The organism is Kribbella sp. NPDC003505, assembly GCF_040610875.1.
GTDB lineage: Bacteria > Actinomycetota > Actinomycetes > Propionibacteriales > Kribbellaceae > Kribbella.
The window spans coordinates 56,096-166,604 of record NZ_JBEXNA010000012.1; the positions used below are offsets into that span (position 1 = coordinate 56,096).

Below are 110,509 nucleotides of genomic sequence, written 5' to 3' on the forward strand. Positions count from 1 at the left end.
GGACCTTGGTCCGCTCCGTCCGGGCGGCCTCGAGCTGCTCGACGGTGACGCAGTAGTTCTGCGACTCGTCGGCGAGCACCTCGACCGGCACCCCGCCGGCCAGCCGGATCGCCTCCGGGTACGTCGTCCAGTACGGCGCGGGGAGCAGCACCTCGTCACCTGGGTCGAGCAGCGTCGCGAACGCGTTGTACACCGCGTGCTTGCCGCCGTTCGTGACCAGGACCTGGGAGGGCTCGATCTCGTAGCCGGAGTCCCGCTTGGTCTTGTCGGCGATCGCCTGCTTGAGCTCCGGCAGACCGCCGGCCGGGCTGTACCGGTGGTTCTTCGGATCCCGCGCCGCCGCGACCGCGGCCTCGACGATGTAGTCCGGCGTCGGGAAGTCCGGCTCGCCCGCGCCGAACCCGATCACCGGACGCCCGGCCGCCTTGAGCGCCTTCGCCTTGCTGTCGACCGCCAGCGTCGCCGATTCACTGATGGCGCCGATCCGCGCCGAGATCCTGGAACCCATACCGCCCATCCTGGCACCACGCCGGACGGCGTCGCGCCCGGGTTTCAGGGGATGGGCCGGGGAACGCGCCGGGGGTGCTGTGCGTTGGGACCATCTGGAGGCTGTATGGTTCTGACCGCGGTGCGGCGCCCGGTGGGTGGTCGTACGGGAAAAGGACCAGGTCGAGGCTGAGTTCGACCAGGTGGCTCCGACCCCGTACACTTCTCTAGGTCCGGGCGTTGGTGGCCCTGATCCGGCATGCCCGAGATCAGGTCCGACGCGGCGTCCGGATGGATTGCAGAGGGCACTAGCTCAACTGGCAGAGCATCGGTCTCCAAAACCGAAGGTTGGGGGTTCAAGTCCCTCGTGCCCTGCAAATCCTGACCGGCGCAGGGCCGGTCAGGCCGCCGCTAGCGAAAGAGGTAGGTCGTGACGGAGACGCGCACCCCGGCACCGTCCGGCGCCGGCAAGCCTGCGGAAGGCAAGCAGGGCAGGGGCCTGCTGCGCTTCTACCGCCAGGTGGTTGCCGAGCTCCGCAAGGTCGTCTGGCCGACCCGCAAGCAGCTCTCCACCTACTTCGTGGTCGTCCTGACCTTCGTGGTGTTCGTCATCGCGATCGTCTCGGTCCTCGACCTCGCCTTCGGCTGGGCGATGTTCAAGATCTTCGGCTGAGGCCGCCCATCACGATCCGCACCGTAGGTCCCGGGCTCCTGACCCGACCCGAAGCAGACAAGACCCCGATCCACAGATGACGGAGTACGACGTGTCCGAGCGCGACGACGAGGTCCTCGACTACGAGGACGAGTTCGACGTATCCGACTCCGACGACGACCTCGATTTCGACGAGAACGCCACCGACGACGACCTCTTCGGTGACGACGACGATGACGACGACCCGTTCGCGGACCTCGACGCGGACGAGGACGCGGACGACGAGGACGACGACGACGAGTACTCCGCCGACGACGAGTACGAGACGCCGCGGGCGGACGCCGACGAGTCCGACGACGAGCCGGTCGTGGTGGTCCCGGCCGCCGACGAGGCCGAGGACGCCGAGGTCGTGACCGCCGACGACGTAGAGGAAGCCGCCGAGGAGCTGGCCGACGAGACCGCGGAGACCGCGCCGCTGAGCACCGCCGAGGTGCCGGCCGCCGACGACGAGGTCGTCTTCTCCAGCGGCGACGAGGACTCCGACGCGGACTCCGGCGACGACGAGTCCGACGACGACGCGGACGTCGAGGCGCTGGCGGTAGCCGCCGCCGCGACCGAGGACGACGAGGACGACGACGCGGAGGTCGCGGAGGCGGAGCCCGAGGAGCCGGGCGACCCGCTCGAGGAGCTGCGCACCCGGCTGCGGTCGCAGATCGGCGACTGGTACGTCGTGCACACGTACTCAGGGATGGAGAACCGGGTCAAGGGCAACCTGGAGAACCGGATCAACTCCCTGAACATGGAGGACTACATCTTCGAGATCATCGTGCCGACCGAGGAGGTCGCCGAGATCAAGAACGGGCAGCGCCGGATGGTGAAGCGCACGGTGCTCCCCGGCTACGTGCTGGTCCGGATGGACCTGACCGACGAGTCCTGGTCGACCGTGCGGCACACGCCGTCGGTGACCGGCTTCGTCGGGAACAGCCAGAAGCCGGTCCCGCTCAGCCTCGAAGAGGTGGAGAAGATGCTCGCTCCGGCCGTCGTGGCGGCGGCCGAGGCGGCGGCAGCCGAAGCCGGCGCCGCACCCGCCAAGACCGCGGCCAAGAAGAAGGTCGAGGTCGCCGACTTCGGTGTCGGAGACTCGGTCATGGTGGTCGACGGGCCGTTCGCGACCCTGCACGCCACAGTCACGGAGATCAACGCCGAGGCCCAGCGGATCAAGGCCCTGGTGGAGATCTTCGGCCGGGAGACCCCGGTGGAACTCAGCTTCAACCAGATCCAGAAAGTCTAAGGACCCGACAGAATGCCTCCCAAGAAGAAGATCGCTGCCCTGGTCAAGGTGCAGCTCCAGGCCGGTGCCGCGACGCCGGCACCGCCGGTCGGTACCGCGCTCGGTCCGCACGGCGTCAACATCATGGAGTTCTGCAAGGCGTACAACGCCCAGACGGAGTCCATGCGCGGCAACGTCGTACCGGTCGAGATCACGATCTACGAAGACCGTTCCTTCACCTTCGTCACCAAGACGCCGCCGGCGCCGGAGATGATCAAGAAGGCCGCCGGTCTGCAGAAGGGCTCGCCGGTCCCGCACAAGGACAAGGTCGGCAAGATCACCAAGGACCAGGTCCGCGAGATCGCCACCACCAAGATGCCGGACCTGAACGCCCGCGACATCGACGCCGCGATGAAGATCATCGAGGGCACGGCGCGCTCCATGGGCGTCACCGTCGACGGCTGATCGCACCCCAACTTTTCGTGAAGTAGTGGCAGGGCGAAGCGCCGCCCGGAGACCACACCCCAGAGAGGAACAGCAGTAATGGCACAGCGCAGCAAGGCTTACCGCGCCGCCGCGGAGAAGATCGACTTCGATCACCTGTACACGCCGCTGGAGGCGATCCGGCTGGCCAAGGACGCCGCCGGCAGCAAGAAGTTCAACTCCACCGTGGACGTCGCGATGCGTCTCGGGGTCGACCCCCGCAAGGCCGACCAGATGGTGCGCGGCACCGTCAACCTTCCGCACGGCACTGGCAAGACGGCACGGGTCCTCGTCTTCGCCACCGGTGAGAAGGCCGAGCAGGCGAAGGCCGCCGGCGCCGACTTCGTGGGCGACGACGACATGATCAAGAAGGTGACCGACGGCTGGCTCGACTTCGACGCGGTCGTCGCCACCCCTGACCTGATGGGCAAGGTCGGCCGCCTCGGTCGCGTCCTCGGCCCGCGTGGTCTGATGCCGAACCCGAAGACGGGGACGGTCACCCCGGACGTGACCAAGGCCGTGTCCGACATCAAGGGCGGCAAGATCGAGTTCCGGGTCGACCGGCACGCGAACCTGCACTTCATCATCGGCAAGGCGTCGTTCGACGAGGCCCAGCTGGTGGAGAACTACAGCGCCGCGCTCGAGGAGATCCTCCGGCTGAAGCCGGCCAGCTCGAAGGGCCGCTACATCAAGAAGACGGTCTTCTCCACCACGATGGGGCCGGGCGTCCAGGTTGACCCCAACCTGAGCCGCAACCTCACCGAGGAGTCGGCCGAGGCCTGAGCCTCGCATCTTCATCAGAATGCCCCCGGGATCACCCGGGGGCATTTCTGTTGCCCCCGCGGATTCGCCTCGGCTCCTGCGGAGCTGCCCGCCGGTGCCGTCCCGCTGATCCGGCGCCGCCCGGTCGCGGCTGCGCCGAGTCGTGGCGAATGGTCGAGGCTCGAAACTGCGAGTCGTGGATTGTGGCTCTTCTGAGCCGCCAATTATCACGACTCGACGGGCCCGCCGTCGGTGGCGGCTGGGTGGTCAGGCGCGGGTCAGGCGGAGGGGAGTGTCGGCGGTTTGGATCGTCCAGCCGTCGGGGTGGTACTCGAGGACGGTGCCTGGCTCGGCGGAGCTGCTGACGTCCGCGGGATCTGTGCGGGTGATGAGATGGGTGGCGCCGTCGAGCTCGAGCTCGGCGGTGGGGGCGGTGACGTTGAGGGCGGCGGCCTTGCGGCGGATCACCCTGGACGGCTCGGTCGGGTCGAGGAGGCGTTCGGCGTCGGTGAAGAACGGCGCTTCGGACGCCGCGGACGGGTCTTGCGGTTCGCCGGGATCGCCGGCGACGAGCCGCGGAACAGCCTCGTCGAGGCATTCGCTGAGCAGCGTGCGCCAGGACTGCATGAGCCCGGTGCCGTTCAGGTCGTCGGGCAGCGGCGCGATGCGCTGGGCGAGGATCGCGCCGGTGTCGAACTCGGCGGCGGTCCGGTGCACCGTGGCCCCGACCCGCTCGTCACCTTCGTAGATCAGCCGCTGCGGTGTCGGCCCGCGGCCGGCGGGCAGCGGTGACGGGTGGCAGTTGACCGCGCCGTACGTCGGGATGTCGAGGATCTCGCCCGGAATCAGGCGGGGAAACGCGGCCGAGATGATCACATCGGGCTGCAGCGCGGCGATCACCGGCGCAGCCACCGTGCGGAGTTTGCGGGTGATCAGCACGTTCGTGCTCTCCGGCAGCCCTGCGACCATCGGGTGGGAGGCGCCGTACCTGCTGGTTTCCGGGAGCGTCACCACCAGCACCACCTCGTGACCGTTGCGCTCGGCGAACTCGTGCACGAGCCGGAAACCCGGCAGGAACGCGTTCAGGCCGACGATGCGCAAGCTCATCTCGGCCCCGCCGACGTGACGAGGTCCGGTGTCAGCGACGACGGCGACGAGACGCCGACCAGCCGCAAGGTGTGGTCGAGCTCCTCGGCAAGGTCGGACAGCAGCCGGGTGACGCCGCCGGACGAGCCGACTGTGAGGGCCCACAGCGCGGGACGGCCGACGAAGACCGCGCGGGCGCCGAGCGCGAGGGCGGCGAGGATGTGCTCGCCCCGGCGGATACCGCCGTCGACGTACACCTCGAGGTTGCTTCCGGCGACGGCCTCGGCCACTTCGGGCAGGGCCTGTGCGGTGGCGACGGAGCCGTCGAGCTGACGGCCGCCGTGGTTCGAGACGATGATGCCGGCGGCTCCCGCGTCCGCGCAGCGCTTCGCGTCGTCGCCGCGCAGCACCCCCTTGACGACCACGGGCAGGCCGGTGCGCCCGGCGAGCCAGCCGATCACGTCGGGGTTCAGATCGTCGGCTTTTGCGAGGTCGTCGTCCGTCCAGTCGCCGTCGGGGAGGTTGGCCAGCAGGTGGCCCGGCTGCGCCAGATCCCAGACCGTCTCGCCTTCGTCCTCCTTGCGCCCGACGACCGGAGTGTCGACGGTGAGCACGATCGCCCGCGCCCCGGCGGCGACCGCGGCGTCGAGCATCCTGAGCGTGATCTCCCGATTGCGTACGACGTAGATCTGCAGCCACCACGGGACACCTGTCGCGCCGAGCTCGGCGAACGTCGTGCCGGCGTTGCTGGAGACACCGAGGACCGATCCCGCCGCGTTGACGCCGCGCGCCATCGCGAGCTCGCCGTCGGGGTCGGCCATCCGCTGCATCGTCGACGGCGCGATCAGGATGGGCGCGTCGACGGGGGTGCCGAGCACCGTCGTACCCAAAGAGATGGTGGACACGTCGTTCAGCACGTGTGGACGGAACCGGAACGACGACCAGGCGACGGTGGCCTCGCCGACACTGACTCCGCCGGCCGAGCCCTGCCGGAAGTAGCGGTGCACGGCCTCCGGCAACTTCCCGGCGGCCGCGCCTTCCAGGGTGTCGATCCATCGCATGCGGCCCATCGTCGCACCCGCCGGTTCCGCGGCCGGTGCGTAATTCCGCGGCGCGGCTGGGAGCCGCCCGGTACGATGGGACACATGACGCAGCACGGGCGGCGATTTCTGCGCCCCGGCCGGCACGACGGTGCCGACGGGGTGAGCTGCTGCTGCGCTCTCTCCTGAGGTGACCGCGGCCGACCGGGGTGGACCCCCGTCGAGACCGTCATCCTGGAGAGAAACCCATGTCTGTCCTCACCGTTGAAGAACTGCATTCTGCCCTCGCGCTGCGCGATCTCACCGATCCGGCCCAGGGGCCACACGCGGTCCAGCTCGTCGTCGACTCGATCCGCACCGCACTCGGCGCGGCCTGGCCGTACACCGAGATCTGGACCCGCCGCGATCATCCCGCCGTCTCGCTGGCCGACAACTACGACAACCTGGGCTACGCCACCGACGCGGTGACCCGGGAGGCTCGCTACACGCGGTACGTGTCGGCGAACGAGGTGCTGCGCAGTCACACGTCGGCGATGATCCCGCCCGCGCTGCGGGAGCTCGCCGCGTCGGAGTCGTCCGACGTGCTGATGATCTGTGCCGGCATCTGTTACCGCCGGGACTCGGTCGACTGGCAGCACACCGGTACGCCGCATCAGCTCGACCTGTGGCGGCTCAGCCGGAATGTGACGCTGGGAGAGCCGGAGCTGGAGGACATGATTGCCCGGCTGGTCGACACCGTCCTGCCCGGGCAGACCTACCGCACCGTGCCGGCGGTCCACCCGTACACGATCCACGGGCGTCAGATCGACGTCCTGCTGGACGATCAGTGGATCGAGATCGGTGAGTGCGGGGTCGCGGCGCCGCACGTCCTGCGGATGGCCGGGCTCGACGACAGCTGGACCGGACTCGCGATGGGGCCGGGGCTGGACCGGCTGCTGATGCTCCGCAAGGGGATCCGGGACATCCGGTTGCTCCGCTCGACGGATCCGCGGGTGGCGGGGCAGATGCTGGACCTGCTGCCCTACAAGGCGGTCTCGTCGATGCCGCCGGTCCGGCGCGACCTGTCCGTCGTGGTGAACGAGGGCACGGACGTGTCGGCGGAGGTGCTCGGCGACAAGGTGCGCGCCGCGCTCGGGGCGGATGCCGATGCCGCGGAGTCGCTGGAGGTGCTGGGCGAAACGTCGTACGACGACTTGCCGGCGAGTGCCCGTGAGCGTCTCCGGATGAGCCAGGGGCAACGCAATCTCCTGGTCCGGCTGGTCCTTCGCCCGGTGGATCGCACGCTCACCGACGCGGAGGCCAATGTCCTGCGGGACAAGGTCTACCGAGCCTTGCACGAGGGCCCCGTCCTGGAGCTCATCGTCTGAGTTCACGGGCGGCGACCACGAAGGCGCAGACGGCGAGTGGCAGCTCCAGGAGGAGAGCCTCCGTCAGCGAGAGGGTGCGGTCGAAGCCGGCGGCCGCCGTGCTCACGTCGAACCAGGCGTCGGCCGTGAGCAGTGTCCCGGCGGCCATCGCGGTCAGAGCGGCGTACTTGCTGCGTTTGTGCAGCAGGTACGCCGTGAGGCCGGCGGCGATCGCGGTGGCGCAGTCGAGCCCGATCCAGGTGAGCTTCCAGTGGCTCGCTTGGTACGTGCTCGGCAGTGTGGCGGCGAGAATCAGGCACCAGGGCAGCAGCACCGCCGCCGTCCCGGCCGCGACCAGAGCGGCCAGGCCGCCGGGTGAGCGGCGGGGGCGGATCCGGCCGTCCAGCCGCCCCTCGGCGATGTAGTCGTCGAGCGCCTCGGCCACGCGGTCGTCGATCGCGTCCCCGAGCCGTCCGTCCATGGCCCGGCCGAGGTCGCCGGGGCTGCTGATCGCTGTCGTCGTCATGCCTTCGAGAATCCGCGTTTCGGCTGTTCCGCACAGTGCGGTCAGCCCACGAATGCGGGTGGGGATAACCCCCGGTCGGATCCGTGGGTTGTCCTCATGCCGCTCGGCCGGGCCGACCACGTAAGTTGTGACGGCAAGCAGGCGCTGACACGGGGAGGTGGTCCGGATGACGGTTGCTGCGAGTCCGGTCCCCCGGACGCCCTGGCGGCTCTGGCGCTCGCCGTACTTGTGGCTGGCAACCATTCACCTGCTCGGCGACGCGGTCGTTGTGCTCACGTCCGGATTCCTCGTGCTGATCGCGGTCGCGGTCGCGATCCTCGCCTGGCCACTTGCGTACGTCGGCCTTCCGCTGACCGTCGGCGCGAATCGGCTCGTCTACGCGGTCGGCGGGTGGGAGCGGGCGCGTGCGCGGATCACTCGCGGCCAGGAGATCCTGCCGCTGGTGCCACCGCCTCCGACCGGATCCCGGATCGGCGACGCCCGGGCGGCAGTGGCAGACATCGGTCTGTGGCGGCAGCTGCTGTACTACGCGTTGCTGTTGCTGCTGGCAATGGTATGGATCCCGGCGATCGTGTTCGCATGGTCGGTTCCGCCGGTGCTGGTCACGCTGCCGGTGTACTACTCGGCGTTCGCCGCGTCGCAGGCGCAGCTCGGGCCGTTCGTGATCGACACGATGACGAAGGCGTCGGTCGTGGCGGCGATCGGTGTGTTGCTCCTGCTGGTCGTGTCGCCGGTGCTGATGCGGGCTGCGTCGGCTCTGGACGGGGAGCTCGCGCGGTCGTTGCTCGGGCGCTCGGAGACCGGCGCCCTCGCGGAGCGCGTCAACCAGCTCGTGACGAGCCGCCAACAGGTTGTCGACTCGGTGGAGGCCGAGAGGCGCCGGATGGAGCGGGATCTGCACGACGGTGCGCAGCTGCGGCTGGTCTCGCTGGCCATGACGCTCGGCCGGGCGAAGAACCGGCTCGGGGACAGGGAGCCGACGGTGCGGGCGATGATCGAGACGGCGCACTCGGAGGCGATGCAGGCGATCACCGAGATCCGTGACCTGACCCGGGGGCTGCATCCCCCGGTGCTGACCGATCGCGGGCTGGACGCGGCGCTGTCGGGAGTGGCGGTGCGGTCGCCGGTGCCGATCCGGCTGCGCGTCGACGTCCAGCCCAGGCCGTCGCTGACGATCGAGGCGCTCGCGTACTTCGTCGTGACCGAGGCGCTGGCCAACGTGGCCAAGCACGCTGCCGCCGCCTTTGCGGAGGTGGTGGTGCGGCGGGAAGGAGACATCTTGCTGGTCGATATTCGGGACGACGGTCAGGGTGGGGCCGACCCGGCCAAAGGGAGCGGGTTGCGCGGGCTGTCCGACCGGGTGGCCGGTGTGGACGGACGACTGATCGTGCACAGTCCGCCCGGTCGCGGGACCGTCCTGATCGCGGAGCTGCCCTGTGGCTGAGGACATGGCTGAGGAGACCGACCGGATACGCGTGGTGATCGCCGAGGATTCGGTGCTGCTGCGGGAAGGCATCGTGCGACTGCTCGAGGAGGAGGACTGCGTCGTCGTGGCGGCGGTCGGCGACGGCGACGCGCTCCTGAAGGCGGTCGAGGCGCATCGGCCGCAGGTGTGCGTGGTCGACGTACGGATGCCGCCGACGTTCACCGACGAGGGACTGCGGGCCGCGCTGGTGATCCGCGGGCAGTATCCGGAGGTCGGCGTGCTCGTGCTGTCGCAGTACGTCGAGGAGCGGTACGCGAGCGAGCTGATCGGCGGGAACCCCGGCGGCGTCGGGTATCTGCTGAAGGACCGGGTCGCCGACGTCGACCAGTTCATCGAGGGGCTGCGCCGGGTCGCGGGCGGCGGCGCGGCGCTGGATCCGGAGGTGATCTCCCAGTTGCTGGTGCGATCGCGCAAGGAGGATCCGCTCGCGGTGCTGAGCCCGCGGGAACAGGACGTTCTCCGCGCCATGGCGGAAGGCAGGTCGAACGCCGGCATCGCGAGGGCGCTGGTCGTCGGCGAGGGAGCGATCGAGAAGCACATCAGCAGCATCTTCCAGAAGCTGCGGCTGGCGCCGACCGACGGCGAGCACCGCCGGGTGCTCGCCGTGCTGAAGTACCTGGAGACCTGATGCAGCTGACGAAGGCCCAGCGGACGATGCTGCTCCTCGGACTGGTGCCGCTCCTGGCGCTGCTGGTGGGCGGCGTGGCTGTGACGGTCGGGACGATCCGGGGAAAGCTGGGCTACAACTTCGCGACCGAGTTCGCGGCGCCGGCGCAGGGCGTGCGGATCGCGTCCGATGTGCCGACGCAGGTGCAGGCGAGCGTGGACGGGAAGGTCCACGTCACCGTCAGCGGGTCGTACGCGGCGGCCAAGCCGGACATCAGGATCTCGCCGATGGCCGGCGTGACGACCATCGGGGCTCGGTGCCCCGATGTTCACTGCCATGTGGACCTGACGGTCGAGGTGCCGGCCGAGGCCGCCGTGGAGGCCAAGGTCGAGCGGGTGGCGCTGGAGGTGGCCGGAGTCGCGTCGCCGCTGACGCTGGACGCGACCGGGGGCTCGGTGAATCTGGCGCGGGTGCGCAGTCCGGACGTCTCGGTCAACGTCCGGGGCGGGTCGATCACGCTGTTCTTCGACAATCCACCGGATCGGGTCCGGGCGACCGCGAGCGACGGGTCCATCACGGTGCAGGTCCCGCGGACGGTGTCGTACGGGATCGACGCGGTCGCTGCGCAGGGCTCGACGGATCTCAGCGTCCCCAACGACCAGTCAGCCACCCACCAGTTGTACCTACGCACCCGCTACGGCAGCATCACCGTGCAGTAAGACCATGCAGTAAGACCGTGCAGTAAGACCGTGCAACAGGTCAGAGGGCTGCACAGAAAGTCTTGGCCTTGCCGGTGATGGATTCCCAGTTGGCAGCGGCCACGTCGGCGGGGGAGACGACGTCGGTGCCCGCGCTGACGGCGAGGGCGCCGGCCGCCAGGAAGTCGTGGGCGTTGGTCGCGTTGACGCCGCCGGACGGGATCAGCGGGACGCCGGGGAACGGGCCGTTGAGGTCCTTGAAGTACTTCGGGCCCAGGGCGTGCGCCGGGAAGATCTTCACCGCCGCCGAGCCCAGCGCCAGCGCGGTCATCACCTCGGACGGAGTGAAGGCGCCGAGGACAACGGGGATGCCTGCGGCGTGCGCGGCATCGGCGATCGCTGCGGCCTCGGGACCTTGGCCGGGCGTCACGAGGAACTGCGCGCCGGCGTTGATCGCCTGCGTGGCCTGGTCGGCGGTCTGCACCGTACCGGCGCCGACGACCGCGCCGGTGTCGGCGGCCGTGGAGGCAGCGCGTTCCAGGTGCCGGGGGAGGTCAGGCGTGGTGTAGGTGAGCTCGACGACGTGGATGCCGCCCGCGACCAGCGCGGCGCACAGGTCACGGGCGTCGGAGATCTCCGGCGCCCGGACGACGGTCAGGACCCGATCGGCGCGGAGCAGCTCCAGGGTGTTCACAACAGGTTCCTCTCAGACGGCGCAGGGATGGGAGTACGGCGGATCGCGCGGCCGGGGACGGCGGCGGTTCGGTGCGAGTCGTCGATGACGGGGACGCCGTTGACGAACACGTACGGGATGCCTTCGGCCTGCCGGCGCGGCTCGGGGAACGTGGCGGCGTCCCGCACGGTGGCCGGGTCGAACAGGACCAGGTCGGCGGCGTACCCCTCCCGCACCAGGCCGCGATCCGGAAGCCGGAGCCGGCGGGCGGCGCGGCCGGTGAGGTGGTGGACGCAGTCGGCGAGGTCGAGGACGCCGAGCTCGCGGACGTAGTGGGCGAGGTACCGCGGGAACGTGCCCCACGACCGCGGATGCGGCTTCCCGCCGACCAGGATCCCGTCCGAGCCGCCCGTGTGCGACGGGTGCCGCATGATCGCGCGCACGTTCTCCTCGTGGCCCACGTGCTGCAGGATCGAGGTGGCGAGGTCGTCGGCCAGCAGGATCTCGAAGAAGACGTCCGCGGCCGGCTTCCCGGTGCGCTGCGCGAGAGCCGCGACGGTCCGGCCGACCGCGCCGGACAGCGCGGGGTTGCGGACGCCGCCGATCTCGATCGTGTCCCATTCGACGACGCAGCCGTGGCAGCCGTCGGACCCGACCTGCTCCAGCTCGTACGTGATGCGTTCACGCGCGGACGGATCGCGGAGCCGCGCGAGCAGCGCGTCCGGCCCGCCCTCGGCCGTCCAGCTCGGCAGGATCGCGGCCAGGGTGGTCGCCCCAGGCAGGTACGGATAGGTGTCGGTGGTGACGTCGACCCCGGAGGCCAGCGCCTTGTCGATCATCGCGACCAGCTCGTCGCCGCGGCCGGCGTTCGGGGCGAAGTTCATCACCGCGTGGGTCAGGTGCAGCGCACACCCGGAGCGGCGCGCCACCTCGACCATCTCGCCGTACGCCTCCAGCGCGCCCTTCCCGTAGGAGCGCTGATGTGGCGCGTAGTAGCCGCCGTACGACGCGAGGACCTCGCACAGCGCAACCAGCTCGTCCGTGCTCGCGAACATGCCCGGTGTGTACGTCAGACCGCTGCTCATCCCGACCGCGCCCTCGCGCAGGCCGTCGGCGAGCAGCTGCTGCATCCGCGCGAGCTCGGCACCGGTCGCCGGACGGTTGGAGGTCCCAACGACCATCATGCGCAGCGTGCCCTGCGGGACCAGGTACGCCGCGTTGCACGCGATGCCCTGGTCGAGCCGGTCGAGGTACCCGGCGACCGTCGACCAGGAGAAGTCGAAGTCGTCCGGCTCCCCGTTCCAGCCGGCGATCTGGCGGCGGACGACGGCGCGCGTCGGGTCGTCGATCGGCGCGAAGGACAGGCCGTCCTGACCCAGCACCTCCAGCGTCACGCCCTGACTGACCTTGGCGGTGTGGTCGGGGTTGACGAGGATCTGCAGGTCCGAGTGCGAGTGCATGTCGATGAACCCGGGCGACAGCACCAGCCCGTCCGCGTCGATCGTCCGGTGCGCGGCCGGCAGGTCGTGGCCGATGGCGACGATCCGTCCGGCGTCGACCGCGACGTCGGCGTGGTACCCGGGGGAGCCCGAGCCGTCGACGACCAGCGCCCCCGTGATCAGCACACTCATGTCAGAAGAATGTCCGCACCAGGTCCACGACGACCGGATCCGCGGCGTCCGGGTCGTCGACGACCGGGATCAGGCCCCACTTGTCGAAGGCCGTGCAGGGATGGGACAACCCGACCCGCAGTTCGTCGCCGATCACCACCGGGACGGATTCGTCGAAGGTCAGGTAGCCGTGCTGGTCGTTCAGGTTCGTCACTTTCATGCCGCTGGCCGGCAGCACCGGCGCGCCGTCCGACCGCGGCCGGATCAGCTGCGGCTCGGGATAGTCCTGGTCGAACGGGAAGTCGCGGCGCCCGCCGTCGAAGATCGCCAGCCCCGGCTCGGGCTGCGACGTGATCCGCATCCATCCGTGCATCGCCGGCACCAACTGCTCGCCGTCCGTCCGCGGATGCTCGCCGAGCGGGGACACGCGCCGGTACAGCCCGTCGTCGTGGGTGATGTACGCGCCGGACCGCAGGACCACGCGGGCGCCTTCGCCGGCTTCCGCGGCGAGGACCTTCGCGACCTGCTCGAAGTACTGGCTGCCGCCCGCGCTGACCACCGGCACGATGTCGTCGTCGTACAGCGGCCGCAGCCGGTGGTGGACGCCGGCGAGCTCGCGCAGGTACGCACGGACCTCCTCGAGGTTCTCCTCGTCGACGCCGTGACCGATCGCGCCCTCGTACCCGGCCACGCCGACGAGGCGCAACGTCGACGCGTCGGCGATCGCCTTGCCGACGGCCACTGCGGTCTCGGGATCCCGGGCGCCGGTCCGGCCGCCGATCCCGCCGACTTCGACCATCACGTCGAGCTTCCGCGCGTCCGGGCCGACGTACGCCGAGCGCGCCGCCTCCATCAGCTCGACCGTGTGGACCGAGTCGGCCCACACCATCACCTCGAACGACGGATCGGCCGCGAGCTCGTCGGCGATCCAGCGCAGCTGCAGCGGCGAGATCACCGCGTTCGCGATCAGAACCCGCTGCACGCCGTACGCGCGGGCGACGCCGAGCTGGAAGCCGTTGGCCAGCGTGATCGCCCAGGCGCCGGCGTCCAGCTGCATTGCCCAGAGCGCCGGCGCCATCGTGGTCTTGCCGTGCGGCGCGAGCTCCACGCCGTGGCGGACGCACCAGGCGGCGAGCGTGTCGACGTTGTGCCGCAGGCCGGGCGCGGACAGCGTCATCAGCGGAGTGGGGAGCTGCGAGAGCCGAGGCCTGCCGGCCAGCACCTCCGCGACGGTCCGGCCCCAGAAGGCGGGCGGCAGGGCCTTGTCCTGCCAGCTCACCTGCTGATCGGCGAGAGCGGCGACGGTGTCGGCATCGTAAGCAGGCATCAGACCCCCTGGGGTTCGGGATTGCAGAATACGCAACGCTCATTGCGTATTCTGACTCGTCGGTTGTAGCATCGCGGCCGAAGCCGCGTCAACGCCACACCTATCCCATCACCCCTCCGCCAAGGAGTGCCGATGCCCGAACCGCTCCCTGAGACGACCGCAATCTGCGTGGGCGAGGCGATGATCATGCTGGCCGGCGGACCCGGGCCGCTCGCCGACGTGGAGGTGTTCCGGCGGTCGGTCGGCGGGGCGGAGTGCAATGTGGCCGGTGGGCTCGCCGGGCTCGGTGTACCGACCGGCTGGATCTCACGGGTCGGCGACGACGGGTTCGGCCAGCATGTACTGCGGGATCTGCAGGCGCGAGGAGTCGACGTCGGCGGAGTGGAGCTGGATCCGGTCCGGCCGACGGCGCTCTACGTCAAGGAGTCCGAGAACGGCCGCTCCCGGATGCACTACTACCGGACCGGCTCCGCGGCTGCGGCCATGCAGCCCAGCTTCCTGGATCGGCCCGAGGTCAGCGGGCGACTGCAGCAGGCCAAGCTTGTGCACACCACCGGGATCACCGCCGCGATCTCCACCTCCAGTGCGGACATGCTGGAGCGGCTGGCGACCGAGCCGCGTGAGTACCTGCTCAGCGTCGACTTGAACTGGCGGCCGGCGCTGTGGCGTGATCGGGACCCCGCACCGTTGTGGCGGTTGCTGAAGGCGGCCGACATCGTGCTGATCGGGGCTGATGAGGCTGAGGTCTTCGCCGGTACGGGGGATCCGGATGTGTTGTACGAGCAGCTGCAGACGCCTGTCCTCGTGGTGAAGAACGATGCGCATTCCGCGATCGCGTTCGAGGGTGGGGCCCGTACTGAGGTCCCAGCCCTGTCCGTAGAAGTGGTCGAGACGGTCGGGGCAGGTGACGCGTTTGCTGCCGGGTTCTTAGCGGGGACGTTGCAGGGTTTGTCGATGGTGGAACGGCTCCGGCTGGGGCATTTGAATGCTGCTGCCGTGCTGACAGCGCCGGAGGACCACGCGCCGCCGCCGGCCGCGGCCGAGCGGGAGCGGTTGCTCAAGGCGTCGGACGAGCAGTGGGCGGCGACCAAGGTATGAGTCAGAGCCTCGGCAGGGCGCTGCAGATCCTCACCAGTCTCGGCGAGGGTGAGAGGTCGCTGGACCAGCTCGCGGTCGAGCTAGGCGTTCACAAGACGACGGTGCTCCGGCTGCTCCGCACCATGGAGGCCGAGCGGTTCGTACGTCGGGATGCCCAGCACAGGTACAGCCTGGGCTCGCGGCTGTTCGCGCTCGCCGACGTCGCGCGCGAGCAACACGTCGTACGGCAGGTTGCCGCACCGCATCTGCGGGAGCTGAACCAGAAGACCGGGCAGACGGTTCACCTGGCCGCCTGGGAGAACGGTGAGGTCATCTACATCGACAAGCTCGACAGTGTGCGCTCGGTACGCATGTACTCGCAGGTCGGCGTACCAGCGGCTCTGCACTGCACCGCGGTCGGAAAGGTCCTGCTGGCGGCGCAACCCAAGCGGCAGCGAGAGGCGGTCCTCCAGTCGCTGGACTACAAGGCGTTCACGCCGAACACCATCACGGACGCGGACCGGTTGCGGGACGAGCTGCAGGTGACCACGGAGCGCGGCTGGGCGCAGGACAAGGCGGAGCACGAGTCGTTCATCAACTGCATCGGTGCACCGCTCACCGACAGCACGGGCCGCGTTGTCGGGGCCGTGTCGTTGTCGGTGCCCGACGTACTGCTGAACTATGAGCAGCTACTCGAGCTGCTGCCAGACCTGCTCGCGACCGCCAGAGCGATCAGTGCCGACTACAACTAACTGAGAGGTGTCAGACCTGATGTCCGACAAGACCGCAGTCTCCACCACCGACGCGCCGCCGCCGATGCCGGTGTTCTCGCAGGGCGTCCGCAAGGGCAACATCCTGCAGGTGTCCGGCCAGGGCTCGGTCGACCCGGCCAGCGGCGACTTCGTGTTCGCCGGTGACGTGAAGGGTCAGACCACCCGGGTGCTGCAGAACATCGAGGCGATCCTGAAGGCCGGCGGCGGGAGCATCGACGACGTGGTGATGCTGCGCGTCTACCTCACCGAGCGCGACAACTTCGCCGCGATGAACGAGGCGTACGACGAGTTCGTGTCGGCCCGCACGCCGAGCGGCGTGCTGCCGTCGCGCACCACCGTGTTCACCGGCCTGCCGCTGCCCGACATGCTTGTCGAGATCGACGCGCTGGCCGTCCTGAGCTAGTTCTGCACCGGTGCCCGGACCAGCGGTTCGCCGTTGACGGCCTGCTGGTCCGGGCCCCGATCCCACCACAGCTCCTGGTGGACGGTGAGGTACGGGTACCAGCCGTTGACACCGGTGCCGTGGTGCAAGGAGTGCACCACTTCCGCGAGGTACGACGCGAGGCTCGGCCAGGATGCCGTGAAGTCGCCGGCTCCGTCGTGAAGCGCCATGCCCAGGCGTCCCCGTGCCGGGCCCGGGCGCAGGTCGATGACCTGCAGGTCCCCGTCGCTGTCGGCCCACGGGATCCAGGCCGGATGCCAGTACGGCTCCGAGGCCGGCGGGTGGACGGTGAACCCGTCGTACTCCGCGGCCAGGTCCATCCGCAGCTGCCAGTTCACGGCGATCTCGGAGGCGCTCGACGGGAGCGCCTCCGGCAACAGGTTGGCCCATGACGTCACGCCGTTGTGGCAGCTCAGCGATTCGACCAGCTCAGGCGGCAGTTCGACCGCGTCGCCTTTGAGTTCTGCGCCGGTGGCCGGGGGTGCGAGGACGTCGTACGTCGCGGGAGCGTGCCGGGCGAGCCAGTGGTCGATCCGGCCCCAAGAGGCGGTGATGCTCACCCGCTGGACACTACATCGACAAGCTTCCCGTATCGCGGGATATGGTTTCACAATGCAGGAAACGCGCGGTTCGGTGCAGTCGATCGACCGCGCTGTCGCGATCCTCCGGTGCTTCGACGCGCGGACACCGGACCTCGGGATCAGCGACCTGGCCCGGGCCACCGGCCTGTCCACGAGCACCGTGCACCGGCTGCTGCTGGCCATGCAGGAGAACGGGCTCGTCCGGCAGACCGCGCACCGCCGCTACGCGATCGGTCCGCTGGTCGTGCAACTGGCGCACAGCGGCGGGATCCCGGCCGGCCTGCGCGACGCTGCTCTGCCGGTGTTGCGTGCACTCCGCGATGCCACAGGGGAGACCGCGGCCGTGCACGAACTGCTCCCGTCAGGGCAGCGCGTCGTGCTCGATCAGGTCGAGAGCCACCACCAGTTGCGCCGTACTTACACGGAGTTCGGTCTCCCGGTGGCACTGCCGCTCGGTGCGCCGGGCAAGGCGCTGCTGGCATTCCTGCCGCTCGAGCAGCAGCAGGAGGTGCTGCAGGGCCCGCTGGAGCAGGTGCAACCGGCAACCATCACCGACCCGGAGGTGCTCGCGGAGCAGTTCACGGAGATCCGCCGGCGCGGTTATGCGATGTCGCGGACCGAGCGGACGCCGGGGATCTGCAGTGTGGCGGCACCGGTGTTCGGCTACTCCGGCTCGGTCGCCGGGTGTCTGAGTGTGTCCGGCCCCGAGATGCGGATGCCGGTCGAGCGGATGGAGGAGTTCGGGATGCGGGTCGCCGAGGCAGCCTGGTCGGTGTCGGAGCTGCTGGGAGCGACCCCGGCCGCCCGGGACCGCAGTACGGCGCTGGCCGGCGGCCGGTGATGCGCAGCCTCTGGAAGATCGCCCCCGCTGTCTATCTGCCCGCTCTGCTCTACGGAATCGGGCAGGGCGCCATCGCACCCGTGGTAGCGCTGTCTGCCACCCACTTGGGCGCGTCGGTCGCTGTGGCCGGCCTGGTCGTCGCTGCCGCCGGACTCGGCCAGGTGATCGGTGACATCCCGGCCGGCGCGCTCACCAACCGCATCGGCGAGCGCAGCGCGATGCTGGCTGCCACCGTCCTCGTTGCGCTGGCCCTGCTGGCCTGTCTGGTGGTCCCGACGGTCTGGGGACTCGCAGTGGCGATCGGCTGTACCGGTCTGGCCGGCGCGGTCTGGGGTCTTGCACGACAGGCCTATCTGAGTGAGGCAGTGCCGCTCGAGCTCAGGGCGCGGGCACTGTCCACGCTGGGCGGGGTACAGCGCATCGGCTCGTTCATCGGGCCGTTCCTCGGAGCGGGCGCGATGAAGTTCCTCGGTACCGACGGTGCGTACTGGGTGCACCTGGTGGCCGCCGTACTGGCCTGTGCGGTTCTGGTGGGCCTGCCAGACGTCGCCAACAGGCGCGGAAGAGGCCCGCTGGCCGCACAGTCCACGTGGGGCGTCATCCGCGATCACATCCCCGTACTGCGGACACTCGGCGTCGGAGCGTTGCTCGTCGGGGCCGTCCGGGCGTCGCGCCAGGTCGTGATCCCGCTGTGGGCGCAGCACATCGGACTGGATCCACAGACGACCAGTGTGATCTTCGGGCTGTCCGGAGCCGTCGACATGTTGCTGTTCTATCCGGCGGGATCCGTGATGGACCGGCTCGGCCGGAAGTGGGTCGCCGTACCGTCGATGATCGTGCTGGGGTTGGCGCATCTGCTGCTCCCGCTGACGCACACCACAGCCGCGCTGACCGCGGTCGCGCTGCTGATGGGGATCGGGAACGGCCTCGGCGCCGGCGTGATCATGACGCTCGGCGCGGACGCCTCACCGCCGGTGGGACGGGCCCAGTTCCTCGGCGCGTTCCGGCTGTTCGCCGACACCGGCAACGGCGCCGGACCACTGCTGCTGGCGGGGGCGACCGCGCTGCTCGGGCTCGGGCCGGCGATCGTGATCATGGCCGGTACAGGCTGGGCCGCGGCCACGGCGATGCACCGCTGGATCCCGCCGCATCCGAGGACGGAACGGCCCACGTGAACAACCGATTTGGCTAAACAGCTGTACACCAGGCACACTGTCTACTGCCGAAGACCGCTGGTTGCTGCCCTAGGTAGCTGAAGGTCCCACTCAGGTGGGCGGCCCGCGCAGGTGACTTGGAAGTGACACTGTATGTTTCACGCCCTTGCGCCTGCGCAGGGGCGATTTTCTTTGTTCAGGGGTCCGAGGCGTGGAAGCCGATAGAAGGAGACCCCCATGGCGAGGCCGGACAAGGCAGCCGCTGTCGCGGAGCTGACGGACGAGTTCCGTAGCTCCAACGGCGCCGTGCTGACCGAGTACCGCGGTCTCACCGTCGCGCAGCTGAAGCAACTTCGGACTGCGCTCGGTGACGACGTGAACTACGCCGTGGTGAAGAACACGCTGACCAAGATCGCGGCCAAGGACGCGGGTGTCGACTCGTTCGACTCGCTCCTCGAGGGCCCCTCGGCGATCGCCTTTATCAAGGGCGACCCGGTGGTTGCGGCCAAGGGACTGCGTGACTTCGCCAAGGCGAACCCCCTGCTCGTCATCAAGGGTGGAGTGCTGGACGGTAAGGCACTCGGCTCTGACGAGATCAGCAAGCTCGCTGACCTGGAGTCGCGTGAGGTTCTCCTCGCGAAGCTCGCAGGTGCGATGAAGGCGGCCCCGCAGCAAGCGGTGTCGCTGTTCGCTGCTCCGCTGTCGCAGGCCGCGCGCCTGTTCGCGGCGCTGCAGGAGAAGTTGCCGGCCGACGCCGCTCCGGCGGACGTCCAGGACACGGTGCAGGACACCGTCCAGGACACGGTCGAGGCACCTGCCGAGGCGAGCACCGAGGAGACCGCCGCAGCGGACAGCTGAGGCATCTCACCGCAACACCCCATCAGTGATCACCAAGCACCATCGTTAGGAAGGACCGCCATCATGGCGAAGCTCAGCACCGAAGAGCTCCTCGGCCAGTTCAAGGAACTGACCCTGCTGGAGCTGTCGGAGTTCGTTAAGGCGTTCGAGGAGGAGTTCGGCGTCACCGCCGCCGCCCCGGTCGCCGTTGCCGCCGCTCCGGCCGCCGGCGGGGGCGCCCCCGCCGAGGAGGCCGCCGAGCAGGACGAGTTCGACGTCGTCCTGGAGTCGGCCGGCGACAAGAAGATCCAGGTCATCAAGGAGGTGCGCGGTCTCACGAGCCTCGGCCTGAAGGAGGCCAAGGACCTCGTCGAGTCGGCCCCGAAGGCCGTCCTGGAGAAGGTCGACAAGGCTGCCGCGGAGAAGGCCAAGGAGGCCCTCGAGGGCGCCGGCGCCACCGTCACCCTCAAGTGACCTCGGTTACGCTCCGTCAAGGAGCGTAACGAATGTGTAGAGAAGGGCGGTCCCCACAAGGGGGCCGCCCTTCTGCTGTTACGTGATGGCTAGTATCGCAATCGTTTGACTTCCAGGGGTTACGCAAAACCGTACTCGTGCGTAACCTAGGCCACTGCTCCCTCGTTGGAACCACGTACTCGTCGGTTCGGGGCGGCCAGAACATTCCCGTGAGGAGGACCGGTGGGCGTCGAAGTCCGCGTCGAAGGTCTCACCAAGTCCTTCGGTAGCCAGCTGATCTGGGGCGACGTGTCCCTGACTCTGCCGGCCGGTGAGATCTGCGTGATGCTCGGCCCGTCCGGCACCGGCAAGTCGGTGTTCCTGAAGACGCTGATCGGTCTGATCAAGCCCGACCGGGGCCACGTCTGGATCGAGGGCACCGACATCGCCACCTGCAGCGAGCGTGAGCTGTACGACGTCCGCCGGTTGTTCGGCGTGCTGTTCCAGGACGGCGCGATGTTCGGCTCGATGAACCTCTACGACAACGTCGCGTTCCCGCTCCGCGAGCACACCAAGAAATCCGAGTCCGACATCCGCTCCATCGTGATGGAGAAGATGGAGATGGTCGGCCTGGTCGGCGCCGAGCGGAAGCTGCCCGGCGAGATCTCCGGCGGTATGCGCAAAAGAGCCGGCCTGGCCCGGGCGCTCGTCCTGGACCCCGAGATCCTGCTCGTCGACGAGCCCGACTCCGGCCTCGACCCGGTCCGTACGTCGTTCCTCAACCAGGTCATGATCGACCTGAACGAGGCGTTCGGCGCGACCTTCCTGATCGTCACCCACGACATCAACACCGCACGCACGGTGCCGGACAACATCGGCATGCTGTACCACCGGCACCTGGCGATGTTCGGCCCGCGGGAGATGCTGCTGTCCAGCGAGGAGCCGGTGATCCGGCAGTTCCTGAACGCGCAGATGATCGGCCCGATCGGCATGTCCGAGGAGAAGGACGCCGACGAGCTGGCCCGGGAGATCGGCCAGGAGCTGCCTCCGCTGCCGCCGATCCCGATCCAGCAGCTGCCCAGCAGCGGCATGCTCCGCCCGACCCAGCGCCCGCCGGGCGAATGGTGCCGTGAGAACGGCATCGTCCCCCCGCCCGGGTCGTTCGAGCAGAAGGCCGTGGGGGCGCGGTGACTGTTTCTGCGACCGCCCCGCTGAAGCACGCCGGTTCGCTCTTCGCTTTCGCTCTCGACACCGGCCGGGCGACGTTCCGGCGGCCGTTCCAGCTGAAGGAGTTCCTGCAGCAGGCCTGGTTCGTCGCGAGCGTCACGATCATTCCGACCGCGCTGGTCGCGATCCCGTTCGGTGCGGTGATCGCGCTGCAGGTCGGCGGCCTGATCAAGCAGTTCGGCGCGCAGGCGTTCACCGGTTCGGCCGCCGTGCTGGCCGTCGTGCGGGAGGCGTCGCCGATCGCGACCGCGCTGCTGATCGCGGGCGCCGGCGGTTCCGCGATCTGCGCGGACCTCGGCTCGCGGAAGATCCGCGAGGAGCTGGACGCGATGATGGTGCTCGGCATCGACCCGATCCAGCGGCTGGTGGTGCCGCGGGTACTGGCGACGATGCTGGTCGCGTTCTTCCTGAACGGCTTCGTCAGCGTTGTCGGCGTGATGGGCGGCTACGTCTTCAACGTCGTCCTCCAGGACGGGACACCCGGTAGCTACATCGCGAGCTTCACCGCGCTCGCGCACCTGCCCGACCTGTGGCAGGGGCAGGCGAAGGCGCTGGTCTTCGGGTTCATCGCCGCGGTCGTCGCGTCGTACAAGGGCTGCAACGCGGGCGGCGGCCCGAAGGGCGTCGGCGATGCCGTGAACCAGTCCGTCGTGATCACGTTCATGCTGCTGTTCGTCGCGAACTTCTCGATGACCGCGATCTACTTCCAGCTCGTCCCGCCGAAGGGGGCCTGACGTGTCGGCCCTCATGGACGTGCTGGTCAAGAAGCCGCTGAGCTCGCTCGACCACCTCGGTGAGCAGCTCGCCTTCTACATCAAGGCGCTGGCCTGGTCCGGCAAGTCCGTCACGCGGTACCGCAAGGAGATCTTCCGGCTGCTCGCCGAGGTCACGCTCGGCAGCGGCGCGCTCGCGGTGATCGGCGGCACGGTCGGCGTCATCACGTTCCTGGCGTTCTTCACCGGCACCGAGGTCGGCCTGCAGGGCTACTCGGCGCTGAACCAGATCGGCACCTCGGCCTTCGCCGGTTTCGTGTCGGCGTACATCAACACCCGCGAGATCGGGCCGCTGATCGCCGGGATCGCGCTCGCCGCGACCGTCGGCTGCGGCTTCACCGCGCAGCTCGGCGCGATGCGGATCAGCGAGGAGATCGACGCCCTCGAGGTGATGGCGATCCCGTCGCTGCCGTTCCTGGTCACCACCCGGATCATCGCCGGACTGATCGCGGTGATCCCGTTGTACGTCGTCGGCCTGCTCGCGTCGTACTTCGCGACCAGGCTCACCGTCACGACGTTCTACGGGCAGAGCACCGGCACGTACGACCATTACTTCCATCTGTTCCTGCCACCCGGAGACGTGCTCTGGTCGTTCGGCAAGGTGCTGGTGTTCGCGGTGCTGGTGATCCTGGTGCACTGCTACCACGGCTACCACGCGACCGGCGGTCCGGCGGGTGTGGGCGTGGCCGTCGGCCGCGCGGTCCGGACGTCGATCGTCGTGATCAACGTCGTCGACCTGCTGCTGTCGATGGCGATCTGGGGTACGACGACCACTGTGAGGTTGGCCGGATGACTCTACTGATTGCACGCCTCCGGCGCGCTGGGTCACGGGGCTGTGACTCCCGTCCTTCCCTCGTCGCTCCGGTCGCTGCGCTCCCTCCGCTCCTCAGTCCAGGACGGGAGGCCCCGTGACCAGACTGATCTCGCACAAGGTGCTGGGTGTCGCGTTCATCGGCGTGCTGGTGTTCCTGCTGTGGCTGACGTACGCGTTCTACGCCAAGGTCTTCACCAAGACCGTGAACGTCGAGCTGAAGACCAGCCACATCGGCCTGCAGCTGAACGAGCACGCGGACGTCAAGCTGCGCGGCATCATCGTCGGCGAGGTGCGCGGCGTTTCGACGGACGGCGACGAGGCGACCGTCGACCTGGCGCTCAAGCCCGATCAGGTGAACGAGATCTCCGCCGCGGTCAGCGCCCGGATCCTGCCGAAGACGCTGTTCGGCGAGAAGTACGTCGCGCTGGTGCCGCCGACCGGCACAGAAGCCGGCGGAGGCCGCCACATCAAGGCCGGCGACGTGATCAGCCGGGACAAGACCGCCGTCGGCATCGAGATCGAGAAGGTGCTGAACGACGCGCTGCCGCTGCTCCAGGCGGTCGACCCGGCCGACCTGAACGCCACGCTGAACACCCTTGCGACCGCGCTCGAGGGCCGCGGCGCCGAGATCGCCGGCACCCTCACCCAGCTCGACGGGTACCTGAAGAAGCTGAACCCGCACGTCCCGAAGCTGATGGACGCCCTCGCCAAGCTGACCCAGGTCGCGGACCTGTACGGCGACGCGACGCCGGACCTGGTCCGCGCGCTGCGGAACCTGACCATCACCGGCAACACGGTGGTCGAGAAGCAGAAGCAGCTGCAGCAGTTCTTCGTCGACGTGCAGAACCTGTCCAGCACCGGGAACACGTTCCTGAAGGACAACGAGGACCGGGTGATCCGGCTCGGCCAGGTCAGCCGCCCGGTGCTTGACCTGCTGGAGCGGTACTCACCCGAGGTGCCGTGTTTCCTGCAGGTGATGACCGACACCGCTCCGATCCTGAACGACACGTTCCGCGACGGCCGGCTGAACATCAACCTCGAGCTGATCACGAACCAGCCGACGCCGTACGAGCCGAACGAGAAGCCCGTGTACGCCGACCACCGCGGCCCGACCTGCGTCGGCAAGAACTACAGCCACCCGGGTTCGAAGCCGGGGCCGTACACCCAGGAGAACCCGGCGCCGTACATCACTGGTGACGACGGCGTGATCGGTGACCACAACAAGAACCAGCGCTTCCCGCTCAACCTGACGCTGAACCGGGCGATGCCGGGCTTCGCGATGGACACCCAGGGCGTCGGCACGCCGGCCGAGCAGGATGTCGTCAACTCGGTCGTCGGCCCGGAGATGGGCGTCCCCGCGAACGAGGTGCCCGACCTGACCACGCTGCTGGTCGGCCCGCTGCTCCGCGGAGGGCAGGTGAACCTGAAATGAGCCTGTTCGACAAGAAGACCACGTTCGACACCGTGCGGCTCGGGATCTTCGTGGTGGTGACCACGATCGCGACCGCGCTGCTCGCGGTGACGATCGGGAACATCAGCTTCAACCCGACCACGAAGTACCGGGCGGTCTTCACCGACGCGGTCGGGCTGAACCAGGGCGACGACATCCGGATCGCGGGTGTGAAGGTCGGCCAGGTCGACAAGATCCAGCTGTACCAGGACACGCTCGCGATGGTGACGTTCAGCGTCGACTCCGACCAGGTGATCGACACCTCCACGCACGCGACCCTGCGGTACCGGAACCTGGTCGGCAACCGCTACATCGCGCTCACCGACGGGATCGGCGGCGGCGACCGGCTGAAGAAGAACGGCGTCATCCCGAAGGAGCGGACGACGCCGGCGCTCGACCTGTCGGTGCTCTTCAACGGGTTCAAGCCGCTGTTCACCGCGCTCACGCCGGCGGACGTGAACCAGTTCGCGTTCGAGGTGATCAAGGTGCTGCAGGGCGAGGGCGGCACGATCGAGTCGCTGCTGGCCAAGACCGCGTCGCTGACCACCACGCTGGCCGACGCCGACCAGGTGATCGGCGACCTGATCACGAACCTGACCGGAACGCTGCAGATCGTCTCGCAGCGGCAGGCGAACTTCTCCCAGCTGCTCGTCAACCTGCAGCAGTTCATCACCGGCCTCAGCCAGGACATCACCCCGATCCTCGGCTCGCTGACCTCGATCAACTCGCTGAACACCAAGACCGCCGGCCTGCTGCAGCAGACCCGGGTGCCGATCAAGGCCGACCTGGACAAGCTCCGCGCGGTCGCCACCACGCTCGACGACACCCAGGCGATCTGGGTGAAGACCCTGCAGTTCATGCCGGAGAAGCTCAACACGATGACCCGCACCGCGTCGTACGGCTCCTGGTTCAACTTCTACCTGTGCAACTTCGACGGCAACGTCACGCTGCCCACCGGCACCCGCATCCCGGTCTCGTACCAGCTCAACTCAGCGAGGTGCCAAAAGTGACCCCCCTCGAATATTCGGCACGCATCTCCGGCGCCCAGGCGGGCACCTCGCTGCGTTGTCGTCGGGGCACGATGAAACCCGCATCGAGCCCCTCCTCCGCCTTGCGATGCACCCACCTGGACACCGGAGCTACGCACCAACATCCGAGGGGGGTCACTTCGTGAAACCCTTCCGCGAGCAGAACCAGGTGACGATCGGCGTGATCGGGCTGACCGTGATCGGCCTGATCATGCTGGCCGCGTTCAAGGCGCAGGACCTGCCGCTGATCGGCGGCGGCACGAAGTACTCCGCGCAGTTCTCCGAGGCGGGCGGCCTGAAGCCGAACGACGAGATCCGGGTCGCCGGCGTCCGGGTCGGCAAGGTCCGCAAGGTCGAGCTCGCCGGCACCCACGTCCGGGTCGAGTTCGTGGTCGACAAGGGCGTGAAGCTCGGCGACCAGACCGGCGCGGAGATGAAGATCAAGACGCTGCTCGGCCAGAAGTACCTGAAGCTGGACCCGGCCGGTTCCGGCGAGCTGAAGCCGGGCTCCGAGATACCGCTGGCCCGGACCATCTCGGCGTACGACGTCGTGGACGCCTTCACCGACCTGGCCAACACCACCGAGCGGATCAACACCGCGCAGCTGGCGAAGGCCCTGGACACGCTGTCGGCGACGTTCAAGAACACGCCGGAAGAGGTGCAGGCGTCGTTGACCGGCCTGTCCCGCCTGTCCCGGAACGTGGCCAAGCGCGACGAGCAGCTCAAACTGCTGCTCCAGCACTCGAACGTGGTCACCAAGGTCCTCGCCGACCGCAACCAGCAGCTGATCAAGCTGATGAAGGACGGCAACACCGTCTTCCAGGCCGTGCAGGCCCGGCGGGCGCTGATCCACCAGCTGCTGGTGTCGACGCAGAAGCTGTCCGCGCAGATCACCGCGCTGGTCCGGGAGAACCGCAAGGACCTCGGGCCGACGCTGCAGAAGGTCAACGCGGTGCTCGCCGTCCTCCTGCAGAACCAGAACTCGCTGGACGCGAGCATCAAGGGCCTGGCGCCGTTCGTCCGCGTCTTCACCAACACCCTCGGCACCGGGCCGTGGTTCGACACCTACCTGCAGAACCTGGTGCCGGTCCCGGAGATCCCGCTGCCGAAGGTGCCGATTCCCGGACTGCCGACGATCCTGGGAGGTGGCGGCTGATGAAGGTCAACGCACTGTCCCGGCTGATCGCCGTCGGCGTGGTCGTGGTGATCCTCGCGGTCAGCGTCGTGACGCTATGGCCGAAGCCCGAGCGGGTGACGGCGACGGCGTACTTCCCGCGTGCGGTCTCGGTCTACCCGGGGTCGGACGTGCGGATCCTCGGCATCAAGGTCGGCGAGGTGGAGAGCGTCACCCCGGCCGGCCGGACGGTCCGGGTGAAGTTCTGGTGGGAGGCCAAGCACAAAGTGCCCGCCACCGCGAAGGCGGTGATCGCGTCGCCGTCGATCGTCGCGGACCGGTACGTGCAGCTCACCCCGGCGTACTCCAAGGGCGCTGTGATGGCCGACGGCGCGCAGATCCCGATCGAGCGGACCGCCGTACCGCTGGAGCTCGACCAGATCTACCAGAGCCTCAACGACCTGTCGGTGGCGCTCGGGCCGAAGGGCGCGAACGACCAAGGCGCGCTGGCCCGGCTGCTGGACGTCTCGGCGAAGAACCTGAACGGCCAGGGCGCCAAGCTGAATCAGACCATCACCGACGTCTCCAAGCTGACCAGCACGCTGTCCGGGAACTCGTCGGCGTTGTTCAACACCATCCGGCAGCTGCAGACGTTCGTGTCCGCTCTGGCTGCGAACGACCAGCTGGTCCGCCAGTTCAACACGAACTTCGCCGCGGTCTCGACGACGCTCGCCGGCGAACGCAAGGACCTGGGCACGTCGCTGTCGCTGCTGGCGACCGCGCTCGGCGAGGTCGCGACGTTCGTCAAGGAGAACCGGACGCTGGTGAAGAACACGGTCTCCGGTGCCACCAAGCTGTCGCAGATCCTGGTCAACGAGAAGGCCGCGCTGGCGGAGGTGCTCGACACCGCGCCGCTCGGCCTCGGCAACCTGGCCCGGATCTACAACCCGCAGTTCGGCACGCTCGACCAGCGGATCAACCCCGGGCAGCTCGACGACCCGGCGACGTTCGTGTGCTCGCTGCTGCTGCAGGCGAACCAGCCGCTGTCGACGTGCTCGACGCTGAAGCCGGTCCTCGACGCGCTCGCCAAGCTGCCGCTGCTCGAGCAGCTGACCGGCACCGGGCCGACCAGCGGCGGCCCCGCCGGTACGCCGTGGGCGCCGAAGCCGCAGGCCCCGCTGAACAGTCCTGACCCGGTCGACCCGACGCTTGGGGGGCTGGTCCGATGAAGCGCCGTACGTCGATCGTGGCCGGAGTCGCGGCGCTCGCGATGCTGCTGAGCGGCTGTGACTTCAGCGTGTACTCGCTGCCGCTGCCCGGCGGCGCGAAGATCAAGGGGCCGTCGTACACGGTCACCGTCGAGTTCACCGACGTCCTCGACCTGGTGCCGAAGTCGACGGTGAAGGTCGACGACGTCACCGTCGGCACGGTCGAGAAGGTCTGGCTGGAGGGGTACGTCGCGAAGGTGCGGATCCGGCTGCCGAAGAGCCTCGACCTGCCGGACAACACACACGCCACGATCCGCCAGACCAGCCTGCTGGGCGAGAAGTTCGTGTCGCTGTCCCGGCCGACGGGGACCGAGAAGCCGCGCGGCAAGCTCGACAACGGCGAGCTGATCCCGCTGTCCAGGACGACCAGCAACGTCGAGGTCGAGGAAGTGCTGTCCGCGCTCTCGCTGCTGCTGAACGGCGGCGGCGTGGCCCAGCTGCAGATCATCACCCAGGAGCTGAACAAGGCGCTCACCGGCAACGAGCCGGCGATCCGCAGCGTGCTGACGCAGCTGAACACGTTCGTCGGCACCCTGGACCAGAACAAGGCGCGGATCGTCACCGCGATCAAGTCGGTGGACTTGCTGGCCAAGAAGCTGAATGCGCAGAAGGCGACGCTCGCGACCGCGATCGACTCGCTCCCGGCGTCGATCGCGACGCTGGACAAGCAGCGCGCCGCGCTGGTCAAGACGCTGCAGGCGCTGGCCACGTTGGGCAACACGGCGACCCGGGTGATCACCTCGGCCCAGAAGGACCTGGTGGCCAACCTGAAGTCGCTCTACCCGATCCTCACCAAGCTGGCCGAGGCGGGGGAGAACTTGCCGAAGTCGCTGGAGTTGCTGTTCACCTATCCGTTCCCCGACAACGCCGCCAAGGCCGCGAAGGGTGACTACACCAACCTCGGGATCACGCTCGACGTGAACACCAAGAAGGCACTCGACAACCTGCTCGGCATCCAGTTGCCGACGGCCGGCCCGACCGCGATCCCGACCGGCCGGATCAGCCTGCCGGTGCACCTGCCGACGAGTCAGGCGCCGGGCAGCGTCCTCCCGTCGCTGCCCGTCCCGACCGGGACCACGACGACCTGCATCACCGTGCTCGGGCTGCCGGTGTGCTCGCCGACGCTGAACCGGTCCGGGCTCGATCCCGACCTGGCGAGGGCCCTGATGCCGGGGGTGGTCGGATGATCACCAGAGCGGTCCGGATCCAGTTGATGGTGTTCCTGCTGATCACCGTCGTCGGCGTCGCGTTCGTCGGCGCCCGGTACGCCCAGATCGACAAGCTGATCGTCGACGACGACTACACGGTGAGCGCCAGCTTCGCCGAGTCCGGCGGCATCTTCACCGGCGCCGAGGTGACCTACCGCGGCCAGCCGGTCGGCCGGGTCGGTCAGCTGAAGCTGCTCAGCGACGGCGTCCAGGTGAACCTGGACATCGACAAGAAGGTCAAGATCCCGAACGACCTGCTCGCCGTGGTCGCGAACCGGTCCGCGATCGGCGAGCAGTACGTCGACCTGCAGCCGCGCCGCGACGGGGCGCCGTACCTGCAGGACAACTCGCGGATCGACCGCAGGGACACCGCGATCCCGATCGACACCACCGAACTGCTGCTGAACCTCGACCAGCTGGTGAACTCGGTCGACAAGAACAGCCTGCGGACCACGGTCCGCGAGCTCGGGACCGCGCTCAAGGGCAAGGGCACCGACCTGCAGAAGATCATCGACAGCTCCGGCAAGCTGATCGACGACGCGGACGCCAACGTGCTGCAGACGATCAAGCTGATCAACGACGGCGACACCGTGCTCGCCACCCAGGTGGCCAGCGGCGACGCGATCAAGACCTGGGCGAAGAACCTCGCGCTGCTGTCCGACACCCTGGTCAGCTCGGACGCCAACCTGCGCAAGGTCATCGACCAGGGCTCACTGGCATCCACGCAGGTCACGGGGCTGATCCAGGAGAACAGTGCGTCGATCGCGGTGCTCCTCGGTAACCTCCTGACGGTGAACGAACTGACCGCGGTCCGGCTGGACGCCGTCGAGCAGCTGCTGGTGGTGTACCCGGCGGTGTCGATGGGCGGCTACGTCGTACCGGCCAAGGACCCGGGCACCGGCCACTACGACGCGCACTTCGGCCTGGTCGTGGGGCTCCAGCCGCCGGCCTGCCGGCCCGGGTACGGCGGCACCGACAAGCGGGTCCCGCAGGACCTCAAGAACACCCCCGCGAACACGAAGGCCGGCTGTACGGCGAACCCGGGCAGCGGGATCAACGTCCGGGGCTCACAGAACAAGCCGACCCCGTCGTCGCGGGAGGACCTGAACCGCGGCGGGTACGGGATCGGCTACGACCCGGCGACCGGCGCCGCGGGCGGAACCGATGGGATGCCGCAGCTGACCCTGGGCTCCACCGGTGGACAGCAGGAGTTGCTCGGCAGCGACTCCTGGAAGGCACTCATCCTCGGACCGGTGACCGGCAAGTGAATAGGCCCTATCCGGTGATCCAGCGCCTACTGCGGGGCACTCGGCGCGGCACCTCGCCGCACGGGAGCGAAGGCCACGATGCGCCGCATCGAGACCTTCGCTCCCGCACGCCGAGCCACCACACCGAGCACCTCCTCGCTACGGCGCCGGATCACCGGATAGGGCCTACACGCAACGGCCGGCTCGTGCTGGCCTGGGCGCTCAGCGTCCTGCTCATCGTGGCGCTCGCGGGCCTCACGCTGTCGGTGGTCGCCCTGAGCAAGCAGCGGGCCGACGACTCGCAGCGCGACGGCGCGATGAAGGCCGCGCGGCAGCTCGCGCTGGACTTCACGACGTACGACTACAAGACGTCGGAGGCGGACTTCAAGCGCGTGACCGACGAGTCGACCGGGCAGTTCAAACAGGAGTTCGAGGCCGGGATCGCCGCGGTGAAGACCGAGGTCGTGACGAACAAGGCGACCTCCAAGGGCGACGTCAAGGAAGCGGCCGTGGTCTCGAACGACAAGGACTCCGCCCAGGTGCTGGTGATCGTGAACGCGGTGGTGACGAACACGGCCTCGGCCGAAGGCGTCCAGCGCCGCTACCGGATCAAGCTGGACATGGTCCGCGAGAAGGACCGCTGGCTGACCGCCGACCTCCAGGTGGTGGGCTGATGCCTGCGTCCCGCAACCGTCCCCGCATCGCCGGCCAGCGCCGGACGGCGAAACCGGACCAGCCGGAGGCGCCGGCCCCGGAGGTCGTCGAGCCCGAGGTGCTCGACGACGATGTGACCCCGACCACAGAGGAGCCCTCGGAGGGCTTTTCCGAGGAGTCGCCGGCAGCCGAAATCTCTACGGAGAGTGACCAGAAGCGGGGTCTCGGGGCCACGCTGACGGCCGCGCTCGCCGTGGTCGTCGTCCTCACGCTGACGGTCGCCGCCGTGCTCGGGGTCAAGGCCTGGCACGGCAAGCAGGCCGAGGACGCCCGCAGCCAGGCGGCTGCGGCCGGGCGGAAGGCGGCCGAGACGGCGCTCAGCTACGACTACCGCGACCTGGACAAGAGCTTCGCCGCGGCGCGGGCGACGATGACCCCGGACTTCGCCGCCAAGTTCGACGAGACCGCGAAGGTCGCCGGCGAACTGGCCACCAAGACCAAGGCGACGGTCAAGGCCGAGGTCCGCGAGGTCGGGGTCCGCGACGGCGACGCCGACCGGGTCACGCTGATCATCTTCGTCAACCAGACGACCACCAGCACGATCACGAAGGGTAGTCCCCGGGTGGACCTGAACCGGACCCGGTTCACCATGGTCCGAAACGGCGACCGATGGCTGGTCCAGGAGATCGCCGGACTGTAATCTCTTCCTAACTCCGCAACCTTTGGGGCGCCGGGTGTCTCGTGGGTGATCTACCCGCTGGAGACTCCGGGTCGGTCCTTGACGGAGAGGGTGGTCCGAGGCAAACTATTGGACCCCATTGGACAGGCTTGCCTGGATCATGTAGCCTATTGCTTTGCGCTGCCTTTCTCTCGCCTCTGCTCGGGTCTCCGACTTGACTGGGGCGGCTTGGCGTGCGCTCCCAGCACCGATGTGATTTTGCGAGCCCGTGGAAGGACGCCCCTTGGTCGCCTCGCGCAACCCCCAGTCCGACAGCATTTCCAACGTCACCGGCCCCCGCCGCATCTCCTTCGCAAAGATCTCCGAGCCGCTCCAGGTTCCGGATCTGCTTGCGCTGCAGGTGGACAGTTTCGACTGGCTGGTCGGTAACGAAACGTGGCAGGCCCGGGTGGCCGCCGCCGAGGCCGAGGGGCGGTCGGACCTGTCCGGCCCCAGCGGCCTGGAAGAGATCTTCGAGGAGATCTCCCCGATCGAGGACTTCAGCGGCACCATGTCGCTGTCGTTCCGCGACCACCGCTTCGAGCCGCCGAAGAACACGGTCGACGAGTGCAAGGAGCGCGACGTCACGTACTCCGCGCCGCTGTTCGTCACGGCCGAGTTCATGAACAACGAGACCGGCGAGATCAAGAGCCAGACCGTGTTCATGGGCGACTTCCCGCTGATGACCCGCAAGGGCACGTTCGTGATCAACGGCACCGAGCGCGTCGTCGTGTCGCAGCTCGTCCGTTCGCCCGGTGTGTACTTCGAGCGCACGCCGGACAAGACGTCCGACAAGGACATCTTCACCGCCAAGATCATCCCGTCGCGCGGCGCGTGGCTGGAGTTCGAGGTGGACAAGCGCGACATGGTCGGCGTCCGCCTCGACCGCAAGCGCAAGCAGAACGTCACCGTCCTGCTGAAGGCGCTCGGCTGGACCGACGCGCAGATCCTCGAGGAGTTCGGGGACTACGAGTCGATCCGCCTGACCCTGGAGAAGGACCACACCTCCGGCCAGGACGACGCGCTGCTGGACATCTACCGCAAGCTGCGTCCGGGTGAGCCGCCGACCCGCGAGGCCGCGCAGGCGCTGCTGGAGAACTACTACTTCAACGGCAAGCGCTACGACCTGGCCAAGGTCGGTCGCTACAAGATCAACAAGAAGCTCGGCCGGGACGAGGCGCACGACCAGGCGGTGCTGACCGTCGACGACATCGTCGCCACGATCAAGTACCTGGTCGCGCTGCACGAGGGCAAGACCGAGCTGCCGGCCCCGCGCGGCGAGATCGTGGTCGAAGAGGACGACATCGACCACTTCGGCAACCGTCGCCTGCGCACCGTCGGCGAGCTGATCCAGAACCAGCTGCGCACCGGCCTGGCCCGGATGGAGCGCGTGGTCCGGGAGCGGATGACGACCCAGGACGTCGAGGCGATCACGCCGCAGACCCTGATCAACATCCGTCCGGTGGTGGCGGCGCTGAAGGAGTTCTTCGGCACCTCCCAGCTGTCGCAGTTCATGGACCAGACCAACCCGGTCGCGGGCCTGACCCACAAGCGCCGGCTGAACGCGCTCGGCCCGGGTGGTCTGAGCCGTGAGCGGGCCGGCTTCGAGGTCCGTGACGTGCACCCGTCGCACTACGGCCGGATGTGCCCGATCGAGACCCCGGAAGGCCCGAACATCGGTCTGATCGGCTCGCTCGCGTCGTACGGCCGGGTGAACGCGTTCGGCTTCGTCGAGACGCCGTACCGCAAGGTCGTCGACGGCCAGGTCACCGACCAGGTGGACTACCTGACCGCCGACGAGGAGGACCGCTTCGTCATCGCGCAGGCGAACGCCGCGCTGAACGACGAGAACCGGTTCGCCGAGGAGCGCGTGCTGGTCCGTCGCCGGCACGGCGAGGTCGAGCTCGTGCCGGTCGAGGACGTGGACTACATGGACGTCTCGCCGCGCCAGATGGTGTCGGTGGCGACCGCGCTGATCCCGTTCCTCGAGCACGACGACGCCAACCGCGCGCTGATGGGTTCGAACATGCAGCGCCAGGCGGTGCCGCTGATCACCTCGGACGCCCCGCTGGTCGGTACCGGCATGGAGTTCCGCGGTGCGGTCGACGCCGGCGACGTGGTCGTGGCCGACAAGGCCGGTGTGGTCAAGGAGGTCTCGGCCGACCTGATCGAGGTCGCCGCCGACGACGGCACGTACCAGACCTACCGGATGGCGAAGTTCCGCCGCTCGAACCAGGGCACCTGCATCAACCAGCGCCCGCTGGTCGACGCCGGCGCGCGGGTCGAGATCGGTACGCCGCTGGCCGACGGTCCCTGCACCGACGAGGGCGAGATGGCCCTCGGCCGGAACATGCTGGTCGCGTTCATGACGTGGGAGGGCTACAACTACGAGGACGCGATCATCCTCAGCCAGCGCGTCGTGCAGCAGGACCTGCTGACCTCGATCCACATCGAGGAGCACGAGGTCGACGCCCGCGACACCAAGCTGGGCCCGGAGGAGATCACCCGGGACATCCCGAACGTCTCCGACGAGATGCTGTCCGACCTGGACGAGCGCGGCATCATCCGGATCGGCGCCGAGGTCACCACCGGTGACATCCTGGTCGGCAAGGTCACCCCGAAGGGCGAGACCGAGCTGACCCCGGAGGAGCGGCTGCTGCGCGCGATCTTCGGTGAGAAGGCGCGCGAGGTCCGCGACACGTCGCTGAAGGTCCCGCACGGCGAGGAGGGCACCGTCATCGGCGTCCGGGTCTTCGACCGGGACAACGGCGACGAGCTGCCGCCGGGCGTCAACCAGCTGGTCCGGGTGTACGTCGCCCAGAAGCGGAAGATCTCGGTCGGCGACAAGCTGGCCGGCCGGCACGGCAACAAGGGCGTCATCTCGAAGATCCTGCCGGTCGAGGACATGCCGTTCCTCGAGGACGGCACCCACGTCGACGTGATCCTGAACCCGCTGGGCGTGCCCGGCCGGATGAACGTCGGCCAGGTGCTGGAGACCCACCTCGGCTGGATCGCCTCCCGCGGCTGGGAGGTCGACCCGGAGAACCAGGAGGAGTGGGCGCAGCGGCTGATCAAGATCGGCGCCGGTGCGGCCGAGCCGATGACGAACGTCGCCACCCCGGTCTTCGACGGCGCCACCGAGGAAGAGGTCACCGGCCTGCTGTCCTCGACGCTGCCGAACCGCGACGGCGTCCGGATGGTCAACGGGCAGGGCAAGGCGAAGCTGTTCGACGGCCGTTCGGGTGAGCCGTTCCCGGACCCGATCGGTGTCGGCTACATGTACATGCTGAAGCTGCACCACCTGGTCGACGACAAGATCCACGCGCGCTCGACCGGTCCGTACTCGATGATCACGCAGCAGCCGCTGGGCGGTAAGGCCCAGTTCGGCGGCCAGCGGTTCGGCGAGATGGAGGTGTGGGCCCTGGAGGCCTACGGTGCCGCCTTCGCGCTGCAGGAGCTGCTGACCATCAAGTCCGACGACGTCGTCGGGCGGGTCAAGGTGTACGAGGCGATCGTCAAGGGCGAGAACATCCCGGAGCCGGGTATCCCGGAGTCCTTCAAGGTTCTGGTCAAGGAAATGCAGTCCCTCTGCCTCAATGTCGAGGTGCTCTCGTCCGACGGAAGCCGGGTCGAGATGCGCGACAGCGAGGAGGACGTCTTCCGGGCGGCGGAGGAACTGGGCATCGACCTGTCCCGGCGGGAGCCGAACAGCGTCGAGGAGGTCTGAGCGGGTTGCCGTTCGACATCAACAACCGACTCACTCAGACCCCTTGTATTTAGGAGATAACACATCGTGCTCGACGTGAACTTCTTCGACGAGCTTCGGATCGGCCTGGCCACGGCGGACGAGATCCGCCAGTGGTCGCACGGCGAGGTCAAGAAGCCGGAGACGATCAACTACCGGACCCTCAAGCCCGAGCGTGACGGTCTGTTCTGCGAGAAGATCTTCGGTCCCACCCGGGACTGGGAGTGCTACTGCGGCAAGTACAAGCGCGTTCGCTTCAAGGGCATCATCTGCGAGCGGTGTGGCGTCGAGGTCACCCGCTCCAAGGTGCGCCGGGAGCGGATGGGCCACATCGAGCTGGCTGCGCCGGTCACCCACATCTGGTACTTCAAGGGTGTCCCGTCGCGGCTCGGCTACCTGCTCGACCTCGCCCCGAAGGACCTGGAGAAGGTCATCTACTTCGCGGCGTACATGATCACCGACGTCGACGACGAGGCCCGGCACCGCGACCTGTCCTCGCTCGAGGGCCGGGTGGACGTGGAGCGCAAGCAGCTCGAGAACCGTCGTGACAACGACATCGAGCAGCGGATGAAGAAGCTCGAGGAGGACCTGGCGCAGCTCGAGAACGAGGGCGCCAAGGCCGACGTACGCCGCAAGGTCAAGGAAGGCGCCGAGCGTGAGGTCAAGCAGCTGCGCGACCGTGCGCAGCGCGAGATCGACCGCCTCGACGAGGTCTGGACCCGGTTCAAGAACCTGAAGGTCCAGGACCTGGAGGGCGACGAGATCCTCTACCGCGCCATGAAGGAGCGGTTCGGCAAGTACTTCGAGGGCGCCATGGGCGCCGCCGCGATCCAGCGCCGGCTGGAGACCTTCGACCTGAAGGCCGAGGCGGACAACCTGCGCGAGACGATCAAGACCGGCAAGGGGCAGCGCAAGACCCGCGCCCTGAAGCGGCTCAAGGTCGTCACCGCGTTCCTGGCGACCAACAACAGCCCGATGGGCATGGTGCTGGACTGCGTCCCGGTGATCCCGCCGGACCTGCGCCCGATGGTGCAGCTCGACGGTGGCCGGTTCGCGACCTCGGACCTGAACGACCTGTACCGCCGCGTGATCAACCGGAACAACCGGCTCAAGCGACTGCTCGACCTGGGTGCGCCGGAGATCATCGTCAACAACGAGAAGCGGATGCTGCAGGAGGCCGTCGACGCGCTGTTCGACAACGGCCGCCGCGGCCGTCCGGTCACCGGCCCGGGCAACCGGCCGCTGAAGTCGCTGTCCGACATGCTCAAGGGCAAGCAGGGCCGTTTCCGTCAGAACCTGCTCGGCAAGCGCGTCGACTACTCCGGCCGTTCGGTCATCGTGGTCGGCCCGCAGCTGAAGCTGCACCAGTGCGGTCTGCCGAAGGCGATGGCGCTGGAGCTGTTCAAGCCGTTCGTGATGAAGCGGCTGGTCGACCTCAACCACGCGCAGAACATCAAGTCCGCCAAGCGGATGGTGGAGCGTCAGCGCGCCCAGGTCTGGGACGTGCTGGAAGAGGTCATCACCGAGCACCCGGTGCTGCTGAACCGTGCGCCTACGCTGCACCGGCTCGGCATCCAGGCGTTCGAGCCGCAGCTGATCGAGGGCAAGGCGATCCAGATCCACCCGCTCGTCTGCTCCGCGTTCAACGCGGACTTCGACGGTGACCAGATGGCGGTGCACCTGCCGCTGTCGGCCGAGGCGCAGGCCGAGGCCCGGATCCTGATGCTGTCGACGAACAACATCCTGAAGCCGGCCGACGGTCGCCCCGTCACCATGCCGACCCAGGACATGATCATCGGCATCTACTTCCTGACCATGCTGAAGGAAGGCGCCAAGGGCGAGGGCCGGGCGTTCAGCTCGGTGGCCGAGGCCGTGATGGCCTTCGACCGCAACGAGCTGTCGCTGCAGGCCAAGATCACCATCCGGCTGGACGGGTCGGCCGCTCCGGCCGACGCGACCGCGCTGCCGGACGGCGGGTTCTCGCTGGAGACCACGCTGGGCCGGGCGCTGTTCAACGAGGCGCTGCCGGCGGACTACCCGTTCGTCGACACCGAGGTGGGCAAGAAGCAGCTCGGCGGGATCGTCAACGACCTGGCCGAGCGGTACACCAAGGTCGAGGTGGCGCACGCGCTGGACGCGCTGAAGGACCTCGGTTACTACTGGTCCACCCGTTCGGGTGTCACGGTGTCGATCGACGACTTCAGCACGCCGCCGAGCAAGCCCGAGATCATGGCCCGGTACGAGTCCCAGGCCGAGAAGGTCCAGAAGCAGTTCGAGCGGGGTCTGATCACCTCGTCCGAGCGGCGTCAGGAGCTGATCGAGATCTGGACCGGCGCCAACGCCGAGGTCGGTAAGGCGATGGAGGAGAACTTCGCCAAGGACAACCCGATCTGGATGATGGTGCACTCCGGTGCCCGAGGCAACATGATGCAGATCCGGCAGATCTCCGGTATGCGTGGTCTGGTGGCCAACCCGAAGGGCGAGATCATCGCCCGGCCGATCAAGTCCAACTTCCGTGAGGGCCTGTCGGTGGTCGAGTACTTCATCGCCACCCACGGCGCCCGGAAGGGTCTGGCCGACACCGCGCTGCGGACCGCCGACTCGGGGTACCTGACCCGGCGTCTGGTGGACGTCTCGCAGGACGTGATCATCCGCGAGGAGGACTGCGGGACCGAGCGGGGCCTGCCGAAGCAGATCGGCGAGAAGGGCCCGGACGGCAAGGTCGTGCACGCCGAGAACGTGGAGACCAGCGCGTACGCGCGGACCCTGGCCACCGACGCCCTGGACGCCGACGGCAACGTCGTGCTCGCCGGCGGCTCGGACCTGGGCGACGTGTCGATCGCGAAGCTGGTCGCGGCCGGCCTCGAAGAGGTCAAGGTCCGGTCGGTGCTCACCTGTGACGCCAAGACCGGTACCTGCGCGAAGTGCTACGGCCGTTCGCTGGCGACCGGCAAGCCGGTCGACATCGGCGAGGCGGTCGGCATCATCGCGGCCCAGTCCATCGGTGAGCCGGGTACGCAGCTGACGATGCGGACCTTCCACACCGGCGGTGTCGCGGGTGATGACATCACCCACGGTCTGCCGCGTGTCGTCGAGCTCTTCGAGGCGCGTCAGCCCAAGGGCAAGGCGCCGATCTCGGAGGCCGCGGGCCGGATCTCGATCGAGGACACCGACAAGACCCGGAAGCTGGTGCTGACGCCGGACGACGGGTCCGAGGAGGTCGCCTACCCGGTCTCCAAGCGCGGTCGCCTGCTGATCGAGGAGGGCCAGCACGTCGAGGTCGGCCAGCAGCTGACGCAGGGTACGCCGGACCCGCAGGAGGTTCTGCGGATCCTGGGTGTCCGCAAGGCGCAGGAGCACCTGGTGGACGAGGTCCAGGAGGTGTACCGGTCGCAGGGTGTGGCCATCCACGACAAGCACATCGAGATCATCGTCCGGCAGATGCTGCGCCGGGTCACGGTGATCGAGTCGGGCGACGCTCAGCTGCTGCCGGGCGAGCTCGCGGACCGCGTCACCTTCGAGGCGGAGAACCGCCGCGTGGTGGCCGAGGGCGGTACGCCGGCCTCGGGCCGTCCGGTGCTGATGGGTATCACCAAGGCCTCGCTGGCGACCGAGTCGTGGCTGTCGGCCGCCTCCTTCCAGGAGACGACCCGCGTCCTCACCGAGGCCGCGATCCACGGCAAGTCCGACTCGCTGGTCGGTCTGAAGGAGAACGTCATCATCGGAAAGCTGATCCCGGCGGGTACCGGCATGGACCGGTACCGCAACATCCGGGTGGAGCCCACCGAGGAGGCGAAGGCCGCGATGTACTCGATGGTCGGCTACGAGTCGTACGACTACGACTTCGGCCCGTCCAGCGGTCAGTCGGTCCCGCTCGACGACTTCGACCTCGGTTCCTACCAGAACTGAGCGCAGTCACACCGCCGAGGGCGGCACTTCCCTGCCGGGAGGTGCCGCCCTCGCGGCGTTTCCGAACACCGCACCGCCGGGACTCCCGGCTGCCCCAGCACCCTGCGACGCCGTTTCATTCGAGGGGATATCCCCTCGAGTGCTGGGTTCTCCACTCGTACACCAGAGGAGAACCCCCAACTCCAGTGGATATCCACTGCAGTTGTCGACGGGGTCGGCGACGAACGGGGCCCAGACGACGTCCCCACGCCGCTCTTCGGACCCAGTTTCAGGGCGCACTGCCCGTCGAACCCCAAACCCGCCGGACGCGCCGCGGGACTTGCTGCCGGACCTGCCGCCCCGGACGACGCTCTGGTCGGGCCATCTGGTCGGGCGCACGTCATGAGTACGCCTTCACGGGGAGGGGTTGCCTACTCAGATGGAGGGTTGCCTCGTGGGATTCTGAGTGGGCAAGCCTCCAACTCGGTGGGCAACCCCTGGACACCAGAGCACCGCTCGCTGCACGGGTCGACCTCCGAAGGGGCGTGGCGGACAGGGCGGGGTCGCGGGAACGGAGGGCCGGTACGACGGGTGCCAGAAAAGACACTCGGGGTGGCGGCTGAAAGTGTGGGCGGGATGCGCCAAGATTGGTCCATGACGGATCTGCCGGCCTACCTGCGGCCTTTCGTCCTGGGGGTTCTGGAAGGTTCTGACGTACGCGTCGATCGCCTGGGGGAGATCGACCTGTACCGCCCGCCCGGTACCGCCCGAGGCGGCGCAATTCTCTTCGTGCACGGGGGACCCGGACCGGCGAACCTCGAGGTGATGCCTCGGGACTGGCCGGTCTACAAGGGTTATGCAACCGCTGCCGCCAGGCGTGGCCTGGTGTCGGCGGTGGTCGACCACAGCCTGATTCACGGCCTGGACCGACTGGTCGCGGCCGCGGACGAGGTGGAGGCTGCGGTCGGCGTACTGCGTTCCGATCCACGCGTCGATCCCGATCGGGTCGGCCTGTGGTTCTTCTCGGGCGCCGGCCTGCTCGCCGGGGAGTGGCTGGACAGCCGCCCCGACTGGCTGCGTTTCGTCGCCCTGACGTACCCCCTGCTCGCCACCCCGCCCGGTGTCGACGACCTGGTAACCGCTGCCGAGGTGATCGGCAAACACAAGGACCTGCCGGTTTTGCTGACCAGAGCTGGACTCGAGCGTGAGGAGCTCGCCGGTCCGGTAGCGGAGTTCGTCTCCGCGGGCGGCGCCGCGCTGGACATCATCGACGTACCGAAAGGGCACCACGGGTTCGACATGCTCGACCACACCGAAGAATCACGCGCCGCCGTCACCAAGGCCCTGGACTGGGCGATCGCCCACCTCGGCGAGGAACCCGGCGACGCCACCAAGCTCCTCGTCCCGCCTCCGACCAAGAAGAAGACCACGTCGACCCGCCGTACGACGTCCACCGCCAAGGCAACCGTCGCGGTGAAGACGCCGCCGGCCCCGGCTGACGCCGCTACTCAGCCGGACCCCGTCGTCACCACGCCTGTCCCGCCCGCACCCGTCACACCTGCACCTGTCACGCCCGCGCCGGTGGCCGCTCAGGCCCCGTTGGCCGATCTGGGCTTCGCGACGGTCGCGGCCGTCACCGCCGACACCCCGGCCGCGCGGGTGATCGCCCGTGAACACACCGCGTACGCCGCCCACGATCTCGAGGCCTTCCTGGCCATGTACTCGCCGACCGCCCGGATCCTGCGCGCTGACGGCTCCGAACTGAAGGGCCGCCGGTTCCTGCGCGAGTTCTACCGGCCGCGCTTCGACGCCGGCGAGTGCAAGACCGAGGTCGTCCAGCGGCTGTCGCTGGGGGAGTGGGTGGTCGAGCACGTCGTCAGCTACGTGGACGGCGGATCGACCCCGCAGTTGGCCCTGTACCGGGTCGTCGACGGGTTGATCACCGACGTCGAGTTCCGTGTCTGACCAACCGATCGACCATCTGACCGAGTTCGAGCGGGTGGCCGCGGAGTTCGCGGCCGCCCTCGAACGGGTCGACCCGGAGGCGGCGGTCCCGGCCTGCCCCGGCTGGACGGTCGCCGACCTGGCCCTGCATCTGGGGTCGGGACAGCGCTGGGCGGCGTCGATCCTGCTGTCCGGCACCGCCCAGAGGGTGCCGGAGGTGCTCCGTACGACGATCTCCTGGGCGGACTGGTACGCCGGGACGAGCGCGGCCCTGGCGGCAGCGCTCCGGGCGGTCGATCCGGACGAGCCCTGCTGGAACTTCGCCCCGGTCGACCAGCGAGCCGGCTTCTGGGCTCGGCGGCGCCTGCATGAGACGGCCGTCCACCTCGTGGACCTGCTCCAGGCCGAGGTGACGACGGGCGATCGGCCCGGGGCGCGGCCGGACGTCGTCCGGCCGGCCGTCGCGGCCGACGGAGTGGACGAGGTGTTCGAGGTCTTCCTGCCCCGGATGCTGGCCCGCGGATTCGCGCCGGCGGTCACCCGGCAGATCGGCGTCCGGGCTGTCGACACGGGTGACGAATGGACGCTGACGCCTGTGTCACAAGGGATTGCGCCGCGGGTGGAGCATGCGAAGGCGGTGGGCGAGGCGGTCCTCTCGGGCACCGCCGCGGACCTCGGCCTGTGCCTGTGGAAGCGCTTGCCACCGACCGTTCTGACGGTCACCGGAGACCGGGCGGCGGCCACTGATTTCCTGGCCGGCAGAGCCACTCCGTAAGCCTTGTACACTGGAAGGGCGGAAGGCTCGCTACCGTGGTCGACTACTCATTTTGACCGTGCTAGGGGCACCCGCTAGTCTTAACGATCGTGCCCGGGGTCTTTCCTGGGCCGTCATGCGTGCCCCTCGTCCAACGGGTCGGGCCGCGTGGCACGGGACTCCTGCCGACAGTCTGGAAGATTACGGCTTCGGTCTGCTCGTGCGCACGCGACACACCCGACCGCGGGGGTCAGGTAAAAGCAACAAACCCAGCCGGACGACAGAAAGAGCTACGCGGTGCCCACCATTCAGCAGCTGGTCCGCAAGGGCCGCCAGGACAAGGTGTCCAAGAACAAGACGCCGGCCCTGAAGGGTTCCCCTCAGCGTCGTGGTGTGTGCACGCGCGTCTACACGACCACGCCGAAGAAGCCGAACTCGGCGCTTCGCAAGGTTGCGCGTGTCCGCCTGACCAGCGGCATCGAGGTCACCGCCTACATCCCCGGCGTCGGCCACAACCTGCAGGAGCACTCGATCGTGCTCGTCCGTGGCGGTCGTGTGAAGGACCTCCCGGGTGTCCGGTACAAGATCATCCGCGGTTCGCTCGACACCCAGGGTGTGAAGAACCGGAAGCAGGCTCGCAGCCTGTACGGCGCGAAGAAGGAGAAGAGCTAATGCCGCGCAAGGGCCCCGCCCCGAAGCGCCCGGTCATCATCGACCCGGTCTACAGTTCGCCGCTCGTCACCCAGTTGATCTCCAAGATCCTGGTCGACGGCAAGAAGCAGATCGCGCAGAGCATCGTGTACAGCGCGCTCGAGGGCACTCGCACCAAGACCGGCACCGACCCGGTGATCACGCTCAAGCGTGCGCTGGACAACGTGAAGCCGAGCATCGAGGTGAAGAGCCGCCGCGTCGGTGGTGCCACCTACCAGGTGCCGATCGAGGTGAAGCCCGGCCGGTCCACCACGCTGGCGCTGCGCTGGCTGACGACGTACTCCCGCGCACGTCGCGAGAAGACCATGTCCGAGCGGCTGATGAACGAGATCCTGGACGCGTCCAACGGTCTCGGTGCGTCGGTGAAGCGCCGCGAGGACACGCACAAGATGGCCGAAGCCAACAAGGCTTTCGCCCACTACCGCTGGTGATCCGGGGTCCGATCCGGACCCCAGCGTTCACCCCTTTGACGCAGTACAGAATCGAGAGGTAGACCACCGAGGTGGCCGTACAAATCACCACCGACCTGGCCAAGGTCCGCAACATCGGGATCATGGCCCACATCGACGCCGGCAAGACGACGACGACCGAGCGGATCCTCTTCTACACCGGTATCACCTACAAGATCGGTGAGGTCCACGAGGGCGCCGCCACGATGGACTGGATGGAGCAGGAGCAGGAGCGCGGCATCACGATCACGTCCGCCGCGACGACCTGCACCTGGAAAGACCACACCATCAACATCATCGACACCCCGGGCCACGTCGACTTCACCGTCGAGGTGGAGCGTTCGCTGCGCGTGCTCGACGGCGCGGTCGCGGTGTTCGACGGTGTGGCCGGTGTGGAGCCGCAGTCCGAGACCGTCTGGCGTCAGGCGGACCGGTACGGCGTACCCCGCATCTGCTTCGTGAACAAGCTGGACCGCACCGGCGCCGAGTTCATGCGCTGCGTCGACATGATCAAGGACCGCCTGGCCGCGGTGCCGCTGGTCATGCAGCTGCCGATCGGGGCCGAGGCCGACTTCATCGGCGTCGTCGACCTGGTGGGTATGCGCGCGCTGACCTGGCGTGGCGAGACCAAGATCGGTGAGGACTACACGGTCGAGGAGATCCCGGCCAGCCACACCGAGCTGGCCGCCGAGTGGCGCGACAAGCTGATCGAGACGCTGGCCGAGGCCGACGACGAGGTCATGGAGCAGTACCTCGAGGGCGAGGAGCCGACCCAGGAGCAGCTCGTGGCGGCCATCCGTCGCGCGACCCTGGCGAGCAAGCTCACCCCGGTGCTGACCGGTACCGCGTTCAAGAACAAGGGCGTCCAGCCGCTGCTCGACGCGGTCAACGCCTACCTGCCGAGCCCGATCGACGTCCCGGCCATCGAGGGCCACGACGTCAAGGACTCCGACCAGGTCGTGCTGCGCAAGCCGGACGACAGCGAGCCGTTCTCGGCGCTGGCGTTCAAGATCGCCGCGGACCCGCACCTGGGCAAGCTGACCTTCATCCGGGTGTACTCGGGCAAGCTCGAGACCGGCACCCAGGTGCTGAACCCGACCAAGGGTCGCAAGGAGCGGATCGGCAAGATCTACCGGATGCACGCGAACAAGCGTGAGGAGATCGCGTCGATCGGCGCCGGCCACATCGTCGCCGTGATGGGTCTGAAGGACACCACCACGGGTGAGACGCTGGCCGACCCGTCGAACCCGGTCGTGCTGGAGTCGATGCAGTTCCCGGCCCCGGTCATCTCGGTCGCCATCGAGCCGAAGTCGAAGGCCGACCAGGAGAAGCTGGGCGTCGCGATCCAGCGGCTCGCCGAGGAGGACCCGACCTTCCAGGTCCGGACCGACGAGGACACCGGCCAGACGATCATCGCCGGTATGGGCGAGCTGCACCTCGAGGTGCTGGTCGACCGGATGAAGCGCGAGTTCCGCGTCGAGGCCAACGTCGGCAAGCCGCAGGTCGCCTACCGCGAGACCATCAAGAAGAAGGTCGAGAAGGTCGACTACACGCACAAGAAGCAGACCGGTGGTTCGGGTCAGTTCGCGCGCGTGATCATCGACATCGAGCCGACGTCGGTCGAGGCCGGCGGCGAGGGTGGCTACGAGTTCGTCAACGCCGTCACCGGTGGCCGCATCCCCCGGGAGTACATCCCGTCGGTGGACGAGGGCGCCCAGGAGGCGATGGAGTTCGGCGTACTGGCCGGCTACCCGATGGTGGACGTCAAGGTGACGCTGCAGGACGGCGCGTACCACGACGTCGACTCCTCCGAGCTCGCGTTCAAGATCGCTGGTTCGATGGCCTTCAAGGATGCCGCCCGCCGGGCGAATCCGGTCATCCTGGAGCCGATGTTCGCGGTCGAGGTCACCACGCCCGAGGACTACATGGGTGAAGTGATCGGCGACCTCAACTCCCGCCGTGGCCAGATCCAGTCGATGGACGAGGGCCCCGGTGGCAGCCGGGTCGTGAAGGCCCTGGTGCCGCTGTCGGAGATGTTCGGGTATGTCGGTGACCTGCGGTCGAAGACCCAGGGCCGCGCGTCCTACTCGATGCAGTTCGATTCCTACGCCGAGGTTCCGAAGAACGTGGCGGAAGAGATCATCAAGAAGGCCCGGGGCGAGTAGTCTCTCGCTCCTGACCACCACACCCCAAGCGCGTCGGCGTACGGCGTAGTCAATTTATCTAGGAGGGCCCCAGTGGCGAAGGCGAAGTTCGAGCGGACTAAGCCGCACGTCAACATCGGCACCATCGGTCACATCGACCACGGTAAGACCACTCTTACCGCGGCGATCACCAAGGTGCTGCACGACAAGTACCCGGACCTGAACGAGGCGTCGGCGTTCGATCAGATCGACAAGGCGCCGGAAGAGCGCCAGCGCGGTATCACCATCTCGATCGCGCACGTCGAGTACCAGACCGAGGCCCGGCACTACGCCCACGTCGACTGCCCGGGGCACGCGGACTACATCAAGAACATGATCACCGGTGCGGCTCAGATGGACGGCGCGATCCTGGTCGTCGCCGCCACCGACGGCCCGATGCCGCAGACGCGTGAGCACGTGCTGCTCGCCCGTCAGGTCGGCGTGCCGGCGATGGTCGTCGCCCTGAACAAGTGCGACATGGTCGACGACGAGGAGATCCTGGAGCTCGTCGAGCTCGAGGTCCGCGAGCTGCTCTCGGAGCAGGAGTTCGACGGCGACAACGCGCCGATCGTGCGGGTTGCCGCGCACCCGGCGCTGCAGGGCGACGCCAAGTGGGGCGAGTCGATCATCGAGCTGATGAACGCGGTCGACGAGTACATCCCGCAGCCGGAGCGCGAGATCGACAAGCCGTTCCTGATGCCGGTGGAGGACGTCTTCACCATCACGGGTCGCGGCACGGTCATCACCGGCCGGATCGAGCGCGGTGTCATCAAGGTCAACGAGACCGTCGACATCGTCGGCATCCGTCCGGAGAAGCAGACCACCACGGTCACCGGTATCGAGATGTTCCGCAAGCTGCTCGACGAGGGCCAGGCCGGTGAGAACGTCGGTCTGCTGCTTCGTGGCACCAAGCGCGAGGACGTCGAGCGCGGCATGGTCGTCATCAAGCCGGGCACCACGACCCCGCACACGAACTTCGAGGCGTCGGTCTACATCCTGTCGAAGGAGGAGGGCGGCCGTCACACGCCGTTCTTCCAGAACTACCGCCCGCAGTTCTACTTCCGCACCACCGACGTCACCGGTGTCGTCACGCTGCCCGAGGGCACCGAGATGGTCATGCCGGGCGACAACACCGACATGACGGTCGAGCTGATCCAGCCGATCGCCATGGAGGACGGTCTGAAGTTCGCGATCCGTGAAGGTGGCCGCACCGTCGGCGCCGGCCGGGTCACCAAGATCGTCAAGTGATCTCATGAGGTCCGCGAGGGCTCGAATCTGAGCCCCCGCGGACCTCTGCTTTGCGCCTGATCCGGCGCTCAGGTGGTACCGGATCAGGCGTGAAGCCACCCGATTGGCGTTCCGGCGCCGATCTCTGGCACAATATTCAGGTTGCTCAGGCGAGGCCGCCGGGGCGCGCCCCAGATCTTCTTGATCGGGCTGGTGCGCCGGACCGGAGACCATGCCGAGGTTCCGGTCCGAGACCGGGCCCCGATCTCCTCCCAGGGTCGAAGAAGCGGTGAGTCACGCGCGTGCTGCGAGCGCGACACACCCGACCGCGGGGGTCGGAGCGACGAAGGCGAAGACGATAGAGAAGGACGAAGCGAAGCGATGGCGGGACAGAAGATCCGCATCCGGCTGAAGGCCTACGACCACGAGGTCATCGACAGCTCGGCACGCAAGATTGTCGACACGGTGACGCGTACTGGTGCGAAGGTTGCTGGCCCGGTGCCGTTGCCGACGGAAAAGAACGTGTTCTGCGTCATCCGCTCGCCGCACAAGTACAAGGACAGCCGCGAGCACTTCGAGATGCGCACCCACAAGCGGCTCATCGACATCATCGACCCCACGCCGAAGACCGTCGACTCGCTGATGCGTCTCGACCTGCCGGCCGGTGTCGACATCGAGATCAAGCTCTGAGGGACACGAACAACCAATGAGCAAGCTAAAGAACACGCGCGGTCTGCTGGGCACCAAGCTCGGCATGACCCAGACCTGGGACGAGAACAACCGCGTCGTCCCCGTCACCGTGGTCCAGGCCGGCCCGTGCGTCGTGACCGAGGTGCGTACCTCGGCCAGCCACGGGTACGACGGCGTCCAGATCGCCTTCGGCGACATCGACCCGCGCAAGGTCACCAAGCCGATGCGCGGTCACTTCGACAAGGCCGGCGTGACGCCGCGGCGCCACCTGCTGGAGCTGCGCACCGCCGACGCCAGCGAGTACACGCTGGGCCAGGAGATCAAGGCCGAGGCCTTCGAGGCCGGCGAGCGGGTCGACGTTTCCGCGACCAGCAAGGGCAAGGGCTTCGCCGGTGTGATGAAGCGGCACGGCTTCCACGGTCTGCGCGCCACCCACGGTGTGCACAAGAAGCACCGCTCGCCGGGTTCCATCGGCGGTTGCGCCACCCCGGGCCGGGTCTTCAAGGGCCTGCGGATGGCGGGCCGGATGGGCGCCGAGCAGGTCACCACGCAGAACGTGTCGGTCCACGCGGTCGACGTCGAGCGCGGCCTGATCCTGCTCAAGGGCGCCGTTCCCGGCCCCAAGGGCGGCCTCGTGCTGATCCGCAACGCCGCGAAGGGAGCTGCGAAGTGAGCACCGTCGACGTCGTCGTCGTGAAGGGCGACAAGGTCAGCAAGAAGGGCTCCGCCGAGCTTCCGGCCGAGCTGTTCGACGTCCAGGTCAACGTGCCGCTGATCCACCAGGTCGTGGTGGCCCAGCTGGCCGCGGCCCGTCAGGGCACGCACAAGGCGAAGACCCGGGGCGAGGTGTCCGGCGGTGGCGCCAAGCCGTACCGCCAGAAGGGCACCGGTCGCGCCCGGCAGGGTTCGACCCGTGCGCCGCAGTTCACCGGCGGTGGCGTCGTCCACGGCCCGGTGCCGCGTGACTACAGCCAGCGGACCCCGAAGAAGATGATCGCCGCCGCGCTCCGCGGTGCGCTGTCGGACCGGGCCCGCGACGGCCGCGTGCACGTCGTGGAGAAGTTCGTCGACGGCGAGAAGCCGTCCACCAAGGCCGCGCTGAACGTGCTGGCCGAGACCGCCGAGCCGGGCAAGCTCCTGGTCGTGGTCGAGCGTGCCGACGAGCTCACCTGGCTGAGCCTGCGCAACGTGCAGCACGTGCACCTGATCGCCGCCGACCAGCTGAACGCGTACGACGTTCTGGTCAGCGACGCGGTCGTGTTCACCAAGGGAGCCCTGGACACCTTCGTGGCCGGCGCCCCCAAGGGCAAGTCCGTCAAGGCCGTCGCCACGTCGACTGAGGCCGAGGAGGTAGAAGCATGAGCCACGGAGTCAACAAGGACCCCCGCGACGTGCTGCTCCGGCCGGTCGTGAGCGAGAAGAGCTACGGCCTGCTGGACGAGCAGAAGTACACGTTCGAGGTCGCCCCGAACGCCAACAAGACCGAGATCAAGCTCGCGGTCGAGAAGGTCTTCAAGGTCAAGGTCAGCGACGTCAACACCCTGAACCGCAAGGGCAAGCGCCGCCGGACCCGGTCCGGTTTCGGTAAGCGCCCCGACACCAAGCGGGCGATCGTGACCCTCAAGGGTGACGACCGCATCGATATCTTCGGAGGCCAGTCGTAATGGGAATCCGCAAGTACAAGCCGACGACGCCGGGCCGCCGTGGCTCGAGCGTGGCCGACTTCGTCGAGCTCACCCGTTCGACCCCCGAGAAGTCGCTGCTGCGTCCGCTGCCGAAGAAGGGCGGCCGGAACAACTCCGGCAAGATCACCACCCGGCACCACGGTGGCGGCCACAAGCGGGCGTACCGGCTGATCGACTTCAAGCGGTACGACAAGGACGGCGTGCCGGCCAAGGTCGCGCACATCGAGTACGACCCGAACCGGACTGCCCGGATCGCGCTGCTGCACTACGTGGACGGCGAGAAGCGCTACATCCTCGCCCCGTCCAACCTGCGTCAGGGCACGATCGTCGAGAACGGCCCGGCCGCGGACATCAAGATCGGCAACAACCTGCCGCTGCGCAACATCCCGGTCGGCTCCACGGTGCACGCCGTCGAGCTGCGTCCCGGCGGCGGCGCGAAGATGGGCCGCTCGGCCGGCGCCAGCATTCAGCTGGTCGCGAAGGAAGGCCGGATGGCCACCCTGCGGATGCCGTCCGGCGAGGTCCGGATGGTCGACGTGCGCTGCCGCGCCACCCTCGGTGAGGTCGGCAACGGCGAGCAGTCGAACATCAACTGGGGCAAGGCGGGCCGGATGCGCTGGAAGGGCAAGCGCCCGACCGTCCGCGGTGTCGCGATGAACCCGGTCGACCACCCGCACGGTGGTGGTGAGGGTAAGACCTCGGGTGGTCGCCACCCGGTGTCCCCGTGGGGTCAGCCGGAAGGCCGGACCCGCACCCGCAAGGAAAGCGACCGCATGATCGTCCGGCGCCGCAAGGCCGGCAAGAAGCGCTGATAGGGAGCCGGCCAAATGCCACGCAGCCTGAAGAAGGGCCCGTTCGTCGACCACCACCTGGCCAAGAAGGTGGAGGTGCAGAACGAGAAGGGCACCAAGAACGTCATCAAGACCTGGTCCCGCCGATCGATGATCGTGCCGGACATGATCGGCCACACGATTGCGGTGCACGACGGCCGCAAGCACGTGCCGGTGTTCGTGACGGACTCGATGGTCGGGCACAAGCTCGGCGAGTTCGCCCCGACCCGGACGTTCAAGGGTCACGAGAAGGACGACCGGAAGTCACGGCGTCGCTGACCCCCGGGGGATCAGTGACGAAGCGAAAGCAACCTACGGAGAGATTCGAACATCATGAGCGTTCAAGAGCGTAGGGCGATCAGCGCCCGTCGCGAGAGCCTGCTGGGCGAGCAGCCCGGGGCCTTCGCGGTCGCGCGCTTCGTCCGCGTGACGCCGATGAAGGCGCGCCGCGTGGCCGATCTGGTGCGCGGTGCCGGCGTCGACGACGCACTCGCCACTCTGAAGTTCGCCCCGCAGGCCGCTGCCGCGACCGTGTACAAGGTCGTCGACAGCGCCGCGGCGAACGCCGAGGGCACCGAGCACCTGAGCCGGGCCGATCTGATCGTGTCCAAGATCCTGGTCGACGAGGGACCGACGCTGAAGCGTCACCGCCCGCGCGCCCAGGGCCGGGCCACCCGGATCGACAAGCGGACCAGCCACATCACCGTCGTGGTCGAGCCGCGGGTCACCGAGGAGGCGGCTCCGAAGGCGCCGGCCAAGAAGGCCGCCGCCAAGAAGACCGCTGACCCGGCGGACACGGCCAAGAAGGCTCCGGCGAAGAAGGCGACCAAGAAGGCCGCCGACAAGCCGGCCGAGGCCGCCTCCGACAAGCCGGCCAAGAAGGCGACCGCGAAGAAGACGGCCGCCAAGAAGGCCACCGCTGAGAAGAAGGAGTCCTGACGTGGGACAGAAGGTAAACCCGCACGGGTTCCGTCTCGGCATCAGCACCGACCACAAGAGCCGTTGGTACGCCGACAAGCTGTACAAGGACTACGTGGGCGAGGACGTCAAGATCCGTCGCCTGCTGAGCAAGGGCATGGAGCGCGCCGGCATCTCCCGCGTGGAGATCGAGCGCACCCGTGACCGGGTTCGGGTCGACATCCACACCGCTCGTCCGGGCATCGTCATCGGTCGCCGCGGCGCCGAGGCGGACCGGATCCGGGGCGGCCTGGAGGAGCTCACCGGCAAGCAGGTGCAGCTCAACATCCTCGAGGTGAAGAACTCCGAGGTCGACGCCCAGCTGGTCGCGCAGGGCGTGGCCGAGCAGCTGTCCGGCCGCGTGGCGTTCCGCCGCGCGATGCGCAAGGCGATGCAGACCACCATGCGTGGCGGCGCCCTGGGCATCCGGATCCAGTGCTCCGGCCGGCTCGGTGGCGCGGAGATGTCGCGGTCGGAGTTCTACCGCGAGGGCCGCGTCCCGCTGCACACGCTGCGGGCCGACATCGACTACGGCTTCTACGAGGCCCGGACGACCTTCGGCCGGATCGGCGTGAAGGTCTGGATCTACAAGGGCGACGTCGCCGGCTCCCGCGCCGAGCGCGAGGCGCAGGCTGCGGCCCGGGCCGCCACCCAGCAGCGTCGGCCGGCTCGCCGGGACGACCGCGGTGGCCGTGGCGGCGAGCGTGGTGACCGCGGTGGCCGTCGCGACGACCGCCGGGACAACCGCCGCAACGACAACGCCGCTGCTCCGGCAGCGGAGGCGCCGGCGGCCGACAAGCCCGCCGAGACGACCGGAACGGAGAGCTGACCGATGCTCATCCCCCGCAAGGTCAAGCACCGCAAGCAGCACCACCCGAAGCGCTCCGGCGCGGCCAAGGGCGGTACGACGCTGGCCTTCGGTGACTTCGGCATCCAGGCGCTGGAGAGCCACTACATCACCAACCGGCAGATCGAGGCCGCGCGTATCGCGATGACCCGGCACATCAAGCGTGGCGGCAAGGTGTGGATCAACATCTACCCGGACCGTCCGCTGACCAAGAAGCCGGCCGAAACCCGGATGGGTTCCGGTAAGGGTTCGCCGGAGTGGTGGATCGCCAACGTGAAGGCCGGCCGCGTGCTGTTCGAGCTCTCCGGTGTTCCGGAGGACATCGCTCGCGAGGCGATGCGCCGCGCGATCCACAAGTTGCCGATGAAGTGCCGCTTCATCACCCGAGAGGCAGGTGAGAACTGATGGCTACCCTGACCGCCGCCGAGCTGCGGAACCTGGGCCGGGACGAGTTGCTGACGAAGCTCGGTGAAGCCAAGGAGGAGCTGTTCAACCTCCGGTTCCAGGCTGCCACGGGCCAGCTGGAGTCCCACGGCCGGCTGCGCGCCGTCCGCAAGGACATCGCCCGCATCTACACGGTGTTGTCCGAGCGTGCGCTCGGTATCACCGAGGAGGTCGACGCCCCGGTCGAGGCCGAGGCTGCCGCCGAAGAGACTGCGGACGACAGTGAGAAGGCCAACGCATGACCGAAAACGTGAAGGACGAGACCGTGAGCACGACCGCCGAGGCGCGAGGCCGCCGGAAGACCCGTGAGGGCCTGGTGCTGAGCGACAAGATGGACAAGACCGTCGTGGTCGAGGTCGAGGACCGGGTGAAGCACCACCTGTACGGCAAGGTCATCCGGCGCACCAGCAAGCTCAAGGCGCACGACGAGCAGAACGCCGCCGGGATCGGCGACCGCGTCCTCCTGATGGAGACCCGGCCGCTGTCGGCGACCAAGCGCTGGCGCGTCGTCGAGATCCTCGAGAAGGCCAAGTAGTTCCCGGCTGCGGCCGGCAACCATTCGAAATTATTCGTTCCGCAAGGCTCGGCCCAGCTGAGAACCAGCGAGACAACCAGGAGATCAACAGATGATCCAGCAGGAGTCGCGACTGAAGGTCGCCGACAACACGGGCGCGAAGGAGATCCTTTGCATCCGCGTTCTCGGTGGCTCCGGTCGGCGCTACGCCGGTGTCGGTGACACGATCGTCGCCACCGTCAAGGACGCGATCCCCGGCGGTGGTGTGAAGAAGGGTGACGTCGTCAAGGCGGTCGTCGTGCGGACCGTGAAGGAGCGCCGGCGTCCGGACGGCTCCTACATCCGCTTCGACGAGAACGCCGCGGTGATCCTGAAGGCCGACGGCGAGCCGCGCGGCACCCGTATCTTCGGGCCGGTCGGCCGGGAGCTGCGCGAGAAGCGCTTCATGAAGATCATCTCGCTCGCGCCGGAGGTGCTCTGAGATGGCTGCCCAGAAGAAGCTGCACGTGAAGAAGGGTGACCAGGTCCGGGTGATCTCGGGTCGCTCGAAGGGCCTCGAGGGCAAGATCATCCAGGTCTTCCCGAACGACGAGAAGGTCATCGTCGAGGGCGTCAACCGGGTGAAGAAGCACACCAAGGTGCAGCAGGCCCAGCGCGGCGGCACCACCGGTGGCATCGTCACCCAGGAAGCCCCGATCCACGTCTCGAACGTCGCCCTTCTGGTCGAGGTCGAGAAGGACGGCAAGAAGCAGAAGGTGACCACCCGCGTCGGCTACAACCGCGTCGAGGTGCAGAAGCGCCGTCCCGACGGTTCGACGTACACCGGTTACCGGAGCGTCCGGATCGCCCGGCGTACCGGCGAGGAGATCTGATGAGCACCGCAGTTACCGAGAACAAGGTCCAGCCGCGGCTGAAGACGAAGTACCGCGAGGAGATCGTCGGCAAGCTGCACGAGCAGTTCCAGTTCGAGAACGTCATGCAGGTGCCCGGGCTCACCAAGATCGTGGTGAACATGGGCGTCGGCGAGGCGGCTCGCGACTCGAAGCTGATCGAGGGCGCGGTGAAGGACCTGGCCGCGATCACCGGCCAGAAGCCGCAGGTCACCAAGGCCCGTAAGTCGATCGCGCAGTTCAAGCTGCGTGAGGGGATGCCGATCGGCGCGCACGTGACGCTGCGCGGCGACCGGATGTGGGAGTTCCTGGACCGGCTGCTGGCGCTCGCGCTGCCCCGGATCCGCGACTTCCGCGGTCTGTCCCCGAAGCAGTTCGACGGCACCGGGAACTACACCTTCGGTCTGACCGAGCAGGTGATGTTCCACGAGATCAACCAGGACCGGATCGACCGCGTCCGGGGCATGGACATCACCGTGGTGACCACCGCGAAGAACGACGACGAGGGTCGGGCCCTGCTGCGGGCGCTCGGCTTCCCGTTCAAGGAGAACTGACGTGGCGAAGACAGCACTCAAGGTCAAGCAGGCCCGGAAGCCGAAGTTCGCGGTGCGTGGCTACACGCGCTGCCAGCGCTGCGGCCGGCCGAAGGCGGTCTTCCGCAAGTTCGGCCTGTGCCGGATCTGCCTGCGGGAGATGGCGCACCGGGGCGAGCTGCCCGGCGTGACCAAGTCCAGCTGGTGACCGTCTCCACCCCAGAACTTCTCCCCATTCACCACCATCTAGTCACCGTAGGTCGCCGAACGGCGAAACCACGGCGGGAAAGAGGCCCCAGGCCATGACGATGACCGACCCGATCGCAGACATGCTGACGCGTCTGCGCAACGCCAACCAGGCGTACCACGAGTCGACCTCGATGCCGTACAGCAAGATCAAGCAGGGCATCGCCGACATCCTCCAGCAGGAGGGCTACATCTCCTCCTACAAGGTGGAGGAGCCCAAGGAGGGCACCGTCGGCAAGACCCTGATCGTCGACCTCAAGTTCGGCCCGAGCCGGGAGCGCTCCATCGCGGGTGTTCGGCGGATCAGCAAGCCGGGCCTGCGGGTCTACGCGAAGTCGACCAGCCTGCCCAAGGTCCTCGGTGGCCTGGGCGTCGCGATCATCTCGACGTCCCAGGGTCTGCTGACCGACCGTCAGGCCAAGAACAAGGGCGTTGGCGGGGAAGTCCTCGCCTACGTCTGGTGACGAAGAAACCGGAAGGAGGACCACTCAATGTCTCGCATCGGTAAGCTCCCGGTCACGGTCCCGTCCGGCGTCGACGTCACGATCGACGGCCAGACGGTCACCGTGAAGGGTCCGAAGGGTCAGCTGTCGCACGTCGTCGCTGAGCCCATCGCGGTCAACCGGGACGAGGACGGCGCCATCGCCGTGACCCGCCCCGACGACCAGCGCAAGAGCAAGGAACTGCACGGCCTCTCCCGCACCCTGATCGCCAACCTGGTGACCGGCGTGACGGACGGCTACGAGAAGAAGCTCGAGATCGTCGGCGTCGGGTACCGCGTCCTGTCCAAGGGACCGACCCAGCTGGAGTTCTCGCTCGGGTACAGCCACACGATCACGGTCGACGCCCCCGAGGGCATCACCTTCAACGTGGAGGCCCCGACCCGGTTCTCGGTCATCGGCATCGACAAGCAGTCGGTCGGTGAGGTCGCCGCCAACATCCGCAAGCTGCGCAAGCCCGAGCCGTACAAGGGCAAGGGTGTGCGGTACGCGGGCGAGCAGGTGCGCCGCAAGGTCGGAAAGGCTGGTAAGTAACCATGGCGATCGGACTGCGTCCGCACAAGCACTCCGCCAAGAAGACGTCCTCCCGGCTGCGTCGGCAGATCCGGGTCCGGAAGAAGATCAACGGCACGGCCGAGCGGCCGCGGCTGGTGGTCTCGAAGTCCTCGAAGCACCTGTTCGCGCAGGTCATCGACGACGTGGCCGGCAAGACGCTGGTTTCGGCTTCCACCATGGAGGCCGACCTGCGTGGCGCGGAGGCGAACAAGACCGACAAGGCCAAGACCGTCGGCGGCCTGATCGCCGACCGGGCCAAGGCAGCCGGCATCGACTCGGTCGTGTTCGACCGGGCCGGGAACAAGTACCACGGCCGCATCGCGGCCCTGGCCGACGCCGCCCGCGAGGGCGGGCTCGGCTTCTGACAGGCGATCAAGGAAGAAGGTAGTTCGACATGAGCGGAGGCCAGCAGCGTCGCGGAGGCGGCGCCGGTGGTGAGCGCCGTGGCCGCGACGGGGGTCGTGGTCAGCAGGCGGACAAGACCGCCTACATCGAGCGCGTGGTAGCCATCAACCGGGTCGCCAAGGTCGTGAAGGGTGGTCGTCGCTTCAGCTTCACCGCCCTCGTGGTCGTCGGCGACGGTGAAGGCACCGTCGGTGTGGGTTACGGGAAGGCCAAGGAGGTGCCCGCGGCGATTGCCAAGGGCGTCGAGGAGGCCAAGAAGGCGTTCTTCAAGGTGCCGCGGATCCAGGGCACCATCCCGCACCCGGTCCAGGGCGAGAAGGCTGCCGGCGTGGTGCTGCTGCGCCCGGCCGCGCCCGGTACCGGTGTGATCGCGGGTGGGTCGGCGCGCGCCGTCCTGGAGTGCGCCGGGATTCACGACATCCTCAGCAAGTCGCTGGGTTCCTCGAACTCGATCAACGTGGTGCACGCCACGGTCGAGGCGCTGCGGAACCTGGAGACCCCGGAGGCCGTGGCCGCGCGCCGTGGTCTGCCGGTCGAGGACGTCGCCCCGGCGGCCCTGCTGAAGGCGCGGGCGGAGGTGGCTTCCTGATGGCACGCCTGAAGGTGACCCAGATCCGTTCGGGCATCGGTGGTAAGCAGAACCAGCGCGACACGCTGCGCACCCTGGGCGTCAAGCGGATCGGCGACACCGCCGTCCACGAGGACCGCCCCGAGGTTCGCGGCATGGTCCGCGCGGTTCGCCACCTCATCACCGTCGAGGAGGTCGACTGACATGGCGCTCAAGGTTCACCACCTGCGTCCGGCGCCCGGCGCCAAGACCGCCAAGACCCGCGTGGGTCGTGGTGAGGGCAGCAAGGGCAAGACCGCCGGCCGCGGTACCAAGGGCAGCAAGGCGCGTAACAACATCCCCGAGTACTTCGAGGGTGGCCAGATGCCGCTGCACATGCGGCTTCCGAAGCTGAAGGGCTTCAAGAGCAGGAACCGGGTGGAGTTCCAGGTCGTTAACCTGGACAAGCTCGGACAACTGTTCCCCGAAGGTGGCGAGGTCGGCGTGGCCGACCTGGTCGCCAAGGGCGCGGTCCGTCGCGGTCAGCCGGTCAAGGTGCTGGGTGACGGCGAACTGACCGTGGCACTGCAGGTCTCGGCGCACAAGTTCTCCAAGTCCGCCACGGACAAGATCCAGGCGGCCGGGGGAACCACGACCGAGGTGTGACACGAGGTCCAGGGCTCGTAACGATCGGTGCTTGATATCCTGCGCCGGTCGGACGAGCCCTGGTTCGTCTCTTGCCCAGAGGCTTAGCTAGGCCCCTGCCGTGCCCGCGGCCAGGGAAACTTGTGGGAGGACAGGGTGTTAGGCGCCTTTGCCAACGCGTTCAAGACTCCGGACCTGCGCCGGAAGATCTTGTTCGTGCTCTTCATCGTCGTGATCTTCCGGATCGGCTCGGTCGTTCCGGCGCCCGGTGTGAACGTCCAGTCGCTGCACACGTGTATCAAGATCTCGCAGGGCGGCCAGAACGCCAACCTGTACAACTTGATCAACCTGTTCTCCGGCGGCGCGCTGCTGCAGCTCGCGATCTTCGCGCTCGGCATCATGCCGTACATCACCGCCAGCATCATCCTGCAGCTGCTCACCGTGGTGATCCCGCGGCTGGAGTCGCTGAAGAAGGAAGGCCAGGCGGGTCAGGCCAAGATCACGCAGTACACCCGGTTCCTGACCGTCGGTCTGGCGATCCTGCAGTCGACCGCCTTCGTGGCGCTCGCCCGGACGCCGGGCCGGCTGTTCCAGGGCTGCAGCGAGCCGCTGCTGTACAAGGACGACTGGTTCACGATCACCGTCATGGTGCTGACCATGACCGCCGGTACCGGCGTGATCATGTGGCTCGGTGAGCTGATCACCGACCGTGGTGTCGGTAACGGTATGTCGATCCTGATCTTCACCCAGATCGTCGCGACCTTCCCGACCCAGCTGTGGAGCATCCGCAAGCAGAAGGGCATCACCACCTTCGTCGTGGTGATCGCGATCGGCCTCGTCATCATGGCGGCGGTCATCTTCATCGAGCAGGCCCAGCGCCGGATCCCGGTCCAGTACGCGAAGCGGATGGTCGGCCGGAAGATGTTCGGCGGCACGTCGACGTACATTCCGCTGAAGGTGAACCAGGCCGGTGTCATCCCGGTCATCTTCGCCTCCAGCCTGCTGTATCTCCCCGTTCTGGTCAGTCAGTTCCAGCAGGGCAAGAGCTGGTCCAACTGGATCCAGGGCAACTTGGTCAAGGGCGACCACCCGATCTACATGGCGACCTACGTCGCTCTGATCATCTTCTTCACGTACTTCTACGTCTCGATCACCTTCAACCCGAAGGAGGTCGCCGACAACATGAAGAAGTACGGCGGCTTCATCCCCGGGATCCGGGCGGGTCGGCCGACCGAGGAATACCTGAAGTACGTGTTGGACCGCATCACGCTGCCCGGCGCGATCTACCTCGCGGTGATCTCGATGATCCCGCTGGTCGCTCTCGTCCTGCTGAACGCGAGCCAGAACTTCCCGTTCGGCGGTACGTCGATCCTGATCATGGTCGGTGTCGGACTCGACACCGTGAAGCAGATCGAGAGTCAGCTGCAGCAGCGAAACTACGAAGGGTTCCTGCGCTGATGAGAATGTTGCTGATGGGTCCGCCCGGGGCGGGCAAGGGCACGCAGGCAAAGGTGCTTGCGGAACGCCTGAATATCCCGGCCGTGTCCACCGGCGACATCTTCCGTGCGAACGTGAAGGACGAGACGCCGCTGGGTGTCGAGGCGAAGCGCTACATGGACGCAGGCGACTACGTCCCGGACGAGGTCACCAACGCGATGGTGCGGGACCGGCTGTCCGAGGCCGACGCCGGCGACGGCTTCCTGCTCGACGGGTACCCGCGGACGCTGGCCCAGGTCGGCACGCTGGACGACATCCTCGCCGAGCACGGGCACAAGCTGGACGCGGTGGTGGCGCTGGTCGCCGACACCGACGTGCTGGTCGGCCGGATGCTCAAGCGGGCCCAGACCGAGGGCCGCACGGACGACTCCGAAGAGGTTATCCGGCACCGGCAGGACGTCTACACCGCCGAGACCAAGCCGCTGCTGCGGGTGTACGCCCAGCGCGGCCTGCTCGTCGAGGTGGACGGCGTCGGCGAGATCGACGAGGTCAGCGAGCGCGTGCTCGCGGCCCTCAAGACCGTCACCGAGTAAGTGATGTGCACTGATGTTTAGGGACCGCGGGATCGAGATCAAGACCCGCGAGCAGATCCTGGCCATGCGTAAGGCCGGCCTGGTGGTCGGCCGCACGCTGGAGCTGCTCCGCGGTGAGGTCCGGGCCGGCATCACCACCGGCGAGCTGGACGCGATCGCGGAGGACAACATCCGGTCCTCCGGCGCGACGCCGTCGTTCAAGGGGTACCACGGGTTCACCGGCTCGATCTGCGCGTCGGTGAACGACGAGATCGTGCACGGCATCCCGGGCGATCGGGTGCTCGCCGACGGCGACCTGATCTCGATCGACTGCGGCGCGATCGTGGACGGCTGGCACGGCGACGCCGCGATCACGGTGCCGGTCGGCGAGGTCGACGCCGAGCTGCTGGAGCTCGCGCGGATCTGCGAGGAGTCGATGTGGCGCGGGTTCGCCGCGGCCCGGCTCGGCGGCCGGCTGTCCGACATCTCGGCCGCGATCGAGGCCCACGTCCGGGCGAACTCGTCGTACGGGATCGTCGAGGATTTCGTCGGGCACGGGATCGGCTCGGCCATGCACCAGCCGCCGAACGTGCCGAACTTCGGCCGCGCCGGCCGCGGGCCGAAGCTGGTCGAGGGGATGGCGCTGGCCGTGGAGCCGATGCTCACGCTCGGCAAGCAGGAGAATCACACGCTCGAGGACGACTGGACCGTCGTCACCAACGACGGGCGGTCGGCCGCACACACAGAGCACACGTTCACTCTCACTCCGCAAGGTCCCTGGGTACTGACCGCCATCGACGGCGGCGAGTCCAAGCTCGCCGAGCTCGGCGTGAAGTCCGGCGCCCTCGCCGACTGACGGACCACGGGGGTCCACCCGTCGGGGGACGCGGAGCGGACCGGAGCTGAGGCACACTTGAGACATGCCTCAGTACCAGCCGCACCAGCGTTTCACCGAAGCCGACCGGGACAAGATCGCCGGCCGGTTGCGGGACGCGTTCGCGGACGGCCGGCTGGACCAGCCCGAGTTCTCGTCGCGCCTCGACCAGCTCTACACCGTGCAGACGTACGGCGAGCTCGAGCCGCTGGTGCGTGACCTGCCGCCGGTGCGGACCTACCAGACGCCCGAGGTGGTCAAGGACTCCAAGCCCGCGCCGGAGCCGGGCAGCTTCCCGGAGCGGAAGAAGGACAACCACCCGCAGCACCGCGGCGGGGCGATCGGCGGCTTCACCGGCGTCGTGCTGATCAACGTGGTGATCTGGTTCGTGATCGGGCTGGGCAACGGCGGCCACTGGCCGCACTTCTGGCCGGTCTGGCTGCTGATCCCGTGGGCGATCATCGCCCTCGGCGGCCTCGGCAGGCGCCGTTGACAGCGGCCCCGATGAGCCGCCGCCTGGCCGGTCCGCGTCTGCGGCCGGATCTGGCGTGGCAAGTGCATCAGGGGGCCGCGATCGTCTACGTGGTCTGGTTCGCCGTCGCCGTACCGCTGGCGGTCGCCGGGCTGCTGCTGGAGCCCCGATGGGTGGGGTGGATGGTGCTGGCCTGGTTCCTGGTGTTGATCGGGTTCACGCTGGCGCTGCGGATCGCCGACGGCCGCCGCCGGCGGGCGTGGGCGGAGGCCGCCGGGCAGCTCGGCTGGCGGGTCAGCGCGACCGAGGCCGAGCTGCTGGATCGTTGGCCGTTCCCACCGTTCGACGCGGACCCGAAGGCCGAGGTCGCGGACGTGACGTCGGGCCGGCATCGCGGCCGGGAGTTCTGGACCGGGCGGTTCCGGCACAAGGTCGGGCGCCGTGAGCTCGGCTTCGACTTCGTCGATCTGCACGTGGAGCGCCCGCTGCCGCCGCTGCAGGTGCTGCCCGCAGGGCTGGCGCCGGTCGCGGCGGCGAGCTTCCTGCCGCTGCCGTTGACGGTCGACGGACTGCCGGGGCAGTACCGCTTGTTCAACGGGCGTGAGGATCACGCGCTGGCCGTGCTGCACCCGCGGGCGGTCGAGGCGCTGGCCGACGTACCGGCGTTCGGGTTCAGCTGCGAGGGCCGGCGGTTCGTCGCGATCCTCCCGGCGTACCGCGACGCGACCACCGCCCTCGCGCAGCTGGACGCGGCCTGTGATCTGCTGGACCTGATGCCGGAGCAGATCTGGCGCGCGGGCGAACAGTGGGCGGCTACGCAGTCCTCAGCAGACTGACGAGCGCCGACAGATCAGCTTTGCCGTGGCCGGCTGCCACGGCTCTGTGCAGCAGTTCGCCCATCGGTGCGAGCAGCATCGGGTCGACGTCGTGTGCTTCTGAAGTGCTGATGAGGTTCTCGTAGGCAGCTGCCTGCATGGAGAGATTCGAACCGGCCGTCTCCGCAGGGCCGTCGTCGAGATCCTCGGCGATGCGGGGCAGACTCGTGAGCATTGCCGTCAGCCAGGGGCCCAGGAACCGGGTGGTGAACGGCTCCGCCGCGAGGTCCTGACTGGTGATGAGAGCCAGTGCATGCTGAGCGCCGCCGAACATGCCGTACATGGCGCTCAGCAAGGCGATGTCGTATAGGGAGGCCAGCCCGGGGTCGGCGCCGACGTACTCCGGACGTGCCAGCACAGACAGGTCGGCGCTGTGCTTGTCGAAACCCTCCGGTTCGCCGCTGTAGAAGATGAACGCCCCTGGGCCGCCGATCATCGCGGGCACCGCCATGATGCCGCCGTCGACGTACTGCGCTCCCGCGCGCGTGAGCTGCTCTGCGGTGCCGCGGGCCTGGTCGGGTGTGCTGTTGGTGAGGTTGACGACCGTCTTGCCGGTGAGGTCGATGCCGTCGAGTGTGCTGCGGACGGTGTCGTCGACGAGCAGGCAGACGACGACCAACGGACTGGCCGCGATCGCCTCGGCCGCTGTGGTGGCGCGGACGACGTCGAGTTCGGGGGAGCGACCGGGGGTGCGGTTCCAGACGGTGGTCGGGTGGCCGGCGGCGGCGAAGGCCCGGGCGAGGGCGGTTCCCATCGCGCCGAGTCCCAGGACGGTGACAGGTGTCTTCATGCGGTCCACCCTGGATCCGACACTTTAGGATGGACAAGTACCCACTAAATAGTCAGGTACTGACGGAAAGGTAAGTATGCGCCCGTACACCTGTGGCCTGGACGCCGCGGCGGATGTGATCGGCGGGAAGTGGAAGCCGCGCATCCTGTGGGCGCTGCATCACGGCCCGCTGCGGTTCGGCGAGCTGCGCCGGGAGATCCCCGGCGTCACGGAGAAGATGCTGATCCAGCAACTGCGGGAGCTGGAGTCGCGCGGTATCGTGCACCGGGAAGTGTTCCACCAGGTGCCGCCGAAGGTCGAGTACTCACTCACCGCGCTCGGACTGTCGCTCAACGTCGCCCTGATGCCCTTGGACGACTGGGGTGCCGAGCACATGGCGGAGCTGGAGAGTACCCGCTGAGGCCCCAATTGGGATCAATGCCGCGCGTGGCGTACACTTTTTCCTTGGCTCTTTGTAGCCATAGCCAGTCACGTCTACAGAAGTGCGAGGACATGCCCAAAAAAGAGGGAGTAATCGAACTCGAGGGCACCATCGTCGAGGCCCTGCCGAACGCGATGTTCCGTGTTGAGCTGTCCAACGGGCACAAGGTGCTCGCGCACATCAGCGGCAAGATGAGGCAGCACTACATCCGGATCCTCCCCGAGGACCGGGTCGTCGTGGAGCTGTCGCCGTACGACCTCACCCGGGGTCGCATCGTCTATCGGTACAAGTAAGACCCACCAACACCTGTCGAAGAAAGTAGCTCGATGAAGGTCAATCCGAGCGTCAAGAAGATCTGCGACAAGTGCAAGGTGATCCGCCGGCACGGCCGGGTCATGGTGATCTGCGAGAACCCGCGGCACAAGCAGCGGCAGGGCTGACCAGCCCACGCAGGAACACGGCACTTTCGCACCACAGCGCGCATGCTCGTCCGGGATCCGTCCCGGGCGTCGCCCCCGGAACAGAGGCCGGGGCCTTGCCGGTGAACACACAACTCACCGAGGCGGGCAAGGACGCAGCGCGCCACCACACCTCTGCCGACGAAAGGAACACCGCCACATGGCACGCCTCGTAGGAGTCGACCTGCCGCGCGACAAGCGCATCGAGGTCGCCCTCACGTACATCTTCGGTGTGGGCCGCACGCGCGCCCAGGAAACGCTGAAGAACACCGGGGTCTCCCCGGACAAGCGCGTCCACGAGCTGGGCGACGACGAGCTGGTCAAGCTCCGGGACTGGATCGAAGGCAACTACAAGATCGAAGGTGACCTCCGTCGCGAGGTGACCGCGGACATCCGCCGCAAGATCGAGATCGGGTCGTACCAGGGTCGCCGGCACCGCAGCGGGCTTCCGGTGCGCGGTCAGCGCACGCGGACCAACGCCCGTAGCCGCAAGGGTCGCCGCAAGGCGATCGCCGGCAAGAAGAAGAAGTGACCCGGATGACCGTCGACCACCCCAGGAGCAACTGACCTATGCCTCCCAAGAGCCGCACCGCGGCCGGCGCGAAGAAGGTGCGCCGCAAGGAGAAGAAGAACGTGGCCGCCGGCCACGCGCACATCAAGAGCACGTTCAACAACACGATCGTGACGATCACCGACCCGACCGGCGCGGTCATCTCGTGGGCTTCCGCGGGCACCGTCGGCTTCAAGGGTTCGCGCAAGTCCACCCCGTTCGCCGCGCAGATGGCCGCCGAGGCCGCCGGGCGCCGCGCGATGGAGCACGGCATGCGCAAGATCGACGTGTTCGTGAAGGGTCCCGGCTCCGGCCGTGAGACCGCGATCCGTTCGCTGGGTGCGGTCGGCCTCGAGGTCGGCACCATCCAGGACGTCACCCCTGTTGCCCACAACGGCTGCCGCCCGCCCAAGCGGCGCCGGGTCTGACCCAGAGAGGAGCACGAAAATGGCCCGTTACACCGGACCCATGACCAAGAAGTCGCGCCGTCTCGGGGTCGACCTCGTCGGTGGCGACAAGGCGTTCGAGCGTCGTCCGTACCCGCCGGGTATGCACGGCCGCGGCCGCCCGAAGGAGAGCGAGTACCTGCTGCAGCTGCGCGAGAAGCAGAAGGCGCGTTACTCGTACGGCGTTCTCGAGAAGCAGTTCCGCCGGTACTACGAGGAGGCCTCGCGGCGCTCCGGCAAGACCGGTGACAACCTGCTGCAGATCCTGGAGTCCCGGCTGGACAACGTGGTGTACCGCGCCGGCCTGGCCCGGACCCGCCGGCAGGCGCGTCAGCTCGTCGTGCACGGTCACTTCACCGTGAACGGCATCAAGGTGAACATCCCGTCGTACCGCGTCTCGGCGCACGACATCATCGATGTCAAGCCGAAGTCGGTGGAGACGACACCGTTCATCATCGCCCGGGAGACGCACTCCGAGCGCGTCGTCCCGGCCTGGCTCGAGGTGATGCCGGAGCGTCTGCGGATCCTCGTCCACCAGCTGCCGACCCGGCAGCAGATCGACACCCAGGTCGCCGAGCACCTGATCGTCGAGCTCTACTCGAAGAACTGACCCGGAACCGGCCGGCGGCCTGCGGGCCGCCGGCCGGATCGGTGCGTTCTTCACTCGCGACCTCAAATAGTGGTCGTCGCGACACAGAAGGAACAAGAAGTTGCTTATCGCACAGCGCCCCACCCTGACCGAAGAGGTCGTCGACGAGTACCGCTCGCGGTTCGTGATCGAGCCGCTGGAGCCGGGCTTCGGTTACACCCTCGGCAACTCGATCCGCCGGACCCTGCTGTCCTCCATCCCGGGGGCGGCCGTCACCAGCATCAAGATCGACGGTGTCCTGCACGAGTTCTCCACCGTTGCCGGGGTCAAGGAAGACGCCACCCAGCTGATCCTGAACCTGAAGGACCTGGTCGTCTCCTCCGAGCACGACGAGCCGGTCACCATGTACCTGCGCAAGCAGGGCCCCGGTGACGTCACCGCCGCCGACATCGCGCCGCCGGCCGGTGTCGAGGTGCACAACCCGGACCTGAAGATCGCCACCCTGAACGAGAAGGGCCGGCTCGAGATGGAGCTGGTCGTCGAGCGGGGCCGCGGCTACGTGTCCGCCGTCCAGAACAAGTCCGCCGACGCGGAGATCGGCCGGATGCCGGTCGACTCGATCTACTCGCCGGTGCTCAAGGTCACCTACAAGGTCGAGGCCACCCGTGTCGAGCAGCGCACCGACTTCGACCGCCTGGTGGTCGACGTCGAGACCAAGCCGTCGATGCTGCCCCGCGACGCCGTCGCGTCGGCCGGTAAGACGCTGGTCGAGCTGTTCGGCCTGGCCCGCGAGCTGAACGTCGAGGCCGAGGGCATCGACATCGGCCCGTCGCCGGTCGACGAGCAGATGGCCGCCGACCTGGCGCTGCCGGTCGAGGACCTGCAGCTGACCGTCCGGTCGTACAACTGCCTCAAGCGCGAGGGCATCCACACCGTGGGTGAGCTGATCTCGCGCAGCGAGCAGGACCTGCTGGACATCCGGAACTTCGGCTCCAAGTCGATCGACGAGGTCAAGCTGAAGCTGGCCGAGATGGGCCTGTCGCTGAAGGACTCCCCGCCCGGGTTCGACCTCCGCGCCGCGTCCGGTGCCTACGGCAACGAGGCGGACGACGAGGACGAGAGCTTCGCCGAGACCGAGCAGTACTGAGCTGACCAAAAGGCCCGTCGGGCCGTATCCCCACGGCTCGACGAGCCTGAGATTCCTGGAGTTATGAGATGCCTACCCCCACCAAGGGTGCCCGGCTGGGCGGCAGCCCGGCGCACGAGAAGCTGATCCTCAGCAACCTCGCGACGTCGCTGTTCGAGCACGGCGCCATCACCACCACCGCGGCCAAGGCCAAGCGCCTGCAGCCGCTGGCGGAGCAGATGATCACCAAGGCGAAGCGTGGTGACCTGAACTCGCGCCGCCAGGTGATGAAGCGGATCAAGGACAAGAGCGTCGTGCACGTGCTCTTCACCGAGATCGGCGAGCGGTACGCCGACCGTCCGGGTGGCTACACCCGGATCACCAAGCTCGGCCCGCGCAAGGGCGACAACGCCCCGATGGTGAAGATCGAGCTGGTCGAGGCCCTGGCCGACAGCCCGAAGGCCAAGAAGACCGCCGCGAAGAAGGCTCCGGCCAAGAAGGCGGCCGCTCCGAAGGCCGAGGAGAAGGCCGACGAGCCGCAGGACGAGGCCAAGGTCGAGGACGTCCAGGACGAGAAGGTCCAGGACGTCGTCGCCGAGGACACCACGACCGAGGACGCGAAGACGGACGACAAGTAAGTCATTCGCTCGTAGTCAGCGCAGAGCCCCCTCACCGCACGGTGAGGGGGCTCTGTTGCGTTAGATTGCCGTGTGCGCTGGCGGATCGACCTCAGGTATGACGGAGCGGCCTTCCACGGGTGGGCCCGTCAGGAAGGTCTCCGTACCGTGCAGGGCGAGCTCGAGGAAGCGGTCCGCGTCGTACTGCGGCTGCCGGAGCCGGTGACTGTGACCTGTGCCGGCCGGACGGACACCGGGGTGCACGCCCGCGGGCAGGTCACTCATGTGGACACAGACGGCGCTGTGGACCCGCTGAGGCTTCTCAGAGGGCTGAACGGCGTCCTGCCCGCGGATATAGCTGTCACGGCCGTTACGGCGGCTCCAGAGGGCTTTGACGCCCGGTTCTCGGCCCTGGCGCGCCGCTACGTGTACCGGCTGTGCGACGACCCGGCCGGCTGGGACCCGCTCACCCGGGGACATGTCCTGCGGGTGGGCCGTCCGATGGATGTGGATCGTATGAACGCAGCCGCCGCCGGTCTGCTCGGGGAGCACGACTTCGCGGCGTTCTGCAAGAAGCGGGAGGGTGCCAGCACAGTGCGGGCCTTGCTGGAGTTCTCTTGGCAGCGGACGGGTGTTGGGCAGCTGGAAGGCACTGTGATCGCAGATGCGTTCTGTCACTCCATGGTGCGGGCCCTGGTGGGCTCGATGATCCCCGTGGGCGACGGACGCCGGGATGTCTCCTGGCCCGCCGCGGTGCTGGCCGGCAAGGTGCGGGACTCCGCGGTGTCCGTGCTGCCGGCGCATGGGCTGACACTGGAGGAAGTGCGCTACCCGGCAGACGACGAGCTGGCCGCGCGGGCTCTGCAGGCCCGTCAGGTCAGGGGAGAGGTGCATCAGCGTGGGTGACCACTTCTTCTCGGCGGATCCGCAGTCGGCGGACGTACGGCGCACCGTCGAGGCCCGGATCTGGGGACGGCCCTATGTCTTCACCACGGCGACCGGAGTGTTCTCCCGGGACCGCCTGGACATCGGTACGTCGGTGCTGCTGCGCTCGGTGGAGCCGCCGACCGGGCCGGGGACCTTTCTCGACCTGGGGGCCGGCTACGGACCCATCGCCTGCGCGCTGGCGGTGGAAGCCCCGGAAGCGACGGTGTGGGCGGTCGACGTGAACAACCGCGCGCTGGAGCTCACCCACGTGAACGCGGAGGCGGCCGGCGTCGCGGATCGCGTCCGCGCGGCGCTGCCGGACGACGTACCCGACGACGTGCGGTTCGACCAGATCTGGTCGAACCCGGCGATCCACATCGGCAAACCCGAACTCCACAAGATGCTGCTGCGCTGGCTGAGCCGGCTTGCTCCCGGCGGCGTGGGATGGTTCGTCGTCGGAAAGAACTTGGGCGGCGACTCGCTCCAGCGCTGGATGACCGACCAGGGCTACCCCTGCGAGCGGATCGCCAGCGCGAAGGGCTTCCGGGTACTGCGTGCAACGAACGCGGGTCCGTCCGCGTCCTGAGCGGTATGGAGGCAGTCTTGGCGGCAGCGGAGGTGCGGACGGAGCCGCTCGACTTCGAGGCATGGGTCACCGAGAAGGCCGATGCCCTGCTGCGGTTCGCCTACGTCCTCACCGGCGACGCGAATCTGGCCGAGGACGCCGTACAGGACGCTCTGACCACAGCCTGTGCGCGCTGGACGCGGGTGAGCCGCGCCGACGACCCCGAGGCGTACGTGAAGCGCATGGTGGTGAACGCGCACATCTCCTGGTGGCGGAGGTTCCGCCGGCGTGAGGCGCCGGTGGACGACCCGGTCCGCACCGCACGAGCCGTCGGGGATGGTACGGCGGCGCGCGCCGAGTCGGAGGCCATCTGGGCCTTGTGCGCGACGCTCCCGGACAAGCAGCGGGCAGCCGTCGTACTGCGGTTCTACGAGGAGCTGTCGTACGCCGAGATCGCCCAGCTGCTGCACTGCGCGGAAGCGACCGCCCGCTCGCATGTGCACCGCGCACTGGCAGCGCTGAAGACCACACTGAGCAGCGAACGAGGGACGGAAGGAGCCGAGAATGCCTGAGCACGATCCTGAGCGGGAGCTCGGCCCCAAGATCACCTCGGCGCTCCAGGGCCACGCGGACACGCAGGGGATGCAGGCGACCGGTCTGGCACGGGAGGCCCGTCGGCGGGTGCACCGCCGCCGCCAAGCGATGTCGGTGGCGGCCGCCGCGGTCCTGGTGGCGGCAGCAGTGGGCGGCGTCTGGAACGTAGTGGGCGGTGATTCGCCGGTCGCCACGAGCCACAGCGACTCGGCCGGCGAAGGCAAGGCGGTGGCCCCGGGGCGGACCTCGCAGGGCGTCCAGCCGAACGCGGCGGAGAACACCGCCTGTCCGGCTCAGCATCCGATCCAGCAGATCGCCGGGCCGAGCGATGTACCGACCGGGACCGGGCTCGACCTGAACACCCCGGTGACGGGTCTGACCGCGTGCCGCTACAGCACAGGGCAGGGCGGTCTGCTCGGACAGATGCAGTTCGACGGCGCGGTGGCGCAACAGGTGGTCGATGCGATCAAGGTGCTCCCGGAGCGGAATCCGCAGCTACCGGTCTTCAAGTGCGCGCCACAGGTTACCAAGCCGTCCGAGGCGATCGCTCTGCGCTTCGCCACGGCAAGTGGCGTCAAGGAGATCTGGGTGGTGTACGACGGCTGCACGGACGCCGGCTTCTTCACCGGCACGCACACCTACGGTCTGTTCTCCGGGCCGCTGAAGCTGTTCATGAAGGACTCGGTCCGCCCGTCCGGTGGTACGTACCTGAGCGCGCTGAAGGACTGGTAGCTCACTCGACGCCGCGGTCCGGCTTCTTGACGGACCGGACGCTGCGCCGGCCAGCCGGCCTCGGCCCAGATCTGCCGGACCTCGTCCTCACGGTCCCGGAACGTCTCCAGCGCCGAGTCCGGCAGCTCCGGCGGCTCCACGCCGGGGTGCTCGGCGTTCCAGGACTCGTAGTGGTCCTTGATGGTGTCGAGATTCGCCTCGAACTCCAGCGCCGTCCACTCCGCCGAACTGTCGCCCCATCTGAACTTCAAACCCGGATCCGTGAGCCGGCTGTGCACGGTCATCGCCAGTCCGCCGAGCCCGCGCCGCAGTGGCCCGGTCAGGTGCTCGGTGGCGCCTGCCTGCGGGTACATGAGCCAGCTGGTGGCCGCCGTGTACGCCGGGAACGGGGACATGTGGCCGTGCGGCAAGGAGTGCTCGGTCAGAGCCTCGGAGATCCGGCCAACGTACTGCTGGGTGAACTCGTCGGCCATGCCCCGCTCGAGTGCGAGGTCCTCCCACGATCCGTTCGCCGTCGCACCCGGCGCCGACTCGTCACCGAACTCCGACAGCGAGAGCCGGGCCTGGAAGACCGCCATCTCGGTCGCGCTCGAGGCCGCCCACCGCTCGTCGCGGGTCGGGGTCTGCTCCGCCGCGTAGACGGCCCGTGCCGGGTCGAGCACGTGCTTGCGGCTGATCGTCATGCTGCCGTCGGTGTGGTAGATCCCGCTGATGTCACCGTCCTGCTCGTATAACTTCCCGTTCCAGTGCGAGTCGCGGCCGGCGTACTCGGCGGCCTTGGCGACGACCGACGCGACCCACTCGTACTCCCAGGTGCCGGGCAGGATCTCCGGACCGCGTCGGACGAGCTCGTTACCGGCTGTCCTCCGCGAGGCCGGCGAGCTGCTCCGCGAGTGAGCTGTTCATCAGCAGAACGGCGGCCCGCTGGTCAGCCGCGGCGTGCGGGACCGACTGCCCGATCCGCTGCAGTGCCTGCTCCAGCTCGGCGATCCGGTCCTGTCCCTGGGCAGCCGACATCGTCGCTTCGCCGTACAGCCGCTGTGCCTCGCGATACGCGTCCATCCGTACCTTTCCCTCACCTCAGGACGCCCTCGATCATTCCTCGCCAGAGGGTCGCCTAGCGGGCCTGTCCGCCATTGGAGGGCGGCAGCCGCCAGGCGGAGCGGGCCGCGGCCGCGGCACCCGACGCTGCTGCTCCTGCTGCCCCGCCGCTGGCCGCGGTCCCGCCACTCGCCAGGCCGGAGTGGGCGCCGGAGTCGAGGAACTGCCGCAGATGGGTGGTTTCCAGGTCGAGGGACGGCCGGCCGTAGTACGCCTCGATGCGCTGGACCTGCGCCCGCTCCTGCGCCGACATCGGCATCCGCGGTGGATGGTCACCGTGTGCGCGGTAGTGCTGCTCGATCCCCGCCAACTGCTGTTCCACGGTACGCAAGGCACGCTCCGCGTGTTCGTGTCCCAGGTTGTCGAGCGCCCGCTGGTCGCCGGTCGGTGACTCGTGCTCGGTCATCGCGGCGACTTCGTCGAGCAGCGGGCGGGTGAGCGCCAGCCGGACCTGGGACCGGTGCTCCGGAGGCATCAGGCCGTCCAGGCGGGCGTCGATGAGCAGGTCCGCCATGGCGTTGTAGCGCTGCAGCCGCGGTGCGTCCTGGATCGCAGAGACGATCTCGTGGCGCGGCCGGCCGGTGAGTTCCTGCAGGCCGAGCGCGACGCCCTCGACGCTTCCCCGGTAGCCCGGGTACACCGAGCCGATCCGCGCCTGGATGCTCCCGGGGACCGCCCGATCCATGCCGGTGTCTTCCATCACCGCCGTCGTGAGGCGCCTCGCCTTCAGCTCCGCGAATCCTTCGCTGAGCGCCATGTCCGCGGGGCCGAGTTGCCGAATCGCATCGGGTGCGGCCGGATCGCCGAGCTCTGCCTGGTGATGGTCGGTCTCGTGGATGACGACGGCCGTGGCGAGCCGGATCAGCTGGTGATCGTGGTAGCTCAGCTCTTCCGGCGCGTCGTACCCGCGCAGCACCGGGTCGAGGACGTGCTTCCGGCTGACCGTCATCGGGCCGTTCGGGGTCGCCGCGGCGAACACTCCGCTGGTCTCCTCGAACAACCGCCGGTCCCACTGCGACGGCCTGCCGGTACGACGCTCGACCGCGGCGACGACGCTCGCGACCCACTCGTACTCGCGGGTGCCAGGCAGGATCTCCGGGCCGGGGACGGACAGCACGGGCGTCACGATAACCGCTCGCGTGGGGCTTGCCGGTCCCGTCAGACTGGGGGAATGGGTCACGTGGATGTCGCCGGGATCGGGTACGAGCTGCCGGACGGGCGGGTGTTGCTGGACGACGTCACGTTCCGGGTCGGTGACGGTGCGAAGGTGGCGCTGGTCGGTGCCAACGGCTCCGGGAAGACCACGCTGACCAGGATCATCGCCGGTGACCTGAAACCGCACAGCGGCAGCATCTCGCGGTCCGGCGGGCTGGGCGTGATGCGCCAGTTCGTCGGCTCGGTGCGGGACGAGTCGACCGTGCGGGACCTGCTCCTCGGCGTCGCGCCGGAGGCGATCCAGCAGGCCGCGGCCAAGCTGGACAAGGCCGAGCTGGCGATGATGGAGGCCGACGACGAGAAGACCCAGTTGCGGTACGCGCAGGCGGTCGCGGACTGGGGCGAGGTCGGTGGGTACGACGCCGAGGTCCTCTGGGACGTCTGTACGACGGCTGCGCTCGGCGTGCCGTTCGACCGCTGTCGCTGGCGTGAGGTGAAGACGCTGTCCGGCGGTGAGCAGAAGCGGCTCGTGCTGGAGGCGTTGCTGCGCGGTCCGGACGAGGTGCTGATGCTGGACGAGCCGGACAACTACCTCGACGTACCGGGGAAGCGGTGGCTCGAGGAGCAGCTGCGTGGCTCCGACAAGACCGTGCTGTACATCAGCCACGACCGGGAGCTGCTGGCCAACACCGCCACCCGGATCGTCACCGTGGAGCTCGGCGCCGCGGGAAACACCGCGTGGACGCACGGCGGCGGGTTCGCGACGTACCACGAGGCCCGGCGGCACCGGTTCGAGCGTTTCGAGGAACTGCGCAAGCGCTGGGACGAGGAGCACGCCAAGCTGCGCGCACAGATGCTGATGTACAAGCAGAAAGCCGCGTACAACTCCGACATGGCGTCGCGCTACCGCGCCGCACAGACGCGGCTGCGCAAGTTCGAGGAGGCCGGCCCGCCGCAGGCCCTGCCGCGCGAGCAGAAGGTCAGCATGCGTCTGACCGGCGGCCGCACCGGCAAGCGAGCCGTGGTGTGCACACAGCTTGAGCTGACCGGGCTGATGAAGCCCTTCGACCTGGAGGTCTGGTACGGCGAACGCGTCGCGGTCCTGGGGTCGAACGGCTCCGGCAAGTCGCACTTTCTGCGGCTGCTCGCGAACGGCGGTTCGGATCCGGACGTGGAGCACCAGCCCGTCGGCGACGTCCAGATCGCGTCCGTGGCGCACACCGGCAAGGCGAAGCTCGGTGCGCGGGTGCGGCCCGGCTGGTTCGCGCAGACGCACGAGCACCCGGAGCTGGTCGGCCGGACGCTGTTGGAGATCCTGCACCGCGGTGACGACCACCGGGACGGCATGGGGCGTGAGCTGGCCTCGCGCAAGCTGGACCGGTACGAGCTGGCGCATGCGGCCGAGCAGACCTTCGACAGCCTGTCCGGCGGTCAGCAGGCCCGTTTCCAGATCCTGCTGCTGGAGCTGTCCGGTGCGACTCTGCTGCTGCTCGACGAGCCCACCGACAACCTGGACGTCGAGTCGGCCGAGGCTCTGGAGGAGGGGCTGGACTCCTTCGACGGCACGGTCCTCGCAGTGACCCACGACCGCTGGTTCGCCCGGGGCTTCGACCGTTACCTGGTGTTCGGCGCCGACGGCTCGGTCTACGAGCCCGACGAGCCGGTCTGGGACGAAGGCCGCGTGGAACGGGCACGCTGACCCTTACAGTTCTCTGGTGACAGGCGATACGGCTGCTCGCTGGGCGAGCACTGTGGTGCCGAGCTGGACCTACCGGTGGTTTCTGCCGGTGGTCTGGCTCGGGGCGATCACAGCCTCGTTCATCGGTGACACCGGCCGGTGCTCGGCCGACGACCCGTCGGTCTGCGGCCCGGATCTGACGTTCTCGTTCGGCGTCATCGCCTGCTTCGCGTCGCTGGTCCTCCTGTGGTGGCAGCCGATCGTCGCAGCGCTGGCAGGTGTGCTGTTCATGGTCGTCGACCTCCGGTACGACGACGTCGGCAGCGCGCGGGTCGGCTGGACGATCTACGGCGTGCTGTGCGCCGCGCTGCTGGTCTGGATCTTCAGCAGCCGCCGCAGCCAGCGCTTGCTGTCCGGGCGGCTGCCCCGGCAGCAAGTGCAGGTTCCCCCGGCCGCAGCGATCGGCCTGACCGGCCGGCTGCTCGTCGCTTTCGGCTTGGTGCTGGTCGGCGCCGTCGCGCTCGGCCTGCTGCACTGGATGGACCAGCGCGAGGAGACCCACGTACGACGTGCCGTCGAGCAGATCGCGATCGCGAAGGGCATGAACGACGACGGCGAGCTCGTCCTCCAGTTGCCCGACGGCACCAGCCACGCCGCGTCCGTTCTGGACGACTACGAGATCGGCGCGCAGGTGCCGGTCCTGGTTGACCCCGCCGACGCGCACTGGCTCCGGCTGCGCGCAGAGCCTGCCGACAACACGTACTGGTACACCGTCGCCGGTGGGGCCGGGACACTGGCGTTTCTGTTAGTACTGCGCGACCTCCAGCTCCGCAGGGGCCGCCCGCGCAGGTCGTGGAGCGGACAGGCTCTACCGGTGCGGATCGAGCCGGATGCGTCCTCCGCGTTCGCGGTCCGATCGGCGGATGGTGCCGTTCTGCTGGGCTTTCTCGACGCCGAGTTGGACGACGACGAGAGCGACCTGCGGCTGCTCGACGCCTTCACTGCGCTGGACGAGGACGAGGCGGGTGCGCCGGCCAAGCTCAAGCGGGAGTGGGCGGAGACGCTCAAGCAGTACCGCGGAGACGCACGGCTGGTCGGTGACCTGGTCGAGGGCAGTTGGCCGACGATCGTGTTCGGCGACCAGGTGCTTCGCCCGGTCAGCCCGTTCCGTGCGCCCCGGAGGGTTCCGTGGCGCACCGAGCAGGTCCAGGGCCTGCCGATGGACTTCCCGCCCGACGAGGACACACCGACCGCTGCGCCGGTCGAGCCGGCCCGAGCGGTGCCGACCCTGCCCTGGGAGGTCCCGCTGCAGGCCAGGTCCTGGTGGAGCCTGCCGGCGCTGATCGCCGTACTGCTCGTGGGGCCGCTCGCCGTCGGGGCGTTCGCGAACTGGGGTGAGTGGTACGCCGCGTTCATGGCGACCCTGGTCGGCGCGCAGTCGGTGCATTCGCTCGGCTCACGGGCCATGTTCCGCGTGACTGCGACCGCGACCGACCTGTGGATCCGCACCGGGTGGACCGACCGGCGTCTGTCCTGGCGGACCGTGGAGTCGGTCGAGGTCGAGGACGAGGCAGTGAGTTTGGAAGCGGGGGACGACTGGCACGTCGTCGGCGGCATCGCGGACAAGGACCTGGCCCAAGTCGCCGCAGTGTTCGAGACGCTCCGGCTGCGCTCCCACACCGGCCTGCCGGAGGAGCCCGTCACCAGTCGACCGTCGCCGGTGCTGCTCATCAACGCGGTCTACGTCGCGGTCTGCGGACTCATCCTCGCTCTGACCCGCTGGAACCCGTTCTAGGGCGCCACGCACCAGCCGTCGCGGTACGCCGCCCAGTGCTCGTCAGTTGCCGCGAAGTCGACGTACAAGGCCGGGCCGAAGTTCTGACGGGGCGAGTCGCCCAGACCGAGGCGTGCGCCGCGGACAGCTGCGCTGACTGTCTCTGCGTCGCCCCAGTGCACGGCGTTGTTCTCCCAGTACGCCGGGAGGCCCATCAGGAGGTCTGTGGTCGGCGGAGTGACCTCCAGCGCCAACTTGGTCTGCTTGGCGACATAGCCGCCGTACAGGGACTCCAGAGGCAGTGCGGTGTCGTAGGACATGACGGCGATCTGGTTGACGCGTTCGGCGACCTGACGGAAGTAGTCCTGCGACCACCACTTGTCGACCGGGATCGCATGCAGGTACCAGAGCGGGTCGATCTGCGCCGCGGCGACCGACAACGTCGTACCGAGCGCTCGCGTCTCGTCCAGTACGGCGAGGTACCCCGCGGAGCCGGACCGTACCGGCTCGAAGTCGTAGTGGATACCCTGGAAACCCTGCTGCAGAACGGCGGACGCCGACTCCACGACCCGCCGGCGGACCGCCGCGTCGTCGAGGTTCATGCCCGGGTCCTTGCCCGGTTGGACGACGTCACCGAGCCACGCCTGGACGCGGACGCCGGGGGCCGCGGCACGGACCGCGTCGACGAACCAGCGCGCCTTCGGCGAGACCTTTGCCAACGGCAACGAGCCGTCGTGTTCCAGCGGGCCGGCGTGCACGTACAGGTCGCGGATGCCGGTGCCCTGCAACCGCTGCGCCAGCGCGGTCACGTCGGCGGCGGTCTTCCTGCCGTCGACCCAGGCGTGACCGAGCCACAACGCGTCCTGGTTGCGGGTCCGCGCCGACGGGTCGCCGGTGAACTGCACGCGCAACGAGATCGCGTACGCCCCGAGCGGGAGGATCACGAGCAGGAGCAGGACGACGACGATCTTCAGTGCACGCTCAAGGGCACGCTTCACGGGCGCGGCTTCAGGCCGTCGTAGATCAGCGCGAGCATCCGATCGCGGGTCTCCGCGTCGAGCTTCGCCGCGGTCGCGCCGCGGGACGCTCCGGTTAGCAGCGCGTACACCTCGGGCATCTCGGCATCCGCCCGGACCGCGCCCGCCTTCTGGGCCGCGATCAGCAGCCCATCGAACGCCGCCCGCATCCCGCGGCCGGCCTCCTGCGCCTCCTCACCGGCGGCCGCGCCCGCGGCGGTCAGCGCCTCGGCGATCGCCAGCTTCGACTCGGACTCGGCCACCACCTGGGTGAAGAACTCGAAGAACGCCGTCCCGGGGTCGTCGCTGCCGGTCAGCTCCAGCGCGCGGTCCCGGATCCGCTCCAGGCGGAGCGTCAAGACCGCCTCGAGGAGCTCGGTCTTGGTCGCGAAGTGCCGGAAGACGGTGGCGATCCCGACCCCGGCCAGCTTGGCCACGTCGTCGGTGGACGCCCCCGGCGACCGCCCGAAGACGTCGTCCGCGGCGGTCATGATCCTGGCCCGGTTGTCCCGTGCGTCTGCTCGCACCCCAGCTCCCCTCCGTCGTCCTCAGCCTAGGAGACGCCGCGAACCATCCCCAGGTTGTAAACGAAGTCGTGACTCCATATATTCGAAGTCGTCACTCCGTTTAATCCCCGTGAGGAATCCGATGACGCCTGAAGAGGTCTTCCTGAAGCTGGTGCACGGCGTCGCCGACCGCGACTTCGCCGTGCTGCCGCAGTTGTACGCCGAGCAGACCGACGTCCGGCACCCGATGAACCCGTACGGCGACCACCCGCTGCTCAGCCGGGACGCGCTCCGCGAGCATTTCGGCGGCGTCGGCCCGAAGGTCACCGAGGTGGTGCGCTTCCAGCCCGAGAACATCCGCGTCCACGAGACGACGGACCCCGAGGTGATCGTGGCGGAGTTCGAGTACGCCGGCACGATCCTGGCCACCGGCGAGCCGTTCCGGGTCCCGGCGATCTTCGTCCTGCGCGTCCGCGACGGCCTGATCGTGGAGTCCCGCGACTACATCGACCACCTGGCCATGATCCGCGCCCGCGGCCAGGCCGACGACCTCATCACCCACCTGAAGGAACCGGCAGCCGCTCCGGCCGCGTCGTAGTCCCAGAGGCGCCGAACGGCCCCGGATCGAGACCACACTGTCCGCCCGGGGCCGTTTCCAATCCCGCTACTCCAGCCGGCGGCCGTCCAGCTTCAGGCGGCGGACCGTGGTTTCCGGAAACCGCCCGCGGTCGCGAGGCTCCGGGTACGCCGACACCGTCACGGGCTGTCCTTCGATCCCGGCGATCTCGTCGACGAGCCGGTCCCGCAGCTCGGCGGCTACCTCCTGGTGGTTGATGCTGTCGATCAGGTTGTCGAGCTCGTACGGGTCCGCGTCCAGGTCGTACAACGCCCGCTCGGTGTATTCCGCGGCGCCCGGTACGTCGCCGGCCCCTGGCGCGTGCACGTAGTACTTCCACCGCCGGGTCCGCAGCGCGCGGCCGACCTCGGACTCGCTGACCTGGATCAGCACCGCGTCGCGGCGGGACTCCCGCAGCGGCACACCGTCGAGCTGGTCGGGCAGCTCGATCCCCGCGGCGTCCAGCAGCGTCGGTACGACGTCGACGGTGCTCACCGGTACGGTCACCCGCGAGCCACCGCGGTACCCAGGCCCCTCGACCACCAGCGGCACCCGGACCGACCCGTCGTGAGGTGAGCGCTTGTACTCGCTGTTCCGCGTCTTGAAGTGCGAGCCGTGGTCAGAGGTGTAGAGCAGAAGTGTGTCGTCGGTGAGGTCGAGACTCGCCAGTGCGTCGCGCAGCCGGCCGAGGCATTCGTCCACCCGCTTGATCTGGCCGTAGTACCCGGCCGCGTGCTGGTGCGCCGTACCGGGGAGTGTTGCCAGGTCGGGCGGCAACCACGCGCCGGTGTAGGTGTCGCGATAGACGTCCGGCGCCGGGTAGTCGTCGTGCTCGTTCTGGTGGTGCGGCTCGATCAGCGAGAGGAAGAGCATGAACGGCCGGTCGTCGGCCGACGCGCGGGTGACGTAACGGATGGCGGCGTCGGTCAGCGCGTCCGGGCGGTAGCCGGGCAGGAAGACGGGTTCCCCGTTTCCGTCGTAGACCACCGTCCGATAGGCGTCCGAGGTGAACTCTAGCAGGTTGGACGCCAGCCAGTACTCGTACCCGGCCTGCTCCGCGGCAGGCACCGGATCCTGCGTGCCCAGGTGCCACTTGCCGATGTACGCGGTCTGGTAGCCCGCGTCGCCGAACAGCCGGCCCAGGGTCGGCGCGTCGGTCGGCAACGGAACGTTGTTGCGGAAAACGCCGGTGTTGGTCGGAAACATTCCGGTTTGCATCGCCGCCCGAGCCGGCGCGCACACCGGGTTGGTGGTGCAGGCGGTCTCGAAGAACGTGCCGCGGCGGGCCATCAGGTCGAGGTTGGGGGTCAGCCCGAGAGGGCACCCGGCCGCGCCGACGGTGTCCCAGCGTTGCTGGTCGGTGAAGAAGACGATCACATTGGGGCGCATCAAGCAGTCTCATTTCAGTCCGGACAGGGCGATGCCCGCCACCAGGAACTTCTGGGTGATCACGAAGAAGATCGCGGTCGGCACGAACAGGATCAGCGCGCCGGCGGCGGTCAGGTTCCACTGCGTGAAGTACTCCTGGTTGAACAGGGTCAGACCGATCGGCAGCGTGCGCATCTCGGTGCGGCTGGTGGCGATCAGCGGCCAGAGGAACTCGTTCCACTGGAAGACGAACGTGAACAGGCCGAGCACCGCCAGGGCCGGCTTGCACTGCGGGAGGATCACCCGCAGGTAGATCCGGAACTCGCCGGCGCCGTCCACCCGGGCCGCCTCGATCAGCTCGTCCGGCAGCGGCCGGATGAACTGCCGCATCAAGAAGATGCCGTAGGCATCCATCAGGAACGGCACGATCAGGCCCTGATAGCTGTCGATCCAGCCCAGGCTCGCGAAGATCGAGTAGATCGGCAGCATCCGGACGAAGAACGGCACCATCAGCGTCGACAGCACCGCGACGAACGCGATCCGCTTGCCGGGGAAGTCCAGCTTCGCGAACACGTAGCCGACCAGCGGGTCGAAGACCAGGTGCGAGACCGTGATCGCGCCGGCCATCACGAAACTGTTCACGAAGAACCGCCCGAACGGCGCGGCCTCGAACAGCCGGGTGAAGTTCTGCCACTGCAGCTGATCCGGCCACAGCACCGGGTCCCCGGACTGCACCTCGCCGTCGGACTGCAGCGCGAGCACGATCATGTACAGCAGCGGTAGCACCGTCACCAGGCCGAGCGCGACCAGGACGACGTACGCCGCGACGCGGTCGCCGGGGAAGAGTCGTTCACGCATCGGCCCGGTCTCCGATCCGCAGCTGCACCAGGGACAGGATCAGGACGACGACCAGCAGCAGCAACGAGAGCGCCGACGCGTAGCCGAAGTCGTTGTCGTTGAACGCGACGATGAACAGCCGGTGCGCGTACAGCGAGGTCGCGTTGCCTGGACCGCCGCCGGTGACGATGTACGGCAGCGCGAACTGCTGCAGTGTGCTGATCAGCCCGATGATCGACACGAACAGCGTCGTCGGGGCGAGCAGCGGCAGCGTGATCGCGAAGAACCGCCGCCACGGGCCGGCGCCGTCGATCCGGGCGGCCTCGTAGTACAGGCCCGGAATGCCTTGCAGACCGGCGAGGAACAGCACCATCGTGTAGCCGGCGCTCGACCAGACGGTGATCCCGACGATCGTCGCCAGCGGGTGGGTGCTGAGCCAGGTCTGTCCGGGCAGTCCGGCCGCCTCGAGCAGCCGGTTGAGGATGCCGACCTGCGGATCCAGGATGTTCCGCCAGAGCAGGCCGATGATCGAGACCGACGTCAGGTACGGGATCAGCAGCACCGAGCGGAACAACGTCCGGCCGCGCAGCGACTCGTTGAGGATCACGGCCAGCCCGAGGCCCACCGCCGTACCGACGACCAGGGTCCCGGCCGCGTAGGCGAGCGTGATCAGGAACGAGTGCAGGACCTCCGGGTCACCGAAGGCGCGGGTGAAGTTGCCGAGGCCGGCGAACGCGCCGTCGGCGTCGTACAGGCCGGTCAGCAACTGGTTGCCGATCGGGAGGAAGAACAGCAGGACGAAGAACAGCACGGCCGGGGTGAGGAACAGCCATGCGGTCAGCGCCTGACGGCGACGGATCACAGCGCAGCCCCGGCCTGCTTGCGGAAGTCGTCCAGCGCCGGCCCGACCGGCGCGTGCTGGATGATCATCTGCTGGTAGGCCTTCTTCCACAGCTCGTTGATCTGCGCGGCCTTGCCGCTCGCGGACAGCGCGACATCCTGTTTCGCCACCACCGCAAGGGCCTTGGCGATCGTCGCGAGGTTCGGGTCCGCGGCCACGGCGGGGTCGGCGGCCCAGCTCTTGCGGGGCATCGACATCCCGGCTTCCTTGGTCGCGGCGAGCTCGACCTGCACGGCGGCGAGCTTCGTGATCAGCTCCCAGGACAGCTTCGGGTCCTTGGCCTTCGCCGGGATCATCAGGCCGGAGCCGGCCATCGCGGCGGACTGTACGGTGCCGGTCAGCGGCACGGCGAGACCGAGCTCGATGTCCGGGCTGCCCTGGCGGATCGGGCCGATGTCCCACGGCCCGGAGACGAACATCGCCGCGCGGTTGGCGGAAAACAGTTTCTGCGGACCTGAGTAGTCGGTGGTCGCGACCGGCGCGGGGGAGACCTTGTGGGTGTAGATCAGGTCCTGCATCCACTGCATCGCGTGCAGCGCGCCGTCGGCGGGCATCATGAACTGCTTCGCGCCGGCGTCGCTGAAGTCGACCTTCTGCTGGTTGTAGAACGGCGCCGCGTAGCTCGGGTCCGAGTTCAGCGAGCAGCCGGACACCTTGTCCTTGGTGGTCGCCTTGGCCACCTCGAGGAACTCGTCCCAGGTCGACGGCGGCTTGTCGAACCCGGCCGCGGACAGCAGTTGCTTGTTGTAGAACAGCAGGCCGTTCGCCGTCAGGTGCAGCGGGATCGAGTACGTCTTGCCCTCGTACTGGCGGGCCACGACGGCCTGGTCCAGGAAATCACCCGGAAAACCGAATTCCTTGTCCGCGCCGCGAAATCGTCCAGCGCCAGCACGTTGCCAGCCAGCCCGTACTGCGTTCCGGTGCCGGCGGAAACCTCCTCAACCAGGTCCGGAACGTTTCCGGAACGGAAATCCGCGGTCAGCTTCGTGGTCAGGTCCGGCCACTGGAACTTCTGCCAGTTCATCTGCAGGTCGTGGTCCTTGCCGAACTGGTCGATCACCTCCTTGTAGGCCTGGTACCCGTGGCCGGCGTTCCAGTAGATCGTGAACGTCCGGCTGTCGGCCTTCTGTGAGGCGGGTTTCGCGGGCGAGCAGCCGACGGCGCCGAGAACGGTGGCGCCGAGACCGAGCTGCAGGAACGTGCGGCGATTGACGGAGGGCATGACAAACCTTTCGAACGGCGGCGTGCGGGGAAATGAAGAGCGGTCAGGCGGACGCGCGGCGGTTCAGCACCCAGGGCATCGAGAGCTCCCGGGCCGGGCGCTGCGGATCGTCGATGCGGGCGAACAGCGCCTCGACCATCTCGGTGAAGTCGAGCTGGTGCATGCCGACGCTGGTCAGCGGCGGCTGGGAGTACGACGCCTCCCGGGTGTTGCCGGTACCGATCACGGCCAGGTCGTCCGGCACCTTCACACCCCGGTCGGCCGCGGCCTGGAGGGCGGCGAACCCGCCGCGGTCGGACTCCGAGACGATCGCGTCCGGAGGGTTCGGGGAGTCGAGCAGTTCGCGCACCACCCGGACCGCGTCCTCACGGGCGGCCGCACCGATCCGCACCAGGCCGGGATCCACCTCGCGGCCGGCCCGGCGGAGCGCGTCGACGTACCCCAGGTAGCGGTCCTCGTGGGCGCCGGTGTGGGACAGGAACGCGATCCGGGTGCGGCCGGCGTCGATGAGGTACGTGGTGGCCTCGGCGAGCGCCGTCCGGGCGTTGTTCCGGACGACGTCGACGCCCGGCATGTCGAGGGTGTCGCTGAAGGCCATCAGCGCCCGGGTGGACCGGCGGGCGGCGGTGAGGTCGAGTTCGTCGCTCAGACCGCCGACGAAGATCGCCCCGTCGACGTGGCCACGGGTGATGACCCGCAGTGACTGGGCGGCCCGGTCGAGGCGCCGTACCGGGACCCCGATCACCGAGTAGCCGCGGGTGGCGGCGATGTCCTCGGACTGCGCGGTCAGATGGTCCAGCCACGGTCCGACCGGCGGTGCGTACACGATCGCGATCAACTCCGACCGCTGCCGGCGCAGGCTCCGCGCGGCGGTGTTGCCCTTGTACCCGAGCCGCCGGGCAGCCTCCTCCACCCGCCTCCGCGTCGGCTCGGGGAGCGGCGTGGTCCGGTCCGCGCGGCCGCTCAGCACGTACGAACACGTGGCCACGGAAACGCCCGCGGCCGCAGCCACGTCCCGAAGCGTCGTACGCCCTTCCCTGCTCATGGTGAAAGCATTAACCTGGGTGCAGGAGGCGGTCAATCCCCTTAAGTTGGTTAATTCACTAGAGTTTAACCAGCCTCAGGTGACGACGCCTCCCTTGGCCCAGCCGGTGTCCCGGACGTGCCAGAAGTTCCGCAGGTACTCGTCGTGCACGGTGCGGCCCATCACCCGGACCATGGACTCGTCGGCCTGCCGGAGCGTGGAGTACGAGAAGTTGTGGCTGCCGGTGTAGACCCGCGGCACGATGTCGTCGTCGTACCCGCCGTCGATCAGCAGGTACTTCGAGTGCACCCGGATGTCGATGCCTGGGGCAACGTTGTACGCCTCGTCTGGTCCCAGATACCGAGGTTCGCCGAGGCCTGGTAGACCACCGAGCTCACGTCGGCGCCGGTGCTCAGTCGGTCGACGATGTCCAGGTCGGCCGCGCCGTCGGCGGTGTCCGGCGGACGGCGGACGCGACCGGAGTGACCGGAGCGACCGTGGAAGCGGCCAGCAGGGCGAGCGGGGCGAGTAGGACGTGACGCATGGAAGACCTCCTGTGGGGCGATCAGAAGGATGTTCACTGCTCATGTCATAGTGCCGGAAAGTTCTCTTCCTGAACAGCGGAACGGCCCCCACCGGATGGTCGGGGGCCGTTCGGGGATCAGCTCAGCGGTCGCCCATCGGGACGTACTGGACGCCGCGGGCGCCGGTGTAGATCTGCTTCGGGCGGGCGATCTTCTGGTCGCCGTCGCCGAGCATCTCCAGCCACTGGGCCAGCCAGCCCGAGGTGCGCGGGATCGCGAACAGCACGGTGAACATCTCCGGCGGGAACTGCAGGGCCTCGTAGATCAGGCCGGAGTAGAAGTCGACGTTCGGGTAGAGCTTGCGGGAGACGAAGTAGTCGTCCTCCAGCGCGATCTTCTCCAGCTCGACGGCGATCTTCAGCAACGGGTTGATCCCGGTCACCTCGAAGACGTCGTCGGCGGCCTTCTTGATGATCTTCGCCCGCGGGTCGTAGTTCTTGTAGACCCGGTGGCCGAAGCCCATCAGCCGCTCTTCGCCGTTCTTCACGCCCTCGATGAACGACGGCACGTTGTCGACCGAGCCGATCCGGCGCAGCATCTTCAGCACCGCCTCGTTGGCGCCGCCGTGCAGCGGGCCGTAGAGGGCGCCGATCCCGCCGGCCACCGCGGTGTACGGGTCGACCTGGGTCGAGCCGATCGCGCGGACCGCGTTGGTGGACGCGTTCTGCTCGTGGTCGGCGTGCAGGATGAACAGGATCTCCAGCGCGCGCACCAGCCGGTCGTCGGCGGCGTACTTCGGCTCGCTCATCTTGAACAGCATCGACAAGAAGTTCGCCGTGTAGCTGAGCTCGTTGTCCGGGTAGACGTACGGCTTGCCCTGGGCGTGCCGGAAGGCGAACGCGCCGAGTGTCGGCATCTTGGCGATCAGCCGCCGGATCTGCAGCGCCCGGGACTCCTCGTCGAAGATGTTGCGCGACTCGGGGTAGAAGGTGGACAGCGCGCCGACCGAGGCCAGCAGCATGCCCATCGGGTGCGCGTCGTACCGGAAGCCCTGCATGAAGGTCTTCAGGTTCTCGTGCACGAACGTGTGATACGTCACGTCGTGCGCCCAGGCCTCGTACTCCGCCTTGTTCGGCAGCTTGCCGTTCACCAGCAGGTAAGCCACCTCGAGGTAGTTCGACTGCTCGGCGAGCTGCTCGATCGGGTACCCGCGGTACTCCAGGATGCCCTTGTCGCCGTCGATGAAGGTGACGGAGGAACGGCAGGACGCGGTGTTGACGAAGCCGGGGTCGTAGGTGGCCAGGCCACCGTCGCCGTCGGACGCGCTGATCTGCTTGAGGTCTGCGGCACGGATGGTGCCATCGGTGATGGCAAGGTCGAAGTCCTTGCCGGTCCGGTTGTCCCGGACGGTGAGCGACTGTTCGGTCACAATGCCCTCTTCGGAAGCTGGCGTCATCGCCTGGATGAATGAGGGTAGATCAGCCGGCGGGACGCGGGTTCGGACTGCAATCTTCACCGCTAAACTAGTGCGGTCCTCAGCTGCTTCCAAGCCGGGGTCCCCTCGGCGTGTGGGCTCACTTTGACCCGAACGCGGCGGCGCCGGTATTCTGGGCTGCTGTTGTGCGTTCCAGGTCCAGGACAGACACGTCTGCTGACCGCTCGCCGACGTCCAGTTCTGTTCAACTCTGAGAAACGAAGGTCAACGACCGTGCGCACGTACAGCCCGAAGCCTGCTGACGTCACTCGTGAGTGGCACGTGATCGACGCCACCGACGTCACGCTCGGTCGGCTCGCCGTCCAGATCGCCACCCTGCTGCGCGGCAAGCACAAGCCGACGTTCGCTCCGCACGTCGACGGTGGCGACTTCGTCGTCGTCGTCAACGCCTCCAAGGTGGCCCTGTCCGGCACCAAGCGGACCGACAAGCTGGCGTACCGCCACTCGGGTCACCCGGGTGGTCTGACCGCGACGCCGATCGGCGAGATCCTCGAGAAGGACCCGCGCAAGGCCGTCGAGAAGGCCGTCTGGGGCATGCTCCCGAAGAACCGCCTGAGCCGGAAGCTGCTGACCAAGCTGAAGGTGTACGCCGGTCCGGAGCACCCGCACACGGCGCAGCAGCCGAAGCCGTTCGAGATCACCCAGATCGCCCAGTAAGCGATCGACGAACCAGGTAAACGAGGATTCACAGCGTGAGCGACATCACCACCGAGACCGAAGAGTTCGACCCCGAGGTCCCCATCGACAGCGAGGGCCCGGTCGCCTACACCTCCGAGACCAACCCGGCTCCGGAGCAGCGCGCCGAGACGGGTCGGGTCGCGGTCATCAACCCGGCCGGCGCCACTGGTCGCCGCAAGGAGGCCGTCGCCCGCGTGCGGATCGTCCCGGGCACCGGCAAGTGGAAGATCAACGGGAAGGACCTCGACGTCTACTTCCCGAACAAGGTCCACCAGCAGCACGTGAACGAGCCGTTCGTCGTCGCGGGCCTCGAGGGTTCGTACGACGTGATCGCCCGGATCAACGGCGGCGGCATCACCGGCCAGGCCGGTGCGCTGCAGCTCGGTGTGGCCCGCTGCCTGAACGCGGCGGACCTCGAGGCCAACCGCCCGGGTCTGAAGAAGGCCGGTCTGCTCACCCGCGACGCGCGGATCAAGGAGCGCAAGAAGGCCGGTCTCAAGAAGGCCCGTAAGGCGCCTCAGTACAGCAAGCGCTGATCACCTGATGGGGCGTTTGTTCGGCACGGACGGAGTCCGTGGCCTGGCGAACGTGGACCTGACCGCGGAGCTGGCGCTCGACCTCTCGGTCGCGGCAGCTCACGTACTCGGCGAGGCCGGTGCCTTCGAAGGGCACCGGCCGCGCGCCGTTGTGGGGCGGGATCCGCGTGCCAGTGGAGAGTTCCTGGAAGCCGCCGTGGTGGCCGGTCTGGCCAGCGCCGGCGTCGATGTCGTCCGGCTCGGCGTGCTGCCGACCCCGGCCGTCGCGTACCTGACCGGTTCGACCGGCGCCGACCTCGGCGTGATGCTGTCCGCCAGCCACAACCCGATGCCGGACAACGGCATCAAGTTCCTGGCCCGCGGCGGGATCAAGCTCGACGATGTGATCGAGGACGCCATCGAGGCCCGGATGGGCGAGGAGTGGCAGCGTCCGACGGGCGCCGATGTCGGCCGGGTGACCGACGACGGGCAGGGGTTCGAGACCTACGTCTCGCACCTGGTCCGCTCGGCCCCGAACCGGTTCGACGGCCTGAAGGTCGTGATCGACTGCGCGAACGGCGCCGCCTCGCAGACCGCGCCGGAGGCACTGCGCCGGCTCGGCGCCGAGGTGATCACGGTCGCCGCGGCCCCGGACGGGCTGAACATCAACCTGGACTGCGGATCCACGCACATCGAGGGTCTGCAGCGCGAGGTCGTCGGGCACCGCGCCGACGTCGGTATCGCGCTCGACGGTGACGCCGACCGCTGCCTGGCGGTGGACGCGAACGGCGAGCTCGTCGACGGCGACCAGATCCTCGCGGTGCTGGCGCTGGCGATGCGGGACAGCGGCCGGCTGTCGAACGACACCGTCGTCGCGACCGTGATGAGCAACCTCGGGTTCGTGCAGGCGATGGTCCGGGAGCAGATCGCGGTCGAGCAGACCAAGGTCGGCGACCGGTACGTGCTCGAGGCGATGAAGGCCGGCGGCCACAAGCTCGGCGGTGAGCAGTCCGGGCACGTGATCCTGTCCGACCACGCCACCACCGGCGACGGCACGCTGACCGCGGTGATGCTGCTCGCGCGCGTGGCCCAGACGGGCAAGAGCCTGGCCGACCTGGCCGGCGCGATGACCCGCCTGCCGCAGGTCCTGGTCAACGTGAAGAACGTGGACAAGTCCCGCGCGGGCACCGACCCCACGGTCCAGTCCGCCGTCACCGAGGCCACCACCCGCCTCGGCGACACCGGCCGGGTCCTCCTCCGCCCGTCGGGCACCGAGCCGCTCGTCCGGGTCATGGTGGAGGCCGAGTCCTCTGACACCGCGCACGAGATCGCCCACTCCCTCGCGGACGTGGTCGCCTCCTCGCTGAAGCTCTGACGACCCGAAGGACGCCGGAGAACCGAACGGTTCCCCGGCGTCCTTTGCGTTCTCGACGCTCCACTTTGTGCACCGGATCCGTGGCGCGCGGCCGTTTTCGTACGGATCCCGTGCACAAAGTGGGGCAAGGGGACTAGTGGCGGAGTTGGGCGAGGCGGCGTTCTGGGGCCGGGGCGGCTTCGGCGAGGAGCTGGGTGTACTCGTGCTGCGGGTTGAGGATGACCTCGTCGGCGGGGCCGTGTTCTACGACTGCGCCGTGGTGGAGGACCATGATCTCGTCGCTGAAGTGGCGGGCGGTGGCGAGGTCGTGGGTGATGTAGAGGACGCCCAGGTTCTCCTCGCGCTGCAACGTCGCCAGCAGGTTGAGCACGCCCAGGCGGATCGAGACGTCGAGCATCGACACCGGCTCGTCCGCGACCAGGATCACCGGCTCGGGCGCCAGGGCTCGGGCGATCGCGACCCGTTGGCGTTGACCGCCTGACAGCTCGTGCGGCTTGCGGTGCGCGAAGTCCTCGTCGAGCCGGACCCGGCGCAGGAGCTCGAGGACCCGCTCGTCGACCTCGTCCCGGCTGAAAGCGGGGTGGTGGAGCTTGACCGGGCGGCCCAGGTGGTGCGCGATCGAGTGGTACGGGTTCAGCGACGCGAAGGGATCCTGGAAGACCATCTGGACGGCCTTGCGGTACGTCGCCGCCGCCGCGCCGCGGTACTGCATCGGCTTGCCGTCCACCAGGATCTGGCCGGACGTCGGCCGCTCCAGCTGGAGCAGGAGCTTGGCGATCGTCGACTTGCCGGAGCCGGACTGGCCGACCAGTGCGATCGTCCGGCCGGGCTGCAACTCGAAGCTGACCTGGTCCACCGCCCGCAGGCGCTTGCTCTGCAGCCCGTTCCGCAGCCGGTACTCCTTCACCACCTCGCGCATCTCGAGCGCACTCATCCTGCCTCCTCGTCGATCGCGCCGGTCCTGACGAAACCGCCGCGGTCCCCGGTCAGGCTCGGGAACGACGACAGCAATCGCTTCGTGTACGGGTGTTGCGGCCTCGTGTAGAGCGTCAGCGCGTCGTCGAGCTCGACGATCAGCCCGTCCCGCATCACCGCGATCCGGTCGCTGATCTCGAGCAGCAGCGGCAGGTCGTGGGTGATGAAGACGACCGCGAACCCGAGCTCGGCGCGCAGCCGGGTGATCTCGCGCAGGATCTCCCGCTGGACGACGACGTCGAGCGCGGTGGTCGGCTCGTCCATGATCAGCACCTGCGGCTCGAGCGCCAGCGCCATCGCGATCATCACGCGTTGCCGCATGCCACCGGACAGCTCGTGCGGGTAGGCGCGCAGCCGGTCCCGCTCCACCCCGACGCGCTCGAGCAGCCGGCCGCAGCGTGCGCGGCGCTCCGTCTTGCTCAGCTCGGGCCGGTGCGTGATGAAGACGTCTTCGAGCTGCTCGGAGATCCGCAGGACCGGATTGAGCGAGTTCATCGCGCCTTGGAAGACCATCGCGATCTTGTCCCAGCGGAACGCCCGCAGGTCGTCCCCGGCCAGCGACGACAGGTCGATGTCGTAGCCCTCGCGGGACGAGAACACCACGCGTCCGCCGGTGATCTGCGCGGGCGGTTTCAGCAACCGGGTGATCGCGTAGGCCAGCGTCGACTTCCCGCAGCCGCTTTCACCTGCCAGGCCGAGGATCTCGCCGCGTTCCAAGCTCAGGGACACGTCGCGGACGGCGTGCACGGTGGTCTCGGCCAGGTAGTCGATGCTCAGGTTCTCGATACTCAGGACCCTCATGCCTTCACGCTCCACTTGTTGCGTTCGGCACGCGTCTGCGAGCGCAGCTTCGGGTTGATGATCTCGTCGATGGAGAAGTTGATCAGCGACAGCGCCGCCCCGAACAGGGCGATCGCCAGGCCCGGCGGCGCGAACCACCACCAGGCGCCGAGGCGCAGCGCCAGGCCGTTCTGCGCGTAGAACAGCATGGTTCCCCAGGTGAAGGACCCGGACGCGCCGAGCCCGAGGAACGACAGGCCGGCCTCGCCGAGGATCGCGAAGATCACCGCGAACACGACCTGCGAGGCGAGCAGCGGGATCAGGTTCGGCAGGATCTCGACGAGCAGGATCCGCCAGCGCTTCTCGCCGCCGATCCGGGCCGCGAGCACGTAGTCGCGGCTGCGGACGCTGAGCGTGAAGCCGCGCAGCACGCGGGCGGATCCGGCCCAGCTGGTGATCGCGAGCACGGCGGCCACCAGCCAGATCGACTTGTTCGGCACGTAACTGGAGATCACGATCACCAGCGGCAGGCCGGGGATCACCAGCATGATGTTCGTGAACAGCGAGAACGCCTCGTCGGTCGCGCCGCCGACGAACGCGCCGACGACCCCGAAGAACGCCGACAGCAGCAGCGTGATCGCCCCGACCACGACGCCGATGATCAGTGAGCCGCGGGTGGCGTACGCGAGTTGGGCGAAGACGTCCTGGCCGCTCTGGGTGGTGCCGAGCAGGAAGCCGTTGCCGGGCGCGGTCAGCCCGATGTCCCGGACCGTCGACGGGTTGCCGACGAGCAGCGGACCGAGGACGCCGAACAGGACGATCAGCCCGGCGACGGCCAGGCCGACCGCGAGCTTCAGGGTCAGCGGCGGCCAGGCCCGGCGGCGCACCGGCGCCGACTGCTCGACGGCGGCCGCCCCTTCAGTGGTGATTGCCATTCAGGAGCCCCTTCTCAGGACCGCGCACGGGTGCGGGGGTCGATGACGCCGTACAGGAGGTCGACGAGCAGGTTCGCGCCGAGGACGGCGAGCGTGATGATCAGGAACACCGCCTGCATCAGCGCGTAGTCGTTGTTGTTGACGGCAAGCAACAGCGCGGAGCCGATGCCGGGGTAGGTGAAGACCGCCTCGGTGACGATCGATCCGGCGACCACGAACCCGAGCGAGATCGCGAATCCCGACACCGACGGCAGGATCGCGTTGCGGGCGACGTACCGGGACCGGATCCGGCGCGCGGTCAGCCCCTTCGCCTCGGCGGTGACGACGAAGTCCTCGGACAACGTCGAGACCATCATGTTGCGCATCCCGAGCATCCACCCGCCGATCGACGAGATCACGATCGTCAGCGCCGGCAGCGCCCCGTGGTACAGCACCGACTGCACGAACGGGAGGCTCCAGCCCGGCGTCACGGAGTACACGTCGTACCCGCCGGTCAGCGGGAAGACGGGCCAGGTGCTGCCGAGCAGGAAGAGCAGCAGCAGCGCGAGCCAGAAGTACGGCACCGACTGCAGCATCGTGGTGACCGGGATCAGGCTGTCGACCCAGGAACCGCGCCGCCAGCCGGCGGCGCGTCCCAGCAGGATCCCGACGGCGAACGAGATCACCGTCGCGAGACCGATCAGGCCGACGGTCCAGGGGAGTGTCTGGCCGATGACCTGGGAGACCGGGGCGGGGAAGTACGCGATCGACGTCCCGAGGTCGCCTTTGACCAGTTGGTGCAGGTACGTCCAGTACTGGTCCCACAGCGACGAGTTGGTGTCGGTGCCGAGCAGTGCCTGGATCGCGTCCCGCGTCGTCGGGGTGACCGGGCCTTTGGTCGCCAACTTCGACAGCATCAGGTCGACCGGGTTCCCCGGCATCAGCCGGGGAATCAGGAAGTTCAGGGTCAGGGCCGCCCACAGGGCGGCGACGTAGAAGGCCAGTTTTCGCAGCAGATAGCGCACGGCGGACCCGCGCTCAGCTGGCGGGCTTGATGGTCTTGAGGACGATTCCGGCGTCCCACGCCTTCCAGGCCGCGGGCAGGACGTACATGTTGTCCTTGGTCGGCCAGCCGGTGGCGCGGGAGGTGTTGAACTCGGTCAGCATCGAGTTCACGTAGACCGGGATGTAGGGCAGCTGGTCCGCGATGACGGTCTGGATCTTCGCGTACTCCGCCTTCTGCGCGGCCTTGTCCGTCGTCCCGGCGGCGACCTTGAGCGCGGCGTCGACGGCCGGGTTCGAGAACCGCGACTGGTTGCCGGCGGTCGCGGTCTTGCCCACCGGCGCGGTGTTCACCGTGGCGAGCTTGCCGTCGTAGGTGAAGTACGGGTTCGTAGAGGCGCCGAGACCGACGGAGTCGAGCGAGAGCTGGAACTTCCCGTTGGTCTGCGCGGCGTTCCACTCGTTCCAGGAGACCTGACTGGGCTTGAGCTCGATGCCGACGGCGGCGAGGTGCTGCTTGAGCGTGTCGTTGATCGAGATGTAGTCGCTCCAGCCGGTCACGGTCTGGACCGTCAGCGACAGCCGCTTGCCGCCCTTGGACCGTACGCCGTCACTGCCCTTCGTCCAGCCGGCCGCGTCGAGGACCGTGTTCGCCTCGGCGGTATCGGGTGCCTGCGGCAACTTCGCCTTCGCCGCGTCCGCGATCCATTCGTCGTCGCGACCGGGCAGCAGCAGGGTCGGCGAGCCGACACCCGCGACGCCACCGCCGGCGAGCTTGGCCAGCTGCTCGCGGTTCATGGCGAGGTAGATGGCCTTGCGGACGGCCGGGTCGGTCTGCGGTCCGGCACACCCGAGCTGGGCGTTGGAGCACGTCACGATGACGGTCGTCATCACGGGCGAGTTGACGTAGGTCAGGTTCTTGCCGGACTTGATGATGTTGTCGATGCCGGGCAGGTAGGCGCTCGCCCAGTCGACCTTGCCCGCCACGAGCGCGGCGCTGGCAGCGTCCGCGGAGCTCACCGGGAGGTAGCGCACCTCCTTGATCTCGGGCTTGCCCTGTTCCCAGTACTGGTCGTTCTTCGTCAGCACGAAGCTCTGCGGCGTGTACGACTTCACCTTGAACGGCCCGGTGCCGACCGGGTTCTTGTTCAGGTCGGTCGTCGGGTCCTTGATGTCCTTCCAGATGTGCTCGGGCACGATCGCCTGGTTGGCGAGAACGGCCGGCTCCTGCATCAGGGACTTCGACTTGAACGTCAGTACGGCGGTGTCGTCGGCGGTCGCCTTCGCGGTGGCGGCCAGGCCCGACGGGTTCAGCGCGGGAGTCTTCGCGACCAGGTTGAACGTGAACGCCACGTCCTTGGCGGTGAACGGCTGACCGTCGTTCCACTTCACGTCGTGGCGGGTCTTGATGGTGAGCTCGGTGCCGGCGGCGTTCCACGAATAGCCCGTGGCGAGCACCGGCGTCGGATCCGACTGCTTCGCGAAGTTGTACCAGTACAGCGGCTCGTAGATGACGCCCAGCGTCGGCTGCAGCGCGGTGGTGCTGAACGGGTTGAAGTTCTCCGCGGTGATGTCGCCGGCCGCGACGGTGACGGAGGCGTCCTTCGTGGCTGCCTGCCCACCGCCGGCGGCGGCGCCGTCGCAGGCGGTGATCAGGAGAGCGGTGGCTGTCGCGACGGCCGCGGCGCTCACCAGGCGCCGCGTCCTCGTACGGTCCTTCGGGTTCCGGAGCATTGATCGTCCTTTCCGCACGTCACCCCGGCACCCGCCAGGGAAGCTGGCGGTAACTTAGTTCGCCTAATAAACATAAGACAAGACGTTGGTCAGTAACGGTTTGACCGCGCAGGGTGGAGCAGAGGGGATGTCTAGGCGGAGACGGTGCCCGAGCGGAGCATCATCAGGGCCGCGCCGATCGCGGCGGCGTCGTGGCCGCGCTCGTCGAGGACCACCTCGGTGTTCACGGCCCGGCCGAACGCGGAGCTCTGGATCCGCTCCTGGATGATCGGCAGGTAGATCGTCCCGGCGACGGCGAACGCCGGCCCGGTCAGCACCAGCAGCTGGACGTCGTACATATTGGTGATCGTCTGCGCGCCGAGCGCGAGCCAGGACGCGGAGTCGCGCAGGATCGCCTCGGCCCGGGAGTCGCCGGTCAGCGCGAGCCGGGCGATGGCCGCGAACGCCGCCACCCCGGTACGGCGCTGGGAGCCGAGGTCGAGCCCGGCCGCGCGGGCCTTGGCGACGACCGTCGCGGGCCCGGCGATCGCCTCCAGGCAGCCGGTGCTCCCGCACCAGCACCGCGGGCCGCCGATCTGGACGCAGACGTGCCCGACCTCGCCGGCGTTGCCGTGCGCACCCTGGTAGACGTGGCCGTTCAGCCGCAGGCCGGACCCGATGCCCTCGCTCATGAACAGCGCGGCCATCACCGAGACGTCGTGGCTGGTGGTGAGCCGGGTGCCGGCGGCGGCCGCGGTGGCGTCGTTCTCCAGCAGCGCCGGCAACTGCAGGCGTTCCTCCAGACGCCGGCGGATCGGGAAGTCGACCCAGTGCGCCATCGACGGCGGGGCCGACGTGACGCCGCGGTTGCGGATCAGCGGCCCGGGACAGACGAAGCCGAGCCCGAGAACGAGCGAGGAGTCGATCCCCGATCGCTCGATCAGCTCGGTGGTCTCGGTCGCGATCCTGGCCACGACCTGCTCCGGGTCGCTCGCCTCGCCCGGCCCGTCGCGCCGCCACCGAGCCACCACCCCGCCGGCGTAGTCGACCAGCACGTACGTCAGGCTGTCGGCGCTCAGGTGGACGCCGACGACGTACCGGGCCGCCGCCCTGATCCGGAGCAGGGTGCGCGGTTTACCGCCGGTGGACGAGCCGCGGCCGGCCTCGTCGACCAGCCCGTCGTCGATCAGCCGTCGGACCACCGTGGTGACCGACGGGGCGGTGAGGCCGGTGATCTGGGTGAGTTCCACCCGGCTGACCGTGCCCGCGGAGCGGATGCTGTCCACAATGAGGGCACGGCTGTTCGTCGGTGCCGGGTCGTAGCCCGGTGATCGCGACGCGTCGCTGACCTGCTGCATCGGAACATCCGCAATCTGTCGAGTTAGTTAGGTCTGTGAATATAGTGGCTTCGATGGCCTTGGAGGGCAGTTTATGGGGGACCTGACGTCGCGCGAGCGGATCGCGGGGCTGGTGCTGGCGCGTCCCGGGCGGTTGCTCGGCATGGAGCCGTTCATGGCCGATGTCGTGCAGGGGATCGAGGAGGTCTTCGACGGCCGGCGGGTGAGCCTGCTGATCGAGTTCGCGGCCGACACCGCCGAGGAGATCGAGATCTGGCGGCGCTGGGTGCCGAACCGGCACGTCGACGGCATCGTCATGGTCGACCTGCGGACCAAGGACCCCCGGCTCGCCGAGCTCGAGCGGCTCGGGGTGCCGGCGGTGCTGCTCGGCGGGCCCGAGCTCGAGGCCCCGATCACCAACGTGCTGGTCGACAACGCCGAAGGCGCCCGGGCCGCCGTACGGGCGCTCGCGGACCTCGGCCACCGCGACATCGCGCGGGTCAGTGGTCCGCGCGACATGCTGCACTGCCAGGCGCGCGACGACGCGTTCATGGCGACCTGCGCCGAGCAGGACGTCGACGGCCGCGTCATCGAGGGCGACTACTCCGAGGACGCGGGCCGGGATGCGACGCGGCGGCTGTTGACCGGCAGCCGGGTCCCGACGGCCGTTGTCTACGACAACGACCTGATGGCGATCGGCGGTCTCGCCGTGGCGAAGGAGTTGGGTGTCGCCGTCCCCGGCCAGCTGTCGGTGATCGCGTGGGACGACACCGCGGTCGCCCGGCTGGCCACTCCGCCGCTGAGCGTCGTGACGGTCGACGTGCACGGTCTCGGCACGATCGTCGGCGAGGCGATCCTCGCGGTGATGGACGGCGGCGACGTCACGACGTACCAGGTCCCGAAGCCGACCATCCGGCTGGCTGGCTCGACCGCGCGGCCCGCGGTTGCCTAGCGTTCGGGGTATGACTGAGCGACGGGCGATTCTGAGCGGTTCGACGTTCGAGGAGCAGATCGGGTACGCGCGCGCCGTGGTGGACGGCGACTGGGTGCACGTCTCGGGGACGACGGGCTTCGACTACTCGACGATGACGATCGCGGACGACGTGGTGGCGCAGGCCGAGCGTTGCATCGTGAACATCGCGGACGCCCTGAGGGCGGCGGGATGCTCGCTGGACGACGTCGTCCGGGTGCGGTACATGCTGCCCGAACGGGACGACTTCGAGCCGTGCTGGCCGACGCTGCGGCGCGCGTTCGGCGAGATCCGCCCGGCCGCCACGATGCTGGTGTGCGGCCTGTCCGACCCGCGGATGAAGATCGAGATCGAGGCCTACGCCCGCCGGAGGTGACCGTGGAGCACCGGGAACTGGAGCTCTTCCTGCATCTCGCGCGCACCCTCAACTACGGCCGGACGAGCCTGGAGTGCCATGTCAGCGCGGCCACCCTGACCCGGACGATCCAGCGCCTGGAGACGCGGGTCGGCGCCCAGTTGCTTGATCGCGGGCCACGGGGCGTCGTGCTGACCGCCGAGGGGCGACGCTTCACGACGTACGCCGAGCAGGCGCTGGAACTGTGGGCGGACTACCGGTCCGGCTCCGCCGAGCCGGCCGGTCTCACCGGTGAGCTGCGCATCTTCGCCACTGTCACCGCCTGCCAGACCCTGCTGCCGGACCTGTTGGCGCCACTGCGCGCGGAACACCCGCAGATCCGCCTCGCCCTCCGTACCGGCGACGCGGCCGCCGCGCTCGCCCGCTTGGACGAGGGCGAGGTGGACGCCGCGGTGGCGGGCATTCCCCGGCGCCTCCCGCAATCGTTGGTCACCCGAACGGTTGCCGTCACCGACCTGATCCTCGTCAAGGCCCGCGGCAGCGCCGCCGACGGCCCGTACGTCGTGCCCGCCCGGGGTCTGGTCCGCGACAACGCGTTCCGCTGGTTCCGCAGGAGCGGTGTGAAGCCGGTGATCGCCGCCGAGCCGGACGGGCACGAGGCGCTGCTCGCCCTGGTGGCGCTGGGATGTGGCGTCGGCGTCGTACCGCGCCTGGTCCTCGAGTCGTCGGCCGTCCGCGATCAGCTGACCGAGCTGCCGGCCGAGCTGGAACCGCTCACGATCGGGCTTTGCGCGCGCCGCGCCGACCTGCGCCGGCCTTTGGTCGCGGCGCTCTGGGACCTGCGACCGTAGCGCCCGCGAACAGCTTCGCCGGCACCAGCTGCGGTGGCAGCGGGGCCTCGCCCTCGAGCTGACGGAGCAGGGCTTCGGTGCCGAGCTGGCCGAGTTCGGGGCCGGGCGTACGCATCATCGTGAGCTCGGGATCGCTCATCACGGCGGTCTCCGGGACGGTCAGCAGCGACAAGACCGAGATGTCACCAGGGATGTCGTGGCCGGCGCGCTTCAGGCCGGAGACGACGCCGAGCGCGGCGTACTCGTTGAGGACCAGGACCGCGGTCGTGCTGGGGTGCTCGGCGAGCATGCGTTCGACGGCCGCCTTCCCGGCCTGGGTGGTATCGGAGCACGGTACGACGACCACCGGCAGGCCGTACGACGCGGCGACGCGACGGTACGCATCCTCGGTCCGCACCCAGGGGCCGTAGGCGTGGAACCGCGGATCCTCCAGATCGCCGGAGATCAGGACGAGCTCGCGATGCCCGAGGTCGTACAGGTGCTTGACCGCGTCCTCGACGGTGGTGTCGAAGTCGATGTCGACGTGTGACAGGCCGTCGAGCTCGGTCGTCCGCCCGATCAGCGAGAACGGCGTCCCGGCCTGACGCAGTACGTCGATCCGCGGGTCGTCGAGCTGCACCTCCATCAGGACGACGCCGTCCACCAGGCCCTGCCCCAGCAGCTCCCGGAGCTCGACGCCGTCGTTGCCGACAGGCCACAGCACCAGGTGGTAGTCCTGCTTGCGGGCGGCCTCGGCCGCGCTGGTGAAGAACTCCGCGGTGGACATCCCGAACCGGTGCTCGAGGGCCGGGTAGGCCATCGCGACGATGTGCGTGCGCTTGCTGGCCAAGGCCCGGGCGACCACGTTGCGCCGGTAGCCGAGCTCCAGCATCGCCTGCTCGATCCGCGCCCGGGTCGCGGCCGTCACCGGTTTGGTGTCGTTGAGCAGGAACGAGACGGTCGCGATCGAGACCCCGGCCCGCTGAGCGACGTCGCGCATCGTGACCATCGATCGACCCCCTTCTGAGGGTGCAGGGTACTCAAGCACCCTCTGAACCCTTGACAGCGGTGTGACGTACGGAACATAGTCCTTCAACACCTCAGTTAAGCGGTTTACCGCCAAATCCACAACATCCGCCCCAGTTCCTCCGTCCATCGGTTAAACGCTTTGAAGGAGTCCGATGTCATGATCAGCAAGCGGATCGCCGCCGCGCTGGCGGGTGCGACGACGGTGTCGCTCCTGCTGGTCGCCTGCGGTGACAACGGCGGCGGCCAGTCGTCCGCATCCGGCGACAGCGTCAAGAGCCTCACGGTCCTGGACTACTACAACAACGACCCGGACAAATCCCTTGTGCAGAAGGGACTTGACTCCTGCGCGTCCCAGCTCGGCATCACCATTCAACGGGAGACGGTGCCTGGTGACACCTTGATCCAGAAGGTGCTGCAGCAGGCCTCGTCGAAGACTCTGCCGGACGTGCTGATGCTCGACAACCCCGACGTCCAGCAGATCGCCGCGACCGGCGCGCTGGCGCCGCTGAACGACATGGGGCTCAGTGGCGACGGCGTGATCAAGGGGATGGTCGACGCGACGTCGTACGACGGCAAGCTCTACGGGCTCGCGCCGGTCACGAACACGATCGCGCTGTTCTACAACAAGGACATGCTGGCCGAGGCCGGCGTGCAGCCGCCGAAGACCTGGGAGGAGCTGAAGGCGGCCGCCGCGAAGCTCACCAAGCCCGGTCGTTACGGGATGGCCTTCAACGCGAACGCGACGTACGAGGGCTCGTGGCAGTTCCTGCCGGCGATGTGGACCAACGGCGGCGACGAGACCGACCTGACCAGCCCGCAGGTGGCCGAGGCGCTGCAGTTGTGGGTGGACCTGGTGAAGTCCGGGTCGGCGTCGAAGAGCGTGATCAACTGGACCCAGGGCGACGTGAAGGACCAGTTCGTGGCCGGCAAGGCGGCGATGATGGTCAATGGCCCGTGGCAGATCCCGGCGCTGCAGAAGACCCCGAACGTCAAGTGGGACGTCGTCACGTTCCCGCTGAACAAGCCGGACCAGACCCCGGTCGCGCCGCTCGGCGGCGAGGCGTGGACGGTGCCGCTGAACAAGGACCAGGCCAAGCAGCAGAAGGCCGCCGACTTCGTGAAGTGCCTGAACTCGGACGAGAACGAGCTGGCCTGGGCGAAGGCCCGCTTCACCCTCCCGACCAAGCTGTCGCTGCTCGACCAGTACGCCAAGGACGTCCCGTCGATGAAGGCGTTCGCCGAGCAGGTGAAAACCGCCCGGGCCCGGACCGGCAAGCTCGGCGACAAGTGGCCGGACGCCGCCAAGGTGATCTACCAGGCGATCCAGTTGGCGCTGACCGGTAAGGCCTCGGCCCAGGACGCCTTCAAGCAGGCCTCCGGCGGCTGACGGCATGGTGACGCTCACACGCACGACGGTGGCCGGCCGCGAGAAGGTTCGCGGCCGGCGCCACCGCGGCGAGTCCCTCACCAAGGTGCTGTTCGTCCTGCCCGCCGCGGTGGCGATGGTGGCGCTGTTCGGCTACCCGGTGGTGAAGAACCTCCTGATGAGCCTGCAGGACTACGGGCTGAAGACCTTCTTCACCGGTGCCGCGCCGTGGGTCGGGCTGAAGAACTACACCACGGTCGTGACCGACAAGCTGTTCTCGGACGCGATGCTGAACACCGCGCTGTTCACCGTCGGGTCGATCGCCTTCCAGTTCGCGATCGGCCTCGGGCTGGCGCTGTTCTTCCACAAGAAGTTCCCGCTCAGCGGACTGCTCCGGTCGCTGCTCCTGCTGCCGTGGCTGCTGCCGTTGATCGTGTCCAGTGCGACCTGGCGCTCGATCCTCGAGCAGGACAACGGCATCCTGAACCGCACCCTGCTGAAGCTGCACCTGATCGGTGACCCGGTGCCGTGGCTGAACTCGCCGTCGGTGGCGCTGATCGCGGTGATCGGCGTGAACATCTGGATCGGCATCCCGTTCAACGTGACCCTGCTGTACTCCGGTCTCGCGGAGATCCCCGACGAGCTCTACGAGGCCGGCCAGCTCGACGGTGCGACCGGCTGGCGATCCTTCTGGTACATCACCTGGCCGAACCTGCGGGCGGTGGCGAGTGTGCTGCTGATGCTCGGCGTCGTCTACACGATCAAGGTCCTGGACATCATCCTCGGCCTGACCGGCGGTGGGCCGGCGAATGCGACACAGACACTGGCGACCCAGTCGTACGAGAAGTCCTTCATCGACTTCAAGTTCGGCCAGGGCGCGGCGCTGTCCAACATCCTGATCGCGATCTCGTTCGTGTTCGCGATCTTCTACCTGCGCGGCACCCGTCGTGCCGTCGACGAGTAGGGGGACCTGATGCGACGTACCACCTACACCGTGATCGGCGTGCTGGTCCTGTGCGTGATGCTGTTCCCGGTCTACTGGATGGTGAACGCCTCGCTGCAGCCGTCCGGGAACACGCTCACCGCCGGTTTCCTGCCGCTGCATCCGACGTTTTCCGGCTACGCCCGCGCACTCGACGAGCAGGGCGGAAACCTCGTCACGAGCATGATCATCGCGGCCGGAACGGTCGTGCTGAGTCTGGCGATCGCGACGCCGTGTGCGTACGCGCTCTCCCAGTTCCGGTCCCGCTGGGTGTCGATCGGGCTGCTGGCGATCCTGATCTCGCAGATGATTCCGGGGATCGTGATCGCGAACGCGCTGTACACGGCGTACGAGCGGATCGGGCTGCTGAACTCGATCCCGGGCCTGATCGTCGCGAACTGCAGCAGCGGGATCCCGTTCGCGATCCTGATCCTGCGCTCGTTCATGCTCTCGCTGCCGCCGTCGCTGGTGGAGGCCGCGCGGGTGGACGGCGCCGGGCTGTTCCGGGCGTTCGTCGCGATCGTGCTGCCGATCAGCAAGAACTCGCTGATCACCGCCGGACTGTTCAGTTTCCTGTTTTCCTGGAGCGATTTCCTGTTCGCGCTGACGCTGACCACCAAGGGCGGCGTCCGGCCGGTGACGCTCGGGATCTACCAGTACCTCGGCACCCAGGTGCAGAACTGGAACGCGGTGATGGCGACCGCGGTGCTCTCGGCGATCCCGGCCATCGTGCTGCTGGTCGCCGCGCAGAAGTACATCGCCGCCGGCGCCATCGGCGGAGCCGTCAAATAATCTCGAAAGGCTTTGGAATATGACGATTCGCGTACTCGTCTGGGGCGAGAACCGGCACGAGCAGGTGGAGCCGCACGTCCGGGAGATCTACCCCGACGGAATGCACGCCGCCATCGCGGCCGGCATCGCCGAGAACCTCCCGGACGCCAAGGTCGCCACCACGACCCTCGACGAGCCGGAACACGGCCTGACCGAGGACGTGCTGGCGGAGACCGATGTCCTGGTGTGGTGGGGTCATGCCGCTCACGGCGAGGTCGACGACAAGGTGGTCGACCGCGTGTACCAGCACGTGCTGTCCGGGATGGGCCTGGTCGTGCTGCACTCCGGCCACTGGTCGAAGATCTTCGGCAAGCTGATGGGCACCACCTGCACGCTGCGCTGGCGCAGTGAGCGCGACCGTGAGCTGGTCTGGACGGTGAACCCGACGCACCCGATCGCGCAGGGCGTCCCGCACCCCATCGTGATCGAGCAGCAGGAGATGTACGGAGAGTTCTTCGACATCCCGGTGCCCGACGAGCTGATCTTCGTGTCCTCGTTCTCCGGCGGCGAGGTGTTCCGTTCCGGCATCACGTACCGCCGCGGGCACGGGAAGATCTTCTACTTCTCGCCAGGAGACCAGGACTACCCGGTCTATCACCACAAGGACGTGCGTAAGGTGATCGCGAACGGCGTCGCATGGGTGAACACCGACCTGCCCGAGCGGAAGATCCCGACGCTGCTGCGGTACGAGACCGACGACTTCTTCAACGGTCACGGGTACACCGGACCCATCGAGGAGCCTGCCGATGCCTGAACCCTTGCGACTGCTGCAGGTCGGAGCCGGCGGGATGGGGCGCGCCTGGCTGCGCACCATCGCCGCCAACCCTGACGTCGTCCTGGCCGGCCTTGTCGACCTCGACCTGGACGTGGCGCGTGCGGCAGCCGACGAGCACGGCTTCGGCGACGTACCGGTCGCCGCCGCGATGGGCGACCTGTCCGTCGAGTTCGACGCGGTCATCGACGTGACGGTGCCGGTGGCGCATCCGAAGGTCAGCGTCGAGGCGTTGCTGCGCGGCGTCCCGGTGCTGTGCGAGAAGCCGCTCGCCGAGACGGTCCGGGAATGCCTGCAGATGGTTGCCGCGTCCGAGGTGAGCGGGCAGCTGCTGATGGTCTCGCAGTCCCGCCGCTACTTCCGTGCGGTGAACGCCTTCCAGCGTCAGCTCGCCGAGCTCGGCGCGATCGGGACGCTGTCGTGCGAGTTCTTCAAGGCGCCGCACTTCAGCGGTTTCCGGGAGCGGATGGCCGAGCCGCTCCTGGTCGACATGGCGATCCACCAGTTCGACCTGTCCCGCAAGCTGATCGGGTCGGAGCCGGTGTCGGTGTACTGCGATTCGTACAACCCGTCCTGGAGCTGGTTCGACGGCAACGCGGCCGCATCCGCGATCTTCACCTACGCCGACGGCACCCGCTTCGCCTTCACCGGCAGCTGGTGCGCTCCGGGCCTGGAGACGTCGTGGAACGGCTTCTGGCGGGCGAGCGCCCCCGGCGGTACGGCGACCTGGGACGGCGACAACGGACCGGTCGCCGAGCTGGCGTCCGGTGAAGCGTTGCCTGCGGCAATGGCCGACGAGCCGGAGGAGATCGCCGGGTCGCTGGCCGAGTTCGTCGACGCCGTCCGGACGTCGACGATCCCGCAGTCGGAGGTGCACTCCAACGTCATCAGCCTCGCGATGGTGGAGGCCGCCGTACGGTCCGCTGACACGGGGTCGGCGGTCCGCATCGCCGACGTCATCACGGACGCCTACGAACAGGCTCTGGCGACCACCCAGGACCCGGACCTGCTCGCCGCTCTGAAGGCGTGGCCGAACCCGTTGAAGGCAGTCGGCCTCGAGTCCTGACGGCGCCGGCGGGCTGTCGAAGGGGCGGACCTCCGTCACTCACCAAGCCCGCCGGCGCCGGCCGCGCCGCCCGGCCCCAGGCGTGGACCCGCGAGCGCCGGGCCGGTTGGTGAGTGACGCACATCCGTTTCAGTTCGTGCACCGGTCCGCTGCACATCTTGCGCTTGCTGCAATGGCTGCGCCGCCCGTTGACTGGTGGGCATGAAGAGTTCGGTTTTTCGGGTCGAGACAATGCAGGTTCCGGGCGGGTCCGAGGACATCGTGCGGGGTGGGCGGGACCTGTTTGCCTTGCTGCCCGAGGCGTTGCACGGGGTCGAGCGGATCGGTGTGCTCGGGTGGGGTCCGCAGGGGCGGGCGCAGGCGCTGAACCTGCGGGACTCGCTCGACGGGACCGGCATCAGCGTGACGGTCGGCCTGCGCCCCGGATCGCGGTCCGGGCCGGACGCCCGCGCCCATGGGTTCACCGAGGCCGACGAGACGCTGGGGGACTGGCTCGAGGTCGCGGCCGCGAGTGACCTGGTGATCCTGCTGATCGCGGACGCGGCGCTGGCCGCGCACCACGAGGAGATCTTCGCGGTGCTGAAGCCGGGCGCGACCATTGGCCTGTCCCACGGATTCCTGCTCGGGCACCTGACCTCGACCGGGAGTGCGTTCCCCGACGGGCATCCGGTGATCGCGGTGTGCCCGAAGGGTATGGGGGACTCGGTGCGCCGCCTGTACCAGCAGGGCGCGACCGTCAACGGGGCCGGGATCAACGCGAGCATCGCCGTGCACGCGGATCCGGACGGGCACGCGTGGGACCGGGCGCTCGCCTGGTCGGTCGGGCTCGGGTCGCCGTACACGTTCGCGACCACGCTGCGCGACGAGTACCGCTCGGACATCGTGGGCGAGCGGGCGATCCTGCTCGGCGCGGTGCACGGGCTGGTGGAGGCGCTGTACCGGTACTTCCGGATCGACGGGGCAGATCCGGTGGCGGCGTACGAGCGCTCTACCGAGGCGATCACCGGGCCGATCGCGCGGACCATCTCGGAGTCCGGGCTCGCGGCGGTGCGTGCGGTGTGCGGCGACGAGGACCTGTTCGACCGCGCGTACTCCGCGGCGTACGGGCCGGCCCGCGACCTGGTCGCCGAGATCTACGACGAGGTCGCCGACGGCACCGAGTTGCGCAGCGTGATCCTCGCCGAGCAGCGGCTGGCGAGCCGGCCGATGACCGAGATCGGCGGCAGCCCGATGTGGGCCCACAGTGCCGAGGTGCACGCCCGGCGCGGCACCGCGCCCGCTGTCGTCGACCCGCTGACCGCAGGGCTGTTCGTGGCCACGATGATGGCGCAGGTGGACGAGTTCGCGGCGCGCGGCCACGCATGGTCCGAGATCGTGAACGAGTCGGTGATCGAGGCCGTCGACTCGCTGCTCCCGTACATGCACGCCCGCGACGTCGCCTACATGGTCGACAACTGCTCCCGCACCGCCCGCCTCGGCACCCGCCGCTGGGGCCCGCGCTTCCAGGCGGCGTACGAGCAGATAGCCCTCCCGCACCTCGATCGCCCCGCCGACGCCGAGCTGCTCAAGACCTTCCTCGACAACCCGGCCCACGACGCACTCGCCGCAGCCGCCGAACTCCGCCCGTCCGTTGACATCTCCGTCTGACCTGCTGGCGGGTTGAGATAGATAGCCCGCCGGTGTCAGGCGAGTTCGGCCAGGGCGGTGGCTACGCGGCCGTGGGCGGCTTCCAGGGCTGCGCGGGCCTCGGGGATCGGCGTGCCGGTCAGGAGGTGGACCAGGGCCGGCTTGAGCTCGCCGTCGGCGGCGGCCAGGGCGGTCTCGCAGGCGTCCTCGTCGGCGCCGGTGGCCTCGGCGAGGATGCGGAGCATCCGGCCGCGGAGCTTCTTGTTGGTGGCGACCAGGTCGACCATCAGGTTGGACCAGGTGCGGCCGAGCTTGATCATCAGCGTCGTCGAGAACGCGTTCAGGATCATCTTCTGCGCGGTGCCGGCCTTCAGCCGGGTCGAGCCGGCGATCACCTCGGGGCCGGTGTCCGCGGCGATCACGACGTCCGCGAGCGGCGCCAGCGGGGCGTCCGGGTTGGAGGTGACGAGCACAGTGCTCGCCCCGGCGGCGCGGGCCGCCTTCAGGGCGCCGGCGACGTACGGCGTGCTCCCGGAAGCAGCGAGCCCGACGACGAGGTCCCGACCGGTGACGGCGGCCGCGTCGGCGGCACCGCCCTCCTCGGAGTCCTCGACGTTCTCGACCGCGCGGAGCAGCGCCGCCATGCCGCCGGCGTGGTGGGCGACCACCAGACCGTCAGGCACGTGGAACGTGGGCAGCAGTTCGGCGGCGTCCAGGACGGCCAGGCGTCCCGACGTGCCCGCGCCGAAGTAGTGCACCCGGCCGCCGCCGCGGACCGCCTCGACGGCGGCGTCGACGGCCTTGGTCAGCTCCGGGATCACCGCGCTGACCGCCCCGGCGACCAGGGCGTCCTCGTTGTTGACGAGTTGGAGGATCTCGGACGTGCCCACCGCATCGATGGCGAGCGTCCTCGGGTTGCGCTGCTCGGTCGGTGAGGTCACGGGATCGATGTTAGTTTTCTACTGAAGGATTTTCAATTCCGTTCATCTTTGACGGAATTGCTGTCCGTCAGTCGGAACCCTTCAGGCGGTGGCCGCGGACCGCGCTGGCGGTCTCCTCCAGCGCTTTCCGGGCGTCCGGCAGCACCTGCTGCGCGACTCCGATGAACAGGCAGTCGATCACCGTCAGTTGCGCGATCCGGCTGGCCATCGCGCCCGAGCGGTACGTCGTCTCGCGGGCGGCCGTGGTCAGCACCAGATCCGCGGTCCGGGCCAGCGGGGAGCGCGGGAAATTGGTCACCGCGACCGTGGTGGCGCCGTGCTTGGCGGCCTCCTCGAGCGCCTCGACGACCTCGACCGTGGTGCCGGTGTGCGAGATGCCGATCGCGACGTCGCCCTCACCGAGCAGCGCCGCGCTGGTCAGCGCGATGTGCACGTCCGACCAGGCGAACGCCACCCGCCGGATCCGATGCAGCTTCTGCTGCAGGTCCAAGGCGACGAAAGCGCTTGCGGCGAAGCCGTAGAGATCGACCCGCTTGGCGTTCACCACCGCGTCCACGACCTTGGCCAGCGCGTCCACGTCGACCTGCTGCGCGGTCTCCCGGACCGCCCGCTCGTCGGCGAAGGCCACCTTGCTGACCACGTCGGCCAGCGAGTCGCCGGGCTCGATGTCCCCGCCGACCTCCGGACGCGCGCTCTCCTGCGCCGACTGGGCCGCCAGTTGCAGGCGGAGCTGCGGATAGCCGGGGACGCCGATCTGCTTGCAGAACCGGATGACCGTGGTCTCCGAGGTGGACGCCACCTCGGCCAGTTCGGAGATCGTCATCGCCGCCACTCCGCCCGGGTCCGCGAGGACCGCGTTCGCCACCCGCTGCTCGGCCGGCGCCAGCGCGGGCATCACCGCGCGGACCCGGACCAGCAGCGGCCCCGTGGGTTCTGGAGAGGATGTTGAATTCATGACAGCCACGGTACGGCGACTATGCACGAGATGGGGTCACCGACGCGAAAGTCTCCAACCCGTTGCGGTAAATGATTCCGGTGTCCGTTCGCCGTCGAGAAGAAGACCGGACGCGCTCGTGATCTTCACACCGTCGACGTAGACGCCGCGGCCCTGGTACAGCGGGTCGGTCGTGTAGCGCCAGCGGACGGTCTGCGCGCCCGCGCCGAGCTCCGCCGTCACCTGGTGCCAGTGCCGGTCGCCGGAGCCGCTGATCGAGCCGTCGGTGTCGATCACCGAGCCCCGGTCCCGGACCGTGAACGGAACCTTCGTCCACGTCGTTCCGTCCGCGGACGTCTCCAGGTACAGCAGGTCGGTGTCCTCGGTGTCGACGAACAGGTCGAACGCGAGCTTCGCGCCGCCGGCCGGTACGACGACCAACGTGTCGAGCGTGCTGGTGGCGTTGTCCGTCGTCCCGGAGAACCAGGCGTCCTTGCCGTGCCGCGGGCCGACGCCGAGGGCGAGCGCGAGGCCCTGGGCGACCGCGCGGCGGGCCGGGTTGTTGCTGCCCCAGTTGCGGCTCGGGTGCACGCGGTTGGTGAGCAGGATCGCGAACGAGCGGGAGTCGAAGTCGATCACCAGCGACGTGCCGGTGTAGCCCGTGTGGCCGGCGGTGCGCGGCCCGGACAGGCCGCCCATGTACCAGCGCTGGTTGAGCTCGAAGCCGAGGCCGTGGTCGTTGCCCGGGAAGCCCTGGTTGAAGTTCGTGATCATCGCGGTCACCGAGGATTCCTTGAGGATCCGGGCGCCGCGGTAGCTGCCGCCGTTCAGGAACGTCTGCGCCAGGACGGCGAGGTCGTCGGCGGTGCTGAACACGCCCGCGTGCCCCGCGACGCCGTCGAGGGACCAGGCGTTCTCGTCGTGCACCGAGCCCCACACCATCCCGCGCGGCGGCGCGGACTGGTACTCGGTGGCGGCGATCCGCGGCTTCTTCTTCGGGTCCGGGTTGTAGCCGGTGTCGCGCATCTGCAGCGGTTTCGTGATGCCGTCGGCGACCAGCTTGTCCAGCGTCTTCCCGGTCACCCGGTGGGCAAGCTCGCCGAGGGCGATCAGGTTCAGGTCGCTGTACAGGTACGTCGTACCGGGCGCGTTCTGCAGCTTCGCGGTCAGGGCCATGTGCAGCCGGGACGCCGGGTCCGGCTGCGCGCTCCACAGCGGGAGCCAGGACGGAAATCCGCTGGTGTGCGTGAGTGCTTGCCGGACCGTGACGGTTTCCTTGCCGTTTTCCGCGAACTCCGGGACATAGGTCGCGATCGGCGCGTCCAGGTCGACCTTGCCCTTTCTCGACCAGCTGCATTGTGACGATCGAGGTGAAGAGCTTGGACACCGAGGCCAGGTCGAAGATCGTGTCGGTGCGCATCGGGATCTGCTGGTCCGCCGGCAGCTCGGTGCCCTGGCCGTCGGCGTACTTCAGGGCCAGACCGGTGGCCGTCCGGGTGACGATCTTCCCGTCGTGCCCGAGCAGCGTGACGGCGCCGGCGTACAACGGTTTCGCCGAACCGCTCGGCTGCGTCCAGCCGGCGACCTGGGCCAGCGCGGCGTCGATCGGCGCCGGATCCAGGCCCGCCTTCGCCGGGGTCGCGTCACGCAGCAGCGTGGTCTTCGGCGCATAGCCGGAGTACGGGCGGTCGAACCGCCCGGAACTGTGGCCGGCAGCAACAGCAGGGGAAGCCATCGTCAGTATCACCGCAGAGACAGTCGTGAGTGCGGCCCACCGCTTCATCGGTGAGCTCCCTTGTAGAGCAGGTACTGCGCGCGCCGGGCCGTCCAGGCGTCGGTCTCGGACTTCCAGGCTGCCACGATCTCCTCGGCGGTCGCATCCGCCAAAAGCATGGTCCGGAATCGGTCCGATCCGGTCAGCAGATCGATCCACCGGCCGGGTGGGGTCTCCGCCCGCCAGGTGAAGTCGGGGTAGAGCTTACGGGCCTCGACGATCATGTGCGTCGCCGCGGTGATCGCCTCGACCCGGTGCGGGTCGGTGATCTGCACCTGGACGCCGCCGCAGAGCACGTTCGCGTTCTTGCTGATCGTCGGCGTGAAGTACGCCTCGCGGAACGCGACGCCCGGGATGTCCTTGGTCTGCAGCGCCTGCGCCCACCGGTAGTCGACGTACGGCGCGCCGATCAGCTCGAACGGCCGCGTCGTACCGCGGCCCTCGGACATGTTGGTGGCCTCGAACAGGCACAGCCCGGGGTAGAGCAGCGCGGTGTCCGGGGTGGGCATGTTCGGGCTCGGCATCACCCAGGTCAGGCCGGTGTCGTCGTACAACTGGTCCCGTTTCCAGTTCTTCGCCTCGATCACTGTCAGCTGCTTGAGCCGGCCGCCGTTCGGCTCCAGCGGCAGGTACTCGGCGTCGAACATCCGGGCCAGCTCGCCGACCGTCATGCCGTGCTGCTGGATGATCTCCTTCTTGCCGACGCCGGAGGTGTAGCCGGGTTTCAGCATCGGGCCGCGGGCGTAGCCGCCGACCGGGTTCGGGCGGTCGAGGACGACGAACCGGGCGCCGGTGCGGACCGCGGCCAGCATCGCCTCGAACATCGTCCAGATGTAGGTGTAGAACCGGGCGCCGACGTCCTGGATGTCGAAGACCACGGTTTCCACGCCGGCCTTCGTGTACAGCCCGGCGAGCTTGTCGGCATTCGCGCCGTACGCGTCGTAGACCATGATCCCGGTGCGCGGGTCGACGTGGTCGCCCTCCGAGCCGCCGGCCTGCGCGCTGCCGCGGAAACCGTGTTCTGGACCGAACACGGCGACGATGTCGACCGCGCCGGACGCGTGCATGGTGTCCACGACGTGGCTGAAGTCCGGGAGGATGCCGGTCGGGTTGCTGATCACGCCGACCTTCTGGCCGGACAACGCCCGCCAGCCGTCGTTCGCGAGCACCTGGGCGCCCGTCATCACCTTCCGGCTGGAGACAGCCTGCGCGGCGGGTACGTCGATCAGCGGGGCGGCGGCCAGCGCGCCGGCGCCGGCCAGCAGATTGCGTCGTTTCATGATCTCTCCTCGAACCAGAGCGGGTCAGCGACGGAAGGACAGGTGGGTGACGATCGCGCGGTGATCGCTCGCGGCCTCGGCGACCGGCACCTCGGCGGGCACTTCCGCGCTCCGCACGGACAGCCCCTTGCCGACGGTGACGAAGTCGATCCGCTTGACGGCGGCGACCGCCGGGTAGGTGTTCGGCCCGCCGACGGTTTCCGCGGCCGCGGTCCACGCGTCGGTCAGCCGGGTCCAGAGCGGCGCGAGTTCCGGCGCGGAAGCCTCCGCGTTGAAGTCACCGACCAGGACCTGCAGATCCTGACGCCGGTCCTGGGCGAGGATCCGAAGCGTGTCCGCCACCTGCAGTTGCCGTACGGTCGGATCGCCGCGGTAGTCGAGGTGCGTGCAGTAGACGTGCAGCCGCCGCCCGCGGACGTCGACCTCGACCTCGAGGAAGCCCGGCGCCGGCGCGGGCACCGGATTCGGGTCCTGGGTCGACAGCCTGGTGATCGAGTGGTTCTGCGTGCGGACCAGCGGGAATCGGGACAGGATTCCGACCCCGTACTGGCGTCGCGGCTGCCCCGCCGCCGGCGGGTCGAGGTCGTAGATCGGCGCGAACGCCGGGTACATCCCGAGCTTTCCGGCCAGTTCCGTGATGGTGTCCAGCCACTGGCTGCGGTCGCCCCAGTGGACGTCGACCTCCTGCAGTCCGACGATGTCCGCGTCCAGCGCCTTGATCGCCCGCGCGGTCCGCTCGAGGTCGAAAACGTTGTCCTCGCCGGCACCCGCGTGAATGTTGTACGAGGCAACAGTCAGCCGGGTGTCCCGCGGGTCGAACGTGAGCCCGTGGCCGAAGGGGTGCAGCACGGGCGCCTCGCCGTTGGCGTCCGGCTTCGCGGGGATCTCCACCGGGAGCTTGCCGGTCGGCGCGAGTTCGCCGTACAGCACCTTGGCGAGGGCCTCCATCGACACCGCGGTGCTCCCGTACGTGACCAGCGTGGTCTGCGGGTCGTCGAAGTACGCGACGTCGTACGGGTCGCGGACCGGGACGACGATCACCGGGCGGCCGGTGGCGAGCAGGCCGTTGACCAGCTTCTGCTGCTTGGCCAGCTTGTCGGTGACCTCGGTGTCCCACGCCTTGTTGGTCAGGACGACGGTGACGTCCGCGGCGGCCGAGGCGGCCAGTGCGTCGGTGATCTTGGCGTCGCTCGGCGCCGTACCGGTGTCTTTCACGACGGTCGTCGCACCGCGCCGCTGCAGCGCCGCGGCCAGCGTCGCCGGGCTGTACCCGGTGACGACGATGGTGCGCGGCGCGGGGGAGAGCGGCAGCAGATCGGCGTCGTTGCGCAGGAGCGTCGTGCTGCGGTCAGCGATCCGCTGGGCCGCGGCGTAGTTGGCCGGCGTACCGACGACCTCGGCGATCCGGGACAGGTCGACGTACGGCTGGTCGACGAGGCCGCCGCTGTACTTGAGCTTGAGGATGCGCGTGACGCTCTCGTCGATGCGCGCCTCGGAGATGCGGCCGCCGCGGACGGCGGCGAGCACCGAGTTGTAGGCCAGGCCGGGATCGACCGGCATCAGCAGCTGGTCGACGCCCGCCTCGATCGCCCGCAGCGGGATCTCGGCGTCGCCGTACTTGTCGCGGACGCCCTTCATCCCCAGCGAGTCGGTGATCACCACGCCGTCGAACCGGAGCTGCTCGCGCAGGATCCCGGTCAGGATCGGCCGGCTCAGCGTCGCCGGGTCGCCGGACGGATCGAGCGCCTTCACCACGATGTGCGCGGTCATGATCGACTGGATGCCGGCCCGGATCGCGGCCTGGAACGGCGGCAGGTCGATCTCGGTCCACTGCTCGCGGGTGTGGTGGATCTCCGGGATCCCGACGTGGCTGTCGGTCTCGGTGTCGCCGTGCCCGGGGAAGTGCTTCGCGGTCGAGACGATCCGGCCGTCGCGCTGGTACCCCTTGACCTGCGCGGCGACGATCTCGGCCGCCAGCGCCGGGTCCGACGACGCCGAGCGGACGCCGATCACCGGGTTCAGCGGGTTCACGTTGACGTCCGCGTCCGGGGCGAAGTCGGTGGTGATGCCGAGCGCCTTCAGCTCGCGGCCGGCGATCGCTCCCGCCTCACGCGCGAAGTTCGCCGAACGGGTCGCGCCGAGCGCCATACCCCCGGGGAACTGGGTGGCCGGCGGGCCCACGCGGACGACCGAGCCGTACTCCTGGTCGGTGCTGATCTGCAGCGGGATGCCGGTGTTGGTGAGCGAGGCGGCTTGCAGGCCGTTCGACAGGTTCGCGATCTGCTGCGGGTCCTTCACCGAG

The 110,509-nt window shown here is 68.6% G+C and carries 121 protein-coding genes, 1 tRNA gene and 2 pseudogenes (2 of these 124 cut by a window edge); 88 read left to right on the top strand and 36 right to left on the bottom strand.

The features are described 5' to 3' along the window. Nucleotides 1–508: the 5' portion of a pyridoxal phosphate-dependent aminotransferase gene (locus tag ABZX12_RS33245; RefSeq protein WP_355699414.1), read on the bottom strand. It extends 686 nt beyond the left edge of the window; the window shows 508 of its 1,194 coding nt (coding positions 1–508); the start codon lies at nucleotides 506–508; its stop codon lies beyond the left edge, outside the window. Nucleotides 509–788: 280 nt separating this feature from the next. Between ABZX12_RS33245 and ABZX12_RS33250 the strand changes: the two genes are divergently transcribed. The 5 genes from ABZX12_RS33250 (at nucleotide 789) to rplA (ending at nucleotide 3,674) form a co-directional block, all read left to right on the top strand. Next, a tRNA-Trp gene (locus tag ABZX12_RS33250) sits at nucleotides 789–861 on the top strand. Between the two features lie 55 nt (nucleotides 862–916). Continuing rightward, a complete protein-coding gene (secE, locus tag ABZX12_RS33255) occupies nucleotides 917–1,159 on the top strand; it encodes a preprotein translocase subunit SecE (protein WP_130384685.1) in 243 nt (80 codons plus the stop codon). Nucleotides 1,160–1,547: 388 nt separating this feature from the next. Continuing rightward, entirely contained in the window at nucleotides 1,548–2,429 is an 882-nt protein-coding gene (gene nusG / locus ABZX12_RS33260) for a transcription termination/antitermination protein NusG (RefSeq protein ID WP_355699644.1), read from the top strand. 12 nt (nucleotides 2,430–2,441) lie between these two features. Then, nucleotides 2,442–2,873: a 50S ribosomal protein L11 gene (gene rplK, locus ABZX12_RS33265; protein WP_355699415.1), complete on the top strand. Its 432-nt coding sequence runs from the start codon at nucleotides 2,442–2,444 to the stop codon at nucleotides 2,871–2,873. Nucleotides 2,874–2,951: 78 nt separating this feature from the next. After that, nucleotides 2,952–3,674 (top strand): 50S ribosomal protein L1, encoded by a 723-nt coding sequence (gene rplA / locus ABZX12_RS33270; RefSeq protein WP_355699416.1) that lies wholly within the window; start codon nucleotides 2,952–2,954, stop codon nucleotides 3,672–3,674. A 246-nt stretch (nucleotides 3,675–3,920) separates the two neighbouring features. Here rplA and ABZX12_RS33275 read toward each other — a convergent pair whose 3' ends face one another. Continuing rightward, nucleotides 3,921–4,760: a formyltransferase family protein gene (locus ABZX12_RS33275; protein ID WP_355699417.1), complete on the bottom strand. Its 840-nt coding sequence runs from the start codon at nucleotides 4,758–4,760 to the stop codon at nucleotides 3,921–3,923. Beyond that, on the bottom strand, nucleotides 4,757–5,800 hold the full coding sequence (locus tag ABZX12_RS33280) for an alpha-hydroxy acid oxidase (RefSeq protein ID WP_355699418.1): 1,044 nt from the start codon (nucleotides 5,798–5,800) through the stop codon (nucleotides 4,757–4,759). Before ABZX12_RS33280 ends, ABZX12_RS33275 begins: the two co-directional genes overlap by 4 nt. 227 nt (nucleotides 5,801–6,027) lie before the next feature. On the opposite strand from ABZX12_RS33280, the gene ABZX12_RS33285 reads away from it, so the two are divergent. Then, the gene (locus tag ABZX12_RS33285; RefSeq protein ID WP_355699419.1) at nucleotides 6,028–7,146 is read left to right on the top strand and encodes a hypothetical protein; all 1,119 of its coding nucleotides are present in this window, start codon (nucleotides 6,028–6,030) and stop codon (nucleotides 7,144–7,146) included. Here the strand turns inward: ABZX12_RS33285 and ABZX12_RS33290 are convergent. Next, the gene (locus ABZX12_RS33290) at nucleotides 7,136–7,651 is read right to left on the bottom strand and encodes a hypothetical protein (RefSeq protein WP_355699420.1); all 516 of its coding nucleotides are present in this window, start codon (nucleotides 7,649–7,651) and stop codon (nucleotides 7,136–7,138) included. The genes ABZX12_RS33285 and ABZX12_RS33290 overlap by 11 nt on opposite strands. 166 nt (nucleotides 7,652–7,817) lie before the next feature. Between ABZX12_RS33290 and ABZX12_RS33295 the strand changes: the two genes are divergently transcribed. The 3 genes from ABZX12_RS33295 to ABZX12_RS33305 are packed head-to-tail and all read left to right on the top strand — an operon-like array spanning nucleotide 7,818 to nucleotide 10,463. Further along, nucleotides 7,818–9,095: a sensor domain-containing protein gene (locus tag ABZX12_RS33295; protein WP_355699421.1), complete on the top strand. Its 1,278-nt coding sequence runs from the start codon at nucleotides 7,818–7,820 to the stop codon at nucleotides 9,093–9,095. 25 nt (nucleotides 9,096–9,120) lie between these two features. Continuing rightward, nucleotides 9,121–9,765, top strand: a complete 645-nt coding sequence (locus tag ABZX12_RS33300) for a response regulator transcription factor (RefSeq protein ID WP_355699645.1) — start codon at nucleotides 9,121–9,123, stop codon at nucleotides 9,763–9,765. Continuing rightward, nucleotides 9,765–10,463: a DUF4097 family beta strand repeat-containing protein gene (locus ABZX12_RS33305; protein ID WP_355699422.1), complete on the top strand. Its 699-nt coding sequence runs from the start codon at nucleotides 9,765–9,767 to the stop codon at nucleotides 10,461–10,463. Before ABZX12_RS33300 ends, ABZX12_RS33305 begins: the two co-directional genes overlap by 1 nt. Nucleotides 10,464–10,503: 40 nt before the next feature. Here the strand turns inward: ABZX12_RS33305 and ABZX12_RS33310 are convergent, their stop codons facing one another. Genes ABZX12_RS33310 through ABZX12_RS33320 form a run of 3 tightly spaced genes read right to left on the bottom strand, consistent with a single transcriptional unit; the run spans nucleotide 10,504 to nucleotide 14,052 of the window. Then, nucleotides 10,504–11,136, bottom strand: a complete 633-nt coding sequence (locus ABZX12_RS33310; protein ID WP_355699423.1) for a bifunctional 4-hydroxy-2-oxoglutarate aldolase/2-dehydro-3-deoxy-phosphogluconate aldolase — start codon at nucleotides 11,134–11,136, stop codon at nucleotides 10,504–10,506. Then, nucleotides 11,133–12,746, bottom strand: a complete 1,614-nt coding sequence (locus ABZX12_RS33315; RefSeq protein WP_355699424.1) for a D-aminoacylase — start codon at nucleotides 12,744–12,746, stop codon at nucleotides 11,133–11,135. The genes ABZX12_RS33310 and ABZX12_RS33315 overlap by 4 nt, the downstream gene beginning before the upstream one ends. Nucleotide 12,747: 1 nt before the next feature. Further along, the gene (locus ABZX12_RS33320; RefSeq protein WP_355699425.1) at nucleotides 12,748–14,052 is read right to left on the bottom strand and encodes an amino acid deaminase; all 1,305 of its coding nucleotides are present in this window, start codon (nucleotides 14,050–14,052) and stop codon (nucleotides 12,748–12,750) included. 132 nt (nucleotides 14,053–14,184) lie between these two features. On the opposite strand from ABZX12_RS33320, the gene ABZX12_RS33325 reads away from it, so the two are divergent. The 3 genes from ABZX12_RS33325 to ABZX12_RS33335 are packed head-to-tail and all read left to right on the top strand — an operon-like array spanning nucleotide 14,185 to nucleotide 16,305. After that, nucleotides 14,185–15,150: a sugar kinase gene (locus ABZX12_RS33325; RefSeq protein ID WP_355699426.1), complete on the top strand. Its 966-nt coding sequence runs from the start codon at nucleotides 14,185–14,187 to the stop codon at nucleotides 15,148–15,150. After that, on the top strand, nucleotides 15,147–15,881 hold the full coding sequence (locus tag ABZX12_RS33330; RefSeq protein ID WP_355699427.1) for an IclR family transcriptional regulator: 735 nt from the start codon (nucleotides 15,147–15,149) through the stop codon (nucleotides 15,879–15,881). The genes ABZX12_RS33325 and ABZX12_RS33330 overlap by 4 nt, the downstream gene beginning before the upstream one ends. 19 nt (nucleotides 15,882–15,900) lie before the next feature. Continuing rightward, nucleotides 15,901–16,305: a RidA family protein gene (locus ABZX12_RS33335; RefSeq protein ID WP_355699428.1), complete on the top strand. Its 405-nt coding sequence runs from the start codon at nucleotides 15,901–15,903 to the stop codon at nucleotides 16,303–16,305. Here the strand turns inward: ABZX12_RS33335 and ABZX12_RS33340 are convergent. Next, nucleotides 16,302–16,904 (bottom strand): SMI1/KNR4 family protein, encoded by a 603-nt coding sequence (locus ABZX12_RS33340; RefSeq protein ID WP_355699429.1) that lies wholly within the window; start codon nucleotides 16,902–16,904, stop codon nucleotides 16,302–16,304. The genes ABZX12_RS33335 and ABZX12_RS33340 overlap by 4 nt on opposite strands. A gap of 52 nt (nucleotides 16,905–16,956) precedes the next feature. Between ABZX12_RS33340 and ABZX12_RS33345 the strand changes: the two genes are divergently transcribed. The 49 genes and pseudogenes from ABZX12_RS33345 to ABZX12_RS33585 all read left to right on the top strand — a co-directional run bounded on the left by ABZX12_RS33345 (nucleotide 16,957) and on the right by ABZX12_RS33585 (nucleotide 61,091). Further along, the gene (locus ABZX12_RS33345) at nucleotides 16,957–17,766 is read left to right on the top strand and encodes an IclR family transcriptional regulator (RefSeq protein WP_355699430.1); all 810 of its coding nucleotides are present in this window, start codon (nucleotides 16,957–16,959) and stop codon (nucleotides 17,764–17,766) included. Continuing rightward, nucleotides 17,766–18,941 carry an MFS transporter gene (locus ABZX12_RS33350; RefSeq protein WP_355699431.1) on the top strand — a complete coding sequence of 392 codons (1,176 nt, stop codon included), beginning with the start codon at nucleotides 17,766–17,768 and terminating at the stop codon, nucleotides 18,939–18,941. The genes ABZX12_RS33345 and ABZX12_RS33350 overlap by 1 nt, the downstream gene beginning before the upstream one ends. 216 nt (nucleotides 18,942–19,157) lie before the next feature. Next, entirely contained in the window at nucleotides 19,158–19,778 is a 621-nt protein-coding gene (gene rplJ / locus ABZX12_RS33355; protein ID WP_355699432.1) for a 50S ribosomal protein L10, read from the top strand. Nucleotides 19,779–19,841: 63 nt separating this feature from the next. After that, nucleotides 19,842–20,231 (top strand): 50S ribosomal protein L7/L12, encoded by a 390-nt coding sequence (gene rplL, locus ABZX12_RS33360; protein WP_134107138.1) that lies wholly within the window; start codon nucleotides 19,842–19,844, stop codon nucleotides 20,229–20,231. A gap of 222 nt (nucleotides 20,232–20,453) precedes the next feature. Next, the gene (locus ABZX12_RS33365) at nucleotides 20,454–21,401 is read left to right on the top strand and encodes an ABC transporter ATP-binding protein (RefSeq protein WP_355699433.1); all 948 of its coding nucleotides are present in this window, start codon (nucleotides 20,454–20,456) and stop codon (nucleotides 21,399–21,401) included. Continuing rightward, nucleotides 21,398–22,171, top strand: coding sequence for an ABC transporter permease (locus ABZX12_RS33370; protein ID WP_355699434.1), 774 nt, complete (start codon nucleotides 21,398–21,400; stop codon nucleotides 22,169–22,171). Before ABZX12_RS33365 ends, ABZX12_RS33370 begins: the two co-directional genes overlap by 4 nt. A gap of 13 nt (nucleotides 22,172–22,184) precedes the next feature. After that, the gene (locus ABZX12_RS33375) at nucleotides 22,185–23,003 is read left to right on the top strand and encodes an ABC transporter permease (RefSeq protein ID WP_355699646.1); all 819 of its coding nucleotides are present in this window, start codon (nucleotides 22,185–22,187) and stop codon (nucleotides 23,001–23,003) included. Between the two features lie 115 nt (nucleotides 23,004–23,118). Further along, the gene (locus tag ABZX12_RS33380; protein WP_355699435.1) at nucleotides 23,119–24,456 is read left to right on the top strand and encodes an MCE family protein; all 1,338 of its coding nucleotides are present in this window, start codon (nucleotides 23,119–23,121) and stop codon (nucleotides 24,454–24,456) included. Beyond that, nucleotides 24,453–25,484, top strand: coding sequence for an MlaD family protein (locus tag ABZX12_RS33385; RefSeq protein WP_355699436.1), 1,032 nt, complete (start codon nucleotides 24,453–24,455; stop codon nucleotides 25,482–25,484). Before ABZX12_RS33380 ends, ABZX12_RS33385 begins: the two co-directional genes overlap by 4 nt. A gap of 160 nt (nucleotides 25,485–25,644) precedes the next feature. Beyond that, entirely contained in the window at nucleotides 25,645–26,658 is a 1,014-nt protein-coding gene (locus ABZX12_RS33390) for an MCE family protein (RefSeq protein WP_355699437.1), read from the top strand. Then, nucleotides 26,658–27,845: an MCE family protein gene (locus ABZX12_RS33395; RefSeq protein ID WP_355699438.1), complete on the top strand. Its 1,188-nt coding sequence runs from the start codon at nucleotides 26,658–26,660 to the stop codon at nucleotides 27,843–27,845. Before ABZX12_RS33390 ends, ABZX12_RS33395 begins: the two co-directional genes overlap by 1 nt. Then, nucleotides 27,842–29,071, top strand: a complete 1,230-nt coding sequence (locus ABZX12_RS33400) for an MCE family protein (RefSeq protein ID WP_355699439.1) — start codon at nucleotides 27,842–27,844, stop codon at nucleotides 29,069–29,071. The genes ABZX12_RS33395 and ABZX12_RS33400 overlap by 4 nt, the downstream gene beginning before the upstream one ends. Continuing rightward, nucleotides 29,068–30,360 carry an MlaD family protein gene (locus tag ABZX12_RS33405; RefSeq protein WP_355699440.1) on the top strand — a complete coding sequence of 431 codons (1,293 nt, stop codon included), beginning with the start codon at nucleotides 29,068–29,070 and terminating at the stop codon, nucleotides 30,358–30,360. The genes ABZX12_RS33400 and ABZX12_RS33405 overlap by 4 nt, the downstream gene beginning before the upstream one ends. A gap of 14 nt (nucleotides 30,361–30,374) precedes the next feature. Continuing rightward, nucleotides 30,375–31,013 (top strand): hypothetical protein, encoded by a 639-nt coding sequence (locus ABZX12_RS33410; protein WP_355699441.1) that lies wholly within the window; start codon nucleotides 30,375–30,377, stop codon nucleotides 31,011–31,013. Beyond that, complete coding sequence (locus tag ABZX12_RS33415; protein WP_355699442.1) at nucleotides 31,013–31,693, top strand: hypothetical protein; 681 nt, start codon at nucleotides 31,013–31,015, stop codon at nucleotides 31,691–31,693. The genes ABZX12_RS33410 and ABZX12_RS33415 overlap by 1 nt, the downstream gene beginning before the upstream one ends. A 262-nt stretch (nucleotides 31,694–31,955) precedes the next feature. After that, nucleotides 31,956–35,438: a DNA-directed RNA polymerase subunit beta gene (gene rpoB / locus ABZX12_RS33420; protein WP_355699443.1), complete on the top strand. Its 3,483-nt coding sequence runs from the start codon at nucleotides 31,956–31,958 to the stop codon at nucleotides 35,436–35,438. A 66-nt stretch (nucleotides 35,439–35,504) separates the two neighbouring features. Then, on the top strand, nucleotides 35,505–39,365 hold the full coding sequence (locus ABZX12_RS33425) for a DNA-directed RNA polymerase subunit beta' (protein WP_355699444.1): 3,861 nt from the start codon (nucleotides 35,505–35,507) through the stop codon (nucleotides 39,363–39,365). Nucleotides 39,366–39,998: 633 nt separating this feature from the next. Further along, nucleotides 39,999–41,309 carry a nuclear transport factor 2 family protein gene (locus ABZX12_RS33430; protein ID WP_355699445.1) on the top strand — a complete coding sequence of 437 codons (1,311 nt, stop codon included), beginning with the start codon at nucleotides 39,999–40,001 and terminating at the stop codon, nucleotides 41,307–41,309. After that, a complete protein-coding gene (locus ABZX12_RS33435; RefSeq protein WP_355699446.1) occupies nucleotides 41,302–42,063 on the top strand; it encodes a maleylpyruvate isomerase N-terminal domain-containing protein in 762 nt (253 codons plus the stop codon). Before ABZX12_RS33430 ends, ABZX12_RS33435 begins: the two co-directional genes overlap by 8 nt. 276 nt (nucleotides 42,064–42,339) lie before the next feature. Next, the gene (gene rpsL / locus ABZX12_RS33440; RefSeq protein WP_141854829.1) at nucleotides 42,340–42,714 is read left to right on the top strand and encodes a 30S ribosomal protein S12; all 375 of its coding nucleotides are present in this window, start codon (nucleotides 42,340–42,342) and stop codon (nucleotides 42,712–42,714) included. Beyond that, on the top strand, nucleotides 42,714–43,184 hold the full coding sequence (rpsG, locus tag ABZX12_RS33445; protein WP_131286359.1) for a 30S ribosomal protein S7: 471 nt from the start codon (nucleotides 42,714–42,716) through the stop codon (nucleotides 43,182–43,184). The genes rpsL and rpsG overlap by 1 nt, the downstream gene beginning before the upstream one ends. Nucleotides 43,185–43,255: 71 nt before the next feature. After that, nucleotides 43,256–45,367 carry an elongation factor G gene (fusA, locus tag ABZX12_RS33450; RefSeq protein ID WP_355699447.1) on the top strand — a complete coding sequence of 704 codons (2,112 nt, stop codon included), beginning with the start codon at nucleotides 43,256–43,258 and terminating at the stop codon, nucleotides 45,365–45,367. A 72-nt stretch (nucleotides 45,368–45,439) separates the two neighbouring features. Further along, a complete protein-coding gene (tuf, locus tag ABZX12_RS33455; RefSeq protein WP_355482549.1) occupies nucleotides 45,440–46,633 on the top strand; it encodes an elongation factor Tu in 1,194 nt (397 codons plus the stop codon). 360 nt (nucleotides 46,634–46,993) lie between these two features. Next, entirely contained in the window at nucleotides 46,994–47,302 is a 309-nt protein-coding gene (gene rpsJ / locus ABZX12_RS33460) for a 30S ribosomal protein S10 (protein WP_012923688.1), read from the top strand. A gap of 16 nt (nucleotides 47,303–47,318) precedes the next feature. Continuing rightward, on the top strand, nucleotides 47,319–47,975 hold the full coding sequence (gene rplC / locus ABZX12_RS33465; RefSeq protein WP_355699448.1) for a 50S ribosomal protein L3: 657 nt from the start codon (nucleotides 47,319–47,321) through the stop codon (nucleotides 47,973–47,975). Next, nucleotides 47,972–48,664: a 50S ribosomal protein L4 gene (rplD, locus tag ABZX12_RS33470; RefSeq protein WP_355699449.1), complete on the top strand. Its 693-nt coding sequence runs from the start codon at nucleotides 47,972–47,974 to the stop codon at nucleotides 48,662–48,664. Before rplC ends, rplD begins: the two co-directional genes overlap by 4 nt. Further along, the gene (gene rplW / locus ABZX12_RS33475; protein WP_355699450.1) at nucleotides 48,661–48,966 is read left to right on the top strand and encodes a 50S ribosomal protein L23; all 306 of its coding nucleotides are present in this window, start codon (nucleotides 48,661–48,663) and stop codon (nucleotides 48,964–48,966) included. Before rplD ends, rplW begins: the two co-directional genes overlap by 4 nt. Then, nucleotides 48,966–49,799, top strand: a complete 834-nt coding sequence (gene rplB / locus ABZX12_RS33480) for a 50S ribosomal protein L2 (RefSeq protein WP_355482555.1) — start codon at nucleotides 48,966–48,968, stop codon at nucleotides 49,797–49,799. The genes rplW and rplB overlap by 1 nt, the downstream gene beginning before the upstream one ends. Nucleotides 49,800–49,814: 15 nt before the next feature. Continuing rightward, nucleotides 49,815–50,096 (top strand): 30S ribosomal protein S19, encoded by a 282-nt coding sequence (gene rpsS, locus ABZX12_RS33485; RefSeq protein ID WP_130384641.1) that lies wholly within the window; start codon nucleotides 49,815–49,817, stop codon nucleotides 50,094–50,096. Between the two features lie 54 nt (nucleotides 50,097–50,150). Then, nucleotides 50,151–50,588 (top strand): annotated as a pseudogene (gene rplV, locus ABZX12_RS33490) (50S ribosomal protein L22); the annotation flags it as partial. A 169-nt stretch (nucleotides 50,589–50,757) separates the two neighbouring features. After that, complete coding sequence (gene rpsC, locus ABZX12_RS33495) at nucleotides 50,758–51,603, top strand: 30S ribosomal protein S3 (RefSeq protein ID WP_355699451.1); 846 nt, start codon at nucleotides 50,758–50,760, stop codon at nucleotides 51,601–51,603. A gap of 3 nt (nucleotides 51,604–51,606) precedes the next feature. Beyond that, nucleotides 51,607–52,026 (top strand): 50S ribosomal protein L16, encoded by a 420-nt coding sequence (gene rplP / locus ABZX12_RS33500; RefSeq protein WP_355699452.1) that lies wholly within the window; start codon nucleotides 51,607–51,609, stop codon nucleotides 52,024–52,026. Further along, complete coding sequence (rpmC, locus tag ABZX12_RS33505; protein ID WP_355699453.1) at nucleotides 52,026–52,307, top strand: 50S ribosomal protein L29; 282 nt, start codon at nucleotides 52,026–52,028, stop codon at nucleotides 52,305–52,307. The genes rplP and rpmC overlap by 1 nt, the downstream gene beginning before the upstream one ends. Then, a complete protein-coding gene (gene rpsQ / locus ABZX12_RS33510) occupies nucleotides 52,304–52,600 on the top strand; it encodes a 30S ribosomal protein S17 (RefSeq protein WP_141854802.1) in 297 nt (98 codons plus the stop codon). The genes rpmC and rpsQ overlap by 4 nt, the downstream gene beginning before the upstream one ends. Nucleotides 52,601–52,691: 91 nt before the next feature. Then, nucleotides 52,692–53,060 carry a 50S ribosomal protein L14 gene (gene rplN, locus ABZX12_RS33515; RefSeq protein WP_012923677.1) on the top strand — a complete coding sequence of 123 codons (369 nt, stop codon included), beginning with the start codon at nucleotides 52,692–52,694 and terminating at the stop codon, nucleotides 53,058–53,060. A 1-nt stretch (nucleotide 53,061) separates the two neighbouring features. After that, a complete protein-coding gene (rplX, locus tag ABZX12_RS33520; RefSeq protein WP_355699454.1) occupies nucleotides 53,062–53,451 on the top strand; it encodes a 50S ribosomal protein L24 in 390 nt (129 codons plus the stop codon). Continuing rightward, complete coding sequence (gene rplE, locus ABZX12_RS33525; protein ID WP_355699455.1) at nucleotides 53,451–54,023, top strand: 50S ribosomal protein L5; 573 nt, start codon at nucleotides 53,451–53,453, stop codon at nucleotides 54,021–54,023. Before rplX ends, rplE begins: the two co-directional genes overlap by 1 nt. A gap of 1 nt (nucleotide 54,024) precedes the next feature. Further along, a complete protein-coding gene (locus ABZX12_RS33530; RefSeq protein ID WP_012923674.1) occupies nucleotides 54,025–54,210 on the top strand; it encodes a type Z 30S ribosomal protein S14 in 186 nt (61 codons plus the stop codon). A gap of 94 nt (nucleotides 54,211–54,304) precedes the next feature. Continuing rightward, complete coding sequence (rpsH, locus tag ABZX12_RS33535; protein WP_131286345.1) at nucleotides 54,305–54,712, top strand: 30S ribosomal protein S8; 408 nt, start codon at nucleotides 54,305–54,307, stop codon at nucleotides 54,710–54,712. A 27-nt stretch (nucleotides 54,713–54,739) separates the two neighbouring features. Beyond that, nucleotides 54,740–55,282: a 50S ribosomal protein L6 gene (gene rplF / locus ABZX12_RS33540; protein ID WP_134107191.1), complete on the top strand. Its 543-nt coding sequence runs from the start codon at nucleotides 54,740–54,742 to the stop codon at nucleotides 55,280–55,282. Between the two features lie 2 nt (nucleotides 55,283–55,284). Then, a complete protein-coding gene (rplR, locus tag ABZX12_RS33545) occupies nucleotides 55,285–55,668 on the top strand; it encodes a 50S ribosomal protein L18 (protein WP_133789404.1) in 384 nt (127 codons plus the stop codon). A 29-nt stretch (nucleotides 55,669–55,697) separates the two neighbouring features. Continuing rightward, a complete protein-coding gene (rpsE, locus tag ABZX12_RS33550) occupies nucleotides 55,698–56,297 on the top strand; it encodes a 30S ribosomal protein S5 (RefSeq protein WP_355699456.1) in 600 nt (199 codons plus the stop codon). Next, the gene (gene rpmD / locus ABZX12_RS33555) at nucleotides 56,297–56,479 is read left to right on the top strand and encodes a 50S ribosomal protein L30 (protein ID WP_355699457.1); all 183 of its coding nucleotides are present in this window, start codon (nucleotides 56,297–56,299) and stop codon (nucleotides 56,477–56,479) included. The genes rpsE and rpmD overlap by 1 nt, the downstream gene beginning before the upstream one ends. 1 nt (nucleotide 56,480) lies before the next feature. Continuing rightward, on the top strand, nucleotides 56,481–56,921 hold the full coding sequence (gene rplO / locus ABZX12_RS33560) for a 50S ribosomal protein L15 (RefSeq protein WP_167205895.1): 441 nt from the start codon (nucleotides 56,481–56,483) through the stop codon (nucleotides 56,919–56,921). Nucleotides 56,922–57,056: 135 nt separating this feature from the next. Further along, entirely contained in the window at nucleotides 57,057–58,358 is a 1,302-nt protein-coding gene (gene secY, locus ABZX12_RS33565; protein WP_355482576.1) for a preprotein translocase subunit SecY, read from the top strand. Then, nucleotides 58,358–58,930 carry an adenylate kinase gene (locus ABZX12_RS33570; protein ID WP_355699458.1) on the top strand — a complete coding sequence of 191 codons (573 nt, stop codon included), beginning with the start codon at nucleotides 58,358–58,360 and terminating at the stop codon, nucleotides 58,928–58,930. Before secY ends, ABZX12_RS33570 begins: the two co-directional genes overlap by 1 nt. 10 nt (nucleotides 58,931–58,940) lie before the next feature. Next, nucleotides 58,941–59,765 carry a type I methionyl aminopeptidase gene (gene map / locus ABZX12_RS33575; RefSeq protein WP_355699647.1) on the top strand — a complete coding sequence of 275 codons (825 nt, stop codon included), beginning with the start codon at nucleotides 58,941–58,943 and terminating at the stop codon, nucleotides 59,763–59,765. Nucleotides 59,766–59,829: 64 nt separating this feature from the next. Continuing rightward, on the top strand, nucleotides 59,830–60,276 hold the full coding sequence (locus tag ABZX12_RS33580; protein WP_355699459.1) for a DUF1707 domain-containing protein: 447 nt from the start codon (nucleotides 59,830–59,832) through the stop codon (nucleotides 60,274–60,276). Nucleotides 60,277–60,287: 11 nt separating this feature from the next. Next, a complete protein-coding gene (locus tag ABZX12_RS33585; RefSeq protein ID WP_355699460.1) occupies nucleotides 60,288–61,091 on the top strand; it encodes a hypothetical protein in 804 nt (267 codons plus the stop codon). Here the strand turns inward: ABZX12_RS33585 and ABZX12_RS33590 are convergent. After that, nucleotides 61,069–61,920: an NAD(P)-binding domain-containing protein gene (locus ABZX12_RS33590; protein WP_355699461.1), complete on the bottom strand. Its 852-nt coding sequence runs from the start codon at nucleotides 61,918–61,920 to the stop codon at nucleotides 61,069–61,071. The genes ABZX12_RS33585 and ABZX12_RS33590 overlap by 23 nt on opposite strands. A 76-nt stretch (nucleotides 61,921–61,996) precedes the next feature. Here ABZX12_RS33590 and ABZX12_RS33595 point away from each other — a divergent pair, with 76 nt between their 5' ends. From ABZX12_RS33595 to ABZX12_RS33650, 12 genes are all read left to right on the top strand, one after another. Then, nucleotides 61,997–62,320: a helix-turn-helix domain-containing protein gene (locus ABZX12_RS33595; protein WP_355699462.1), complete on the top strand. Its 324-nt coding sequence runs from the start codon at nucleotides 61,997–61,999 to the stop codon at nucleotides 62,318–62,320. A 92-nt stretch (nucleotides 62,321–62,412) separates the two neighbouring features. Next, the gene (gene infA / locus ABZX12_RS33600) at nucleotides 62,413–62,634 is read left to right on the top strand and encodes a translation initiation factor IF-1 (protein ID WP_012923661.1); all 222 of its coding nucleotides are present in this window, start codon (nucleotides 62,413–62,415) and stop codon (nucleotides 62,632–62,634) included. Between the two features lie 33 nt (nucleotides 62,635–62,667). Further along, complete coding sequence (gene rpmJ, locus ABZX12_RS33605) at nucleotides 62,668–62,781, top strand: 50S ribosomal protein L36 (protein WP_008361054.1); 114 nt, start codon at nucleotides 62,668–62,670, stop codon at nucleotides 62,779–62,781. Nucleotides 62,782–62,959: 178 nt separating this feature from the next. Beyond that, nucleotides 62,960–63,331 (top strand): 30S ribosomal protein S13, encoded by a 372-nt coding sequence (gene rpsM / locus ABZX12_RS33610; RefSeq protein WP_141854777.1) that lies wholly within the window; start codon nucleotides 62,960–62,962, stop codon nucleotides 63,329–63,331. Between the two features lie 38 nt (nucleotides 63,332–63,369). Then, nucleotides 63,370–63,777, top strand: a complete 408-nt coding sequence (gene rpsK, locus ABZX12_RS33615) for a 30S ribosomal protein S11 (protein ID WP_131286332.1) — start codon at nucleotides 63,370–63,372, stop codon at nucleotides 63,775–63,777. A gap of 19 nt (nucleotides 63,778–63,796) precedes the next feature. Beyond that, nucleotides 63,797–64,405: a 30S ribosomal protein S4 gene (gene rpsD / locus ABZX12_RS33620; RefSeq protein ID WP_355699463.1), complete on the top strand. Its 609-nt coding sequence runs from the start codon at nucleotides 63,797–63,799 to the stop codon at nucleotides 64,403–64,405. Between the two features lie 100 nt (nucleotides 64,406–64,505). Then, nucleotides 64,506–65,531, top strand: a complete 1,026-nt coding sequence (locus tag ABZX12_RS33625; protein WP_130384620.1) for a DNA-directed RNA polymerase subunit alpha — start codon at nucleotides 64,506–64,508, stop codon at nucleotides 65,529–65,531. Nucleotides 65,532–65,599: 68 nt separating this feature from the next. Then, entirely contained in the window at nucleotides 65,600–66,148 is a 549-nt protein-coding gene (gene rplQ / locus ABZX12_RS33630; RefSeq protein ID WP_355699464.1) for a 50S ribosomal protein L17, read from the top strand. Nucleotides 66,149–66,220: 72 nt separating this feature from the next. Continuing rightward, the gene (truA, locus tag ABZX12_RS33635) at nucleotides 66,221–67,033 is read left to right on the top strand and encodes a tRNA pseudouridine(38-40) synthase TruA (RefSeq protein WP_355699465.1); all 813 of its coding nucleotides are present in this window, start codon (nucleotides 66,221–66,223) and stop codon (nucleotides 67,031–67,033) included. Beyond that, nucleotides 67,026–67,640 (top strand): methyltransferase, encoded by a 615-nt coding sequence (locus ABZX12_RS33640; protein WP_355699466.1) that lies wholly within the window; start codon nucleotides 67,026–67,028, stop codon nucleotides 67,638–67,640. Before truA ends, ABZX12_RS33640 begins: the two co-directional genes overlap by 8 nt. A gap of 17 nt (nucleotides 67,641–67,657) precedes the next feature. Then, complete coding sequence (locus ABZX12_RS33645) at nucleotides 67,658–68,191, top strand: SigE family RNA polymerase sigma factor (protein ID WP_355699467.1); 534 nt, start codon at nucleotides 67,658–67,660, stop codon at nucleotides 68,189–68,191. Then, nucleotides 68,184–68,945: a hypothetical protein gene (locus ABZX12_RS33650; protein WP_355699468.1), complete on the top strand. Its 762-nt coding sequence runs from the start codon at nucleotides 68,184–68,186 to the stop codon at nucleotides 68,943–68,945. The genes ABZX12_RS33645 and ABZX12_RS33650 overlap by 8 nt, the downstream gene beginning before the upstream one ends. Here the strand turns inward: ABZX12_RS33650 and ABZX12_RS33655 are convergent. From ABZX12_RS33655 to ABZX12_RS33665, 3 genes are all read right to left on the bottom strand, one after another. Next, the gene (locus ABZX12_RS33655) at nucleotides 68,852–69,628 is read right to left on the bottom strand and encodes a hypothetical protein (RefSeq protein WP_355699469.1); all 777 of its coding nucleotides are present in this window, start codon (nucleotides 69,626–69,628) and stop codon (nucleotides 68,852–68,854) included. The two genes, ABZX12_RS33650 and ABZX12_RS33655, sit on opposite strands and share 94 nt — an antisense overlap. 169 nt (nucleotides 69,629–69,797) lie before the next feature. Beyond that, nucleotides 69,798–70,007, bottom strand: a complete 210-nt coding sequence (locus tag ABZX12_RS33660; RefSeq protein WP_355699470.1) for a hypothetical protein — start codon at nucleotides 70,005–70,007, stop codon at nucleotides 69,798–69,800. A 55-nt stretch (nucleotides 70,008–70,062) separates the two neighbouring features. Beyond that, nucleotides 70,063–71,163, bottom strand: a complete 1,101-nt coding sequence (locus tag ABZX12_RS33665) for a hypothetical protein (RefSeq protein WP_355699471.1) — start codon at nucleotides 71,161–71,163, stop codon at nucleotides 70,063–70,065. Nucleotides 71,164–71,217: 54 nt separating this feature from the next. Between ABZX12_RS33665 and ABZX12_RS33670 the strand changes: the two genes are divergently transcribed. Together ABZX12_RS33670 and ABZX12_RS33675 are read left to right on the top strand one after the other, a co-directional pair. After that, nucleotides 71,218–72,900, top strand: a complete 1,683-nt coding sequence (locus ABZX12_RS33670) for an ATP-binding cassette domain-containing protein (RefSeq protein WP_355699472.1) — start codon at nucleotides 71,218–71,220, stop codon at nucleotides 72,898–72,900. Nucleotides 72,901–72,916: 16 nt separating this feature from the next. Then, nucleotides 72,917–74,674: a hypothetical protein gene (locus tag ABZX12_RS33675; protein WP_355699473.1), complete on the top strand. Its 1,758-nt coding sequence runs from the start codon at nucleotides 72,917–72,919 to the stop codon at nucleotides 74,672–74,674. Here the strand turns inward: ABZX12_RS33675 and ABZX12_RS33680 are convergent. Together ABZX12_RS33680 and ABZX12_RS33685 are read right to left on the bottom strand one after the other, a co-directional pair. Further along, a complete protein-coding gene (locus ABZX12_RS33680; protein WP_355699474.1) occupies nucleotides 74,671–75,651 on the bottom strand; it encodes a hypothetical protein in 981 nt (326 codons plus the stop codon). The two genes, ABZX12_RS33675 and ABZX12_RS33680, sit on opposite strands and share 4 nt — an antisense overlap. Further along, on the bottom strand, nucleotides 75,648–76,196 hold the full coding sequence (locus ABZX12_RS33685) for a helix-turn-helix domain-containing protein (RefSeq protein WP_355699475.1): 549 nt from the start codon (nucleotides 76,194–76,196) through the stop codon (nucleotides 75,648–75,650). The genes ABZX12_RS33680 and ABZX12_RS33685 overlap by 4 nt, the downstream gene beginning before the upstream one ends. Before the next feature lie 121 nt (nucleotides 76,197–76,317). Between ABZX12_RS33685 and ABZX12_RS33690 the strand changes: the two genes are divergently transcribed. Then, nucleotides 76,318–76,773 (top strand): nuclear transport factor 2 family protein, encoded by a 456-nt coding sequence (locus ABZX12_RS33690; protein WP_355699476.1) that lies wholly within the window; start codon nucleotides 76,318–76,320, stop codon nucleotides 76,771–76,773. A 66-nt stretch (nucleotides 76,774–76,839) separates the two neighbouring features. Here ABZX12_RS33690 and ABZX12_RS33695 read toward each other — a convergent pair whose 3' ends face one another. The 9 genes from ABZX12_RS33695 to ABZX12_RS33735 all read right to left on the bottom strand — a co-directional run bounded on the left by ABZX12_RS33695 (nucleotide 76,840) and on the right by ABZX12_RS33735 (nucleotide 84,096). Then, nucleotides 76,840–78,180 (bottom strand): sulfatase-like hydrolase/transferase, encoded by a 1,341-nt coding sequence (locus tag ABZX12_RS33695; RefSeq protein WP_355699477.1) that lies wholly within the window; start codon nucleotides 78,178–78,180, stop codon nucleotides 76,840–76,842. A gap of 9 nt (nucleotides 78,181–78,189) precedes the next feature. Further along, complete coding sequence (locus ABZX12_RS33700) at nucleotides 78,190–79,017, bottom strand: carbohydrate ABC transporter permease (RefSeq protein WP_355699478.1); 828 nt, start codon at nucleotides 79,015–79,017, stop codon at nucleotides 78,190–78,192. Next, nucleotides 79,010–79,858: a sugar ABC transporter permease gene (locus tag ABZX12_RS33705; RefSeq protein ID WP_355699479.1), complete on the bottom strand. Its 849-nt coding sequence runs from the start codon at nucleotides 79,856–79,858 to the stop codon at nucleotides 79,010–79,012. Before ABZX12_RS33705 ends, ABZX12_RS33700 begins: the two co-directional genes overlap by 8 nt. Next, the gene (locus ABZX12_RS33710) at nucleotides 79,855–80,715 is read right to left on the bottom strand and encodes an extracellular solute-binding protein (protein WP_355699480.1); all 861 of its coding nucleotides are present in this window, start codon (nucleotides 80,713–80,715) and stop codon (nucleotides 79,855–79,857) included. The genes ABZX12_RS33705 and ABZX12_RS33710 overlap by 4 nt, the downstream gene beginning before the upstream one ends. Next, the gene (locus ABZX12_RS33715; protein WP_355699481.1) at nucleotides 80,667–81,119 is read right to left on the bottom strand and encodes an ABC transporter substrate-binding protein; all 453 of its coding nucleotides are present in this window, start codon (nucleotides 81,117–81,119) and stop codon (nucleotides 80,667–80,669) included. Before ABZX12_RS33715 ends, ABZX12_RS33710 begins: the two co-directional genes overlap by 49 nt. A gap of 43 nt (nucleotides 81,120–81,162) precedes the next feature. Then, entirely contained in the window at nucleotides 81,163–82,164 is a 1,002-nt protein-coding gene (locus ABZX12_RS33720) for a substrate-binding domain-containing protein (RefSeq protein WP_355699482.1), read from the bottom strand. 75 nt (nucleotides 82,165–82,239) lie between these two features. Further along, nucleotides 82,240–82,452: a phospholipase D-like domain-containing protein gene (locus ABZX12_RS33725; RefSeq protein WP_355699483.1), complete on the bottom strand. Its 213-nt coding sequence runs from the start codon at nucleotides 82,450–82,452 to the stop codon at nucleotides 82,240–82,242. Nucleotides 82,453–82,555: 103 nt separating this feature from the next. After that, on the bottom strand, nucleotides 82,556–82,687 hold the full coding sequence (locus tag ABZX12_RS33730) for a hypothetical protein (RefSeq protein ID WP_355699484.1): 132 nt from the start codon (nucleotides 82,685–82,687) through the stop codon (nucleotides 82,556–82,558). 122 nt (nucleotides 82,688–82,809) lie between these two features. After that, nucleotides 82,810–84,096 carry a citrate synthase gene (locus ABZX12_RS33735; protein WP_355699485.1) on the bottom strand — a complete coding sequence of 429 codons (1,287 nt, stop codon included), beginning with the start codon at nucleotides 84,094–84,096 and terminating at the stop codon, nucleotides 82,810–82,812. Nucleotides 84,097–84,375: 279 nt separating this feature from the next. Between ABZX12_RS33735 and rplM the strand changes: the two genes are divergently transcribed. From rplM to glmM, 3 genes are read left to right on the top strand one after another with little or no spacing between them, the layout of a single operon-like run. Further along, nucleotides 84,376–84,819 carry a 50S ribosomal protein L13 gene (gene rplM, locus ABZX12_RS33740; RefSeq protein ID WP_132318789.1) on the top strand — a complete coding sequence of 148 codons (444 nt, stop codon included), beginning with the start codon at nucleotides 84,376–84,378 and terminating at the stop codon, nucleotides 84,817–84,819. 35 nt (nucleotides 84,820–84,854) lie between these two features. Next, a complete protein-coding gene (rpsI, locus tag ABZX12_RS33745; protein ID WP_141854750.1) occupies nucleotides 84,855–85,376 on the top strand; it encodes a 30S ribosomal protein S9 in 522 nt (173 codons plus the stop codon). Between the two features lie 7 nt (nucleotides 85,377–85,383). Then, entirely contained in the window at nucleotides 85,384–86,730 is a 1,347-nt protein-coding gene (gene glmM, locus ABZX12_RS33750; protein WP_355699486.1) for a phosphoglucosamine mutase, read from the top strand. Between the two features lie 133 nt (nucleotides 86,731–86,863). On the opposite strand, the gene ABZX12_RS33755 is transcribed toward glmM, so the two are convergent. The 6 genes from ABZX12_RS33755 to ABZX12_RS33780 all read right to left on the bottom strand — a co-directional run bounded on the left by ABZX12_RS33755 (nucleotide 86,864) and on the right by ABZX12_RS33780 (nucleotide 93,472). Then, nucleotides 86,864–87,664: an ATP-binding cassette domain-containing protein gene (locus tag ABZX12_RS33755; protein WP_355699487.1), complete on the bottom strand. Its 801-nt coding sequence runs from the start codon at nucleotides 87,662–87,664 to the stop codon at nucleotides 86,864–86,866. Then, nucleotides 87,661–88,506, bottom strand: coding sequence for an ABC transporter ATP-binding protein (locus tag ABZX12_RS33760; RefSeq protein ID WP_355699488.1), 846 nt, complete (start codon nucleotides 88,504–88,506; stop codon nucleotides 87,661–87,663). Before ABZX12_RS33760 ends, ABZX12_RS33755 begins: the two co-directional genes overlap by 4 nt. Continuing rightward, complete coding sequence (locus ABZX12_RS33765) at nucleotides 88,503–89,420, bottom strand: ABC transporter permease (protein WP_355699489.1); 918 nt, start codon at nucleotides 89,418–89,420, stop codon at nucleotides 88,503–88,505. The genes ABZX12_RS33760 and ABZX12_RS33765 overlap by 4 nt, the downstream gene beginning before the upstream one ends. A 14-nt stretch (nucleotides 89,421–89,434) precedes the next feature. Further along, entirely contained in the window at nucleotides 89,435–90,424 is a 990-nt protein-coding gene (locus tag ABZX12_RS33770; protein ID WP_355699490.1) for an ABC transporter permease, read from the bottom strand. Nucleotides 90,425–90,437: 13 nt separating this feature from the next. Next, nucleotides 90,438–92,135 (bottom strand): ABC transporter substrate-binding protein, encoded by a 1,698-nt coding sequence (locus tag ABZX12_RS33775; RefSeq protein WP_355699491.1) that lies wholly within the window; start codon nucleotides 92,133–92,135, stop codon nucleotides 90,438–90,440. A gap of 131 nt (nucleotides 92,136–92,266) precedes the next feature. Further along, on the bottom strand, nucleotides 92,267–93,472 hold the full coding sequence (locus tag ABZX12_RS33780; RefSeq protein WP_355699492.1) for an ROK family transcriptional regulator: 1,206 nt from the start codon (nucleotides 93,470–93,472) through the stop codon (nucleotides 92,267–92,269). A 73-nt stretch (nucleotides 93,473–93,545) separates the two neighbouring features. Between ABZX12_RS33780 and ABZX12_RS33785 the strand changes: the two genes are divergently transcribed. The 3 genes from ABZX12_RS33785 to ilvY are packed head-to-tail and all read left to right on the top strand — an operon-like array spanning nucleotide 93,546 to nucleotide 95,627. Next, entirely contained in the window at nucleotides 93,546–94,403 is an 858-nt protein-coding gene (locus tag ABZX12_RS33785; protein ID WP_355699493.1) for a substrate-binding domain-containing protein, read from the top strand. 10 nt (nucleotides 94,404–94,413) lie between these two features. Then, a complete protein-coding gene (locus ABZX12_RS33790; RefSeq protein ID WP_355699494.1) occupies nucleotides 94,414–94,797 on the top strand; it encodes a RidA family protein in 384 nt (127 codons plus the stop codon). Nucleotides 94,798–94,799: 2 nt separating this feature from the next. Beyond that, complete coding sequence (gene ilvY, locus ABZX12_RS33795) at nucleotides 94,800–95,627, top strand: HTH-type transcriptional activator IlvY (RefSeq protein WP_355699495.1); 828 nt, start codon at nucleotides 94,800–94,802, stop codon at nucleotides 95,625–95,627. Here ilvY and ABZX12_RS33800 read toward each other — a convergent pair. Next, nucleotides 95,551–96,615, bottom strand: a complete 1,065-nt coding sequence (locus ABZX12_RS33800; protein ID WP_355699496.1) for a LacI family DNA-binding transcriptional regulator — start codon at nucleotides 96,613–96,615, stop codon at nucleotides 95,551–95,553. The two genes, ilvY and ABZX12_RS33800, sit on opposite strands and share 77 nt — an antisense overlap. 177 nt (nucleotides 96,616–96,792) lie before the next feature. Here ABZX12_RS33800 and ABZX12_RS33805 point away from each other — a divergent pair, with 177 nt between their 5' ends. The 6 genes from ABZX12_RS33805 (at nucleotide 96,793) to ABZX12_RS33830 (ending at nucleotide 103,299) form a co-directional block, all read left to right on the top strand. Next, nucleotides 96,793–98,022 carry an ABC transporter substrate-binding protein gene (locus ABZX12_RS33805; protein ID WP_355699497.1) on the top strand — a complete coding sequence of 410 codons (1,230 nt, stop codon included), beginning with the start codon at nucleotides 96,793–96,795 and terminating at the stop codon, nucleotides 98,020–98,022. A gap of 4 nt (nucleotides 98,023–98,026) precedes the next feature. Further along, complete coding sequence (locus ABZX12_RS33810) at nucleotides 98,027–98,965, top strand: sugar ABC transporter permease (protein WP_355699498.1); 939 nt, start codon at nucleotides 98,027–98,029, stop codon at nucleotides 98,963–98,965. Between the two features lie 9 nt (nucleotides 98,966–98,974). Then, entirely contained in the window at nucleotides 98,975–99,775 is an 801-nt protein-coding gene (locus ABZX12_RS33815) for a carbohydrate ABC transporter permease (protein ID WP_355699499.1), read from the top strand. A gap of 19 nt (nucleotides 99,776–99,794) precedes the next feature. Continuing rightward, the gene (locus ABZX12_RS33820; RefSeq protein ID WP_355699500.1) at nucleotides 99,795–100,568 is read left to right on the top strand and encodes a ThuA domain-containing protein; all 774 of its coding nucleotides are present in this window, start codon (nucleotides 99,795–99,797) and stop codon (nucleotides 100,566–100,568) included. Next, nucleotides 100,561–101,652, top strand: a complete 1,092-nt coding sequence (locus tag ABZX12_RS33825) for a Gfo/Idh/MocA family oxidoreductase (RefSeq protein WP_355699501.1) — start codon at nucleotides 100,561–100,563, stop codon at nucleotides 101,650–101,652. The genes ABZX12_RS33820 and ABZX12_RS33825 overlap by 8 nt, the downstream gene beginning before the upstream one ends. Nucleotides 101,653–101,853: 201 nt before the next feature. Further along, nucleotides 101,854–103,299 (top strand): ketol-acid reductoisomerase, encoded by a 1,446-nt coding sequence (locus ABZX12_RS33830; protein WP_355699502.1) that lies wholly within the window; start codon nucleotides 101,854–101,856, stop codon nucleotides 103,297–103,299. Between the two features lie 35 nt (nucleotides 103,300–103,334). Here the strand turns inward: ABZX12_RS33830 and murQ are convergent, their stop codons facing one another. The 6 genes and pseudogenes from murQ to ABZX12_RS33860 all read right to left on the bottom strand — a co-directional run. Continuing rightward, on the bottom strand, nucleotides 103,335–104,219 hold the full coding sequence (gene murQ, locus ABZX12_RS33835; protein WP_355699503.1) for an N-acetylmuramic acid 6-phosphate etherase: 885 nt from the start codon (nucleotides 104,217–104,219) through the stop codon (nucleotides 103,335–103,337). A 67-nt stretch (nucleotides 104,220–104,286) separates the two neighbouring features. Beyond that, a complete protein-coding gene (locus ABZX12_RS33840; protein ID WP_355699504.1) occupies nucleotides 104,287–105,174 on the bottom strand; it encodes a MurR/RpiR family transcriptional regulator in 888 nt (295 codons plus the stop codon). 36 nt (nucleotides 105,175–105,210) lie between these two features. Beyond that, complete coding sequence (locus tag ABZX12_RS33845) at nucleotides 105,211–106,479, bottom strand: serine hydrolase (RefSeq protein WP_355699648.1); 1,269 nt, start codon at nucleotides 106,477–106,479, stop codon at nucleotides 105,211–105,213. A gap of 67 nt (nucleotides 106,480–106,546) precedes the next feature. After that, a pseudogene (locus ABZX12_RS33850) lies at nucleotides 106,547–106,936 on the bottom strand (serine hydrolase); the annotation flags it as partial. After that, on the bottom strand, nucleotides 106,933–108,207 hold the full coding sequence (locus ABZX12_RS33855) for a DUF1343 domain-containing protein (RefSeq protein ID WP_355699505.1): 1,275 nt from the start codon (nucleotides 108,205–108,207) through the stop codon (nucleotides 106,933–106,935). The pseudogene ABZX12_RS33850 and the gene ABZX12_RS33855, both read right to left, overlap by 4 nt. Before the next feature lie 24 nt (nucleotides 108,208–108,231). Beyond that, nucleotides 108,232–110,509 carry the 3' portion of a glycoside hydrolase family 3 N-terminal domain-containing protein gene (locus ABZX12_RS33860; protein WP_355699506.1) on the bottom strand. Its footprint extends 287 nt past the window's final position, so 2,278 of the gene's 2,565 nt are visible here — the last part of the coding sequence; its start codon lies beyond the right edge, outside the window; the stop codon is at nucleotides 108,232–108,234.

Coding starts and splice junctions, on each gene's coding strand:
- rplK (WP_355699415.1), top strand. CDS start 2,442: ATGCCTCCCAAGAAGAAGATCGCTGCCCTGGTCAAGGTGCAGCTCCAG.
- rplA (WP_355699416.1), top strand. CDS start 2,952: ATGGCACAGCGCAGCAAGGCTTACCGCGCCGCCGCGGAGAAGATCGAC.
- ABZX12_RS33275 (WP_355699417.1), bottom strand. CDS start 4,760: ATGAGCTTGCGCATCGTCGGCCTGAACGCGTTCCTGCCGGGTTTCCGG.
- ABZX12_RS33280 (WP_355699418.1), bottom strand. CDS start 5,800: ATGCGATGGATCGACACCCTGGAAGGCGCGGCCGCCGGGAAGTTGCCG.
- ABZX12_RS33285 (WP_355699419.1), top strand. CDS start 6,028: ATGTCTGTCCTCACCGTTGAAGAACTGCATTCTGCCCTCGCGCTGCGC.
- ABZX12_RS33290 (WP_355699420.1), bottom strand. CDS start 7,651: ATGACGACGACAGCGATCAGCAGCCCCGGCGACCTCGGCCGGGCCATG.
- ABZX12_RS33295 (WP_355699421.1), top strand. CDS start 7,818: ATGACGGTTGCTGCGAGTCCGGTCCCCCGGACGCCCTGGCGGCTCTGG.
- ABZX12_RS33305 (WP_355699422.1), top strand. CDS start 9,765: ATGCAGCTGACGAAGGCCCAGCGGACGATGCTGCTCCTCGGACTGGTG.
- ABZX12_RS33315 (WP_355699424.1), bottom strand. CDS start 12,746: ATGAGTGTGCTGATCACGGGGGCGCTGGTCGTCGACGGCTCGGGCTCC.
- ABZX12_RS33320 (WP_355699425.1), bottom strand. CDS start 14,052: ATGCCTGCTTACGATGCCGACACCGTCGCCGCTCTCGCCGATCAGCAG.
- ABZX12_RS33325 (WP_355699426.1), top strand. CDS start 14,185: ATGCCCGAACCGCTCCCTGAGACGACCGCAATCTGCGTGGGCGAGGCG.
- ABZX12_RS33330 (WP_355699427.1), top strand. CDS start 15,147: ATGAGTCAGAGCCTCGGCAGGGCGCTGCAGATCCTCACCAGTCTCGGC.
- ABZX12_RS33335 (WP_355699428.1), top strand. CDS start 15,901: ATGTCCGACAAGACCGCAGTCTCCACCACCGACGCGCCGCCGCCGATG.
- ABZX12_RS33345 (WP_355699430.1), top strand. CDS start 16,957: ATGCAGGAAACGCGCGGTTCGGTGCAGTCGATCGACCGCGCTGTCGCG.
- ABZX12_RS33350 (WP_355699431.1), top strand. CDS start 17,766: ATGCGCAGCCTCTGGAAGATCGCCCCCGCTGTCTATCTGCCCGCTCTG.
- rplJ (WP_355699432.1), top strand. CDS start 19,158: ATGGCGAGGCCGGACAAGGCAGCCGCTGTCGCGGAGCTGACGGACGAG.
- rplL (WP_134107138.1), top strand. CDS start 19,842: ATGGCGAAGCTCAGCACCGAAGAGCTCCTCGGCCAGTTCAAGGAACTG.
- ABZX12_RS33375 (WP_355699646.1), top strand. CDS start 22,185: ATGGACGTGCTGGTCAAGAAGCCGCTGAGCTCGCTCGACCACCTCGGT.
- ABZX12_RS33385 (WP_355699436.1), top strand. CDS start 24,453: ATGAGCCTGTTCGACAAGAAGACCACGTTCGACACCGTGCGGCTCGGG.
- ABZX12_RS33395 (WP_355699438.1), top strand. CDS start 26,658: ATGAAGGTCAACGCACTGTCCCGGCTGATCGCCGTCGGCGTGGTCGTG.
- ABZX12_RS33400 (WP_355699439.1), top strand. CDS start 27,842: ATGAAGCGCCGTACGTCGATCGTGGCCGGAGTCGCGGCGCTCGCGATG.
- ABZX12_RS33405 (WP_355699440.1), top strand. CDS start 29,068: ATGATCACCAGAGCGGTCCGGATCCAGTTGATGGTGTTCCTGCTGATC.
- ABZX12_RS33415 (WP_355699442.1), top strand. CDS start 31,013: ATGCCTGCGTCCCGCAACCGTCCCCGCATCGCCGGCCAGCGCCGGACG.
- ABZX12_RS33430 (WP_355699445.1), top strand. CDS start 39,999: ATGACGGATCTGCCGGCCTACCTGCGGCCTTTCGTCCTGGGGGTTCTG.
- rpsG (WP_131286359.1), top strand. CDS start 42,714: ATGCCGCGCAAGGGCCCCGCCCCGAAGCGCCCGGTCATCATCGACCCG.
- rpsJ (WP_012923688.1), top strand. CDS start 46,994: ATGGCGGGACAGAAGATCCGCATCCGGCTGAAGGCCTACGACCACGAG.
- rplC (WP_355699448.1), top strand. CDS start 47,319: ATGAGCAAGCTAAAGAACACGCGCGGTCTGCTGGGCACCAAGCTCGGC.
- rplW (WP_355699450.1), top strand. CDS start 48,661: ATGAGCCACGGAGTCAACAAGGACCCCCGCGACGTGCTGCTCCGGCCG.
- rplB (WP_355482555.1), top strand. CDS start 48,966: ATGGGAATCCGCAAGTACAAGCCGACGACGCCGGGCCGCCGTGGCTCG.
- rpsS (WP_130384641.1), top strand. CDS start 49,815: ATGCCACGCAGCCTGAAGAAGGGCCCGTTCGTCGACCACCACCTGGCC.
- rplP (WP_355699452.1), top strand. CDS start 51,607: ATGCTCATCCCCCGCAAGGTCAAGCACCGCAAGCAGCACCACCCGAAG.
- rpmC (WP_355699453.1), top strand. CDS start 52,026: ATGGCTACCCTGACCGCCGCCGAGCTGCGGAACCTGGGCCGGGACGAG.
- rpsQ (WP_141854802.1), top strand. CDS start 52,304: ATGACCGAAAACGTGAAGGACGAGACCGTGAGCACGACCGCCGAGGCG.
- rplN (WP_012923677.1), top strand. CDS start 52,692: ATGATCCAGCAGGAGTCGCGACTGAAGGTCGCCGACAACACGGGCGCG.
- rplX (WP_355699454.1), top strand. CDS start 53,062: ATGGCTGCCCAGAAGAAGCTGCACGTGAAGAAGGGTGACCAGGTCCGG.
- rplE (WP_355699455.1), top strand. CDS start 53,451: ATGAGCACCGCAGTTACCGAGAACAAGGTCCAGCCGCGGCTGAAGACG.
- rpsH (WP_131286345.1), top strand. CDS start 54,305: ATGACGATGACCGACCCGATCGCAGACATGCTGACGCGTCTGCGCAAC.
- rplF (WP_134107191.1), top strand. CDS start 54,740: ATGTCTCGCATCGGTAAGCTCCCGGTCACGGTCCCGTCCGGCGTCGAC.
- rplR (WP_133789404.1), top strand. CDS start 55,285: ATGGCGATCGGACTGCGTCCGCACAAGCACTCCGCCAAGAAGACGTCC.
- rpsE (WP_355699456.1), top strand. CDS start 55,698: ATGAGCGGAGGCCAGCAGCGTCGCGGAGGCGGCGCCGGTGGTGAGCGC.
- rpmD (WP_355699457.1), top strand. CDS start 56,297: ATGGCACGCCTGAAGGTGACCCAGATCCGTTCGGGCATCGGTGGTAAG.
- rplO (WP_167205895.1), top strand. CDS start 56,481: ATGGCGCTCAAGGTTCACCACCTGCGTCCGGCGCCCGGCGCCAAGACC.
- ABZX12_RS33570 (WP_355699458.1), top strand. CDS start 58,358: ATGAGAATGTTGCTGATGGGTCCGCCCGGGGCGGGCAAGGGCACGCAG.
- ABZX12_RS33580 (WP_355699459.1), top strand. CDS start 59,830: ATGCCTCAGTACCAGCCGCACCAGCGTTTCACCGAAGCCGACCGGGAC.
- ABZX12_RS33585 (WP_355699460.1), top strand. CDS start 60,288: ATGAGCCGCCGCCTGGCCGGTCCGCGTCTGCGGCCGGATCTGGCGTGG.
- ABZX12_RS33590 (WP_355699461.1), bottom strand. CDS start 61,920: ATGAAGACACCTGTCACCGTCCTGGGACTCGGCGCGATGGGAACCGCC.
- ABZX12_RS33595 (WP_355699462.1), top strand. CDS start 61,997: ATGCGCCCGTACACCTGTGGCCTGGACGCCGCGGCGGATGTGATCGGC.
- infA (WP_012923661.1), top strand. CDS start 62,413: ATGCCCAAAAAAGAGGGAGTAATCGAACTCGAGGGCACCATCGTCGAG.
- rpmJ (WP_008361054.1), top strand. CDS start 62,668: ATGAAGGTCAATCCGAGCGTCAAGAAGATCTGCGACAAGTGCAAGGTG.
- rpsM (WP_141854777.1), top strand. CDS start 62,960: ATGGCACGCCTCGTAGGAGTCGACCTGCCGCGCGACAAGCGCATCGAG.
- rpsK (WP_131286332.1), top strand. CDS start 63,370: ATGCCTCCCAAGAGCCGCACCGCGGCCGGCGCGAAGAAGGTGCGCCGC.
- rpsD (WP_355699463.1), top strand. CDS start 63,797: ATGGCCCGTTACACCGGACCCATGACCAAGAAGTCGCGCCGTCTCGGG.
- rplQ (WP_355699464.1), top strand. CDS start 65,600: ATGCCTACCCCCACCAAGGGTGCCCGGCTGGGCGGCAGCCCGGCGCAC.
- ABZX12_RS33650 (WP_355699468.1), top strand. CDS start 68,184: ATGCCTGAGCACGATCCTGAGCGGGAGCTCGGCCCCAAGATCACCTCG.
- ABZX12_RS33655 (WP_355699469.1), bottom strand. CDS start 69,628: ATGACGATCAGCCGCAAGCACGTGCTCGACCCGGCACGGGCCGTCTAC.
- ABZX12_RS33660 (WP_355699470.1), bottom strand. CDS start 70,007: ATGGACGCGTATCGCGAGGCACAGCGGCTGTACGGCGAAGCGACGATG.
- ABZX12_RS33670 (WP_355699472.1), top strand. CDS start 71,218: ATGGGTCACGTGGATGTCGCCGGGATCGGGTACGAGCTGCCGGACGGG.
- ABZX12_RS33690 (WP_355699476.1), top strand. CDS start 76,318: ATGACGCCTGAAGAGGTCTTCCTGAAGCTGGTGCACGGCGTCGCCGAC.
- ABZX12_RS33695 (WP_355699477.1), bottom strand. CDS start 78,180: ATGCGCCCCAATGTGATCGTCTTCTTCACCGACCAGCAACGCTGGGAC.
- ABZX12_RS33700 (WP_355699478.1), bottom strand. CDS start 79,017: ATGCGTGAACGACTCTTCCCCGGCGACCGCGTCGCGGCGTACGTCGTC.
- ABZX12_RS33715 (WP_355699481.1), bottom strand. CDS start 81,119: ATGCCCTCCGTCAATCGCCGCACGTTCCTGCAGCTCGGTCTCGGCGCC.
- ABZX12_RS33720 (WP_355699482.1), bottom strand. CDS start 82,164: ATGAGCAGGGAAGGGCGTACGACGCTTCGGGACGTGGCTGCGGCCGCG.
- ABZX12_RS33730 (WP_355699484.1), bottom strand. CDS start 82,687: ATGCGTCACGTCCTACTCGCCCCGCTCGCCCTGCTGGCCGCTTCCACG.
- glmM (WP_355699486.1), top strand. CDS start 85,384: ATGGGGCGTTTGTTCGGCACGGACGGAGTCCGTGGCCTGGCGAACGTG.
- ABZX12_RS33755 (WP_355699487.1), bottom strand. CDS start 87,664: ATGAGTGCGCTCGAGATGCGCGAGGTGGTGAAGGAGTACCGGCTGCGG.
- ABZX12_RS33760 (WP_355699488.1), bottom strand. CDS start 88,506: ATGAGGGTCCTGAGTATCGAGAACCTGAGCATCGACTACCTGGCCGAG.
- ABZX12_RS33765 (WP_355699489.1), bottom strand. CDS start 89,420: ATGGCAATCACCACTGAAGGGGCGGCCGCCGTCGAGCAGTCGGCGCCG.
- ABZX12_RS33775 (WP_355699491.1), bottom strand. CDS start 92,135: ATGCTCCGGAACCCGAAGGACCGTACGAGGACGCGGCGCCTGGTGAGC.
- ABZX12_RS33780 (WP_355699492.1), bottom strand. CDS start 93,472: ATGCAGCAGGTCAGCGACGCGTCGCGATCACCGGGCTACGACCCGGCA.
- ABZX12_RS33785 (WP_355699493.1), top strand. CDS start 93,546: ATGGGGGACCTGACGTCGCGCGAGCGGATCGCGGGGCTGGTGCTGGCG.
- ABZX12_RS33790 (WP_355699494.1), top strand. CDS start 94,414: ATGACTGAGCGACGGGCGATTCTGAGCGGTTCGACGTTCGAGGAGCAG.
- ABZX12_RS33800 (WP_355699496.1), bottom strand. CDS start 96,615: ATGGTCACGATGCGCGACGTCGCTCAGCGGGCCGGGGTCTCGATCGCG.
- ABZX12_RS33805 (WP_355699497.1), top strand. CDS start 96,793: ATGATCAGCAAGCGGATCGCCGCCGCGCTGGCGGGTGCGACGACGGTG.
- ABZX12_RS33810 (WP_355699498.1), top strand. CDS start 98,027: ATGGTGACGCTCACACGCACGACGGTGGCCGGCCGCGAGAAGGTTCGC.
- ABZX12_RS33815 (WP_355699499.1), top strand. CDS start 98,975: ATGCGACGTACCACCTACACCGTGATCGGCGTGCTGGTCCTGTGCGTG.
- ABZX12_RS33820 (WP_355699500.1), top strand. CDS start 99,795: ATGACGATTCGCGTACTCGTCTGGGGCGAGAACCGGCACGAGCAGGTG.
- ABZX12_RS33825 (WP_355699501.1), top strand. CDS start 100,561: ATGCCTGAACCCTTGCGACTGCTGCAGGTCGGAGCCGGCGGGATGGGG.
- ABZX12_RS33830 (WP_355699502.1), top strand. CDS start 101,854: ATGAAGAGTTCGGTTTTTCGGGTCGAGACAATGCAGGTTCCGGGCGGG.
- ABZX12_RS33840 (WP_355699504.1), bottom strand. CDS start 105,174: ATGAATTCAACATCCTCTCCAGAACCCACGGGGCCGCTGCTGGTCCGG.
- ABZX12_RS33855 (WP_355699505.1), bottom strand. CDS start 108,207: ATGAAACGACGCAATCTGCTGGCCGGCGCCGGCGCGCTGGCCGCCGCC.